The sequence below is a fragment of the Ochrobactrum sp. BTU2 genome (assembly GCF_024539785.1).
GTDB lineage: Bacteria > Pseudomonadota > Alphaproteobacteria > Rhizobiales > Rhizobiaceae > Brucella > Brucella anthropi.
In genome coordinates, this window is the sequence record NZ_JAHWRG010000002.1 from 57,672 (window position 1) to 172,038 (window position 114,367).

The following is a 114,367-nucleotide window of genomic DNA, read 5'->3' on the forward strand; positions in this document are numbered from 1 at the left end:
GCCTGGACACCGGTGGCTCATGTCTCGGCATCGCTTTTCGCGTGCCTGGTGACATGACTGGCGAAGTGATGACCTATCTGCGCGAACGTGAAATGTCGAACCAAGTTTATCACGAAAAGCATCTGCGCCTGCGCCTCGCTGACGGTCGCAATGTCGATGCGGTCACCTATGTCGCGGACCGGCACCACATTCAATATGCCGGATCGCTTTCACCTGAGAGTGCCGCAGCGATCGTCGCATCTGCTCGCGGCGATTCCGGTGCCAATGTGGATTATGTCGCCAATACGCTCCAGCATCTGCGCAACATGCGGGTACGCGATCATTGGTTGGAACATGTCAACGATCTCATTCACCACACTATCCAACATCAAACGGGCGGTTCCAGCGGTTAGAAACACACACCGCGCGCCTCAAAAATACCGGCGTTCAATCGCTCGGCCCTTGTTCTCGCCCGATGCAACCGCTACATCTCGGCCAATTGCCAAGGAGGCCTCCATGATCGCATTGTTCCGCACCATTGATTTGGCGCTCGATATCTACACCTATATCATTATAGCGAGTGCCATCTTCTCGTGGCTCTATGCGTTCAATGTCGTCAATTCCGGCAACCGTTTCGTGGCTTCGATCGGTGAGTTTCTCTACAAGGTGACGGAACCCGTTCTGCGGCCGATCCGCAATATCTTACCCAATCTCGGCGGCATCGATATTTCACCGATCGTCCTGCTGCTGATCATCTTCTTCATCCGCCAGTTCATGTGGACGACGCTGCTGCCGCTTTTCCTGTAAGCGCATCACTCGCAAGCCTAAAAACAAAAGCGCCCGGACATTGCCGGGCGCTTTTGTTTTAGAGCATAAGCCGACCGGAGTGAAACGAGGATCGATAAGATTATGCTTAAAATAGAAAAAGTAAGAGCGCCGATCTGATCCAATCAGATCGGCGCTCTAAACGGATCGGGAAGCTGTCGCTTACTTGCCCTTGGCGCGTTCGATAGCTTCGACGATGAATTTGCGTGCGTAATCTTCGTCACCCCAGTCACCGATCTTGACCCACTTGCCGGGTTCCAGATCCTTGTAGTGTTCGAAGAAATGCGCAATCTGCTTCAGAGTGATCTCCGGCATATCGGTATAGTCGTGAATCTTCTCGTAGCGGCGCGTCAGGTGCGGCGACGGCACTGCAATAATCTTCTCGTCCTTGCCGGAATTGTCTTCCATGACCAGAACGCCGATCGGGCGAACATTGATCACGCAGCCGGGAACCAGCGGACGGGTGTTGCAGACGAGAACGTCAATCGGGTCACCGTCTTCCGAAAGCGTATGTGGCACGAAGCCGTAATTGCCCGGATAGGTCATTGGCGTATAGAGGAAGCGGTCGACGATGAGGGCGCCGGCCTTCTTGTCCATCTCGTACTTGATCGGCTGGCCGCCGACAGGCACTTCAATGATGACGTTGACGTCTTCAGGAGGATTGGAGCCGATGGAGATGGCATCAATATTCATGATGTGTCCTTTCGTGTCGGGCTCTGATAACGGGTTTCAAGGTTGCGCGCAAGAAAAACGAAAGTTCTAGAAAACGCGGCGAATTGTCGTTCTCGCAACGCAATTGAGCGTGATCAGGCCGTTAACATGCTGTGAGGGTTAGGCGCCGAGCTCGTTCAGTCTTTGAACGGCGGTCGGTGGCATGGGTGGCGGATTGGGATCGCGGCTGGCGGCGACCAGAAATTCGTCGCAGGCCGTCTCGGTCGTTTCAATCAATCTTTTGAGAAATTCATCCTTCGGAAGACCTGCCGGAATTGGCGGCAGAATACGGGCGCGAATGGTTCCCGGATAACGCAGAAATTTGCGGCGCGGCCAGTAGAGGCCTGCATTGTGCGCAATCGGCAAAACCGGCAGATTGAGCGCTTCGTAAAGATGGACGATGCCATATTTATAGTGCGGTGGAGCACCAGGCGCCCGACGCGTTCCTTCTGGATAGATCAGAATCTGGCGGCCTTCCGCGATCGCCTTTTCTGCGCCCTTGGTGATGGAATGCAGTGCCTTGACGCGAGAACCGCGATCGACCGGGATCATCTGCATTTTCGCGATATACCAGCCGAAAAGCGGAATGCGCATCAATTCCCGCTTCAGGATCAGCACGGGATCGTCAAGATAGGGCAGGAAAGCATAGGTATCCCAGGCAGACTGGTGCTTTGGCGCACAGATATAAGCGCCCTCAGGAATGTTCTCCAATCCTTCAACCACATAGTCGGTGCCGACAATATGCTTCTGGAGCCAGAGATTGACCCGTGCCCACAGCTTCGGCACGATCCAGGCCTTCTTGCGGGGCAGAAGAAAATAGAAAGGCGTATAGACGATCATCTGAACCAGTGTGCAGATATAAAACGCCGCATTGAACAAGATTGAGCGCAGATAGAGAAGCATCAGTCGGTGGAGACCCTGGCTAAAGCATTTTCGTTCCCGACTTCCGGTAAACGATCACGCACGAATTCTGGACTTTCTGCAGAAAGTGACGGCATCGATATATCAGGAAGAACGGCCATTTCCATCAGGAAATCGTAATCCGGCAGCAAGATCAATTCTCGGTCGTTACACTCTGATTGGTCTGCGTTCCGAACAGTTCGGTCGTACCCACACGGACAGCGGCGCCAAGATATTTCACATATTCGATGAAGAGCACGCGCAATGTGTCGCCTTCGGAAACCCAGCTATGTTCGCGGCGGTCCCCGTTCACGACCGGATAGGGAATGAATTCCACATCCTTCATGCGATAGGACATTTCCAGCGTGCTGCGCGGAATATGGTAGTTGTTGGTGACCAGGATCACGCGACGATAGTTGTTGGTACGAATCCAGCGTTCGCTTTCGGTCGCGTTGCCAATGGTGTTGAGCGCCGACCGGTCGAGATCGACACAGCAATCGAAGAGACTCTGGTCGGCATGGGTCGCACGCTGCAGTGCCTTTTCATTGGTCGCCGGATGAACACCACTGATCAGAAGCCGCTTTCCTCGCTTGTCCTTCAGAAGATCGACCGCAGCCTGAATTCTGGACTGGCCACCGGTGAGAACGATGATGGCATCAGCGGGCTCGTCGATAGCCGGCGGCTGCATGCTAGTGACCTTTTCACCGAACGCGACGAAGCCGACGAGAAACGCCAGAAGAATAACAAACAGAACGATGGAAACGGGCTGGAGACGTCTGAACATGCGCATCATGACAGACCATAGGAAATTGCCGGAGGCAAGTGCAAGAGATTGCAGGTGAGCGCCATTCCGGCTGCGGCGCCAGACCACATCTCCTGAAGAAAACCCGTTTGCTGTCTGCCTCTGTGCCACTGCATCGTCACTCGACCGGTGCCCGCCCGATAGCGCTTGCGGGATTCGCATACCATCTCTTCTTCCATCATAGCCAGCATTGCGGCGAGAAGTCGGAGAAGCGGACGAAAATCTTGTCCGGAAAGCGCCTATATCGGAAAAGGTCTTCATTCGGAGCGCACTCCCGGACCGTCCATGGTTGCAAGCTGGCGGATCACCGTCAGGCGGCTGGTCAGCATGGTCAGGAAACTGACCAGAATAATGATGACGGCAGCGCCGATATAGCCATCGCGCCCGATGGCGAAATTGCCGAACATGGCGGCAGCCTGATCGCCTTCAGGTGTAGCCATATGGCTCGACGCCCACCAGGAAAACATCAGGAAGACTAGCATTGCCGCCGCGCCACCGCACAGTGCGCCTTTCAGTGCTGTGCGGAAGAAGTGCCATTCAAACTCGCGCGCCACGAATTTCGATTCCGCGCCGATGAAATGCAGAACCTCGATAATATGGCCATTGCCGGACATCGCACCGCGCGTGGCAAAGATAACGGTTAGAACGGTCGCAGCGATCACAAGCGAGAGAACGCCTGTGCCGACGAACACCGTCGTATGCGCCATGGAGACGAGACGGTCGACCCAGGTGCGGTGATCATCGAAGGTCGCAGCCGGAATGGCGCGGGTGATTTCAGTCCGCATGGTTTCGAAATCAGGTGGCGCATTTTCATCGATCGTAACGACGACAAGACGCGGCACAGGCAATTCATCGATGTTAAGGCCACTACCGAGCCATGGTTCGAGCAACCGGGCGGTCGCATCCTTGTCGATGATGCTGGTGCCTTTCACACCGGCAAAACCACGCGCGATTTCGCTGGCCTGAGCCAGCGCCTTTTCCATATCCTGCCCGTCGACAGGCCGGATCTGGATCGTGGCTTCGCGAGCTATCTGGCTCTGCCAGGCAGCGGCCGAGGCGCGAACGAGCGTCACGCCGCCCATCGTCAGGCAGGCAAGAAAGGTCATGATCGCGATCACGATGACAAGTGCGGTTCCCGTTACGCTGCCATCAGGCACGATGGGACTCGGTCCCTGACGCTTCCGGCGTTTGCCTATACGAACGAGCAGCATGTCCTTGAGGTCTTCGAAACGGACCCGGATGTCATCCAACGTACGTCGCCAGGCGTTCTTTGCATCAATCATAGATGTCCAGCCGCCCATGTTCGAGGATCATGCGTCGCGCATCCACCTGCTCCATCAGGGAAAGGTCGTGGGTCGCGATAATCACAGCCGTGCCCGAACGGTTCAGCTCGGTGAAAAGGCGCAGCAGACGCTTCGCAAGCGGCGGATCGACATTGCCGGTCGGTTCGTCGGCCAGAAGAAGTTCCGGCTGATCAATGAGCGCGCGCGCAATCGCTGCGCGCTGCTTCTCACCGCCTGAAAGAACCGGCGGCAGCACATTCATGCGGTCGCCGAGCCCGACCCAATGCAGAAGTTCCTCCACCTCATGACGATAGGTTGCCTCTTCCTTTCCGCGCACGCGCAGTGGAAGCGCCACATTCTCATAGGTGGTCATATGGTCGAGCAGGCGGAAATCCTGGAACACGATGCCAATACGACGGCGCAGAAGCGGAATTTCCGCATGATTGAGCCGCGCAACATCCTTGCCGAAAATATTGATAAGACCGCGCGTCGGCTTCAGGGCCATGAAAAGAAGGCGCATGAGCGACGTTTTTCCTGCCCCGGAAGGGCCGGTCAAAAACTGGAATGAACGCGGCGGAATATGGAAACTGACATCGCGCAGGATCTCAGGACCCATTCCATATCGCAGGCCGACATTCTCGAAACGTATCACCGGGCTGTTTCTCTTCAATTGTCCGCACGTTGAACGACGCACGGATGACATCGATATCAGATCGACCTTTATCCTCTATGGTTAATGTTGCGTTAATTCCGCTCGAACGAGCCTTAAAAAAATGCGTGACCGAGGCTGCGGCCATGAAGCATTAACCATTATGAGCCAGTGTGTGGCACCGGTCGAAGGGGCGAAAAACGCAAAGGAAGATGACGGCATGATGGCGAAACAACCATCGACAGCGCAGATGTCGCGCGCGCCTTCGCGTGAAAACCATCGCGCGACATGGTTTGCTTCCGATGCTGGACTGATTGAAGACGCCGAATTCGAAACCATCTTTCCGGGGTCATCACCCCGGAAATTCCTCTCGTACGGCATTCCGCAGAAGCCGCTCGCCCCACGCAAGCTGATGTCCGAAACAAGTCTTCCCAGCGGATGGCCGGGATTCGGATATTGGGTTTTCGTCGCTCTTTGCGCGACAACCGCTTTCTGGATAGCGGGCGGATATACACTGCTTGCTGGCAAACCTCTTTCCGGCGGGCAGCCAACCTTGCCGCTCATTTCGGCACTTCAGCTTACTGATCTCAAAACCAGCGTCGGAATGCATGACAAGGGCAAGATTCTGAGTGTCGGCGGCCGCATCCGGAACACCACATCCGAAGAACGCGCCACGCCGCCGCTGATCGTCATGATCACCTATAGCGACGGCAGCAAACGCGAACGCCGTCTGGCTCCTGGTGAAGCAATGCTGAAACCGGGTGCATATATCGACTTCGAAACGATGCTTCCGGCGCTGCGCGGCACCATCGAGAAAGTCGATGTGCGATTGGCCACCCCGGCCTAGCAAGGCCGATCCAAAAAACTAGCCTGGCGCCTCCGGCTACTGCCAGCAACCGAGATTGCGCCCTTTGAGATTATGCGCATCGATATCGACCACAAGGCGCGGGTCTTCGCGTAAAAGAACCAGCGTCGTGCGCTGTTTGAGATCGATCTTCTGCCAGCCCGTGCATTCGGTTGGCATTGGCGTGCTGTCGATCTTCACCTTTTCCGTCCACGCAGTTGCCGTGCAGCCGGATAGCGCCGCAACAATCGGAACGACCCTAACGGCATTTAGAACAAGCCTTTGTGTTTTCGTCCCACGATGAGTGTTCAAGGCTGACAACTCCAATCTGCCCCGCGAAATCCCTGCCAATCGATCTTGCATTGGCCAGCGTCGCCCGTTCGACATCTGCGCTTATAACGTGCCGCCGCCCTTCTCCGCAATATAGCTGAGCGGGATCGACAGCTTTTAAAAAAGCCCAGCCGACCAACTCTTACTATCCATCGAAACCCAATTTAGAAGAGATATAAAAGCAAACACGAATATACGAAGAATAGCTTTTTCGTTTACTGAAATGACGGGAAAAATCCACAGAGAACAAAAGCCTCCAATCAAGTTAAACATGATTGTCCGAAGAAAAAGACGATTATATGCTTCTTGCTAAATGATTCGCATATGGCATTTTTCACTACACCAACCCTGGGGATTTCCATGCTGAACAAATTGTCGGCTGAATTTTTCGGAACATTCTGGCTTGTTTTCGGGGGCTGCGGCAGCGCAATCCTCGCCGCAGCCTTCCCTGAACTGGGCATCGGCTTTCTCGGCGTTGCTCTCGCCTTCGGTTTGACTGTCCTGACCATGGCTTATGCTGTGGGCGGCATTTCCGGCGGCCATTTCAACCCGGCTGTCTCCTTGGGCCTCATGGTGGCTGGTCGTCTTCCAGCCAAGGACCTGATCCCTTACTGGGTTGCGCAGGTTCTGGGAGCCATTGCGGCTGCAGCAGTTCTCTTCCTTATCGCCTCGGGCAAGGAAGGCTTCTCCGCCGGCGGCCTCGCTTCCAACGGCTATGGTGAACTTTCACCGGGCGGCTACAGCATGATGGCGGGCCTGCTCATCGAGGTTATCCTGACGGCCTTCTTCCTTATCATCATTCTGGGCTCCACCTCGTCGCTGGCTCCAGCTGGTTTTGCTCCGATTGCCATCGGTCTCGGTCTCACCCTGATCCATCTGATTTCGATCCCGGTCACCAATACGTCGGTAAATCCGGCCCGCTCGACCGGCGTTGCTCTCTTCGCCGATACAGCAGCACTCAGCCAGCTCTGGCTGTTCTGGGTTGCGCCGCTCGTCGGCGCAGCGATCGGCGCGATCATCTGGAAAGGCCTGCTCGGCAAGGATTGATCCAGAACGACAACAATGAAAGGCCGGTTCATTCCGGCCTTTCTTGCTTTCAGGACTCTTTTGCAATCGTCTCGAACAGAGCCGCACAAAAAATGGTTCCGATCATGGGAAGGATGCTGTAAGTAACATCTATCTTCTTGTTGTAACGCATTATCCGACGCAAAGCTGCTTCGCACTTTTGCTGGAAATGCTCCAGATGTTATGAGCAATGTCCCCCTCTACCGATGCTTCTTCTGCGGATCGTTACGCAGCTTTCCGGCACTCTGCCTTCAAAAAATACTGGGGCGCCCGTTTCCTGAGCGCATTTGCGGTGCAAATCGTGAGTGTGTCAGTGGGCTGGCAGATTTATGACCTCACCCGCGACGCCTTCAATCTGGGCATGGTCGGACTGGTGCAATTTCTACCGGCCCTGTTGCTGGTTCTCGTAACCGGTGCTGCTGCCGACCGCTTCGGCAGACGCTTCATCATGGGCTTGTCACTTATCCTGGAAAGCGTGGTGACAGCACTGCTGCTCGGTCTGACGCTCGCCGGTCTGTTCGAGCCCCTGACGGTCTTTGCCTCACTCACACTTTTCGGCGTTGCGCGCGCATTTCTCGGACCCTCCTCAGCATCGCTGGTCGTCAATCTCGTGCCGACCGAGGATTTCGCCAACGCCGTTTCGTGGAATTCATCTGCATGGCAGGTGGCAACAATCGTGGGACCTGTCGCAGGTGGTCTGCTCTATGGCGTTTCGCCGGTTGCAGCCTATTCCGTCGCCACACTGTTCTTGCTGATTGGCTCCGTGCTGATCTTTTCCATTCCAAAGCCCAAACAGCACACGCTTGCCGAGCAGCGCTCGCTGACAAGCATGCTCGCTGGCTTCCGCTACATCTGGAAGGAAAAGATCGTCCTTGGCGCCATCTCGCTCGACCTCTTTGCCGTTCTCCTTGGCGGAACGGTGGCGCTGCTGCCGATTTATGCGCGCGACATCCTCGATCTCGGTCCTTGGGGCCTCGGCCTGCTGCGATCCGCTCCCGGTATCGGCGCTGTTCTGACCGCCGTCTGGCTTGCCGGACACCCGATCCGCGACCATGCAGGTCGCGTGATGTTCATCTTCGTCGGCCTGTTCGGTCTATTCAATATTATCTTCGGTGTCTCGACCCTGACATGGCTGTCGGTCATTGCTCTGGCACTTGCAGGTGCCGCTGACATGATCAGCGTCTATATCCGTGAAACGCTTATGCAGCTCTGGACGCCCGATCACGTGCGCGGTCGTGTCAATGCCGTCAACATGGTCTTTGTCGGTGCATCGAATGAACTGGGCGAGTTTCGCGCCGGCCTGATGGCTGCGGCCATCGGCGCTGTTCCCGCTGTCGTCATCGGTGGATTGGGATCGATCGCCGTTGCTGTTGCCTGGGCGGCAATGTTCCCGCAATTGCGCAAGGCCCGTCACCTGCAGGGACGGACTTGATCTCTCAAATCAGAGGTGATCAGGAGGCGGACGTGCTACGATTCGCCTTGTCCATGCGATCCTGAATGGCATTCCGGTCGTCCTGCCGGATGCCAACGAGTTCCGCCACGCGCCACATTACGTCGGCCTCGACTTCGCTCACCTTGCCGTCGGCGTAGACCATTTCCCACATCAGTCCGATCAGGTCGAGGCGAGCCTGATAATCAAGCTGCCGCTTCAGAACCGAAGTGAAATCCGAAAGGTCAATAGCTTCCTGATCGGCCTTTTCCGCCGCCTGTATGAGTTGTTTCAGACTGTCGCCTTTAAGGCCATATTTCTGCGACAGCATCGAAGAAAGCTTCTTACGCTCGCTTTCCCGCGTTTCGCCGTCGGCATCCATGATGTGATAAAGCAAAGCGGCGGCGGCCAGTCGTGGATCATCATTGGAAAATTTTTCGCTCCGGTCACGAAAACCGTTGGCGGGAAGCTCTTTTAAAAAATCCAGAAGACGATCGAACATTCACCCTCGCTGCCATGTTTGCGACTTGCCAGCCGTTACGGCGATTCCGGCATCTTTGTTAGCAACATCGAAGGTAACGAGCTGAATGCGCCACGCAAGACGGTAAACAGTCTTGCGCGACCGTTTACCGTCCAAGAGATGGGCTGCGTTGTTTTTCGGCAACGATTTCCCGGAAGCCTGATCAGAAAAGCCTCAATCCGCTCTGGGCTTTTTGCGAAGGCTTGTTTTCGTCGACACCCGGATCGTCCACCACCAGATGCGCACGACGCGGCTCGTCCTCCATATCGTCATCAGTCGCGACCACATTTGGAACAGGCGGCTTCACCTCCTCGACCTTTTTTACCGAAGGGGCTGGCGATACCTTGACCGGCTCGGCGGCAGGCACGATGACTTCAGCCTCCTCAACATCGCGAACAGGCGACTTTCTCTCCACGACGGCTGATGCATCCACTACGCCAGCCTTGTCTTTCGGCTCTGCAAGAACCAGCGGATTGCCCGGCTTTGCTTCCACCGGGCCTTTGATTTCAGGTTTTTCCGCTTCAATGGCTGGAGCAAGTTCCACGACGGGAACCTTCCACTCGAAGCTGTTGAGGCGTCCCGTAACCGGCGATACAGGCGACCATTGTTCTGAAACATAACCGTCGGCAGTCCACGCGGGATCACGCGGCGCCTTGACGGCCCGCGCCAGCCATTCACGAACCTTGCCCTGATCACCCGTTTCAGCTTCTTCAATATCGGCAAGCAACAGATAGGCGCTTTCGCGTGGCGAAGCGCGCAGAACCTGTTCGGCATTGTCGCGGGCAAGGCGATAATCACCCGCCTCATAGGCAGCGCGTGCCAGAGCAAGACTGCCCTCGGCATTGTTGGAACGCAACGAGACGAGATGCCTTGCGCGCTTCAAACGGTCCTGAGCCGTATCACCTGACCGGGCGTAGACATACGTCGAAGCAATGTCTGGATGCGGAAACCGTTTCCATGCCGCTTCCAGAATTTTCGAACCTTTTCGCATATCGCCATCGGAAAAAAGCGCACGCGCGGCAACCACGGCAGCAGGCACCAGATCGGGTGTCAGCTTGTTTGCCTCCAGTGCCAGCGCCTTTGCCTGCGCATGATCAACATCAGCGACTGCCATCGCCTTGGCGGTCAAAAGCGCAGCGCGTTCTTTCTTCACCACATCCTTGCTATGGGCGAGTGCCTGTTTGCGTGCATCGACAAGCTTCAGCGCCGCATCCCAGTCGCCCTCGGCACAAAGCTGGCCCATCATGGCTGACGAGGCCCATTCAAGCTGCGGCGCTTGGCTCGCGGCTTCGGCGGCATAATGGCGTGCGGCATCGAGAGCGCCAACGCGCTGGGCTTCGATGTAAAGCCCGCGCAAACCGAGCAACCGTGTCTCGGGATCATCCACCATCGCTTCGAAGCCTTTGCGGGCATCTTCCGTGCGCCCTTCCAGCATAGCGGTCTGCGCTTCGAGAAGCTTTATCAGCGGCTCCTGATCGGAACTCAGCAATTTGCCGGCCTGCTTGGTCATGCGGCGCGCTGCTTCCGCATCGCCGGCCCCGGCTGCAATCAATCCGGTTGAAAGCGACTGATAACCGCGATCACGCTTGCGCGCACGAAAATGCCTGCGCAGCGTGTAAGGTGACTGGATGATGCTCTTGACCAGCCACCACAGGATCAGCATGGCCGCGACGATGGCAACGATCCCCGCAACAGCGGTTATCAGCGGCACATTGTAATGATTGCCCGCAAAAGTGACATCAAGTTCACCCGGACGGTCCGCAAGCCAGGCAAAGCCGAAACCAAGCGCGGCAACGACGACGAAATAGAACAGGACACGCAGCATCGGCCCGCCTCCTACTGACCGGAAGAGGCCGGAGCCTCGCCGGTTTCGCCCATAGTCGATTTGGGTTTCAAGCTGTCGGCAACGAGGCGCTGCACCAGTGCATCAGCGTCACGCCGCGCCCGAATCTGATCAGCGAATTCCTGCGAGGTAGCCTTGGCATCAGCAGGCAACTGTTCCCATTCGCTGAGAGCACGCTCCAGATCACCCGCCTGCAAGGCGGCCTCCATTCGGGCCGTGATCGGTCCGACACCAGTGCCGGTGACATTGCCCGCAACCGGGCGCACGCTTACCAGTCCTCTGGCGCTGGCGACAAGCTGATCCCAAATTCCGGCATCGGCAGGCAGCTTGTTTTCCGTCGCGACGATCCGGTTCGCAACAGCACCGAACCACGCATTCAGGTCGGCAACGGTCGGAACGCCCTTGTCAGCGTGGGCGCGCAGCTGTTCGATGGATGCCTCGTTCGGTGTAACCGAAGCGTAAGTGTCCAGTTCCGCTTTGAAAGAACCACCACGATCAATCGCCGTCTTCAGCGCATTGGCCGCTATAAGCGCCGTCGCATCGGGCTGGCGTGAAGCCTGGGTGACCTTCTCCTGCAAGGAGGTCAGCTTCGATTCGAGCGATGAAATCGTGCCGCTGTTTCCCGAAACTCCGGCTGTCGCCTCGTCCGCCCGGTTCTGTGTCGCTGAAAGCTTGCTTTCCAGCGCGTCCAGCCGCTCGGTCAGAGCAGTGGTATCGACTGCCGCGTCCTGCTCAGCCTCTTTCGGCAAGGCGGCAAATTGCTGCTGAAGATCGGCGAAGGAACCTGCCACCGCCTCTGCCTTGATCTCGGCTGCCTGAACATTCTTTTCCAGAGCCGCAAGCTGCGCGCGGCTTGTATCGTCAAGCGGCGCCGGTGTCGGATTGGTCCGCAAGTCGGCGATCTGCTGTTCCATATGCGCAAGCTGTTCCGCTGTCACTCTCGCGCCCGGAGAGGGGATAACATTGCCCCATTGCAGAGCCAGCAAACCGCCAAGCCCGATTACACCACCAGCAATACCGGCCAGAAGATGCGACGCGCCCGCACCGCTCTTTTGCGCAGTCTGCTGGGTTTCTGGTTTCACGCCCGAGGTAAAAGGAGGTTTGGTATAAGTCGAACTTTCCGGCGTTTCCGTCTTCACGGTCTTTTCGGCAGCCGTCGCTTCGGGTTTGGGTGATGCAGGCTTCGGGGTTTCCGGTTTTGGGTTTTCAGATTTTGAGAAATTTCCCACCGGCTCCGCATCTGGCGTCGCCTTCGCCGGTTCGTCAACCCGCTTCACATCCGATGGATCAAGATTGATTGTCACAGGATTACGGGCCGATTTGGAATGTCGCGGAGTGCCGGGTTTCGCCATGGATCCTCTCGTAAATGCCGATTGGTTGCCTCAAACTCTAACAGATAAAATCGCCAGATGAAGGAAGGTTGCGCCGAAATGAGTCAAAGTTTGGCAAACAGCCGGAAAAGTCCGCCTTCATCCGGGTGGTCTGCGACAAGCGCATTTGCCCGCCAGAGCGACGGCAACCGGTCGGCCACACGGGCAGAAATGCATAAAAACCGCGTTTTCTCGTCAAAAGGCGGCGCGATTTCATGCATCGCTTCGACGAAGCTCGTCGCGGCAACGCCGGAATAGAGCATGACCGCGACAAAAGGCGCGCCGTCAAGCACATTCCGAAGTGCTGACGCAGAATAAGGAATTGTCTCCGTGTCATAGACATCGGCAACATGCATATCGAGTTTGGCGGCCTGTATCTCGTCCTCGAACACCGGTTGGCGCACCCGTCCGGCGAGATAAAGAACACGGGATTGTTCGGGAAGATCGCGCCGCATCGTCGCTGCAAGACGAACCGCATCACCGCCCCCGTCGATCACATGACCGAACCCGGCCTTCTGCGCTGCCTGCGCTGTTCCCTGTCCCACAGCAAAGAGCGGCAGGCCAAGAAACGGCTTCAGCCGCTCCGTGTCGATATGGTGAAAGGCATTGGCGCTCGTCACTGTCAAAGCCGCAAACGGGCCATCGGGCAGAGCAAAGGAAAGCGCAACGGTTCGGCTCAGTGGAAGGAGAACCGGCTCATAGCCCCTCGACGCCAGTTTGGCGGCGGTTTCGGAGCCAGCCGGCTGTGGCCGCGTCACCAGAACGCGACCAAGAGATGCGATTTGTGCTGGCCCCGCCAAATCTACTCCCAGCCCTCGAAGAATTGGGGACCAGCCTTCGCGCGCAGATGCTCCGCGGCTTCCGTGCCGATGGCGGCAGCATTCGATGCCGGACCTTCCGTCTTTATCTCGTGCGCTTCAGACCCGTCCGGCTTCAAAATCATGCCGTGGAAGGAAACCGTATCGCCGTTCACGGTTGCAAGACCGGCAATCGGCGTGCGGCAGGAACCGTCCAGGGCAGCCAGAAATGCCCGTTCGCAGGCAAGTGCAATACCAGTCTCGCGATGCGCAAGGGGCGCCAGCAGCGTGTCGATACGCGTATCGCCGATACGGGTCTCGATGCCGATGGCACCTTGTCCCGGCGCAGGCGGGAAGCTTTCCGGATCGGCCAGGTCGGTAATGACATCGCCTAGCCCCAAACGTCGCAATCCCGCACAGGCGAGAAACGTCCCGTCGACTTCTCCGGCTTCCAGTTTGCGAAGGCGAGTATCGACATTGCCGCGGAAAATCACCACTTGAATGTCGGGACGAAGACGGCGGATCAGGGCCTGACGGCGCAATGATGACGATCCAACAGTTGCACCCTGCGGCAAATCAAGGAGGCGGGAAGCCGTACGACCGATAAAGGCATCGCGCGGATCTTCGCGCTCAAGGAAAACAGAAAGATGCAGACCATCGGGCAGAACCGTCGGCATATCCTTGGTCGAATGGACTGCGAGATCGATTCGACCATCCGTCAGCGCCTGCTCGATCTCTTCGGTAAAAAGCCCCTTGCCGCCGATCTCGGAAAGCGCGCGATCCTGAATGCGGTCACCTGCCGTCGACATGGGAATGATTTCAATAGCTTCTTCCGGCAGACCATGTGCCTCCATAAGGCGACGACGCGTCTCGTAAGCCTGGGCGAGAGCAAGCTTGCTGCCCCGCGTGCCTATCTTCAACGTGCCATTCTTTAAGGATGCTGTTTGCATATTGCGCTGTCCATGGTACCGGATTTTTCAATGAATTATGAGACAGGCAGGGTCTAACCGCAAATGCGCATTCTTGGAATAGAAACAAGTTGCGACGAAACAGCCGCCGCAATCGTCGAACGTGACGGTCAAGGTGAAGGACGGATTCTGTCCAATGTGGTTTTGAGCCAGATCGCCGAGCACGAACCCTATGGCGGTGTGGTGCCGGAAATTGCCGCACGCGCCCATGTCGAAGCGCTAGACCGGCTGGTTGCGCGCGCGCTCGAAGATGCCGACATGAAGCTTGCCGACGTCGATGCGGTGGCCGCCACGGCAGGACCGGGGCTGATCGGCGGACTGATCGTCGGGCTGATGACCGCCAAGGCACTGGCCATGGCGGCACAGAAGCCGTTTTATGCCGTCAACCACCTGGAAGGCCATGCATTGACGGCACGTCTGACCGACGGCCTGCCGTTTCCTTATCTGCTGCTGCTCGTTTCCGGCGGTCATACGCAGATGGTGCTGATACGCGGTATTGGCGACTACGAACGCCTCGGCACCACTATTGACGACGCGCTGGGCGAAGCCTTCGACAAAACGGCAAAGCTTTTGGGTCTGCCTTATCCGGGCGGTCCAGCAGTCGAACGTATGGCGCTTCAGGGCAATCCGAAGCGATTCGCCCTGCCGCGACCGCTGAAGGGCGAAGCACGGCTCGATTTTTCCTTTTCCGGTCTCAAGACAGCGGTGCGCCAGACGGCAACAGAACTGGTTCCATTGTCGGATCAGGACGTGGCCGATATTTGCGCCTCTTTCCAGGCTGCAGTCGCCGACACGCTGTCCGACCGGGTGGGCCGGTCACTTGAACGTTTCAGAAACGAATTTCCCGATTGCGAAACACCGGCGCTTGTCGTTGCGGGCGGGGTCGCGGCCAACAAGACCTTGCGCGCCGCGCTCGAAACTCTTTGCGCCCGGCACGGTTTCAGCTTCATCGCTCCGCCGCTCGATCTATGCACCGACAATGCTGCAATGATTGCCTGGGCCGGTGCCGAACGGGCCGCAACGGAAGCTCCTGATTCGCTCGATCTTGCACCACGCTCGCGCTGGCCGCTTGACGAGAAGTCGGCTCCGCTGATCGGAACCGGACGACGTGGAGCCAAGGCATGAGCGAAAAGACTAGCAAGATTGCTATTCTGGGTGGCGGCGCCTGGGGCACGGCCCTTGCGGCTATGGCATGCAGCAGCGGCCATGATACATGGCTATATGCCCGCGACGAGGCGATGGTCGAAGCCATCAACCGGACACACCGCAATCCGCGCTATCTGGGCGAGATCGAACTTCCCGGCGCTATAAATGCAAGCACGGACGTGGCTGCTGTCGCCGAACATGCGGATGCCGTTCTAGCCGTCATTCCCGCGCAGGCCATGCGCGCCGGGCTTTCGCAGTTGAGCAGTCTTATTCCGCAAACCGCACCCGTCGTGCTCTGCGCGAAAGGGATCGAACGCAGCACTGGACGGCTGATGTCGGAAATCGTAGCCGAAGTTCTGCCGAACCATCGGATCGCAGCGCTATCCGGTCCGAGTTTTGCAACAGACGTCGCCAAAGGGCTTCCGACCGCCGTGACGGTTGCCTGCGAGGAAGCAGCAATTGCCGATCGGCTCGCAGCACTTTTGTCCGGTCCAGCCTTCCGATGCTATTCGACAACCGATCTCAAAGGGGTCGAAATCGGCGGTGCTTTGAAAAATGTCCTCGCTATTGCTGCCGGTGCTGCCGTCGGGCGCGGGTTCGGCGCAAGCGCGCAGGCCGCTCTCGTCACGCGCGGGTTTGCGGAACTCCGCCGTATCGGTCAGGCCATGGGTGCCAGACCCGAAACCATCATGGGGCTTTCCGGCCTTGGCGATCTGATGCTGACGTGCTCTTCGTCGCAGTCACGCAATTACTCCTACGGGCTGGCACTCGGACGCGGCGAGGATCTGACCAATCGCCCGCTTGCCGAAGGCGTGGCGACCGCACCGATTGCCGCCGAGCTATGCCGCAAACATGCTATCTCCGCACCCATCATCGATGCGACGGGTGCACTGCTTGACGGTACCATCACCATTGACAAAGCCGTGACGGCTCTGCTCAACCGACCACTCAAAACCGAGGACTAGAGCGTGATCCCGAAAGTGGGAACCGGTTTTCGGACAAGATCATACTCGAACGGAAAGGATCATTGACAATGCTTTTTGCTCTTCTGTGCAACGACAAGCCGGACCATCTGCAAGTGCGCCTCGATACGCGCCCTGCACATCTCGACTATCTCAAGGGTCTTGGTGACGGGCTGAAGTTCGCAGGCCCCTTCCTCGGTGAAGACGGCAAGCCAAACGGCAGTCTGGTCGTTGTCGAAGCTGCCGACAAGGCGGCAGCAGAAAAGATCGCTGCCAATGATCCTTACGCACTGGCAGGCCTGTTTCAGAACGTAACCGTGCGTCCGTGGAATTGGGCGATCAACAATCCCGCCAACGCTTGAGGCTCATGACTGATGGCTTACTGGCTGTTCAAATCCGAACCGTTCAAATGGTCATGGGAAATGCAGAAAGCCCGTGGCGAAAAAGGCGAGCAATGGGACGGCGTGCGCAATTATCTGGCGCGCAACAACATGCGCGCCATGAAACTGGGCGACAAGGGCTTCTTCTATCATTCCAACGAAGGGCTGGAAGTCGTCGGCATCGTCGAGGTCTGTGCGCTGGCGCATCATGACAGCACGACGGACGATCCGCGCTGGGAATGCGTGGATATCAGAGCTGTGCGCGACATGCCGAAGCCGGTAACGCTGAAAGATGTGAAAGCCAATCCGAAGCTAGAGAAGATGGCGCTCGTCACCTCGATGCGTCTTTCGGTGCAGCCAGTGACGGAAGATGAATGGATCGAAGTCTGCCGCATGGGCGGACTGGACGCAAAGAGCGCTTTGGCATGAGCATGTCTGCATCCCCAAACCGGTTCCCGCTTTAGGGAGACATGCTCTGATGCTCGATCCGGCACATAAAAGCGCGCGTGATTTCATTCTGGCCAATACCAGCCTGCAAGCGCCGCCGCACGTGCCGGAAATTCGTCTGCATCTGGCCGATGAAGCGCACGACCTTTGGCACAAGACCGAGGAAGAGCTTGCTACAATCGGCCTGCCACCGCCCTTCTGGGCTTTCGCCTGGGCTGGTGGTCAGGGTGTGGCACGCTATATCCTTGATCATCAAGAAACGGTGAAAGACAAGACGGTACTCGATTTTGCATCCGGTTCCGGCCTTGTCGCCATTGCCGCCATGCAGGCAGGCGCGTCGAGCGTGCTGGCGTCGGACATCGACCCCTTCGCGCTTCCGGCCATCGAGATCAATGCATCGGCCAATGGCGTGTCGGTGCTCCCCTCATTGGATGACCTCATCGGGCAGGACGGTGGTTGGGATGTGATCCTGGCAGGCGATGTCTTTTATGAAAAGCCGCTCGCCGAGCGGCTTATTCCCTGGTTTTCAAAACTTGCCGAACGTGGCGCCCGTATCGTCGTCGGCGATCCGGGACGCGCCTATCTACCGAAAGACCGGCTGCAGCAACTTGCCGTCTATACCGTGCCCGTCACCCGCGCCCTTGAAGACGCTGAAGTGAAGCGAACGACCGTCTGGGCGTTTATTTAAGCAAATTTCTTCGCACCCGCCACACACACGACGACCACCGCTGCCGTCGCGACCATACCCATACTGACGGGTTCCCCCGCAATACCGGCAGCCAGCATAAGGCCAAAGAAAGGCTGGAGAAGCTGTAACTGGCCGACAGTGGCGGCACCGCCCTGCGCAAGGCCGCGATACCAGAAGAAGAAGCCGATCAGCATCGAAAACAACGAGACATAGCCGAGGCTTATCCAGGCTGGCGTACCGATGCCCGCCCATGTCTCCGGACGCGTCAAGACACTCAGCGGCAGCATGACCGGCAGCGAGAACACCAGCGCCCAGCAGATAACCTGCCAGCCGCCGAGCCTGCGCGAAAGCTGCGCGCCTTCGGCATAGCCCAGACCGCAGACGATAACGGCAGCGAGCATCAGCACGTCACCCAGAAGCGTGGACTGGCTTCCCTGCCCATAGGCATAGGAAGCGACAATGAGGCTTCCAACCACTGAAAACAGCCAGAACATCGGGCGCGGATGCTCTCCACCGCGCAGGACAGCGAAGATTGCCGTGGCGAGCGGGAGCAGCCCGATGAAGACAATCGCGTGGGCAGACGTCATGTGCTGAAGGGCAAGCCCCGTCAGAAGCGGGAAACCGACGACCACGCCAAGCGCCACCACAATCAACGAGATGGCATCGGTGCGGCGGGGAAAAGGTTCCCGAAACGCCAGCAGAAGCGCCATGCCAAGCAGTCCCGCGATAGACGCTCGCGCCATTGTCAGAAACGTCGGATCGATATCGATCACCGCCAGCCGTGTTGCCGGCAGCGAGCCGGAAAAAATCAACACGCCCAAAAACCCGTTGACCCATCCGGCGGTCTTATTCCCAACATTCTCACGCATAGTGTCTTTTCGACTTTCTCTAAAATCGTATAAGGATTCGTGAGACAATGCCGCGGAACTGCCCGAATAATCAGAGACAGTTTTGGGACAATTCTGGCAAACTGTACTGGTACAAGGGATAGTACAGATGATTTCGACGGGCCTTCTGCGCAGCCTCGAAGCTGTAGAAGCTGCTTACGCAAGCGGAGAAATCGAGCGTGGCGATGAAAACGCTACCGCCGACAGGACGCCGCTCGTTGAAAAGGTGATGGGCATTATTCGCGGACGCATTACGGCGATGAGCCTTGCGCCGGGTGCGCGACTGCCTTCCATCCGTCGCCTCGCCGAAGCGATGAATGTCTCGAAATCCACTGTCGTTGAAGCCTATGACAGGCTGGTGGCGGAAGGCATAATTCAGTCGCGCCGCGGTGCCGGTTTCTATGTTTCGGAGCGCGCTCGCCAGCCATTTTCGCTGGCCATCAACACACCGCACAAGGAGCGCCAGATCGATCCTTTCTGGGTCATGCGACAGTCACTTGAGGCAGACGACACCGCACTTAAACCGGGGTGCGGATGGCTACCCGACACGTGGCTTCCACAGGAAGCGATCCGCCGGGCGATGCGCGCGGTTGCTCGCGACGAGGGGAGCAATATTGCCACCTATGGCGAACCGCTCGGTTTCCGGCCCCTGCGCCAGCACCTTGCTCACCGACTCGGTGAACAAGGCATCGACGTTTCGAGCGGAGAAATATTGCTGGCCGATTCCGGCACGCAGGCCATCGACCTGATCTGCCGTTATCTGTTGCAACCGGGCGATACGGTTCTGGTCGATGATCCCTGCTACTTCAACTTTCAGGCCGTGCTTCTGACACACCGTGTAAAACTGATCGGTGTGCCCTATACCCATACCGGCCCGGACCTCGAAGCCTTTGCGAAAGCAGCCAGCGAACACGCGCCGAAACTCTATATATCCAATGCCGGATTGCATAACCCGACCGGCGGTTCGATGACGCCAGCCACGGCCCACCGGCTGCTGAAGCTCGCCGAAGCGCATGGCGTCACGCTGGTCGAAGATAATATCTTCGGCGACTTCCACCCCTCGCCTACCCCGCTTCTTGCCGAACTGGACGGGTTCGACCGCGTCCTGCATGTTGGCAGTTTCTCCAAGACGCTGTCCGCCGCAGCCCGCGTCGGCTATATCGCCGGACGTCGCGACTGGATCGACGGGCTGACCGACCTGAAGCTCGCCACCAGCTTCGGGGGCAATGTGTTGTCGCAACAGATTGTGCATGCGCTCTTGACCGATGGTGCCTACCGCCGCCACGTGGACAGCCTGCGCGCCAAACTGGCCGATGCGATGACACTCATCGCCAGCCGCCTGAAGGCAGAGGGCCTCACGCTGTGGACCGAGCCGCAAGGCGGCATGTTTCTATGGGCCGAATTGCCCGCTGGGCTGGACTCCGGCCAGATTGCGCGGCATGCTCTGGACAAAGGCGTCGTGCTTGCGCCCGGCAACGTCTTCAGCCCGTCACATACGGCCAGCCGTTTCCTGCGCTTCAACGTTGCGCAATCGCTGGAGCCGTACATTTTCGCTGTGCTGCGCGATGCGATGAGAGACGCGCGCACCAAAACCGACAGCTGAAAAACTCCCTCAACATTAGCACTCCCGTATCGAAAACAATTTCAAGCAAAAGAGACACAGTCATCTAGACGGCTGCGGTTATACTCCTGCGACATGTCTTTGGAGGAGACATCGCGCATTTCGTCGTCAGTTGGGTGTCGAAAGACATGCCGTCATGACGATCCAGCGCAGGGAGAACGGAGAGAGCAGGCTCGCGATATGTTCGCGCCTGCTGGGAGGGAGTAGCATTGAATACGCACCAGTCCGGGGCGGATACGCTTTCGCGTCCCGAAGATGAAAAACTATCTGTCGCTGCCAATCTGGCATATGGTTTTCAGCATGTGCTGACCATGTATGGGGGCATCGTGGCAGTTCCGCTGATCATCGGTCAGGCGGCTGGTCTCAGCCCAACCGAAATCGGCCTCTTGATCACCGCATCGCTTTTTGCCGGTGGCGTTGCCACCGTCCTGCAAACCGTCGGCATACCTTTTTTCGGCTGCCAGCTGCCTCTGGTCCAGGGCGTCTCTTTTTCGGGCGTCGCCACCATGGTGGCCATCGTCACATCGAGCCAGACCGGTGAAGCCGGCTTGCAGGTCGTGCTGGGAGCCGTCATTGCGGCAGCCGTCATCGGCCTTATCATCACGCCGATATTCTCACGCATCACGCGTTTCTTTCCGCCGCTCGTCACCGGTATCGTCATCACCACCATCGGCCTGACGCTGATGCCTGTTGCGGCGCGCTGGGCAATGGGCGGAGACAGCAACAGCCCCGAATTCGGCAGCATGGCCAATATCGGTCTTGCCGGCCTCACACTGGTCATCGTGCTCATTCTCAGCAAGATGGGCAATGCCACGATTTCGCGACTTTCGATCCTGCTCGCGATGGTCATTGGAACCTTTATCGCCTGGGCGCTCGGCATGACCGATTTTTCGCGGGTGAGCGAAGGTTCAATGGTGGCGCTGCCGGAAATCTTCCACTTCGGCATGCCGATATTCAGCCTCGCCGCAACGCTCTCTATGTTCATTGTGATCATGGTCACGCTCGTCGAGACTTCCGCCGATATTCTGGCGGTCGGTGAAATCCTCGGTACGAAAGTGGATTCGCGACGTCTCGCCAACGGCCTGCGCGCGGATATGCTTTCAAGCATCCTGTCGCCGGTTGTCGGTTCCTTTACGCAAAGCGCCTTCGCACAGAATGTCGGCCTTGTCGCTGTGACAGGCGTGAAGAGCCGTTATGTCGTGGCAACTGGCGGGCTGATCCTCATCACGCTCGGCCTCCTGCCGGTGATGGGTCGGGTGATTGCCTGCGTTCCTCCGGCAGTTCTGGGTGGAGCGGGTATCGTCCTGTTCGGCACGGTGGCTGCAAGCGGCATCCGCACACTCGCCAAAGTGGACTACGAGAACAATATCAATCTCATTATCGTGGCAACCTCGATCGGCTTCGGTATGATCCCGATCGCCGCACCCCAGTTCTATCATAACTTTCCGACCTGGTTTGAAACCATCTTCCACTCCGGCATCAGCTCGGCAGCGTTGATGGCCATTGCGCTCAACCTGATGTTCAATGAAATCAAATTGGGCAACAGCAACCAGATGTCAGTCTTCGCGGAAGGTACGGAACGCATCATCCGCCATCACAACATCTCGGAGCTGCATGACGGAGATTATTTCCTGAACGGCAAGCTCTACGATGCCAAGGGCAATGAAGTCAGGGTCGTTGCTGCTGCCGCCGCACACTGAGACGATTATCTCAGGACACGGATCACGGTTCGGTCCGTCAGATGAGGCAATAGGCGCGCCATGTCGGCGCGCCTCAATGCTATGCAGCCTTCTGTGGGCGTATAGCCGGGTCTGGCAAGGTGAAAGAAGATTGCACTGCCGCATCCGCGACGGCGCGGCGCAATATTCCAGTCCATGACAATGCAGACATCATAAAGATCATCACGCCGCCACATATCCTCGTGGCTTGCCGCATAAGGCAGCCTTACCGGGCGGTTGTAATTGGCGTCAGACGATGCATCGCACCAGCCATCCAGACGGCGGATGCGCCCGAGCGGCAACCGCGATGACGGCAGCATACCCTTGTCGCCGCGCCGGTATCCATAGAGCAGCCGCATGGTTGCCAGAGGCGTTGCTCCGTCACCTTCGCGCTTGAAAGCGCTGATTCCCCCCTTGCCAAGAGCGCATTCCAGCACCAGATTGCCGGCAACAAGCAAACCGCGAGTCTTGTGGCCCGGTTTGGCCCGCACATCGATAATGCCAATTCCCCGGCTAATTTCGTATCTGGCCAAGCCCCCGCCTCCGTGTCATGCATGTTTCAAACCGTTGTCGGCGAGAGCAAAAATCTCTTTCGCGTTTCGCCGCTTCAACTTGTCTCCATTAAATGTCATAAAACACCAAGAGCCATTTAAATCAAAGAGTAACGAGGACAGGCATGACAGGCCGTACGATACTGATTGTGGACGATGACGAAGATCTCCGTTCTATCCTCGTCGAACAGCTGGAGCTGTGCGAAGAATTCCAGATTTTGCAGGAAGACAATGCCACCAAGGGCATCCAGACTGCACGAAACGGCATTGTAGACCTCCTGATCATGGATGTCGGCCTGCCGGATATGGATGGACGTGAAGCCGTAAAATTGCTGCGCAAGGGTGGTTTCAAGGCACCGATCATCATGCTCACCGGCCACGATACGGAATCGGATACGATTCTCGGCCTCGAATCGGGCGCCAATGATTATGTCACCAAGCCGTTCAAATTCGCAGTGCTTCTGGCGCGCGTGCGCGCGCAGCTGCGTCAGCACGAGCAGAGCGAGGACGCGACCTTCATCGTCGGCCCTTATACGTTCAAGCCCGGCCAGAAACTCCTCATCGACGAGAAGGGCAGCAAGATTCGCCTCACCGAAAAGGAAGCGGCGATCATCAAGTATCTCTATCGCGCCGGCGACAAGGTTATCGGCCGCGATGTGCTTCTTGAAGAAGTATGGGGTTATAATTCGGGTGTGACCACGCATACGCTGGAAACCCACGTCTATCGTCTGCGCCAGAAAATCGAAAAAGATCCGTCCAATGCGGCGCTTCTGGTCACAGAAAGCGGGGGATACAAGCTTGTCCCATGATGGACAGCGCCCGATGCAGGTGTATTGACGACCCATGGCGCTTGATGACGATATTCGCATTCTCGGCACGGTAGGCCTGTTCGAGTCTTTTACGCCCGAACAGTTGCGGTTGCTTGCCTTCGGTGCGGAACGTCTCGTTCTCAGGGCCGGACGTGAGCTTTTCCGTGAAGGACAAAGTGCCGACTGCGCCTATATCGTCGTATCGGGCAATATCACCCTGTTTCACGAACAAGACGAAGGGCGGATTGCGATCCGCCCCGTCGGCCCTGGCGCCATGATTGGCGAAATGGCGTTGATCGCGCAGACCTCGCGTCTTACCGGTGCCGTCGCCGAAGCGGAAACCGAGGTTATCCGCATCAGCCGCGCAATCTTCCGCCGCATTCTGGAAGAATATCCCGAAGTGGCGGCGGCACTCCATGCGCATGTCAGTCGCAATCTGCTGGAACTGATCGGCGAAATCGAAAAAGTCGCACCGCGCCTGAATGGCGATTGACCCTCTTCAGAGTTCAATCACCCTTTCCATTCCGATGGCATTGAAAAAAGCCTGATCGTGGCTCACGATGATCAATGCTCCCTCATAGGCATTGAGAGCGATTTCCAGTGCCTCGATGGAATCGAGGTCGAGATGATTGGTCGGTTCATCAAGGATCAGAAGTTCGGGAAGCTCTGTTCCACCCAGAACGCAGGCAAGTGCTGCCCGTAACAATTCGCCTCCACTGAGACTGCTGGCAAGCCGTGAAGCCCCCTCGCCGCGAAACGAAAAACGCGCCAGTGCTGCACGGGCATCATTGTCGTTCGACCCCGGATTGAGACGCCGATAGTTTTCATAAAGGGTCTGGCCGCGATCCATCAGGTTCATCTGCTGGTCAAACATCACCATGCGCTCCGGGCGCATGACGGTTCCGGCCAAAGGTTGAAGCTCCCCCGTAATCAGCCGCAACAGGCTGGTCTTGCCTGCGCCATTCGGCCCTGTGACAACCACACGCTCAGCTCCCACGATCTTCAATGACAAGTCGCGGATCACCGGGTAGTCGGCTTGCGGCCCGCCCGAGACATTTCGCATCTCGAGCATGACGCGACCGGAAGGCGGAACCGCACCAGCCACATTGAAATGCATCGGCCTTACTCGCTCGACTTTTGCTTCCGCCTCCTGCAACTGCTTGTTGGCCCGGCTAGACTGGCGTTCCGCCAGTGCATCGCCCCGGCCCTTCGACTGCTGCGCACGGTCCTCTCGGGCATCGAGCAGCATTTTGCTCATCCCTGCATCGGCGCGCGATTTGCGACCGCGTGCATCGCTGCGCGCCTGTCTTTCGGCTGCAGCCTGTGCCTTCCGCTCCACCTGCTTGACTTCACGCTGTGCCGTTACGAGATCGCGCACCGCCGTCGCGCGCTCTTCGGTCTTTTTTGCGTGATAGAAGTCCCAGTTGCCGCCGTAGAGCCGAAGCCCGTCCGGAGATAATTCCGCTATCGCATCCATGGACTGCAACAGTTCGCGGTCATGGCTGACCACCACGGCTGCGCCGCGCCAGGCGGTCAGCAAATCGACAACTGCCAAACGACCGGCACGATCGAGATCATTGGTCGGTTCGTCCAACAGAATGAGATCAGGTTTGCGGAAGATGAGTGCTGCAAGCGCCGCGCGTGTCTGCTGGCCACCGCTCAAGGCCGAAAGGGGTGTGTCGGGAGCCATATCAGGCAAACCAAGCCGCTGCAGCACGTCGGCAAAACGCTGTGGCAGAAGCCAATCGGCCTCATTGAGATCGCTGTCACTGGCCAAGCCCTGTTCGACACGTGCCAAAATGTCGAAGTCTGTGCGCGCATCGAAAAGATCAGCCAGCGTCTCGGAACCATCGCCGCCGACGTTCTGCCGCAACACACCGATGGTTCCGTTTACGGTCACATTTCCGCTTGTCGGAAGCATCGCGCCACTCATCACGTGCAGCAGCGTCGATTTACCCACGCCATTGCGTCCGACCAGACCGATGCGACCTGCGGTTATGCTGAAATTGATGGATTCGAAGAGAGTACGTCCATCAGCCGTAACGCAGGAAACATCCTGAAGTGTAAGAAGAGCAGACATCGCGAACCATGGAAACGTTGAAAACACTGGTCATTTGAAACAGTGCAATCCGATCCATCGTTCTTCTCTCCTTGTTAAACTGCCTTCTATATAAGCCTTACGACGCGATCAATCCAGATCGAATGTCGCAATGACTGGCACATGGTCCGATGGGCGGTCCCAACCGCGCGCATCGCGAAGGATTTGCAGACCCTGCATATGCCCTTCAAGATCGGCAGAACCCCAGACGTGATCCAGCCTGCGGCCACGATCCGATTCGGCCCAATCCTTGGCGCGATAACTCCACCAAGTGAAGATTTTCTGATCCGCCGGAATAAGCTGTCGCATCAGGTCGCTCCAGCCACCCTTCACACGCAAATCTTCCAGCGTTTCGGTTTCGATCGGCGTATGGCTGACGATCTTGAGCAACTGCTTGTGCGACCAGACATCGTTTTCGAGCGGAGCAATGTTGAGATCACCAACGAGAACGGAAGAATGTCCGTCCTGCCGGTCGGCGACGATAGCGCGCATTTCTTCGAGAAAAGCCAGCTTATGCGCGAATTTCGGATTGATTACCGGGTCCGGCTCATCACCGCCCGCAGGAACGTAAAAGTTATGAATACGGAGCTTCTTACCGCCCGCCTCGACGACAGCGCTCAAATGGCGGCAATCGCCCATGTCGCAGAAACCGATCTTTTCCACGCCCGTCAGAGGACGCCGCGATATAGTTGCAACGCCGTGGTAGCCCTTCTGACCACTGATCGCGATGTGTTCATAGCCGAGAGCCCGGAACCCTTTCGACGGAAACAGATTATCGGGGCACTTCGTTTCCTGAAGGCACAGAACATCCGGCTGATAATCGCGCAGAAACTGCTCTACCAGCGGCATACGCAGACGAACGGAATTGATGTTCCAGGTAGCAACGGAAAAGGCCATGGAGATAGGATTCGCAGCAACGAAAAAGATGCCGCGAACCTAATCATTTATCCGGCAAATGCAAACGGCTTGCCTATCATAAACTGACGATTACTGACCTTTGCGCTTCATTGCGATGCGCTGATAGTCGATCTTGAACATATCGTCGGTGAAACGCACGCCGCTGCGCACATTGAAGATCATGACAGTGGTATCGAGCTTCTGGGCATCGGTGATGGTCCACTGCTTCAGCTCGTACGATTTAGGGTCGAACATCATGGTGATTTTCGAATCGCCAAAGATCGACTTGTCGCCCAGCACCAGCGTGGTCATATCCGGCTCCTGCTTCACATTCTGAAGACGGCCCCCACCCAGATCAATCCGATCTGCCAGCAGCAGCTTCAAGGGCGTCTTCGAAAGCGGATAGAGATCCCATGTATCGAGCTTGCGATTGTTGATGACGACCGATTCGCCATCCGAAATCACCCGGATTGGAGAATTATTGTAGTTGAAGCGAATCTTGCCCGGACGCTCGATATAGAAAGTGCCGCCCGTCTGTTCGCCCTTCGGGCCGAACTGCACGAACTCGCCGGTCATTGTACGTACCGATGAAAAATGATCGGCGATCTGCTGTGCCGCCGCACCGCCGCCTGCCCCCTGCGCCATCGCGGCGACCGGAGCCAGAACCAGCGACGTCATGCCAAGCCCAAGCGCTCCCATTCCCAGCACGGCGGCAAGGCGACCAGCTTTCGCGAAGGCGGAGAAACGGGAGAACATCATCGACAAACTTTCTCTTTTCATCATTCTGTTTAACTACGCCGCCAGTTGGGCGCGAGTATGGCCATCAGAAATCATCGTCGCCAGTGGGAACCAAAATTTCACGCTTGCCCGCATGGTTGGCCGGACCGACAATGCCCTCCTCTTCCATGCGTTCGATGATTGAGGCAGCCCGATTATAACCAATACCGAGACGGCGCTGGATGTAGGAAGTCGAAGCCTTCTTGTCACGCAACACCACGGCCACGGCCTGATCGTAAGGATCGTCGGAATCCTCCAAATTGCCGGTTCCAGCCGGGCCGCTGCCACCTTCGTCGTCTTCGTCATCCTCGGTGATGGCGTCGAGATATTCCGGCACGCCCTGAAGCTTCAGATGCTGCACGATGCGTTCCACCTCGTCGTCACCGACGAAAGGCCCGTGCACGCGCTGGATGCGGCCACCGCCAGCCATGAAGAGCATATCACCCTGACCGAGAAGCTGCTCGGCGCCCTGCTCGCCCAGAATGGTTCGGCTATCGATCTTCGACGTCACCTGGAATGAAATGCGGGTCGGGAAGTTGGCCTTGATCGTTCCGGTGATGACGTCCACTGATGGGCGCTGGGTGGCCATGATGACATGAATACCCGCCGCACGGGCCATCTGCGCCAGACGCTGCACCGCACCTTCGATATCCTTGCCGGCAACCATCATCAGGTCGGCCATTTCGTCGATAATCACGACGATATATGGCATCGGCTCCAGATCGAGCTCCTCCGTCTCGTAAATCGCCTCGCCGGTATTGCGGTCAAAGCCGGTCTGGACCGTACGTGCAATCGGCTCGCCCTTTTTCTGCGCAAGGCCGACGCGCTGATTAAAGCCGTCAATATTGCGCACACCGACCTTCGACATCTTGCGATAACGGTCTTCCATTTCGCGCACGGTCCATTTGAGCGCGACCACGGCTTTCTTGGGATCGGTTACGACAGGCGTCAGCAGATGCGGAATGCCGTCATAGACGGAGAGTTCCAGCATCTTCGGGTCGATCATGATCAGGCGGCATTCCTGCGGCGTCATGCGATAAAGCAAGGACAGGATCATGGTGTTGATCGCCACCGACTTACCCGAACCGGTCGTACCGGCGACGAGAACGTGCGGCATCTTCGCGATATCGGCGATCACCGGCTCGCCATTGATGGTCTTGCCGAGCGCAAGCGCCAGTTTCGCCTTCGACTGTTCGAAGTCGCGACTTGCCAGCATCTCGCGCAGATAAACCATCTCACGCTTCGGGTTCGGCAGTTCGATGCCGATGGCGTTACGCCCCGGAATGACGGCCACGCGTGCTGCAATCGCGCTCATCGAGCGGGCGATATCGTCGGCAAGACCGATGACGCGCGAGGACTTGATTCCCGGTGCGGGCTCCAGTTCGTAAAGTGTCACCACCGGACCAGGCTTCACATTGATGATTTCACCACGCACGCCGAAATCTTCCAGCACACCTTCCAACAGACGGGCGTTCTGTTCCAGCGCATCCTTGGAAAGCGCCGGATCGCGCTGGACGAGCTTCGGTTCGGCAAGGAAATGCAGCGATGGCATTTCAAACACGCCATTGTCCTTGAGGAAGGATGGCTGCGCCTCACGCTGGGCGCGTGCACCGGGTTTCGGCGACGGAGCGGCCTGTTCCACGCGAGCCTTTCGGCTACGCGGCGGCGGCGCATCGTGCCATTCCTGACCGGCGAGCGGCGCGCCGTCATCCATATCGTCCATATCGAAAGGCGGTTCGTCATCAGCAGCCGCTGGCGCTCCGAAACCGGGTTCGCGGCGCGGCGCATTGCGTGTTTCGGCGTTGCGGCGCACAACGCGCATATTGTCGAAATCTTCCGCGCGCGGGCGACAACGGCCAAGCCCCGTCAGGCGCTTGAAGTTCGCGGTCGTGGTCAGTGCCAGATGGGTGAGTGCACCCATAAGCTGGAAACCACCACCGGCTGATGTTTCATCGTCCTCGTCATCTACTGCGAAATCATCCTCCTCAGCGCCACGGCGGCCCGAGGGCTGTGCAGGATTGACGATCCCCACACCGCGCCCAATGATACCGCTGGCGAAAAGGCAGAGCCAGAAGGCCGGTACGGCGAGGATAAGCGCAATGCCTGAAGCGATCGCGCCTTGCGGGAAACTGCCAAGAAAAAGACCCGGGAACTTCAGGATCATGTCGCCGAAGACGCCACCGAGACCAATCGGCATCGGCCAGCTTTCCGGCACGGCGAAGCAGCTGGCGATGGCTGCAAACAGGAGTGCAGCGCCGAGCCACGCGAAACTGCGCTTGGCTACGCGGCCAATGCCGCCGCGTGTCATCATCAGCAGCGACCAGACGGCGAGCGGAAGCAGAGCGGGAACACTCGCCAGACCGAAAAACTGCATGGCAATGTCAGAGAACACTGCGCCCGGATAACCCAGCGCATTCGTTACCGGATTGTCGGTCGCATGGCTGAAGCTCGGATCGGCAACATTCCAAGTCGCCAATGCGCCGACCGCCATGCCGGTGAGCGCCAGAAGCCCCAATCCGAACAGGATATAGAACTGCCTGCGGAAGAGATTGGCCAGTTTCAGCCTGTCTTCCGTAATCCGCTCGTCACGCAGCGGGTATGAGGGCGAATATCCTTGCCGCATATAGCCTGTCCCGAACCGAAAATATTTGCTGGCCCCTGAGCGGAAATGCTCCGGGCACATTGAATCGGTCCGATCCTAGTCGCAGGGTGGTTAATTCCTCATTAACCATGCATCAGGCCGCAGATAAATCCTGTCGACAAAATGAAAAAGGCGCGGTTTTCCGCGCCTTTTTCCTCTTGAGACAATCCCGCTCTATTGAACGGATTCGCCGTGCAAAGCGATGTCGAGGCCCTCGATCTCGGCCTGTTTGCTGGGGCGCAGACCCATGACGGCCTTGACCACGTAAAGAATGATCGCGGTGGCGATCGCCGTATAGACAATCGTGATGGCAGCACCGAAGAACTGCTTGCCGATGGTTGCACCTTCACTGGCCGGGTTGATCGCCGCATCGGCGAAGAGACCGGTCAGCACCGCACCGACGAAGCCGCCGACACCATGGACTCCGAACGCATCGAGCGAATCGTCATAACCGAGCGCATGCTTGATCTTTACAGCCGCCACATAGCAGACCGCACCAGCCACGATGCCGATGATGAGCGCACCCATGGGGTTGACGAAACCGGCGGCAGGCGTAACGGCAACAAGGCCGGCAACGGCGCCTGAAATGATACCGAGCACGCTCGGCTTGCCTGCAATCGCCCATTCCACAAACATCCAGGCCAGAGCTGCACCGGCAGTCGCAACCTGCGTATTGAGCATGGCGACGCCAGCAAGTGCATTGGCACCGACAGCGGAACCGGCATTGAAGCCGAACCAGCCAACCCACAGAAGGGCAGCACCAATGACCGAAAGGACAAGATTATGCGGCGCCATGTTGGTGTGGCCGTAACCATCGCGCTTGCCGATGATGAGAGCCGCAACCAGACCGGCCACACCGGCATTGATATGGACGACCGTGCCGCCAGCAAAATCAAGCACGCCATCCGACGCCATGAAGCCGCCGCCCCAGACCCAATGCGCGACCGGGATATAGACGATAAACAGCCAGAGGGTCAGGAAGACAAGCATGGAGGAAAACTTCATGCGTTCGGCAAACGAACCGGCGATAAGTGCGGGCGTGATCACCGCAAAAGTCATCTGGAAGGTGATAAACACATATTCGGGGATCGTTCCCGTCAGCGATTCCATCGTGACGCCGGAGAAAAAGGCCTTGGAAAGACCGCCAATATAAGAGTTGAGCGATCCACCATCGGTAAAGGCCAGCGAATAGCCTGCAACCATCCACAGAATGGACATGAGACAAGTAATGGCGAAGCTCTGCATCACCGTGGAGAGCACGTTCTTCTTGCGCACCATGCCGCCATAGAACAGTGCGAGACCCGGTATAGTCATCATCAACACAAGCGCGGTTGAAGTCAGCATCCACGCCGTATCGCCCGTATCGAGGGTTGGTGTCGGTGCGGCGTCCTGTGCCAATGCCGTCCCGGCCATGGCGACGAGCGCAGGCAGGGTAGCCAGAAGGGCCGTTTGCTTGTTTCTTCCTGTTATGAGCATCGAATTTCTCCGTCGAAGGGCGGCTTCAAACGCGGCTGCGCTGGAAAGACCGGTTCAAACAGAGAGAAACAAAAATCGTGCCAGTTGGCCCTGGCTGGCAAATTAACTGCAAATTTTCTGATATTCGGTGCGCCGGATGCGGAAATTCCGGGCCATGGAAGAGGTGGTGCCGCTACGATTTCGAACCGAATGACGCCGTAAGTGATTCATTCGATTCGGTTTTTGCACCACGGGCATTCCGCTAATCAGTAGCGAAATGCCTTATTTTTAATCGACTGATTAATGTGCGATTAAAACTTAATCACTTCTTTTTGTCATGGACACGGATCAACCCTTCCTGCGCAACCGATGCGATCAGCACGCCATCACGTGTATAAAGCGCCCCCCGGTTGAAACCGCGCGCGCCGGAGGCGCTGGGAGTGTCCTGCGTGTAGAGCAACCAGTCATCAAGCCTGCATGGCCGGTGAAACCACATGGCATGGTCGAGGCTTGCAACCTGCAGATCACGGTCGAAAATGGTGCGGCCATGCGGATGCAGGGACGTATCGAGCAGCGTCATATCGGAGAGATAGGCGAGAATGGCGGCCTGCAATGCCCGGTCATCCGGCACGATACCGCGCGCTCTGACCCAAACATGCTGGACAGGCTCAAGCTTCTCGCGCGAGAAATAATGGGTCAGCGAGACAGGCTTGATTTCGATAGGTCGCTCCCGCTCCCAGTATTTGCGCACATTGGGCGGCGCCATATGGAGATACTGCTCCTTGATGTCGCGATCGCCGACAAGCTGCTCAGGCATCGGTAGTCCTTCCGGCATGGGAAGCTGGTGATCGAGCCCACCCTCATCCACCTGAAACGAAGCCGAAAGGGAAAAAATGGCCTTGCCATGCTGCTTTGCCAGAACGCGCCGTGTGCTGAAGCTCGATCCGTCGCGGATACGGTCCACCTCATAGACAATCGGGATCGCTGGATCGCCTGGCCGCACGAAATAGGCATGCAGGGAGTGGACATGTCGCTCGGGCTCAACCGTGCGCTGCGCTGCGATCAGCGCCTGCCCAATCACCTGCCCGCCGAAAACCCGCTGCCAGCCGACCTGTGGACTGTTGCCGCGGAACAGATCCACCTCAAGAGTTTCCAGATCGAGGATGGAAAGAAGCTCACGCATTGCGTCAGTTTGAGCGTCAGCGGACTTTTCTTGATCGGTCATGGACAGCCTGTCTCCTGCAACCATATATATGCTTTGGGTTCTTGTTTGAGCCGGAGCATTGGAACCTGTCAAGAACCGTGCGCGAGAAGCTGTATCGGCAGAGGCCCGGATACCTCGCTTCGGCAGCTCGCGTTCCGACATGCACCGCGGCAAAATATCGGGTTCCTTGGACAACGATATATGCCAAAACACCGCTAGAGCGGTTCCAGTCAAACCAGAATCGTGGAACCGCACTATCTCTTTGTTTCTAAGCATTTGCCTGGCGCAAAACCGCTTCGCACTTTTGCTGGAAATGCTATCGTGAGATAGATTCTCGAAAGGAAGTGACAATGGCCGCCCGGAAGAAGCAGGAAGCAGCACGCAATAACGATGTGGTGATTGCAGGCGGCGGCTATGTCGGGCTCGTCACGGCAGTTGCGATCAAATCAGCGGCACCGCATCTTTCCGTTACTGTCATCGACGGTGCACCGGCTGGTGCCTGGAAGAACGACCCGCGCGCTTCCTCGATTGCCGCGGCTGCATCACGTATGCTTGACCAGCTCGGCTGCTGGCAGGAAATCCTTCCCGAAGCCCAGCCCATCACGGAAATGGTCATCACCGATTCGCGCACTTCCGATCCCGTGCGCCCGGTTTTTCTCACTTTCGAAGGTGAAGTCGAACCCGGCGAACCCTTTGCCCATATGGTGGAAAACCGTGTCCTCAACACCGCCCTCCATAATAAGGCCGAAGCGCTCGGAATTGTCTTCCTCGAAGCCACCAGTGTAGAGAATTTCAACACGCTCCCTGAAGGAGTAACCGTCACCCTCTCCAATGGGGATACGCTTGAAACGCGCCTGCTGATCGCCGCAGATGGTGCGCGCTCCCGCCTGCGTGATCTTGCTGGCATCAAGACGGTCAACTGGGATTACGGCCAGTCCGGCATCGTGTGCAATGTCGCCCATGAACTGCCGCATGGCGGCCGGGCTGATGAGCATTTTCTTCCAGCCGGTCCATTTGCGATCCTTCCGTTGAAGGGTAATCGCAGTTCACTGGTCTGGACCGAGCGCACATCGGATGCCGAACGCCTCATTCGCGAAGACGACTTCGTATTCGAGGCTGAACTGGAACAGCGCTTCGGGCATCGTCTGGGTGCCCTGCATGTCGAAGGCCCGCGCCGCGCCTTCCCGCTCGGCCTGACGCTGGCACGTGAATTCGTGAAGCCACGTTTCGTGCTGGTGGGCGATGCGGCGCACCGTATCCATCCCATTGCCGGTCAGGGCCTCAATCTTGGCTTCCGGGATGCCGCCGCAATTGCCGAAGTCGTGGTCGAAACGGATCGCCTCGGCCTCGACATCGGTTCATTTGCCGCTCTGGAGCGTTATCAGTCCTGGCGTCGCTTCGATACCGTGCAGATGGGTGTGACGACGGACATCCTGACCAAGCTTTTCTCCAACGACAACCCGGCCATCCGCTCTATCCGCGATATTGGTCTGGGGCTCGTAGACCGGGTACCGGCGCTGAAATCCTTCTTCATCAAGCAGGCCGCCGGTCTTTCAGGCGACACGCCGCGCTTGTTGAAGGGACAGGCTATCTGAATTCTCGCCAAGTTCTGGTTGATTGCTGGAAGCCGTGGTCAAGCGCCCTATATCGGTAGCGGAAATCCCAACCGAGAGGAGAGCTTCCCATGGACAGAAAAGCAACCGCCGTCTGGCAAGGCACGCTGAAGGAAGGCAAAGGCACCCTCAACACGCAAAGCGGTGCACTGAAAGACCTGCCTTACGATTTCAAAGCTCGTTTTCAGGACGAAAGCGGTCGCTCCGGCACCAATCCGGAAGAACTTCTGGGTGCTGCTCACGCAGGCTGCTTTGCCATGCAGCTTTCCGCACTCCTGACGGAACATGGAACACCACCGGAAAAGCTGGAAGCAACTGCGGCAGTCACTGTCGGCCCCGCAGCTGGCGGTGGCTTTGAGATCAGCCGCAGCGCGCTCACGCTCAATGCCTCTATTCCCGGCATTTCGGTCGAGGATTTCGAAGCGCTCGCCAACAAAGCCAAGCAGTCCTGCCCTCTCTCGAAAGCACTGGGCGCCATTGAGGTTACGCTGGACGCAAAGCTGGTCTGAAAAATCTCAAGACGCGGAAATGATGAGCGGGCGCAAGCCCGCTTTTTTATTCGGGCAGGTGGCAAACAGCCTCGATATTGTGCCCATCCGGATCCGTCACGAAAGCAGCGTAATAATCAGGATGGTAATCGGCACGCAAGCCGGGTTTGCCGTTGTCGGCCCCCCCGGCAGCAATTGCCGCTTCATAAAAGCGGTCAACCTCGGAGCGGGTTCCAGCCGAAAAAGCCACATGAAGCACGCCATCGAGCTTCGCGCCCTTCTGCTTGCCGATCCAGAATTCCGGCTTGCCATTGCGGCCATACCCCACCCAGTCGCCGAACTCCATGGCCCGACTTATGCCAAGGGGAGCGAGTGCCGCATCATAGAAAGCTCGCGACTTGGGCATGCTGGAAATGTTGAAACCAATATGATCGAGCATGATTGCCCTGTCTCCGATGGATCTATTCTCCAATGAGATATCGGCGCGGCTACAAAGATCAAGCCTTCTGCGATGGCAACCAGAGCTCAGATCAATAAAAAGGGGAAGGTTTGCACCTTCCCCTCATTCAAACCGATAATGATGCCGCGATTACACGCGGCGCTCGACCATCATCTTCTTGATTTCGGCAATCGCCTTGGCAGGGTTCAAGCCCTTCGGGCAGGTCTGCGCACAATTCATGATCGTATGGCAGCGATAGAGCCGGAACGGGTCCTCGAGATTATCGAGGCGTTCGCCCTTGGCTTCGTCGCGGCTATCGATCAGCCAGCGATAGGCCTGAAGCAGCACGGCAGGGCCGAGATAACGGTCGCCGTTCCACCAGTAGCTCGGGCACGAGGTCGAGCAGCAGGCGCACAGAATGCACTCGTAGAGACCGTCGAGCTTCTGACGGTCCTCATGGCTCTGCAGCCATTCCTTCTGCGGCTCCGGCGAAACCGTCTTGAGCCATGGCTCGATGGAACGATGCTGGGCGTAGAAATTGGTGAGGTCCGGCACAAGATCCTTCACCACCGGCATATGCGGCAGCGGGTAAACCTTGATGGCACCCTTGATGTCGTCCATGCCCTTGGTGCAGGCAAGCGTGTTTGCGCCGTCGATATTCATGGCGCAGGAACCGCAAATGCCTTCACGGCACGAACGGCGCAGCGTCAGGGTCGGGTCAATCTTGTTCTTGATATAGAGCAGACCGTCCAGAACCATCGGACCGCAATCGTCGCGATCGACATAATAGGTGTCGATGCTCGGATTGGCGTCGTCGTCCGGCGACCAGCGATAGATACGGAATTCGGTAACCCGCTTCGCACCGTCGGGGCGCGGCCAGGTCTTGCCCTCTTGCGGGCGCGAATTCTTGGGAAGTGCGAGTTCAACCATTGCTCTTTCCCTTGATTAGTAAACGCGCTTCTTCGGCGCAATCTTGGCGAGGCTGATGCCGCCTTCCTCTTCCGTCGTCAACGGATCGAGGTGGACAGGACGGTAGTCAAGCTTGACCTTGCCATCCGGCGACAGCCAGGACAGGGTGTGCTTGCGCCACACGGCATCGTTGCGATCCGGGAAATCCTCATGCGCATGGGCACCGCGGCTTTCCTGGCGCGCTTCGGCGGAAACAACCGTCGTCAGCGCATTCGCCATCAGGTTTTCCAGCTCAAGCGTTTCGACGAGATCGGAGTTCCAGATCATCGAACGGTCGGTAACCTTGATGTCCGGCAGTTCATGCCAGAGCTTTTCCATGCGCTCGACGCCTTGCTTGAGCGATTCCGACGTACGGAATACGGCGGCATCTTCCTGCATGGTACGCTGCATCTTCTCGCGCAGTTCTGCGGTCGGCTGGGAGCCGTTGGCAAAACGCAGACGATCGAAGCGCTCCATGATCTTGTCGCAGGCGGTAACGTCGAGGTCCGGAATCTTCGACTTGCGATCAATGACCTGCCCGGCGCGGATTGCAGCCGCACGGCCAAACACGACCAGATCGATCAGCGAGTTGGAGCCGAGACGGTTTGCGCCGTGCACCGAAGCGCAGCCCGCTTCGCCGACAGCCATCAGGCCCGGCTGTACGCGGTCTGGATCAGCCTCGGTCGGGTTCAACACTTCGCCCCAGTAATTGGTCGGAATGCCACCCATATTGTAGTGAACCGTCGGGAGAACCGGGATCGGTTCCTTGGTCACATCGACGCCTGCGAAAATCTTGGCCGATTCCGAAATACCCGGCAGGCGTTCATGCAGAACAGCCGGATCGAGATGGTCAAGATGCAGGAAGATGTGATCCTTGGCCTTGCCGACGCCACGGCCAGCACGGATTTCCATGGTCATGCAGCGCGAGACAACGTCACGCGAGGCAAGGTCCTTGGCCGAAGGGGCATAGCGCTCCATGAAGCGCTCGCCTTCGGAATTGACCAGATAACCGCCTTCGCCGCGCGCACCTTCGGTGATGAGGCAGCCTGCGCCATAGATGCCAGTTGGATGGAACTGTACGAATTCCATGTCCTGCAGTGGCAGGCCGGCACGTGCAACCATGCCGCCACCATCGCCGGTGCAGGTATGGGCAGAGGTTGCCGAGAAATAGGCACGGCCATAACCGCCTGTCGCCAAAACCACCATCTTGGCCGAGAAGCGATGGATCGTGCCGTCATCAAGGTTCCACGCCACGACGCCGGTGCAGACACCGTCAGTCATGATGAGATCGAGCGCGAAATATTCGATGAAGAACTGCGCGTTGTTCTTGAGCGACTGGCCATAGAGCGTATGCAGGATAGCGTGGCCGGTACGGTCGGCAGCAGCACAGGTGCGCTGGACCGGAGGACCGTCGCCAAAATTCTGCATGTGGCCGCCGAACGGGCGCTGATAAATCTTGCCTTCTTCCGTACGCGAGAAAGGCACACCGTAGTGTTCCAGTTCGTAGACGGCGGCAGGCGCTTCACGCGCCAGATATTCCATCGCATCGGTGTCGCCGAGCCAGTCCGATCCCTTGACGGTATCGTACATGTGCCACTGCCAGCTGTCCGGGCCCATATTCTTGAGCGAAGCGGCGATGCCACCCTGCGCTGCGACCGTATGCGAACGGGTCGGGAAAACCTTGGTGATGCAAGCCGTCTTCAGGCCTTGCTCGGCCATGCCGAGCGTTGCGCGTAGGCCCGCGCCGCCAGCTCCGACCACCACCACGTCGAACTTGTGATCGACATAGGTATATTTGCTTGCCACGGCAGCATCGGCCGCGTTGTTTACTGCACTAGCCATCGGGCTATCAACCTCCGAAGCTCAGCTTGAGAATCGCAAAAATGCAGGCGAAGCCGACCACCGCCGTAAAGAAGGTGTTCAACATCACCAGCACGACCTTCATGCCTTCGCCATGCACATAATCTTCGATAATGACCTGCATACCCAGGCGCATGTGATAAACGCCAGTCAGAACGAACAGCGCCATCACGATTGCCGTGAAGGGATGCGACAGGGCAGCCCGGACTTCCGCATAGCTTGCGCCATTGAGCGAAATGACCAGACCGATGAAAAACATGACCAGCGGCACAAGAGCGGCGGCGCTCAAGCGCTGATACCAGAAATGACCGGTGCCTTCCTTGGCTGATCCCAGACCCCGAACCTTGCCGAGCGGGGTGCGCATATCATTGTTCATACCGTTCATGAAACCAGCTCCCCTTAGCGCACCGAATAGGCAACGACCCAGACGAGGATCGTGGCGATGACGGAGAAAACGACGGTCGCCCAGGCGATCTTCGAAGCTGTGTGCTTTTCAAGACCAGCGCCCGTATCCCAGATCAGGTGACGAACGCCACCGGCCAGATGGTGCAGAAGCGCCCAGGTATAGCCGAACAGGATCAGGCGACCGATCCAGGACGAGAACAATGCGTTGACGAAATTGAAGCACTCTTCGCTGACCGCAGCCGAAATCAGCCAGGCTGCCAGCAACAGGGTGCCGAAGTAAAGTGCGCCGCCCGTGATGCGATGGACGATGGACATCGTCATCGTAATGACCGGCTTGTAGATGGACAGGTGCGGCGACAAAGGACGCTGGCGCGTTACAGTCGGTTGTGTCATGGCTCTGTAGGCTTCCCTGACGTTTCTCTCCGGCCACACCCCGCTGACGAAGATCAGCGAAGCAGCCAGGTTGCGGGTTCTCCCGAACCCCAGTTCGACGTCGTCCAAAGCACATGGAACCGGACTTTACGATCCCGCGCCGGTACGACCCAATAAAATATGGCTGGACCGTGGCGTACGGCCCTATGTGGCGCTTTCTACTGCGCTTTTACCATCACGTCAAAGAAGCTTTTTCACGAAAAGACTAACAATTGGTCGCACCTGGGCGACACATTCGCGTGATTGCGGCATTCAAACGATTGAAGACCGCAATCGGCAAAAACATGTGTAATTTCATCAACTTTTGGGAAATCGATCAACTGCCGAATCGAATCACATAGCTCGACCAGTCCGCAGCCGTAGCAATCTGTTCATAGAGCTTGCGCCCGTCTTCCGGCACGCGCGGCGCATTAAGCACCAGCTTGGACCAGCTGCGCTCTTCCGCCTTGTCGGCAAGCACGTCGATCAGCGCCTTGGCTATGCCCTTTCCGCGATGATCGTGATGCACATAGATATGGTCCACCTGCCCTGCACGCAGACCCGTCACGGGTTCGGGCAGATCGTAGAAGATCACGAAGCCGACCAGATTTCCGTCGACCCTGGCCCCCAGAGTTTCAGCGGCGCGATCCTGAAGCAGGTGTTCGGCATAAAAATCGTCGGGGCGGCGTGGAGCGCCGCGCTTCAGCGCCTGCGCATAGCTTGCCAGCAGCGGCGCGAATTCATGGGCATCACGCAGATGGAGGAGCGCAATATCGACGGCATGATCTTTGGTCATTGGACGTTCCTTGGCGTTTCCAGCTCTTCCGCCTGCGACCTGCGAAGCAGTAGCGCACGAGAAGACCGGTTCGATTTTAGCCAGCACGGATGACAAAGGTAAAGAAAGAGTTAAGATAGTCCTCATTCTCTTTGGGATCATGCACGATGAGGCTCGATCAACGATGGCAAACTGCAAACGGCTGATACTTGGTCTGGTTGTCGTCTGCGCCCTTGCGCTGACCGGTCCCGCGCTTGCCGAAGAAGCGATGCGCTCCGTCGATGCGTCGGGAAACCTTGTCGTCCAGATGCCGGATAATGGCGCCAAGATCATCCGGGTCGGCGCGGCGCAGAAGCCAGTTTTGCCTTCGCCGCAACGCATGAAGGTGATTACCGCGCCGCGGGATCGCACGGTTGCCTATATCGTCGCCAAGCCCAACGGCAATTGCGAGAGCGCTGTCGTGCTGCGCGGGCGCTCTTTCATGTATGGGATCGACCGCGGGGAAACACCGGTCCTCGACCATGCGGGCTGCGGCTATCAATAGGATTCGTTCAACGCCCGGCCTTTGAGCGGAACTCCACAACGTTTTCGTCCACCAATATCGGCAGAGCGCTGCGGACGCAGTTGCGCCCGCCCTTCTTCGCTTCATAAAGCGCCCCGTCGGCCCGCTTGTAGAGATCGGAAAACACATCGTCGAATTCCATTTCCGCGATACCGAAGCTCACGGTGAATTCAATCCCGCCGTTCCTGCCCGGAATATGGATATCGCGACAGACAAGCCGGGTCTTGTCCGCAAATCTCCATGCGGACTGGATCGTATTGCCCGGCAGAATGATCGCGAATTCCTCGCCGCCAATACGCGCGGCAATCCCACCCTTGGCATTGGCTGCCTTGCGCAATTCGGCAGAGAAAGCGGCGATGACGCGATCTCCCAGCGCATGACCATGTGTATCGTTGATTGCCTTGAAGTGATCGATGTCGCACAGAACAAGCGACAGAGCCTGCCGCATACGTTTCGACTTTTCAATTGCGGCTTCGGCACGAAACTCGAAGCCGCGCCGGTTGAGCAACGTCGATAGCTGGTCCGTTTCCGAGCGGATCAACATATTGGCGATCAGCTCCCGCATCAGGCTCAAGAGCAGAAGCAGCCCGCCTGCGACGGAAAGAGCAGCACCGATTGACTGCGAGAACATTGCATAGGTCGTATCGATATAATCAGCCGGTTCAGCACCCGCGCCTCCCGACAGCACGGCGATGACCGGCTTGAACAGGAAGTGGACGGCACTGATACCAAACAGTATCGCCATCAAGGTATCGATACCGTTGCGTTCCACCCGCAGGATCAGCCACACTGCCAGAAGGAGTACGAGGAAATAGGGCGCCTGATAAAGCAGCATGCCGATCATCTGGCTGCGGGCAATGTCATATATGCTGTAGACCGCGGCGAGAGATGCAATGGTCAGCAGACCGAGCGCAATCCACGGCACCGGTCGGGCATACATCCGCGCCAGACCGACGACCAGACAGGACAATGTCAGGTAATAGGTCGAAAAGGCGAGCATATAGCCGAGGCGGGGATTGGGAATGGAAGGCATGGCAAGCTCTGTCAGGAAATAGAGCATTGCGAAAATAAAGCCGAAGGCGAAGACAGGCGCGGCCGCATTATCCCGCGCATAAACGGCAATGCCGAGAAATGCGAAAGCAAACAGACCGGAAACGGTCATGTTGATCAGGAGGATAAAGTCGGCTCCATTCATCGATGCTCTTCCCCGTGCTGGCTGTCAAAGGCTCCCAGACGCCAGCCACCCCATTCCTCCTTACAATCAAAGCGTGAAAAAGCTGCTAATATACAGCCAAAGAAAAACCGCCGGGATGAGCCGGCGGTTTGATCTTTCCAGAAGCGCTTCAAAAACGCTTCGTCAGGAGTGAAACCTCAGTTCCACTCGCGAATGTCGACGAAATGTCCGGCAATTGCCGCAGCGGCAGCCATGGCTGGCGACACGAGATGGGTGCGGCCCTTGAAACCCTGACGGCCTTCAAAATTGCGGTTCGAGGTCGAAGCGCAACGTTCACCCGGCTTAAGGCGGTCGTCGTTCATGGCAAGGCACATGGAACAACCCGGTTCGCGCCAATCGAAACCGGCTTCGATGAAGATCTTGTCGAGGCCTTCAGCTTCCGCCTGTTCCTTCACGAGACCCGAGCCCGGCACGATCATGGCGTTGACGCCAGCCGCAACCTTCTTGCCAGCGGCCATGCGTGCCGCATCGCGCAGATCTTCGATACGACCATTGGTGCAGGAACCGATGAAGACGCGATCGATCTTGATGTCGGTCATCTTGGTGCCCGGCTTCAGGCCCATATAGTCCAGAGCACGCCACTTGGATGCACGCTTGGTCTCGTCCTTGATCTCATCCGGGTTCGGAACGATGTCCGTGACGAAGACCACGTCTTCCGGTGAGGAACCCCAGGAAACGACCGGCGAAATCTTAGCGGCATCCAGTTCGACGATCTTGTCGAAATGTGCACCCTCATCCGAATGCAGCGTCTTCCAGTACGAAATCGCCTGTTCCAGCGCTTCGCCCTTCGGCGCGCGTGGCTTGTCCTGCACATAGGCAAAGGTCGTTTCGTCCGGTGCGATCAGACCAGCGCGCGCACCGCCTTCAATCGACATGTTGCAGACCGTCATGCGGCCTTCCATCGACAACGAGCGAATAGCGCTACCGGCATATTCGATCACATAACCGGTGCCGCCCGCAGTGCCGATTTCGCCGATGATGGCAAGCGTGATGTCCTTGGCGGTGACGCCGGGAGCCAGTTCGCCCTCAACACGCACGAGCATGTTCTTGGCTTTCTTCTGGATCAGCGTCTGGGTAGCCAGAACGTGTTCTACCTCGGAGGTGCCGATACCATGCGCCAGCGAACCGAAAGCGCCATGCGTGGAGGTGTGGCTGTCGCCGCAGACAATGGTCATGCCCGGCAGGGTGAAGCCCTGCTCCGGCCCGACGATGTGCACGACACCCTGACGGCGATCACGCTCGGAATAATATTCAACGTTGAAATCCGCAGCATTCTTGGCCAGAGCTTCGACCTGAATGCGGCTTTCCTCGTTCTTGATACCGTTGATGCGGTCCGGTGAGGTCGGAACATTGTGATCGACCACGGCCAGCGTCTTTTCAGGATGACGCACCTTGCGGCCAGCCATGCGCAGGCCTTCAAAAGCCTGCGGACTCGTCACTTCGTGCACAAGATGGCGATCAATATAAAGGAGGCAGGTTCCGTCTTCCTGCTGATCCACTACATGGTCGTCCCAGATCTTGTCGTAAAGTGTACGCGGCGCGCTCATTGCGAGAGGTCCTTTGAATAGTTCTTAACTTTGGCTGTCATATGCACCCGCCATCACGGTTCGTCAAGAAACTGAAACCGCAACAGGGTGTCGCAGTAACAATCTTGCGAGATATGGGCGGAATTATGCAATATGTTACGCAGCCCGTCGCATTTGGCAAATAAAAAAGGCGACCCGAGGCCGCCTTTTTCAAACAGATTGCTGTGAAGCTTATTCAGCAGCAGCCTTGGCGGCTTCGGCCTTGGCGGCGGCAGCCTTGTCGGCTTCGCGCTCGGCCTTGGTACGGTTGTCTTTCTTTTCAGCAATACGGGCAGCCTTACCGGTAAGGCCACGCAGGTAGTAAAGCTTCGCGCGACGAACCTTGCCGCGGCGAACGAGTTCAACGCCTTCGACGATCGGCGAGTAAACCGGGAATACGCGCTCTACGCCTTCGCCGTACGAAATCTTGCGAACGGTGAAGTTTTCGTTGAGGCCAGCGCCGGAACGGGCAATGCAGACGCCTTCATAGGCCTGCACGCGGGTACGCGTACCTTCGGTAACGCGAACCTGAACGCGAACCGTGTCGCCCGGCTGGAAATCTGGAAGCTTGCGCTTTTCTTCGATCTTTGCTGCCTGTTCGGCTTCAAGCTGACGAATGATATCGGTCATCGTCTCTCTCCTTCTTGAATTCTTCTCAAACAGTCAGAGCGCTCTGCACTTGCCGCCAAGCAATCCTTGGCCCTGCGGCTATGCCCTCAATTTCAGGCAGGAGCGGTACACCATTTATTGGTTTAGGACGTTTCGGGCTTTGCCCGAACGAGATATTACAATGTCGGTACTAGCCCGAACTCGCGCGGCAATACACCATTGCCGCCAATGAATCAATATCAGGACAAGAAAATCGCCTCAGATACGGCCCAGATGCGTGTCCTTGAAACCGGTTCCATATTTGAGACCGAAGCCAAGCGCGCGGTCGACGCCGATATGCACGGCCCAGATCAGTGCCATAGCGATGCAGATCTGCCAGTTCATCGCCCAGCCCAGAACTGCGAGAAGCACAACGCCGATCCAGCTATGGGCGATATTATAGACCACGGCGCCGGTGCGCGGCCCCTTCATATAGCCGAAGAAAGACAGATCGGGCGCCAGAATGAGCAGGGCGAAAAGCCACCAGCTTGCACCGCTGACCCAATAGGCTCCCAGCGCCAGCAGCGCGAGGGAAAGACTTTCGAGCCGCTGGATCAGATTCATTTGCGTTTGCCCTCGCTATAGGCTTCCCAAAGATCGGGACGCCGTTCCTTCGTGATCCGTTCGGCCTGCTCATGCCGCCATTTATCGATTGCGCCATGATTGCCGGAGGTCAGGATTTCGGGGATGGGCCTATCTTCCCAAACCTGCGGACGGGTATAATGCGGATGTTCGAGCAGCCCGGTCTCAAAACTTTCGGTCTCTCCGGATTCGCGATTGCCCATCACACCCGGCAAAAGCCGCACGATTGCATCAAGCAAAACGATTGCCGCGGTTTCTCCACCCGACAGGATGTAATCGCCGATCGATACTTCCTCGAGATTGCGCGCCTCGATGACGCGCTCGTCCACACCCTCGAAGCGGCCACAAAGAATGATCGCGCCCGGTCCGTCGGCCAGTTCGCGCACGCGCTTCTGCGTCAGCGGCTTTCCGCGCGGGCTCATCAGCAGCGTCGGACGGCGACCGTCGGCAACCGAATCCAGCGCGCGGGCGATCACATCCGGCTTCATCACCATGCCAGCGCCACCACCGGATGGCGTGTCATCGACCATACGGTGCTTGCCTTCCGCAAAATCGCGAATCTGCACCGCATCGAGCTGCCATTTGGTCTCGCTGAGTGCCTTACCTGCAAGCGAAGTGCCAAGGGGACCGGGAAACATTTCCGGATAAAGCGTCAGCACCGATGCATGAAAGAAGCCGGGCTCATCATCGACCCTTGAAACGTCGGTCATGACTTCTTCGGCTTTTTCTTTTCGTTCTGCGGGCGTTCATCCTCATCGTCGGCGATCAGTCCAGCGGCATAGGGCTCGACCAGCAAAGTGCCCTTATCCAGATCGATTTCCGGTACGGCTGCCTCCGTGAAAGGAATAAGCATCGGGCGCTTGCCCTTTTCGCTGAGCTCGATGAGGTCGCCGCCACCGAAATCGAACAGGGCGCTCACCACGCCATAGGTCTTGCCTTCGGCATCCACCGCCAGCAAGCCGATCAGGTCGGTCTGGAAGAACTCGTCTTCGTCCAGTTCGTCGTCCGGCAGCTGCGAACGATCAATGAAAAGTTCGGTCCCGTTCAGCGCTTCGGCGGCATTACGGTCATTGATGCCCTTGAAGCGCACGACCACGACCGTCTTTGCTGGACGAGCTTCCAGAACCTCGTAACTCTTGCCCTGTTCGTCATAGAGCAGGCCGTATTCGGCAATTGCCAGCGGATCGCCGGTGAAGGTCTTTACTCTCACTTCGCCACGCGTGCCATGGGCGGCACCAATGACGGCAAGCTGGATCGGGTTTTCTGGACGCGGCATTGCCAACCTTGTTTCTGCTGCTCGAATAGAACTATTTTTCGTTCAATAACCCTTTCGTCAGCGCAATTCACCTCAATTCGTAAGAATAGTGCTTTTCGTCCCGCGAACAACCAGCCGGTAACCTATCGCTGGCAAACTGTCCGTCCACCCAGAATGAACGACCGGCTTGATTATGACAACGAACAGCGAATTTCTGATCCCTGCCCGCGCCGACCTCGCAGCGGCGCGTGAAGAATGGTTGAAGACGCTGAAGGATGCGCGCCGCCTGTCGGAAAACACACTCGAAGCCTATGAGCGCGACACACGTCAGTTCCTCAATTTTCTGACTGGGCATCTGGGCGAACCGCCATCGCTGAAAGATGTTGGCAATCTACGGATCGCCGACCTGCGCTCGTTTCTGGCCAGCCGTCGCAATGAAGGCGTCGGTGCCCGCACGCTGGGCCGCGGGCTTGCTGGCGTGCGCTCGCTTTTACGCCATCTGGAAAAACGCGGCCTGGCCAATGCGGCAGGCGCAAGCGCCATGCGCGCGCCACGCCAGCCGAAATCATTGCCGAAACCATTGACCGCCGAAGACGCCCGGCGCGTGGTTGCAGCCGATGGGCAAATGGCGGAGGAACCATGGATTGCCGCGCGCAACGCAGCCGTCCTGACCTTGCTCTACGGTTGCGGCCTGCGCATTTCGGAAGCGCTCGGCCTGATGGGTGATGCGCTGTCCGACAGCACTGCCCGTTCGATCACCATTACGGGCAAGGGCAACAAAGCGCGTCTCGTCCCGCTTCTGCCCATCGTGCATCGCGCCGTTGCACAATATCGAACGCTTTGTCCGTTCGACCTTTCCGCCGACAAACCGCTTTTTCGAGGCGCCAAGGGTGGTGTGCTGCATGCTGCGATCATCCAGCGCGAAATGCAGAAACTGCGTGCTGGTCTCGGCCTGCCCGACAGCGCGACGCCGCATGCGCTGCGCCATTCCTTCGCCACCCACCTTCTGGGGCGAGGCGGTGATCTCAGGACCATCCAGGAGCTGCTTGGCCACGCAAGCCTCTCGACCACACAGGTCTATACCGGCGTGGATACCGAGCGACTGCTGGAAGTCTATGACAAGGCGCATCCGCGCGCTTGAGAAGTCGCTGGCATCGGCAGAAACCGCCCCTATATTACTCTCATGAAAAAGCTGCTTCTCGTTCTTCTCTATGCCTGTCTGGCAGGCACTGTCTCGGCTCGCGCCGACGATGCACCTGCTGCTTGCGCCGTGCACGGCATCAATCTCATTGACGGGTTGGAGGCAAAAGACCCGGCAAGTTGGCAGGAAATACAGCGCGAAGCCGATGCTGTACCCAATCGCAAAGGGCTTCTTTGGAAAATCGATAAAGACGGCGTCGAACCGTCCTATCTTTTCGGCACGATCCATCTTTCCGATCCGCGTGTTTTGACATTGCCGAAAGCCGCCGACGAGGCCTATCGGTCAGCAAGCACTGTCGTCATCGAAACGACGGATATTCTGGACCCGAAGGCTTTCCTGCGCCTCAAGCTCGAACAGCCCGACCTGCTGCTCTTCACTGATGGCAGCACCTTGAAGTCGCATATTCCGCCCGAGCGGCGGGAGGAGATCGAACAGAAGCTTGCAGAACGCGGTATCGTTCTCGACGCGGTTGCAAAAATGAAGCCGTGGGTGCTGACCAGCCTGCTCGCACTTCCAAAATGCGAGAGGGAGCGCAAAAACGATGGCGAGAGATCGCTTGATGAACGGCTGGCTCTCGACGCACAGGCCGAGGGCCGCAATGTTTTGGGCCTGGAAAGTGCAGCAGAACAACTGGTCGCGATGAACCGGATGCCGCTCGACTTCCATCTCCGCAATCTGGTGGCTACCGTCGACTATGGCGACAAGGTCGAGGATGCCATGGAGACCACGACCGCGCTCTACCTCAAGGGCGAGATTGGCATGATCATGCCGTCGCTCCGAAAGATCGTTCCCGACAGTCTTTCCGAAGCAGACTATGAACTATTTCTAAAATATCTCATTTCCGACCGTAATCAGGTCATGGCGGATCGTGCCGTTCCGATCATCGACAAGGGAAATGCCTTTATTGCCGTCGGCGCCCTGCATCTGCCGGGCAAGGACGGAATAATTGAACTGTTACGCGCAAAAGGCTATCGGGTGAGCCCACTATAAAACCTCTAAGCTAGAATATTGCTAGTCGGCTTTCAGATCGGTGATGCTGTTTTCAATGGCCGTTATATTGAGCTCGAGTTCGGCAATCTGTCTCAGTATCGATTTTCCCGGAAGCGCCTCTTCCCGTGCCGCTTCGTCGAGAAGCTTGAACTGTTCATCGCGCAGAAGCGAAGAGAGCTTTTCGAAGCGCTCAATGGTTTTCAGGTTCTCTTTCGACGGCATTATGTCATTCCTCAAATTTCGGCGTGGTTTACGATCGCTCTCAACGACCCGACCTCATCAATGACTTACAGTGATAAAGCCAAGATGGCCAGTTGATCGACCATAGCCCCTATTACCGGATCGCTTCCGTGATTGAATATACATATCAATGTGCAGTTTCGCTTGGGTTAATAGAATCCTCGCCGAATTGCATTGTATAGCTAGTAATTCATAGCTCTTCTTATATTAGATTTCTTGGAACTAAGCGCTCTTTCTCGCATTGATATACACCGGGTTTGTTATCGCAACGCATGTCAACACACATTTGAGGCGGTCGGAGCACAGATTGGCTCATGTATGACCGCAAATGCCCGGCCAACCGTCATTTCCCAAACGTCGCTTCGATGACGAAAGGGACGATTGGAGGAGCCCGTTATGGTTGATCCCCTTGATCCACGAAATAGCGACCCGCGCACAACTTCCAATCCGCGCCTGTCAGACCCTTCCGGAATGCCGCCACCTCCGCCCCCGCGCGGCGGAAGTGGCTATCTGCTTGGTGCGGTGCTTCTGGCAGCGATCATTATCCTCGCTTACTTCTTCTACCGGAATGGCAGTGGAACGGATACTGCGGCTCCACCTCCCCCGCCGCCGACGACACAGAGTGAGCCTGCCACACCGGCTCCAGCCCCACCGGCACAAAATTAAGCATTAACGAAAAAGGCCCGCATCAGCGGGCCTTTTTATAATCATATGGTTGCAGCCAATTACATATGGATCGGCTTGGCAAAGGTCGCCAATGCGGATTCGCGCACAGCTTCCGACATGGTCGGGTGGGCATGGCAGGTGCGCGCCAGATCTTCCGACGAGCCGCCGAACTCCATCAGAACAGCCAGTTCGTGGATCATTTCACCGGCATTATAGCCGAGGATATGAGCGCCCAGAACGCGGTCCGTTGCCTTGTCGGCGAGGATTTTCACGAAGCCGTCGGTGTGCTGCATGGCGCGTGCGCGACCATTGGCCGTGAACGGGAACTTGCCGACCTTGTATTCGATACCGGCGGCCTTCAGTTCTTCTTCGGTCTTGCCGACCGAAGCGACTTCCGGCTGCGTGTAGACGACGCTCGGAATGACATCGAAATTCACGTGACCAGCCTGACCGGCGATGATTTCGGCAACGGCAATGCCTTCGTCTTCAGCCTTGTGCGCCAGCATCGGACCCTGCACCACGTCGCCGATGGCATAGATGCCTTCGACATTGGTGCGCCAATGGTCATCGATCGCAACGCGGCCACGATCATCGACATTCACGCCCGCTTCCTGAAGGCCGAGACCGTCCGTATAAGGACGACGACCGGTCGCGATCAGAACTGCATCAGCTTCAAGCGTTTCAGCCGCGCCACCCTTGACCGGTTCGAACGTCACTTTTGCGCCCTTACCGGCTTTCTCGACGCCCGTAACCTTGGCGCCAAGCTTGAAGGCAATACCCTGCTTTTCGAGCAAGCGCTGGAACTGCTTCGACACTTCGCCATCCATGGACCCGAGCACCTTGTCGAGATATTCGACGACCGTGACCTTCGCACCAAGACGCGCCCAGACGGAACCAAGTTCCAGACCAATCACGCCACCGCCGACAACGATCAGGCTGCCCGGAACCTTGTCGAAGGAAAGCGCGCCAGTCGAGGAAACGATGACCTTTTCGTCAATATCGACCTTGACGCCAGGAATGCCCGCGACATCGGAACCGGTAGCAATGATGATGTTCTTTGCTTCGATTTCCTCGACCTTGCCGTCTTCAGCGGTCACGGAAACCTTGCCCTTGCCAACGATCTTGCCAGTGCCGATGAAGGCCGTGATCTTGTTCTTCTTGAACAGGAATTCAACGCCCGTGACATTGGCCTTTACGGTCGTGTCCTTGTGCGCCAGCATCTTTCCCAGATTGAGCTTCGGCGTCACTTCCACGCCGAGCGTGTCGAAGGAATGACCGGCTTCGGCAAAAACTTCCGACGCATGCAGAAGTGCCTTGGAGGGAATGCAGCCGATATTCAGGCAGGTGCCACCGAAGGTCTTGCGCTTCTCCACAACAGCAACGGAAAGACCAAGCTGTGCAGCCTTGATCGCGGCGACATAACCGCCAGGGCCCGTACCGATGACAACCACATCGTATGACATTGAACTATCCTTCTTCAGTCTGTCCTGAACGTTTTTCGAACGCCCCGTTCATCCGGGCCCGTTCTCTCATTCGAAATTATTCACATGCAACCGGTGCCTACAGGGTGCCGGTTATTCCTCGTCTGGTGAACATCCCTGAAAGCGGAATGCTTCCCACTGAAGCGGCTTTTCAGGTTTCGCCGCTCCAAAATCATAACCATCAAGCGCCGTCACCAGATCAGGCAGCAGAATTGCCTGCGCCGCCGGTTCTTCCGCCTTGGGCAGGACATCGGCTTCCGCGCCTTCCTTCAGCGCATAGATGACACTCTGCCAGATACTGCAATCGTCGAGATCTTCCGGATTGGAACCATCGCCCTTGCAGTTGAAGGTCAGCAAGGCATAGGGACGCGCCACGCCTTCTTCCGGCCAGATCACCATGCCGCTCAGCTTGAACTCGGGCTTGTCATTGGCCGTAATGGTGAACTCGTTCGTCGGCGCCGGTGACATTTTCAGGTCGTTCGGCTGCTCCGGGCGGAAGGTCAGCGTATAAGCATCGTCGCGATCGCGATAAATCGCCCGATTCTGGGTGCAGGCCGCCTGAACCGCAGTTGAGAACACGGTGAGCGCAAGCACCGAAACGGCGGCGGTCCTGAAAAGCTTGTTTGCAGCGTGCATCTGTCGGTTCTCCCTGAATGTTCCGGTTGAGTGTTTCCGGCAGCGAATCGAGGTTCAGTAAAACTGAACCTGTTGCTTCTTACATAGCCTTTTCGGTGGCAAGTTTAAGTCCCAGCGCAATGAAGACAACACCGCTGGCCCGATCAATCCATTTCGAGGCGCGCGAGAAGGCCGCCCGCATCTTCGGCGTCGTCATGAAAAGGCTGACGCCGACAAACCAGGAGATGAGCGCAGTCGCCATTACGACACCGTAACCGAGCTTCACCTCAGTTGGCGTATGGGCATGAACGACCGTCGAGAAAATCGACAGAAAGAAGAACACGGCCTTCGGGTTCAGCGCATTGGCGGCAAAGCCGAGGCCGAATGCCTTGGCAAAGCTCTGCTGCTTGCGCGGTTCCTTCGGCGTTGCGTCCACGTCGATCTTTGTGGTTCCAGCCCGCAGCGCCTTGATGCCGATATAGACCAGATAGGCCACACCGCACCATTTGACGATATTGAACAGATAGATCGACTTGGAAATGATGAGCCCGAGGCCCAAAACCGTGTAAGTCACATGCATCATTAGGGCGGCGCCGATGCCGAAGCTCGTGATGATCGCCTCGCGGCGGCCATGCAGCAGCGATTGCCGGATGACCATGGCGAGATCGGCGCCGGGGGAAACAATGGCAAAGACGAAAATCGCCATCAGGGATGCAAGTTCGAACAGATAGGGATGCATCGTGTTTCCTTCATTGCGCGTGTTTCACGCGCAGGCTGTCATCACAGAACCAAAGCCAGAAGCATGATACCGAGCCCCACCAGACTAATGAGCCAGACGAAGGAACGGAAATAGGGAATGCCCGCAAGATAAAGCGGGATATAGACGATGCGGCCGAAAAACCAGAGCCACGCGCCGACAATCCCCCATCCGGACGGATCGCCTTTCAGCACGAGCGCCAGCGCCAGACCGATGAAAGCCGGATAGGTCTCACGGAAATTGGCAGAGGCCCGCTCCGCGCGCCCGGCAAATTTACCGGAGGGTTTCAAACCCTCGTCGCGCGGACCGGCATTCCATCGAGAGCCGAGTTCCTTCGTCGCCGCAAAGCCCTGCAGGAGGATATGAACCACCAGCAGGACAACGCTCAAGCCGACCAACGGCAGAAACGGAGATGCGGAGAAGACGCCCGGCTCCATCGTTCGTCCTTAGAGATCGAGAACCAGACGTTCCGGATCTTCCAGGCTTTCCTTGACGCGCACGAGGAAGGTCACGGCTTCCTTGCCGTCCACGATGCGGTGATCGTAGGACAGGGCAAGATACATCATCGGACGGATCACGATCTGACCGCCGACGACAACCGGACGTTCCTGGATCTTGTGCATGCCAAGGATACCCGACTGCGGAGCGTTCAGGATCGGCGAGGACATCAGCGAACCGTACACGCCGCCATTGGTGATGGTGAACGTGCCGCCCTGCATGTCAGCGACCGAAAGCGTACCGTCGCGTGCTGCCTTGGCAAGACGTCCCAGTTCCTTTTCAACGCCTGCAATCGAAAGCTGGTCGGCGTCACGGATGACCGGAACCACAAGGCCCTTGTCCGTGCCGACGGCCATGCCGACATGGGCGAAGTTCTTGTAAATGATGTCCGTGCCGTCGATCTCGGCGTTAACAGCCGGGATTTCCTTCAGCGCATGGGTCACGGCCTTGGTGAAGAAGCCCATGAAGCCGAGCTTCACGCCATGCTTCTTCTCGAAGACGTCCTTGTACTTGGTGCGCAGTTCCATGACCGCAGACATGTCGACTTCGTTATAGGTCGTCAGCATGGCGGCGGTGTTCTGGGCATCCTTCAGACGCTTGGCGATGGTCTGGCGCAGACGGGTCATCTTCACGCGTTCTTCGCGCGATGCGTCGTCAGCCGACGATGCCGGACGGGCAGCGGCCGGTGCGGCCGGAGCCGGAGCAGCGGAAACACCCTTGGCGATAGCGTCGAGCACGTCGCCCTTCAGCACCTGACCGCGCTTGCCGGAACCGTCCACCTGATCGGCGGAGAGGTTATTTTCAGCAAGCAGCTTGGAGGCAGCCGGGGCAGGCTGCATAGCCGGGCCCGACGAAGCCGAAGCGACAGGTGCCGCTGCCGGTGCGGCAGCAGGCTTGGCTTCTTCCTTCTTCGCAGCAGGAGCCGCAGCGACGGCAGCGCCATCGGTGGAAATCTGGCCGAGAAGCGCATTGACCTCGACAGTGTCGCCTTCCTTGGCCGTGATTTCAGCCAATACGCCAGCAGCAGCAGCCGGAACTTCCACTGTCACCTTGTCGGTTTCCAGTTCCACCAGCGGTTCATCGATGGCGATGGCGTCGCCGACCTTCTTGAACCATTTTCCGATGGTTGCCTCAGTAACGGACTCCCCAAGCGTGGGAACGCGAATTTCGGTGGCCATGGTTTCTTCTTCCGTTGATCTTCAAACTTTAGATTTTGTGTTCAATTCAGGTTGGAGCAGTTCCGAAAAACTGCTCCAGAACTCTAACCCGGATCAGTTACCGAGCGCATCCTCAAGGAAAGCGGCGAGCTGCGCAAGATGCTTCGACATCAGACCCGTTGCAGGCGATGCTGCCGCCGGACGGCCTGCATAGCGCACGCGCTGATGCTTGGCGTCGATATGAGCCAGCACCCATTCCAGATACGGGTCGATGAACGACCATGCGCCCATGTTCTTCGGCTCTTCCTGACACCAGACCATTTCCGCATGGCGGAAGCGTGACAGCTCATTGATGAGTGCCTTGGCCGGAAACGGATAAAGCTGTTCGACACGCAGCAGGTAGACGTCATCGATGCCACGCTTTTCACGCTCTTCGTAAAGGTCGTAATAGACCTTGCCCGAGCAGAGAACGACGCGACGGATCTTTGCATCCTTCTGGAGCTTGATGCCTTCGTCCTTGTTGTACTGCGCATCGTCCCACAGCAGACGGTGGAACGAGGATTCGCCCGACAGTTCGTTGAGGGTCGAAACTGCACGCTTGTGACGCAGCAGCGACTTCGGCGTCATCATGATGAGCGGCTTGCGGAAGTCGCGCTTCATCTGGCGGCGCAGAATATGGAAGTAGTTAGCCGGCGTCGTAACGTTGGCCACCTGCATGTTGTCTTCCGCACACATCTGCAACCAGCGTTCCAGACGAGCCGAGGAGTGTTCCGGACCCTGACCTTCATAGCCGTGCGGCAGAAGGCAGACGAGACCGGACATGCGCAGCCACTTGCGTTCGCCCGACGAGATGAACTGGTCGAACACGACCTGTGCACCATTGGCGAAATCGCCGAACTGGGCTTCCCACAGAACCAGAGCGCGCGGGTCGGACAGCGAATAGCCGTATTCGTAGCCCAGCACTGCTTCTTCCGAGAGCATCGAGTTGATGGCCTCGTAGATCGCCTGACCCTTCTGGATATTGTTGAGCGGGATGTAACGGTTCTGGGTTTCCTGATCGTAGAGAACCGTGTGACGCTGCGAGAAGGTGCCGCGTTCGACGTCCTGACCGGACAGGCGGATCGGGCTGCCTTCAGCAACCAGCGAGCCGAATGCCAGCGATTCAGCCGTCGCCCAATCGATCCCTTCGCCCGTTTCCATCATCTTGGCACGGTTGTCGAGGAAGCGCTGGATCGTGCGATGGACGTGGAAGTCCTTCGGTACTTCAACCAGCTTCTTGCCGATTTCCTTGAGCGTCTTCATCGGTACGGCGGTCTTGCCGCGACGCTGTTCGTCGGCATTGTCGGCGGTGCGCAGGCCAGCCCAAGCGCCGTCCAGCCAGTCGGCCTTGTTTGGCTTGTAGCTCTGTCCGGCGTCGAATTCGGTTTCCAGATTTTCGCGCCACTGCGCTTTCATCTGGTCGATTTCTTCCTGCTTGATCAGGCCTTCAGCAATCAGCTTGTCGCTGTAGAGCTGAACCGTGGTCTTGTGTGCACGGATCGCCTTGTACATCAACGGCTGGGTGAAGGACGGCTCGTCGCCTTCGTTGTGACCGAAGCGGCGATAGCAGAACATGTCGATGACCACCGGCTTGTGGAAGGTCATGCGGAATTCGGTCGCAACCTTGGCAGCGAACACCACGGCTTCCGGATCGTCGCCATTGACGTGGAAGATCGGCGCTTCGATCATCTTCGCAACATCCGACGGATAAGGCGACGAACGCGAGAAGGCCGGATTGGTGGTGAAACCGATCTGGTTGTTGATGATGAAATGCAGCGTACCGGCGACGCGGTGCCCCTTCAGGCCCGAAAGGCCAAGGCACTCGGCCACAACACCCTGACCGGCAAAGGCAGCATCGCCATGCAGGAGCAGCGGCAAAACCTTGGCGCGCGTTGCAAGCGGAACCATGTCGTCACGGGTGCGACCAGCCAGCAGGTCCTGCTTGGCACGGGCCTTGCCCATCACGACGGGGTTGACGATTTCGAGGTGCGACGGGTTGGCGGTCAGCGACAGGTGGACCTTGTTGCCGTCGAATTCACGGTCCGACGAAGCGCCCAGATGGTACTTCACGTCGCCCGAGCCTTCCACGTCGTCCGGCGCATAGGAGCCGCCCTTGAATTCGTGGAAGATAGCGCGATGCGGCTTGCCCATGACCTGGCTAAGCACGTTCAGACGGCCACGATGGGCCATGCCGAAGATGATTTCCTTGACACCCATGGCGCCGCCGCGCTTGACGATCTGCTCAAGGGCCGGGATCAGCGATTCACCACCATCGAGGCCGAAACGCTTGGTGCCCTTGTATTTGACGTCGATGAACTGCTCGAAGCCTTCCGCTTCGATCAGCTTCGACAGGATGGCCTTCTTGCCTTCCGGCGTGAAAGCAACCTTTTTATCCGGACCTTCGATGCGTTCCTGAATCCAGGCTTTTTCAGCCGGATCGGAGATATGCATGAATTCGACGCCGATCGTGCCACAGTAGGTACGCTTCAGAATGTCGAGCATTTCCGGCACGGTCGCATATTCGAGGCCGAGCACGTTGTCGATAAAGATCTTGCGGTTGTAGTCGGCAGGCGTGAAACCGTAGTTTTCCGGCTCCAGCTCATTATAGTCGTTCGGCTTTTCGGAGAGACCGAGCGGATCGAGATTGGCGTGCAGATGGCCACGCATGCGGTAGGCGCGGATCATCATGATGGCGCGAACGCTGTCGCGTGCAGCCTGCGTGATCTCTTCGCTGGTAAGAGCCGCGCCGGTAGCACCCTTCGCTTCGCCCTTTGCAGCCTTACCTTTCAGCTTGTCGGTGACGTGCTTTTCAACTTCAGCCCAGTTGCCATCGAGCGCGGAAATCAGTTCGCCATTGGCTGCAATCGGCCAGTTCTTCCTGGTCCAGGACGCGCCTTCAGCGTTTTTCTTCACATCGTCGGCATTGTCGCCCAGCTTCGCGAAGAAATCGCGCCACTGCGGATCGACCGAATTCGGATCGTCCTCATACTTGGCGTACAGCTCCTCAATATAGTCGGCATTGCCGCCATAGAGGAATGAGGTAAGGGCGAAAACGTCGTTGGCTTGTTCTTGCCTTGCCATAGCCTATCCGGAGCAGCGCTCCGTCTCCTTGTCAGTGGCTCATCTTGCGCGGGCCGGAAGTTCGAAACTTCATCCCTCACGCCGCCGGGGAGGAACCGCTACAGACCCCGGCATGACTAAACTCTACGCGTCGGAACGGATATCCGTCCCTCTAATCCGGATCACATGACCCGTTGTATGCTAAACCCGGCAGCGGCTTTCGCCGCCGCCGGGATATTCAGACCGATACGCGATCTCAGCCCTTGAGGACTTCGACCAGCGTCTTGCCGAGCTGCGCCGGCGACGGCGACACGCGAATGCCGGCCGATTCCATGGCAGCAATCTTGTCTTCCGCGCCGCCCTTGCCGCCGGAGATCACGGCGCCAGCATGGCCCATGGTGCGTCCGGCAGGAGCCGTACGGCCAGCGATGAAGCCGACCATCGGCTTCTTGCGACCGCGCTTGGCTTCGTCCTTGAGGAACTGAGCCGCATCTTCTTCAGCCGAACCGCCGATTTCACCGATCATGACGATCGACTTGGTTTCGTCGTCGGCCAGGAACATTTCCAGCACGTCGATGAACTCGGTGCCCTTGACCGGATCGCCGCCGATACCGACAGCGGTGGTCTGGCCGAGGCCTTCGTTCGAGGTCTGGAACACTGCTTCATAGGTAAGCGTGCCGGAGCGGGAAACAACACCCACCGAACCCTTCTTGAAGATATTGCCCGGCATGATGCCGATCTTGCATTCTTCAGGGGTCAGGATGCCCGGGCAGTTCGGTCCGAGCAGTCGCGACTTCGAGCGTTCCAGACGCTCCTTGACGCGAACCATGTCCATGACCGGAATGCCTTCGGTGATGCAGACGATGAACGGGATTTCAGCTTCGATGGCTTCGATGATGGCATCGGCAGCACCTGCTGGCGGAACGTAGATCACCGATGCGTCTGCACCTGTGCGTTCCTTGGCTTCGGCAACGGTTGCGAAGATCGGAAGCTTTTCGCCCTTCTGGCCTTCCCAGGTTTCGCCACCCTTCTTCGGATGGATACCGCCGACCATCTGCGTGCCGTAGTAGGCAAGCGCCTGTTCGGTGTGGAAGGTGCCGGTCTTGCCGGTCAGGCCCTGTACGAGAACCTTGGTGTCCTTGTTGACGAGAATGGACATGCCTTAATTCCCCTTCACTGCAGCGACGATCTTCTGCGCCGCATCGTCGAGATCGTCGGCCGAAATGACGTTCAGGCCGCTCTCGTTGATGATCTTCTTGCCGAGTTCGACATTGGTGCCTTCGAGACGGACAACCAGAGGAACCTTGAGGCCGACTTCCTTGACCGCGGCGATCACGCCTTCGGCAATGACGTCGCACTTCATGATGCCACCGAAGATGTTGACCAGAATGCCCTGGACAGCCGGATCAGCGGTGATGATCTTGAACGCAGCCGTCACCTTCTCCTTGGAAGCGCCGCCACCAACGTCGAGGAAGTTGGCAGGTTCTGCACCGTAGAGCTTGATGATGTCCATCGTCGCCATGGCAAGGCCTGCGCCGTTGACCATGCAGCCGATATTGCCGTCGAGAGCGACGTAAGCGAGATCGTACTTGGAAGCTTCGATCTCTTTTTCGTCTTCTTCCGACAGATCGCGCAGTTCCTGAATGTCAGGATGACGGAACAGCGCATTGCCGTCGAACGATACCTTGGCGTCGAGAACGCGCACGCGGCCATCGGTCATGACGATCAGCGGGTTGATCTCGAGAAGGCTCATGTCCTTTTCGGTGAACGCCTTGTAGAGGATCGGGAACAGCTTGACGCCGTCTTCACGAGCCTGACCTTCAAGCTTCAGCGCGTCGGCGAGCTTGCTGGCGTCTTCGTCCGTTACGCCCTTGGCCGGATCGATGGCGACAGTCACGATCTTTTCAGGGGTTTCTTCGGCAACGGCTTCGATGTCCATGCCGCCTTCGGTCGAAACGACAAAAGCCGGACGACCAACGGTGCGGTCGATCAGGATCGAGAGATAAAGCTCGCGATCGATGTCGGCGCCGTCTTCGATGTAAAGACGGTTGACCTGCTTGCCGGCAGGGCCGGTCTGCTTGGTGACAAGCGTGTTGCCGAGCATTTCCTTCGCATTGGCAACCACTTCCTCAACCGACTTGGCGAGGCGCACGCCGCCCTTTGCATCGGCTGGCAGTTCCTTGAACTTGCCCTTGCCGCGTCCACCAGCATGGATCTGGCTCTTGACGACATAAAGCGGTCCGGGAAGCGTCTTTGCCCATTCTTCCGCCTGTTCGACGGAATAGACAGCCACACCATTGGCGATCGGTGCGCCGTAGGTGTGAAGCAGGCGCTTGGCCTGGTATTCGTGAATATTCATCTGGTTGTCCTCTACGGATTCCCGACCGATTCAGCGAGCCGGTACGGCCCGAATCTTCGACCGATAATTGACAGCCGGAAAAGGCCGGAGCCGCACAAATGCGACAACCCGGCCTTGTCTGGAATTTTACTTCAGCGACGGAGCGATGCCGATGCAGGCTTCGCAAAGACCGGCGACCGAAGCCACCGACTTGTCGAATTCAGCCTTTTCGTTCTTGTCGAGATCAATTTCAATGATGCGCTCGACGCCATTGGCACCGATCACGGTCGGCACGCCGACATACATGTCCTTGACGCCGTACTGGCCCGTAAGCTGGGCAGCAACCGGCAGGACGCGCTTCTTGTCCTTGAGGTAGGATTCAGCCATCTGGATGGCCGATGCAGCCGGAGCGTAGAAAGCCGAGCCGGTCTTGAGCAGGCCGACGATTTCCGCGCCGCCGTCACGGGTGCGCTGGATGATCTTGTCGAGCTTGTCCTGGCTGGTCCAGCCCATCTTGACGAGATCAGGGAGCGGGATACCGGCAACGGTCGAGTAACGGGCCAGCGGAACCATGCTGTCGCCGTGGCCGCCCAGCACGAATGCCGTGACGTCTTCAACCGAAACGTTGAACTCTTCCGAGAGGAAATAACGGAAGCGGGCGCTGTCGAGAACGCCAGCCATGCCGACAACCTTGTGCGCCGGAAGACCGGAGAACTTCTGCAGCGCCCAGACCATGGCGTCCAGCGGGTTGGTGATGCAGATGACGAAAGCTTCAGGGGCGTATTTCTTGATACCTGCGCCAACCTGTTCCATCACCTTGAGGTTGATGCCCAGAAGGTCGTCGCGGCTCATGCCCGGCTTGCGCGGCACGCCTGCGGTCACGATGACAACGTCTGCGCCTTCAATTGCTGCGTAGTCGTTGGCGCCGGTGTATTTCGCATCAAAACCGTCAACCGGAGAAGATTCGGCGATATCCAGTCCCTTACCCTGCGGGATGCCTTCCGCAATGTCGAAAAGGACGACGTCGCCGAGTTCCTTCAGACCAGCCAGATGGGCGAGCGTGCCGCCGATCATGCCGGAGCCGATGAGGGCAATCTTGTTGCGTGCCATGATTGTTTCTTTCCTCACTTTTGATCCAGAGACGCATCAAGCCATCCGGAATCCTCGCCGGAAACGCTCAAGCGTTGGAACTGCGAGATAGGACTCTTTGGCGATAAACTCAACTCATTATTTTGCGACTAATGTTTTCAATCGGTTAGAATTAATGGTTCTTACGTAAACGTAAGATAATTTGTCAATATCAAGGCAAAACCACCCTCTCCTACCGCCGCGAACCATCCCCGGCGAAGCGGTGAAGGAGCGACTGGCAAGCTGCCAATTCCAACAACGTTGTGCACCTGTTCAAAACCGGCCCCGATTTAAAACTGATGCCGTATCAGAAGTCCGGCACGAACGCGCCACCGCCTTCCGCATGAATTGCGTGAGCAACATAGCCCACCGGGCTTATAAGTCCAGTCTGTGGCAGTCTGATGATGGGGCAGTCTGATGATGATAGCGGGAAGGGTCGACTTCAACCGGCCTTGCCGGGTGGCTCCGCCAGATAGTCCGCGCTCTGCATCTCGAAAAGACGGGAAGCGGTACGATCGAACTCGAAGGCCTCCGTGCCCTTGCTGGCGAGATAAAGCTTTTCCGGTTGGGCTTCAGCCGAAATGAACACCCGCGCGTGGTGATCGTAGAGTACGTCGACCAGCAGAATGAAGCGCTTGGCCTCGTTGCGGCGTGAATAGTCCAACACCGGAACATCATCGATGAACAAGGTCGGATAGTGCTTCACGATGGCGATATAGTCCGAGGCACCAAGCGGCTTCGAACAGAGCGCATCGAAAGTGAAGCGCGCCGCACCATGCACGGCACGGGCGACCTCGATGTCGCGCCCCTTGATGCGGATGACATCCGGCTTTTCATGCGCACCGTCCTTTTGCGCCACCCAGGCCGCCTCCATGCGCTTGGTCGTCTCAGAACCCAGCGGTGACAGATAGACCGGCTGGCGGTCGAGCTTTTCGAGGCGGTAATCGGTGCGCGAATCGAGATTGATCACATCGACATGCTGCTTGAGAATATCGATGAAGGGCAGGAAAAGCTGCCGGTTCAGTCCGTCGCGATAAAGATTGTCCGGCGCAACGTTGGACGTCGCCACCAACACCACTCCACGCGCGAACAAGGCACTGAACAGGCGCGACAGGATCATCGCATCGGCAATATCCGTCACGGTGAACTCGTCGAAACACAGCACCCACGCCTGTTGGCTCAAGGCATCGGCGACCGGCGGGATCGGATCGTCCTGCTTGGTCTCGCCACGCTTCAACGCCTGACGATGCGCATAGATGCGCTCGTGCACATCGGCCATAAAATCATTGAAATGCGCGCGACGTTTACGCTCGACGGGCAAAAGCGAAAAGAACATGTCCATCAGCATGGTCTTGCCACGCCCGACCTCGCCGTGCACGTAAAGCCCCTTGATGACGCTCGTTGCCTCCTTGCGCTTGCCGAACAGCCAGCCGAGCGCGCTCGACTTGCGTGACAGGCGTTTGGTGCAGATTTCCTCGATCAGCCGGTCATAACGGACGGTGAGTTCGAGTTGAGCAGGATCGGCTTCCACATCACCCGCCACGACCATCGCATCGTAATGTTCGCGGACGGAGGGGAAGGCTTTCAGATTACCGTCGAAAGACATGATTGCTTCCGTTCAACCTTTCAATTGCAAAAACGGCGGACCATCTCGCGATGATCCGCCTGTCTTTAAGCGAAAGAATGTCTTAGCGCGAAAGCGACACGGCCTGCCCGCCTGAAGTCTGTCCGTCGAAGCGGCTCTGTCCCGAAGAATAGAGCGACGCGACGGTGCCGCCATTCGCATCATAGAGAACGAGCTGCTTGCCGTTGACGGCCCAGGAAGCGAGATTGCCGAGTTCGCCCGGGCAACGCAGCGGACCAGCGCGATAGCCCTGACCATACTTGGTCTGCGGCGTCGCGATCTTGCAGCTCTGGCCGCCAAGCGATGCGTTCCAGACACCGGCGACGGAGCCTGGCGTCAGATCGGGCGCGGATGCCGGCGGCAGGCTTGCAACCTGTGTGCCGGGTTGTGCATTCGGGTCCGTGGTCGGAGCTGTCGGGAACTGCGAAGCATTAGGAGAATTAAGGTTGCCCTTCTGCACCGAGCCTGCTGGAGCCGCATTCACGGGCGGCGGTGGCGGTGGTGGCGAAACCGTATCGAGATTGCCGAACCGGGAGCTCTGGCACCCGGCCAGAACAATGCCAGCCGCCGCGAGGCTGAGCAGACTTGCTTTCGAAATTCCCATCTGGTTCTCCATTTCCGCATTTCTCATCAGGGGTGGGGATGCCCCGGACTTCCTACCGAAGCCCTGCAATGTGACAATATTGGACCGATAAAATGGCTATATGGTTAAAAAAGCAACACCGGCACCTGTCATTTTTGCCCCCCAAACCCTTCAAGAATGCTTGAAACCGCTTAATAATCTTGAAACTGGGACAGGAAGGCCACAGTTTCTCCGATATTGGCGCCTGTCCTGCACGAACATCCGAGCCGCAACTTTTCGCAATCTGTCGCGGGTACTGGCAATTTGCGGGCTTTTCCGCCATATAGACGCTAATTGTCCCATAGGCTTTATCGACCAAAGCCACAGGAAAACGGAACCACGATAGTTATGGCCACCAAGGCAGCCTTCGCCAAGATGAACGGGCTCGGCAATCAGATCATCGTTGCCGACATGCGCGGTCGCGCGGACCGGATAACGCCTGAAGCTGCGATCCGTCTTGCAGGCGACAGCGAAACCGCCTTCGATCAGATCATGGCGATCCACGATCCGCGCACGGCGGGAACCGACAACTATATTGCGATCATCAATTGCGACGGCACGGAAGCGCAGGCTTGCGGCAATGGCACACGCTGCGTCGTTCAGGCGCTGGCCGCCGAGACCGGTCGGCATGCCTTCACTTTTGAGACCCGCGCCGGAATTCTGACCGCGACCGAACACGAAGACGGCCTGATTTCAGTCGATATGGGCAAGCCGCGCTTCGATTGGCAGGATATTCCGCTTGCCGAGGAATTTCGCGATACGCGCATGATCGAACTGCAGGTCGGCCCCATCGACGCGCCGGTTCTGCATTCGCCGTCGGTTGCATCCATGGGCAACCCGCACGCAATCTTCTGGGTCGACCGTGATGTCTGGTCCTATGAGCTGGAAAAATTCGGACCGCTTCTGGAACATCATCCGATCTTTCCGGAGCGCGCCAATATCTCCATAGCCCATGTCACCTCGCCCGAGACAATCGATCTGCGCACATGGGAGCGCGGTGCAGGTCTGACCCGCGCCTGTGGTTCCGCCGCCTGCGCCGCCGCCGTATCGGCAGTGCGCACGCGCCGCACCGGGCGCACAGTCACCGTCAATGTTCCCGGTGGCCCGCTCAGGATCGAATGGCGCGACGACGATCATGTCATGATGACCGGCCCCGCCGAATGGGAATTTTCAGGCACTTTCGATCCTGCGACCGGCGAATGGAGCCGCGACGCCCAGAATGACAAGCCAACTGACAGGGGTGCAACCTGATGTCGGTGGAAGTCGTAACATTCGGATGCCGTCTCAACACCTATGAATCAGAGGTGATGAAACGCGAAGCCGATGCCGCCGGACTTGGCGAATTGAAGGATGGCGCGATCATCTTCAACACCTGCGCCGTGACGGCAGAAGCCGTGCGACAGGCGCGTCAGGCGATCCGCAAGGCACGCCGTGAAAACCCGGAAGCGCGCATCATCGTCACCGGCTGCGCCGCACAGACCGAAGCGGACAATTTTGCCGCCATGGACGAAGTCGACCTCATTCTTGGCAATGAGGAAAAACTGAAATCCAATTCCTACCGGATGCTGCCGGATTTCGGCGTCAACCAGTTCGAAAAAGTACGCGTCAACGACATTATGGAAGTGCGCGAAACCGCAAGCCATATGGTCGATGCCATCGAAGGTCGCGCGCGCGCTTTCGTGCAGGTGCAGAATGGCTGCGATCATCGCTGCACCTTCTGCATCATTCCCTATGGTCGCGGTAATTCCCGCTCCGTTCCGATGGGCGCGGTGGTGGATCAGGTCAAGCGCCTTGTCGGCAACGGTTATGCCGAAGTGGTGCTGACTGGCGTGGACATGACCTCCTACGGTCCCGATCTTCCGGGAAGCCTGCGTCTCGGCAAGCTGGTGAAGACTGTTCTCAACCAGGTGCCGGATTTGCAGCGCCTGCGTCTTTCCTCCATCGATTCCATCGAGGCCGATGACGATCTGATGGATGCGATTGCCAATGAAAAGCGCCTGATGCCGCATCTGCATCTGTCGCTACAGGCGGGCGACGACATGATCCTGAAGCGCATGAAGCGTCGCCACTTACGCGACGATTCGATCCGCTTCTGCGAAACGGTGCGTTCTCTGCGTCCAGACATCGTCTTCGGCGCGGACATCATCGCCGGTTTCCCCACCGAAACCGAAGACATGTTCCGGAATTCGCTGAAGATCGTCGAGGAATGCGGACTGTCCCACCTGCACGTCTTCCCCTACAGCGCACGCGAAGGCACCCCCGCCGCCCGTATGCCGCAGGTGCGGCGCGAAATCGTCAAGGAACGTGCGGCACGCCTGCGCGCGGAAGGCGACCGCGCTTATGAAAAACACCTCGGCGCGCTGGATGGCACCTTGCAGCGCCTTCTCGTCGAGAAGGAAGGTATTGCGCGCACCGAAGGCTTTACGCTGGCATCGGTGGACGGTGGCGCACCGGGCGAAATCATCGAACGTATCGTGACAGGCCATGACGGTGAAAAGCTCCTCACCCGTCTGGCAGAGCCGCAAGCGGCTTAAAGCTTAAGGGCACCAGATTTCATGGCAATGGGTTTCATCAAGAAAATGTTCTCCTTCGGCAAGAAGGAGGTCGAAGAAAAACCAGTCAAACAACCGGCTCCCGATGCCGTGGAAACGGCTTTAGAAACGCAACTTCCTGAAACCGTCGAAGCGCCCAAAGAAATCGAAACAGCCGTCGTTGAAGTGGTCATTTCCGAACCGGAAGCGCCAGTGATCGCCAGCGAGCCTGAGCCGATTGAAGCGCCTGCATCTGAAACGGTTGAGGAAGAAAAGGCTGAACCGGAGCATCCGGTTGCAGAGATTGAAATCCCGATTGAACAGCCTCCGGTGATGGAACCAATCGCGGTCGAAGCACCTGCGCCAGAGCCTGCTATTGAACCCGTTGTCGAGCCTGTTGTTGAGCCCGGGCCGGAACCCGCTGTCGAACTCGAACAGCCCGAAGTCGCAAAAGCTCCTGATGCACCTGTGGTAGAGGAAGCGGTCGAACCAGCGCCTCAGCCAGAGCCGGTGAAGCCCAAGAAGGTGAAGGTCGCCAAGGCGGTCGAGGAACATAAGGAAGAAGCGCCGGTTGAGGTAGCGCCTGAGCCAAAGCTGTCCTGGTTCGAGCGTCTGCGTCGCGGCCTGCTCCGTTCATCGAATTCATTGAGTGAATCCATCGGCGGCATTTTCACCAAGCGCAAGCTTGATGACGACACGCTGCAGGATCTCGAAGACGTGCTGATCCAGGCTGATCTCGGGCTTGAAACCGCCATGCGCGTGACCGATGCGCTTGCGTCAGGTCGCTACGGCAAGGACGTGACGGGCGAGGAAGTACGCACGATCATGGGCGCGGAAATCGAAAAGGTTCTAGGCCCTGTGGCAAAGCCGCTGGAGCTTGACCTGTCGCACAAACCGCATGTCATCCTCGTGGTCGGCGTCAACGGCACCGGCAAGACCACCACCATCGGCAAGCTTGCCGCAAAGCTTACCGCAGGTGGCCTCAAGGTCATGCTGGCGGCAGGCGACACATTCCGCGCAGCAGCCATCGAGCAGTTGCACATCTGGGGCGAACGCACCGGTTCGCCGGTCGTGTCCTCCAAGCTCGGCGCCGATGCGGCAGGGCTTGCCTATGATGCATGGGAAAAGGCCAAGGAAGCCGGCAGCGACGTCCTTATCATCGATACGGCAGGACGGTTGCAGAACAAGGCCGAACTGATGGACGAGCTTGCAAAGATCGTGCGCGTGCTCGGCAAGCATGATCCGGAAGCACCGCATACCGTCTTGCAGACACTCGATGCCACCACCGGCCAGAATGCCCTTAATCAGGTCGAAATCTTCAAGAATATTGCCGGTGTCAACGGTCTGGTCATGACCAAGCTTGACGGCACGGCACGGGGCGGCATTCTTGTCGCCATCTCGGCCAAGCATAAACTGCCGATCTATTTCATCGGCGTCGGCGAAGGTGTCGACGATCTGGAACCCTTTGCGGCCAAGGATTTTGCCCGCGCCATCGCAGGAGTTGCCTGATGGAGCATCCCGTTTTCGAACGCGATCCGTCACAGAAAAGCGAAGCCGAACGCCGGGAAGTCCCGCCGCTGCTCAAGCTTGCGCTGGAGCTGGGGCCGCTTCTTGTCTTCTTCTTTGCCAATGCGCGTGGCGAAATGCTGATCGAGCGTTTTCCGGTGCTGGCGTCCATCGGCGCACCGATCTTTCTGGCAACGGCGCTATTCATGGGCGCAACCGTAATCGCGCTCGCCATTTCATGGACAATGACGCGCACCCTGCCCATCATGCCGCTTGTCTCCGGCATTGTCGTATTGGTGTTCGGAGCGCTGACGCTCTGGCTGCACAACGACACCTTCATCAAGATGAAGCCGACTATCGTCAACACGCTGTTTGGTGCGATCCTGCTCGGCGGGCTCTTCTTCGGCAAGTCCCTGCTCGGCTATGTGTTTGATTCAGCCTTCCGTCTCGATGCCGAAGGCTGGCGAAAACTGACGCTGCGCTGGGGGCTGTTCTTCATCTTCCTCGCCGTTGTCAACGAGGTTGTCTGGCGGAATTTCACGACCGATGCCTGGGTATCGTTCAAGGTGTGGGGCATTATGCCCATCACCATTGTCTTCACGCTTTTACAAATGCCGCTTATCCAGAAGCATTCACTGACGGAAGATAACAAAACCGCGTCGTAACGGGAGGACGGACACCATGAACGGGATCGCACAACGGCTTGAAATCGAACAGTTCATCTGCCGCAGCGACAATTATGGCGTCCTGATCCACGATCCCCAAAGCGCACTCACCGCATCCATTGATGCGCCCGATGCAGCGGCGATCGAGGCCGCTCTGAAACGGCGCGGCTGGACGCTCGATTTCATCTTCACAACGCATCACCATCTCGATCACGTCGAGGGCAATGATGCGCTGAAGGCGAAATACGGCGTCAGCATCATCGGCCCCAAGGCCGAAGAAACAAAGATTCCCGGCATCGACCGCACGGTGAAGGACGGGGACGAATTCACCTTCGGTCTCTTCCGGGTGAAGGTCATCGCGACGCCCGGCCATACGGCGGGCGAAGTGTCCTATTACCTTCCCGATGCGAAAGCCGTCTTCACGGGCGATACGCTGTTCGCGCTCGGCTGCGGACGGCTTTTCGAGGGAACGCCGCTCACCATGTTCCAGTCATTGCAGAAGCTGGTTGCGCTTCCCGGCGACACGGCGGTTTATTGCGGTCATGAATATACGGAAAGCAATGCCCGATTTGCGCTCACCATCGACCCGGCCAATTCCGCCCTTAAGGAACGCGCCGCCGAGATCGTACGGCTTCGCGCCGCCGATCGCATGACATTGCCGTCAAGCATTGCGCTTGAAATGGCGACCAATCCCTTCCTGCGCTGGCATGATGCAGGCATTCGCAGCCGCCTCGGCCTGCAGGATGCACCCGACGAAGCCGTGTTTGCCGAAATCCGCAAGCGCAAGGATATGTTCTGACATATGCTATTGCTATTTGAGAGCGCGAATCGTTCCACAGTTCGAGGATAGAAGAATGACGGTGTTTTCCCGTTTCAAGATTGCAGGCTGCGCCGTTTTCCTCGGCCTTTTCCCCATTGGCCTTTCTCTTGTCGCCCTGCCCGTTTCCACCGGCGTCGCGTTTGCCGACGATCTGCTTGATGTCGCGCCGAAACAGACGCCTGCCGAAATCAACAATTTCAAGCTGAGCGAAGATTTCCTGTCGCGCATGGAAAAAGTGCAAGAACAGCTGGGCGGTATGGAACTTTCAGCGACGGAAGAGGAAGGACAGGATGCCACGCCTTCCTTCGACAAGATGGTGAAAAGCGTCGAATCCCGTCCGCAGGTCGTGGAAGTGCTCAAGGCCCAGAACATCACGCCGTCCGATTATATTCTCGGCTATTTCGCCCTGATGAGCAGCCTTGCAGCAGCTGATGCCGAAAGCGAGCCGCAGTTGGTGGATGAGTTGAAGGACATCAATCCCGAACATCTTGCTTTCGGCAAGCAATATAGTGAACGCATCCGCGTTCTGATCGGCGAGTAACACGGCTCGAAGGAAGAGACGCGAACCGGCGGTTTCGCCGGTTCTTTTGTTTTATCGCACCGGTTGCCTCAGAAGCCGTAACGCATTGATCGTCACGAGAACGGTGGCACCTGTATCGGCCAGAATTGCGGGCCAGAGGCCTGTAATACCCAGCACGGTGGTCACCAGAAAGACAGCCTTCAATCCGAGCGCTATGGCAATATTCTGATGGATATTGCGCATGGTTCGCTTGGAAAGGTCGACCATCGCTGCCACATCGCCAACCCGGCCATGCAGAACCGCAGCGTCTGCCGTTTCCAGCGCCACATCCGTGCCGCCACCCATGGCGATGCCGACATCGGCTGCAGCAAGGGCTGGCGCATCGTTGATGCCGTCACCAACCTTGGCGACGATCAGACCTTCTTTACGCAACTCGCCGACAATACGCTGCTTGTCTTCCGGCAGAAGCTCGGCCCGCACTTCGATCCCGAGATCGCGTCCGATTGCTTCCGCCGTGCGGCGATTGTCACCGGTCAGCATGACCGTGCGAATATTGGCCGCTTTCAATTCCTGCAAACCGGCAATGGCATCAGCGCGCGGTTCATCACGCATGGCGATTGCACCGGCAATCTTGCCATTGGCGACAAGGACAGAAACGGTCTTGCCTTCGTCGTTGCAGGCGGCAATGCGGCTCGCCAGTGCATCCGGAATGGCCGCAATATCATTGGCGGCGCGGCGCGACCCCAGAAACAGGTCCATTTCGCCAACCGCCCCAGACACACCCTTGCCACCATGGGCCTTGCCCTGCGTGATGACAGACAGTTTCAGGCTGCGCTGTTCTGCAGCACCGACAATCGCCAGCGCCAGCGGATGGCTTGAGCCCGCATCCAGAGACGCGGCAAGACGCAGCACTTCATCCTCGGACAGGTCGCCTGCAAGAACATCTGTCACCTTCGGCTTGCCCTCGGTCAGCGTGCCGGTCTTGTCGAAACAGGCCGCCGTGATCTTGCCGATGGTTTCCAGCACAGCGCCGCCCTTCATGAGAAGGCCGCGTCGGGCACCCGACGACAGAGCCGCTGCAATTGCAGCAGGCGTGGAAATGACCAGCGCACAGGGGCAACCGATCAGAAGGATCGCAAGACCCTTGTAAACCCATTCATTCCAGTCACCACCCGCAACAAGCGGCGGCAGAATGGCGACGAGCGCCGCCACAACCACAACGCCCGGCGTGTAATAGGTCGAGAAACGATTGATGAAACGTTCGGTCGGCGCCTTGGCTTCCTGCGCTTCCTCGACCAGCCGCACAACCCGGGCGATGGTGTTGTCCTGCGCGGCAGCCGTGACCCGGACCCGCAACACACCATCACCATTGATCGTGCCAGCAAAAACCGTGTCGCCTTCGGCCTTCCCGACCGGGGTGCTTTCACCGGTGACCGGCGCTTCATCGACAGCGCTCTCGCCCGTCAGGATTTCACCATCCGCAGGCATACGGTCGCCGGGGCGCACCGAAATCACATCGCCGACCGCCAGACTGTCGGCGGCAACTTCCGTGGTCGCACCATTTCTCTCAAGGAAGGCAGTCTTCGGCACCAGCGCAGTCAGGGATTGAATGCTGGCACGCGCCTTACCTGCAGCAACGCCTTCCAAAAGCTCACCGACCAGAAACAGAAAAACGACGGCTGCTGCTTCCTCGGTTGCGCCGATAAACATTGCGCCGATGGCGGCAATCGTCATCAGCATCTCGATGGAGAATGGCGTGCCGTTGATGGCCGCCATATAGGCACGCTTGGCAATCGGCACGAGACCGATCAGCATCGCAGCCGTGAAGGCCCAAAGCGCGATGGACGGATAAAGATGTCCGACAATATAGGCCGCGACCAGCCCGCCGCCACAGGCCAGCATCATCTGACCCTTTTTCGAACGCCACCACGGCTGTGGCTTTGTCGGCCCGGTCGCCTTTGGTGCAGAACCGGCACCGGGGACAACGGTTTTGGCAAGGGCAGTCTTGTAGCCCAGCGCCGTCACTTTGCCGGCGATTTCGTCGCTCTTCGCCGTTCCATCATGATTGACGGTCATTGCGCCATTGGTCACGGAAACGGACACATCCGTCACGCCGGACAGGCGCCGTACGGCAGTATCGATCTTGGCCGCACAGGATGCGCAATCCATGCCATCGACCTGAAAGCGGAAACTGTTGGACGTTACGGCAATAACCTTGTCGTGGGCTTCATGATTGTGTTCATGGGCGTGATCGTGATGATCATGATGGCCGCCGCACGCGCTGTGGTCGTGGTCGTGGTCGTGGTCGTGGTCGTGGTCGTGGTCGTGGTCGTGGTCGTGGTCGTGGTCGTGGTCGTGGTGAGAATGATCGTGCGAATGCTCATGCTTCGCCAGAGCTTTTTCCTTGACGGTTTTTTCGGGAGCCATCGGCTCCACACCATAGCCGAGGCTGCGCACCTTGCTTGCGATCTTGTCGAGATCGCCTGTTCCATCATGGCTGACGGTCATCGTGCCTGCCGTGACAGAGACGGACACATCCTCGATACCGCGCACGCGCCGCACGGCAGTATCGATCTTGGCTGCGCAGGATGCGCAATCCATACCGTCGATGCGAAAGCGAATCTGGTTCAATGTTTCACTCATGATCTGCTCTTTTCAGCACTGCTCTTGAATTGTGTTGAGCAAGGTCTACATCCTCTAGTGACTAGAGGAGCAAGCGGAAAATGATCATGAATGTATCGATCGGAGAAGCATCGAAAGCGAGCGGCGTCAAAGTGCCGACGATTCGTTATTACGAGCAGATCGGCCTGCTACCCTCACCGCCGCGCACTGATGGCAATCGCCGCCTCTATGACCGGCAGGATGTCCAGCGGCTGCTTTTCATTCGCCACGCACGCGATCTGGGTTTCGAGGTGGATGCGATCCGCACGCTTCTTGATCTTCAGGATAATCCCGACCAATCATGTTCGGCGGCCGACGCCATTGCACGCGCACGCTTGAGCGATGTCGAACACCGCATCGCAAAACTGCTGTCGCTTAAAACCGAATTGCAGCGCATGCTGGAATGCACTGCACATGGCCGCATCGACCAGTGCCGCGTGATCGAAATCCTCGGCAACCATGAGGAATGCGTGCACCCGAAGCATTAACTGGGACCGGCTGCCGGTCAGTTCACCTTGGAAAAACGGGTGGCTTCGATCTTGAGCGTGCCGATCTGCGTGCCGATTCGCGCCACGACGGGCGCATAGATGCCCGAATTGCCAAGCGATGCGAAGGAAATCGTGATCCGGCTGCGATTGCTCAGATAATCGATAGCCTTCTTGCCCTTCTGATATCCGGAAATCGGAACGAACTTTGCCGAGCAGACGACCGATTCGCCGGTAAAGCCGTCGGTCGTGAACGATTCGGTGCCATTGAAGGAAAGCTTGATCTCCGCGCGGGTCTGACCGTCGAAAACGCTCAGCGACCGGTCACAGACCGCCCGACCGTTCTTTGCAGGTATCATGAGCGCGCTCAGCGGATCGCTCACATTGAGAAGGTCCTGCGGTGATGTTTCCACCCACGGGTCGCGCTTTTTCACCGGAGGCTGGTTTTCCGCCGCGACGACATTGCCATTGGCGAAGCGGATCGTCGTGCTCTTGTTCTTGCGGCCATGCTTATAGGCGAGATCGAAGCTCTTCGGCACGACCTTGCCCCCAACGGCGCTCCCGGTAACGTGCACGGTGCCGTCCGTATCGTCGAACACACGCGCCAGACCGGAAGTCAGAAAACGGCCATTGAGATTGTAATTGGCGCCATTGACCGTGGTTTCTATGGCAGACCGCGCAATCGAAAGTCCGAAAATGGAAATATCGTATTCGGTCCGATAAAGATCGTTGGCCCTGGCCGGCCCGCTAGCAATCGTTAATCCCGCAAGGATCAGGCCCGCAAAGGTCAACACACCATAATGCGCCAGCCGCTGCCAGACGGGCTTCAACTCATGCGACGGTTCGATCATGCGCGCATTCCTTTCGCTAAAGCACGTCGTGGAAGAGAGAGACCGTTTTCCATAAAGACATGCGTAAAGACAAAAACTCAAAGCAAATTCGCTTTATCCTATCTTGCGACTTGTTTTTCGCCTGGTCGTCTCCTGATGGTTTTCAACCACATTGAAACGCCCAAAAGTTGCGTGGGATTCTTCGATACAGTATCTGTGTAAGCCAAGCAAAACTGGCGAAGTTATGATCGCAAGCTTTCGCGAAGACCGTGCGAAAGCCGGAAAACCGCGTCTTTGCGCGATGGATACGGAATCTCACTTGACTGCAACGGCTGCTGTCACTATAGAAACGCGACTTTCCCAATAGGCCGCCTGTCCGAGATCGCGCGCCAGCAGCATCAAACTGCGTTGATTGCTTGAATTCGGACATTCGGGTCGGGGCCTGAAGAACGTAATTGAAGGTGAGACCAAAATGTCCCGCGCTTGTGAATTGACCGGCAAGTCGGTCCAGTACGGCAACAATGTCAGCCACGCGAACAACAAGACGCGTCGCCGCTTTCTGCCGAACCTCTGCAATGTTACGCTGATGTCCGAAACGCTCGGCCAGAGCTATCGCCTGCGCGTTTCCGCCAACGCTCTGCGTTCGGTTGAACATCGCGGCGGTCTCGATGCGTTCCTCGTCAAGTCTGACGACAAGGAACTTTCGCAGCGCGCTCGCCTGCTGAAGCGTCAGATCGCAAAGAAGCAGGCTGAAGCAGCAGTCGCTGCCTAAGCTTCCGGCCAAAAATTTCGACAAAAAAGGCCGGCTTTTGTCGGCCTTTTTTGCTGGTTCCATCACCCAGGATAAAAAAATGTCAATCGAGACACCTTCTTATTCCCGGCTTATGCCTGCGATACTGGCCATGTGCGTGGCGGTTGCCGCGTCGAACATACTTGTCCAGTATCCATTCCAGCATTTCGGCCTCGGTGAAGTGCTGACCTACGGCGCCTTCACCTACCCCATCGCCTTTCTGGTCAATGACCTGACGAATCGCCGCTTCGGCCCCGCTGCTGCGCGCAAGGTCGTCTATGCCGGTTTCGTGCTTGGCGTCATCATGTCGGTCTGGCTCGCCACGCCGCGTATCGCGATTGCCTCCGGCTCCGCCTTCCTTCTCGCACAGCTGATGGACATCACAGTCTTCGACCGCCTGCGTCGCAAGACCTGGTGGAAGGCTCCCTTTGCTGCCGCCATGTTCGGTTCGGTGCTCGATACAATCCTGTTCTTCTCGATTGCCTTCGCAGCCGGTTTCGCCTGGATCGACAGGCTGACCGGAATGCCCGATTCGTCGCTTGCCGAACCTGCATCCTTCCTCGGCCTTGGCGTGCCGCTCTGGGCCTCGCTTGCTTTCGGCGACTTCTTCGTGAAGGTCATTATGGGAACGCTGATGCTGATCCCCTATGGCGCAATCCTCGCCGTCTTTGCCCCGACGCTTTACGCGCCAAACCGGACAAACGCTGGCTGATATTCTCGAGGATTCACGATCCGTTGAACGCAACGAAAACCGGTTTTCCTCAATAAATATCCCCTGTATGAACCGCTTTCCGACAGACCGCAGCTTTTTCCTGCGGTCTTTCTTTATCGGAACGGATTTCTATATTACGTATAGAAAGCAAAAGACGCCTGAAATTATTCAGGCGTCGGCTTTCCTGTTTCGGTTGACTATATTTATATTTAGGTAAGGATTGATTAGATGTCCTTGAATAAGGAAAAACTTCCACTCGTCATTATTACCGGCGCAAGCTCGGGCATTGGCCTTGCCACTGCAAAAATGTTTGCCCATCGCGGTCATCCATTGCTGCTTCTGGCGCGCCGACTGGACGCGATGGAAAAGCTCAACCTGCCAGACACGCTCTGCAAATCCGTCGACGTCACTGACCGGAAGGCGCTTGTGGCAGCCGTCCAGGAAGCCGAAGCCATGTTCGGTCCTGCCGATGCTATCATCAATAATGCCGGTGTGATGTTGCTGGGTGAAGTGAGCAAGCAGAAACCCGGATGAATGGGACCGGATGCTGGAGGTCAATGTCAAAGGCCTTCTCAACGGCATTCATGCTGTCTCCGCTGGCATGGCTGCGCGCAAGCACGGCACAATCATCAACATCAGCTCGGTGGCTGGCCGCAAGACCTTCGCCAATCATGTCGCCTATGTTGGCACGAAGTTCGCCGTGCACGGCATGTCGGAAAACCTGCGCGAAGAACTTTCGCCACATAATGTCCGTGTCGTGACGATCGCGCCAGGCGCCGTGGAAACGGAACTTCTGAGCCATACCAGCGACGCCGGTATCAAGGCCGGTTACGAAGCATGGAAGAAAGAAATGGGCGCGCCTGTGCTTTCAGCCGACGATGTGGCCCGCGCCATTCTCTATGCCTATGAACAGCCCCAGGGCGTGTGCATACGCGAAATCGTTCTGGCTGCAACCAAACAGCAGGCATGAAAAAGGGCGCTTCAAGCGCCCTTTTCTATCCCTGATTTTTATCGTCCGCCAGCGCGGCGCTGTCCCCTGCCCGAGGCTGCAGCACCCTGCTCTTCGAACAGCGAGGCGAGCTGCTCCGTCATCGCGCCTGCCAGTTCTTCCGCATCAACGATGGTGACAGCACGCTGATAATAGCGCGTGACATCATGGCCGATACCGATTGCAATCAACTCCACCGGAGAGCGTGTTTCGATCTCTTCAATCACGGCGCGCAGATGGCGTTCGAGATAGTTGCCCGGATTGACGGAAAGTGTCGAATCGTCGACGGGAGCGCCGTCCGAGATCATCATCAGGATCTTGCGTTGCTCGGGACGCGCCAGCAGCCGCTGATGCGCCCAGATCAGCGCCTCACCGTCGATATTTTCCTTCAGCAGGCCTTCGCGCATCATCAGGCCGAGATTGCGCCGTGCCCGCCGCCAGGGCGCATCGGCGCTCTTGTAGACGATATGGCGCAGATCATTGAGGCGACCCGGATTGGCAGGCTTGCCGCGTCCAAGCCACGCTTCGCGTGACTGGCCACCCTTCCACGCCTTGGTGGTGAAACCGAGAATCTCCACCTTCACGCCGCAACGCTCCAGCGTGCGGGCAAGAATGTCCGCGCAGGTCGCGGCGACCGTGATCGGACGGCCGCGCATGGAGCCGGAATTGTCCAGAACCAGCGTCACGACCGTATCGCGAAAATCCGTATCGCGCTCCTGCTTGTAGGAAAGCGGCTGCGTCGGATCAATGACGATGCGCACCAGACGAGCCGAATCGAGATAGCCCTCTTCCAGATCGAAATCCCAGGAGCGATTCTGCTGCGCCATCAGACGGCGCTGCAAGCGGTTGGCCAGACGCCCCACCACGCCCTGCAGATTGGCAAGCTGCTTGTCGAGGAAGCTGCGAAGGCGGTCTAGTTCCGCCTCGTCGCAAAGATCAACCGCTTCAACCTCTTCATCGAACTCTCGCGTGAAGACCTTGTAGTCGACATGTTCGGCAAAATTGGCGAAAGGCTGGTTCGGACGGCGTGTATCGCCCGGCGTTTCCGCGTCGATATCGTCGCTGTCGTCCATGTCGTCGGCAGAAGCATCGGCGGCATCCATTTCGCCCTGCTCGCCTTCATCGCTCGAACTGTCGGATTCTTCGCTTTCAGCGGAATCGGAACCTTCCTGGCTCTCGTCGCCACCTTCCTCGTTCTCGTCGGAATCCGGCGTCTGCTCGTCGTTCTGCTCTTCTTCGTCGCTCGGTTCTTCCTGCGACAGCTCCTCCGCCATATCCATGGAGGCGAGCATGTCACGCACCGTGCGCGCAAAGGCCTGCTGGTCTTCGAGATTGTCGCCAAGCCGCGCAATGTCGGCTGCGGCCTTCTGCTCGATCCACTCGCGCCACAGCTCGAGCACCTGTCCGGCTTCGGCAGGGGCGGACCGTCCGGTCAGCTTTTCACGCAGCAGAAGCGATACGGCTTCCTCAAGCGGCGCGTCTTCCTTGGCGGTAACTGCAGAGAAATTGGCTTTCGAATATTTGTCCGCAAGCATGGTGGTGAGATTATCCGCCATGCCTGCCATGGCGCGGGCGCCGATGGCTTCCACACGCGCCTGCTCGACAGCGTCGTAGATCGCGCGCGCCTGCTTTCCTTCCGGGGCAAGGGCCGCGTGAATGCGCGGATTGTGACGTGCCTGACGCAGCGCCATGGAATCGCCGAGGCCACGGGTGACGGCGATATCGTGCGCAGTCGGGCGCTTCGGCAGATCGGGAAGACGGGCGCGATTGGCGCTTAATGCCGGGCGGTCGTTGGTGAACGCCACTTCCAGCTCATGCTCACCGGAAATGGCACGGACACAAGCCGTTAGAGCGCGCTTGAACGGTTCGGAATCCACCGGCCCCGGTTTACGCTCGCGCGAATTATCGCCTATTCCTGACTTCTGGCCCGACATATGCCTATCCTGACTTCGCTTTCAAGCAAGGGCGAAGCTCATCGCCCCCGCATCAGACAGTGCGCTGCCGCCGGACACGCTCAGGCGGCAGGCTTCTTCCGCATCAAGCGAGAACGATATTCGCTGCCGATTCGGGCAGCTCAACGCCGAAAGCGCGCTGATAGAACTCGGCCACAATCGGGCGTTCCAGTTCGTCGCACTTGTTGAGGAAGGTCAGGCGGAAGGCAAAGCCGACATCGTTGAAGATCGCGGCGTTTTCGGACCATGTGATGACCGTACGCGGGCTCATGACGGTCGAGAGATCGCCATTGATGAAGGCCTGACGGGTCATGTCGGCCACGCGCACCATCTTGTTCACAATCTCGCGGCCTTCGGCATTCTGGTAATGCTTGGCCTTGGCGAGAACGATGTTCACTTCATTGTCGTGCGGCAGATAGTTCAGCGTCGTCACAATGGACCAGCGGTCCATCTGCGCCTGGTTGATCTGCTGGGTGCCGTGATAGAGGCCGGTCGTGTCACCGAGGCCAACGGTGTTGGCAGTGGCGAACAGACGGAAAGCCGGATGCGGATGGATAACGCGGCTCTGGTCGAGCAGGGTCAGACGGCCCGAAGTTTCCAGAATGCGCTGGATCACGAACATCACGTCCGGACGACCCGCATCATATTCGTCGAAAACGAGAGCCACATTGTGCTGATAGGCCCAGGGCAGGATGCCGTCCTTGAATTCGGTGACCTGCATGCCGTCTTTCACGACGATGGCATCCTTGCCGACGAGATCGATACGGCTGACATGGCTGTCGAGGTTGACGCGCACGCAAGGCCAGTTGAGGCGGGCTGCGACCTGTTCGATATGGGTCGACTTGCCGGTGCCGTGATAACCGGAAACCATCACGCGGCGGTTATAGGCAAAGCCTGCAAGGATCGCGAGCGTCGTCTGACGGTCGAAAAGATAATCCGGATCAAGCTCCGGCACATAGGAATCGCCTGCCGCATAGGCTGGCACCGTCATGTCGGAATCGATCCCGAACACTTCGCGCACCGAAACCGTTGTATCCGGCAAATTGGCTATATCCCGCTCAACCTTGTTCATCATGCCTCCAGAGCGGCAGGCAGCGACCGGCCGCGAATTAATACCGGCAAGCTACCGACCGGCAACTTTCACCCGTGGGCATGTTTTTCCGGCGAGCCGGACGGTATGCCCCTTCCGTAATTCGTTGCGGGCATCCGTGCTTGCGTCCACGCAATCGCGCGGCAGAAGAATGTCCGTCGGAGCTGTCGGCGACAGCCCCATAGTCGGCCTTTCAGACCCAAACAGGCTTTAGCAAAAACCTGCCTGCTTGAGCAATTGATAAGCCTGAATAACATCGCGAAATCTTTCTTCCGATCCGCGATCACCACCATTCGCATCGGGATGGTGCTGTTTTACCAGCTCTTTATAGCGCGCCTTGATCTTATCGCCAGTCGAATTTGGTTCAAGACCGAGTGTCGCCAGCGCCTTTATCTCGAGCGTACGCGGCTTGCGCTGCGCTTTCTGGCCCGGCGCATGTCCCTTGGCTTCCTTGAAAAGGTTGAAGGGATCGCGGATGCGGTTGTGATAGGAAGCCGAACCGGAACGTACCTTCGCCACGTCCGGCGACGTGCGCGGCTTGGCGGTGGAGTTCGCCGTCGTCGACCATGTCGGTCGATGACCCGTAATCGCATCCTTCTGGAATTTCGCGATGTCGCCATCGGAAAGGCCAGAGAAGTAATTGAAATTCTTGTTATATTCCCGCACGTGATCAACACAGAAGCGGAAATATTCACCTTCGCGCATGCGTCCGACAGGCGCGCGATGCGTGCCTGGCTTGTCGCACCCGTCCCACTGGCAGCAAGGCCCCGAAGCCTTCGCTTCCGCGGTCTTCTTGGGCTTGATGCGGATACTGTCGAAAAATTTTGAGTTCGTTGTCATCGAATCGAATTATGCGGATTATGAGTTGCTGAACAAGAATTGACATTTCGTCCGGTCTGGCTTTTGGCCATTTCAACTGGGCGAAATTTTGAAGCAGGTTGCTTTCCTGTGCGGATTTGCCCCACCTTTTGCTGCCGAAGCAACGTTATATGAGGCACAGCGTCTATATGGGGAGAAGTGGTCCAAATGTCCATTCACAATAGCAAACAAAGCGCGATGGAAGCGAAACTGACCACGGCTTTCGCTCCCGAACGGCTTGAAGTCATTAATGAAAGCCATCTCCACGCCGGACATCATCACGAGGAGCGCGGACATCATGAAGTCTATGACGGCACCGGCGAAACACACTTTCGCATCCGTATCGTTGCCCAAGCTTTTGCCGGAATGAGTCGCATTCAGCGCCACCGCGCCATTAACGAACTTTTGAAGGAAGAACTGGATAGCGGCGTCCATGCACTTGCACTGGAGCCTTCCGCTCCTGGCGAAGCAACGCGGCGCTGAGCAGCTTCACGACTATCCATCACTCGGCATCCGGGCTCGACATGCCGTCCCAGACGGGAACGTCTCTTCCCCTGATCAGATCCGGCGTAAACCCTGGTCTATATTACAAAGGCGCCCGAAAGGGCGCCTTTGTAATATAGACCAGATAGTTCGAACTTTGCGGAGAAAAGAAATTCCAGGATAGTATCTAGTGCAAGTACCAATAGACCAAGGCTGTATTTCTCTAATTGTAAAGCAGGTCGTAGGCGATTTTCTCCGTAGTTTTCGTATCCAAACATAAGTCATATATATAATGGATGCTACCGGATTATTAGTAGCCTTATTGTTGCGAAAAACAATTGTATAGAAGCGTATATTTTCAATAATTTCAAATGAATTTTTTTCTATTACCAGTAGTTGTATCCGCCATATATTAGACTAGAATAATATTATACTATAATATCGTTTTATTATTACTTATATTTAATACTGAAACGCGCACAAGAAACCGGAAAAAACAACGCCAGCCCGGCCAGATTTTCCGGCCGAAAACTGGCTTTAGTCTGGGATTAAAATATTCAGAAACAAAGTGTTAGGTGGAAACTGCTCCCGCGATAGCTTTCAGCGCGGCAGCGCCGCAACTATGGGCGCAGGCTTTCCATCGGCATCAAGCGGCACGATGCGCAGCCGTGTCAGGCGATTCTTTTCCTTCTTCAGGACGGAAAAGCGCTTCCCGTAAAAGGTGAAAGCCTGTTTCACTTCGGGAATGGTCTGGGTCTCATGAATGACCAGACCGGCAATCGTTGTCGCTTCCTCATCCGGCAAAGACCAGTCAAGCGCGCGGTTGATATCGCGAATCGGCAGCGATCCGTCGACAATCACCGAACCATCCGGCTGCAGGCGAACACCCTGGATTTCGATATCGTGTTCGTCGGCAATATCGCCGACGATTTCTTCCAGAATATCCTCAAGCGTCACCAGCCCCTGCACGTCACCATACTCGTCGACGACGATGGCAATATGCGCCTTCCGGCGGAGAAACGCGTCGAGCTGGTCCTGCAACGTGGTCGTGTCGGGCACGAACCACGGCTTGCGCGCAACCTTCATGATGTCGATGCGCTTGAAATCATTGTCGACGTCGTAAAGCGCGCGCAGCAGGTCCTTGGTGTGGATAATGCCGACAATATTATCGATATCGTCGCGCCAGAGCGGCATACGTGTATGCGGGCTGGCCAGAATATCGCGCACGATCTCATCCGCCGGAGCATCGGCATTGACGGTGCCCATCGAGGTCCGGTGCACCATGACGTCGCTGACTTCCAGCTCCTTGAGGTCGAGCAGGCCGCCCAGCTGGTCACGATCTTCCTTGATGAGCGACTTGTCGCGATGCAGCACCTCGACCGCACCGCGCAATTCCTCCTGCGGGCTCAACATGGACCGACCGGCGGCAAGATTGATGCCACAGAGCTTCAGGATCGCGCGCACAATGCGGTTCACCGCACTGGAAATCGGGCCGAGGATCAGGACGACCAGCGACACGCCGCGTGCAACGGCAAGCGAAAACCGGTCTGGACCGGAAATCGCCCAGGATTTCGGCAGCACTTCCGCGAAAATGACCAGAATGACCGTCATTGCCAGCGTGGCATAAGCAACGCCCGCATCGCCGAACAGGTTCAAAAAGATGCTGGTGGCAATGGAGGACGCCAGAATATTGGCGAGGTTGTTGCCGATCAGAAGCGCACCGATCAGCCGGTCGCGACGACTGATGAGGCGCTGGACCAGCCCTGCGCGCTCGTCGCCATTATGTTCGAGCGTGTGCATCCGGGCTCGAGACGCCGCCGTCAGCGCCGTTTCGGACCCGGAAAAGAATGCAGAGAGAATGACGCAGAGCAGGATGATGCCGCACATAACCCAGAGCTCGAAAGCCATCCGCCTTATCCTCTTATAGCAGGGCGCTAAGATGCTGACGCATCACGCCCTGAAGTTGCTCAATCGCCGCACGGGCTTAACCAAGTCTCGATGAGCCAAACTCACCGAGACTTGGTATTATTTCGTTTCCAGACGTTCTTTCAAAAATTCCAGCACGGCGGCCGGTGGCACGTCCTTGGCAATAAAGGACTGGCCGATGCCGCGCGTCAGGATGAAGGTGAGCGCACCACGCGCCACTTTCTTGTCCTGCGCAATATAATCCATCAACTTTTCCGCCGGTGGCAACCCGCCCGGCACATCCGACAGCCGGTATGGCAGGCCGACCGCCTTCAGATGCGCTTCGACACGCTCCGCATCCTCGATGCCGCACAGGTTCATCTTGACCGAAAAGCGATGGGCCAGCGCCATGCCGATAGCCACACCTTCACCATGCACAAGACGGGTCGAATCGTAGCCCGTTGCCGTTTCCAGCGCGTGACCGAAAGTATGGCCGAGATTGAGAAGCGCCCGGTCACCGGTTTCGCGCTCGTCGCGCGCAACAACGGCTGCCTTGCAACGGCAGGATTCAGCGATGGCTTGCGTCCGTGCCGCGCCGCCGGAGAAGACCTCCTGCCAGTTCTGTTCCAGCCATTCGAAAAAATCCGGGCGGTCGATCAGGCCGTATTTCGCAACTTCGGCATAACCGGCCCGGAATTCACGCGGGCTCAGCGTATCGAGAACCTCCGTATCGGCCAGAACCAGCTGCGGCTGATAAAAGACACCGACGAGATTTTTGCCATGTGCCGTGTTGATCCCGGTCTTGCCACCGACCGAGGAATCCACCTGCGACAGGAGCGAAGTCGGCATCTGCACGAAATTCATGCCGCGCCTCACGATACCGGCGACGAAGCCCGAAAGATCGCCAACCACACCGCCGCCAAATGCCACGACCGCATCGCCGCGCTCCAGACGCGCCGCCAGTACAGCATTGGTGACGGTTTCCAGCGTACCGAAGGATTTGGACTTTTCGCCCGGCGCAACAATCACCGGCGTCACATCGATACCGGCCTTAGCGAAGCTTGCTGTCAGGCGCTCCAGATGCGCCTTGGCAACATTTTCGTCCGTCACCACCGCCACGCGCACGCCTTTCAGACGCTTCGCCAACTCCTCGCCTGCACGATCCACCAGCCCCTTGCCGATCAGAATATCGTAGGAGCGGTCGCCAAGCGACACGGGAACGATCGTAACATCCTGGGCGATGGAAGGCGCGTTCATGCGTAGTCTCCAATACATGCGGCGAAGACATCGGTGGCTTGTTCTACCGGACCGATTATGCCTCTAATCTTTCGAGATGATCCGCCAGAACATCGAGCAGTTCGGCAGCGATCACTTCCTTCTTGTCATCCCGCGTCATCAGCTGAAGGTCGGCCAACGCATAGACGGGATAACGTTCATTCATCAGCCGCAGCATGACGCCGCGCGGATCGCTGTTTTTCAGCAGCGGGCGGTTCTGGCGGCGCGATACGCGCTCCATCAGAATATCGATTTCCGCATTGAGCCAGACGGAAACACCTGCACGACCGATTGCCGCGCGTGTTTCGGCATTCATATAGGCCCCGCCGCCGGTGGCCAGAACCATCGGTCCGTCTTCGAGCAGGCGCATGATGACGCGACGTTCGAGATCGCGGAACTCGACCTCGCCATATGCTTCAAACAATTCAGGAATGGTCATGCGGGAAACCGCTTCGATCTCCGTATCGGCATCGCGAAACGGCAGGCCGAGCAAGGCTGCAGCCTTGCGTCCGACGGTGGATTTGCCTGCACCCATCAGCCCCACGAGCACCACGACTTTCGAACCGAGAAGATCGCGGATCAGCTCCGCTTTCTCATGTAGATTGTTTTGTTTTGTCGTGCTGCTCATTGACCTCGTCCATTTGCTCCGGTTCCACATGAAAAACAGGGCGGCGTCAATTGCTTTGATTGGTTTTCAGGGCGTGCATGGCCGCAAGCATGGCTTTTTTGCATGATTGGGCTCTTGTCTCCTCTTTCATTCCTCCTCCTTGCTTTCGTCCCCCCTCCTTGCTTTCGTCCCAATGCCACAGCATAAAAGATGAATGCCTACGCTAACGCGCCTCGTCCTCTTTCTCGCCCTTGTCGCCGCCGTCGTTTATGGCGCGATGTATGCACTTGCCAATTTCGTTGAGCCGGACACACGCGAGATCACCGTCGAAATACCGGCTTCGAAGCTGAAACCGGTCACGATTGCGCCTCCGTCAGCTCCCGCAGCCGAGCCTGCCCCTGCGGAGACCGCCGATACGGCGCCCCAATCGCCGCAGACACCGCAGGAATGACAATGCGCGCATCACTGGCGATCGAGAACTTTCTGGAAATGATGAGCGCCGAACGCGGCGCGGCGGAAAACACGCTTGAATCCTACCGGCGCGATCTTGAGGCGGTGGCAGAGACGCTGTCGGCCCGAGGCGTCAATCTTGCCGAAGCGGGAGCCGACCATATTCGCAGCGCCATCGATGCCATGGCAACGGAAGGTTTTGCCGCAACATCGCAAGCCCGACGTCTGTCGGCGCTACGCCAGTTCTTCCGCTTTCTCTATTCGGAAGGTTATCGGCAGGACGATCCAACCGGCACGGTCGATGCGCCGAAAAAGCAGAAGCCTTTGCCGAAAATCATGAGCGTTGAGAACGTCACAAAACTACTCGACCGCGCAGCACTTGAAACCAGCGAAGAAGCGGAACCGGCAGAGCGCTTCAAGGCGCTGCGTCTTCACGCTCTCATTGAAACACTTTATGCCACCGGCATGCGCGTTTCCGAACTTGTCGGCCTGCCGGTCGGCGTTGCGCGCACCGACCACCGCTTCCTGCTGGTTCGCGGCAAAGGCTCCAAAGAACGTATGGTTCCGCTTTCGCCCAAGGCACGTGAGGCGCTGCAGCGCTTTCTCGCCTTGCGGGATTCCCTGCCTGGCAGCGACGACAATCCGTGGCTGTTTCCGGCTTTTTCGGAAAGCGGCCACCTGGCGCGTCAGGTTTTTGCCCGCGAATTGAAGGGGCTTGCCGCACGGGCAGGATTATCGGCGGCAGCCGTTTCACCGCACGTGCTCCGCCATGCTTTTGCCAGCCATCTGCTGCAGAACGGTGCGGATCTGCGTACCGTGCAGCAATTGCTCGGCCACGCCGACATTTCAACGACGCAAATCTATACGCATGTGCTGGAGGAAAGACTGCATAAGCTTGTCAGCGAGCATCATCCGCTTGCCGATTAGCCTCTGTCCGGTTATGAGAAAGTCGAAAATTTGCAAGATGAGCCAGTAGTGAATATGTAAAGCGCCGTAAAACAGCCTTTTTCAGGCTCGCAATAGCGCTAATCCCTTTGGAAAACGCACGAACAGTCAGGCCCGATGTACAACTATCTCGATTTTGAAAAACCCGTCGCCGACCTCGAAGGCCAGATTCTGGAGCTGAAGAAGCTCGCACAGGAACAAGGCAGCGTCGAGATGAGCGACGAGATTCGTCGCCTCGAGAAGCGTTCGGCCGATGCGCTGAAGGACATCTATCGCAAGCTGACCCCGTGGCAGAAGACGCAGATCGCCCGCCATCCGGACCGTCCGCATTGCCTGGAATATATTGACCGGCTGTTCACCGAATTCACTCCGCTCGCCGGTGACCGCAAGTTTGCCAATGACGAAGCTCTCCAGACTGGTTTTGGCCGCTTCAACGGTCAGGCCGTTGCGATCATCGGGCAGGAAAAAGGTTCCGACACCAAGACGCGCCTGAAGCACAATTTCGGCTCGGCCCGTCCGGAAGGCTATCGCAAGGCCGTCCGCATCATGGAAATGGCGGACCGTTTCCAGCTGCCGCTCATCACTTTCGTCGACACGGCAGGCGCCTATCCGGGTGTCAGCGCCGAAGAACGCGGCCAGGCTGAAGCCATTGCGCGCTCGACTGCAGAATGCCTCCGGCTGCGCGTCCCGGTCATCTCGATCATCATCGGTGAAGGCGGTTCGGGTGGCGCAATCGCCATCGCCGTTGCAAACCGCGTCTATATGCTTGAGCATTCAATCTATTCGGTCATTTCGCCAGAGGGCGCGGCCTCGATCCTCTGGCACGATTCCACCCGCGCCAAGGATGCCGCCTCAAGCATGCGTATCACCGCACAGGACCTGTTTGACCTGAAGGTCATTGACGGTGTCATTCCTGAACCTATGGGTGGCGCGCATCGCGGCAAGGAAGCCGTCATCGATGCGGCTGGCGATATCATCACAGCATCGCTGCGCTCGATGAAGGATATCGACGGCGAAACGCTGAAGCAGGAACGCCGCCAGAAATTCCTCGAAATCGGCCGCAACATCTGATTTTCACCGCGAATTGGAGCGCATCCCGAAAAGTGTAATACGGTTTTCGGGGGTAAGATGCGCGGTTCAGAACAAAAAGAAGACCCGTCCGGGAGGCCTCGCGCCTCCCGGATTTGCATCATGCTGCAAATTCGGCCATATTGCCGACGCGCTGGATTTCAAAGCATGTCGCGGAAAAGTGGAAACCGGTTTTCCGGAACCGACATGCTCCAGAAAATAAACAGCTAAAGCGCATCGCAAAGATATGATAGAACGCGACGCGCTTTAGCTATCTGAGCAAGGATTTATAAACGATACCGTAAGGTTTCGGTTTTAAAATTCGACGTTCAGGAAATTGGCTTTTGCTCATAAAGTCTCTGGCGTAGCTCTAACAGACTCGATGCGACATGAAGATCAGAACCGCAATTCTAGGCTCCGTAATGGCAACCGCGCTCCTCGCCGGCTGTCAGGGTTCGTCCGTATCCGATCTAAGCCTCCGGGCCGAGAAGCCGCTTCCCGAGAAAGTCGTTGCCAAGATGAAGGCGAAGGGCATGACCCGCACCTCGCCAATCATGGTACGCATTTTCAAGGAAGAAGGCACACTCGAGGTCTGGAAGCAGAAGAACAACGGCAAGTACGACCAGATCGCGTCCTACGACATCTGCAAATGGTCGGGCAAGCTCGGGCCGAAATATATCGAGGGTGACCGTCAGGCGCCGGAAGGTTTCTACAACGTCCGCCCCGCCCAGATGAATCCGAATTCGAGCTATTATCTCTCGTTCAACATCGGTTTCCCCAACGCCTATGACCGCGCCAATGGCCGCACGGGCCAGCACCTGATGGTGCATGGCGCATGCTCGTCGTCGGGCTGTTACTCGATGACCGACGAACAGGTTGCCGAGATTTACGCCTTCGGTCGCGACGCCTTCAAGGGCGGCCAGCGCGATTTCCAGATTCAGGCGTTTCCGTTCCGTATGACAGCTGCCAACATGGCGCGATACAAGAGCGACCCGAATTATTCCTTCTGGAAGATGCTGAAGCAGGGCTACGACTCTTTCGAGGTCACCAAGGTGCCGCCGAAGGTCGATGTCTGCGAAAAGCGCTATGTGTTCAACGTCGCGACACCGGACGGCCAGCCTCTGTCCGCAACGGACGCCTGCCCGCCATCGGCTGGCGGCGAGGCCATGTCCTATGCGTCTTACGAAAAGACCTACCAGTCGGCATTCAGCGCCAGCCAGAAGGCACCGGCACCGTCTATTCAGGGCATCGCCGAAGCCAAGCTCGTCTCCGCCTGGAGCGCTGCGCGTGCACGCGGTGAAAAGGTAACGCGGGAACCGCCGTCACTCACCGCTTCTTCTGCTGAAAAGGCGGGCGCACCGGACATTCGCCCGGCAACGCCAGCCGCACAGCCGACAGCCATTGCTGCAACGCCGCAACCGGCTGCTGTTTCGGCTCAGCCGACGACACAGACCGCAGCTGTGCCCGCACCACAGCCAAATCCGGCTGCAGCGCAGGCTGCTCAGTCCGTTTCACCTCAGGTCTCTCCAATGACGACCGCCAGCACGGTGGCGCAGAATGTCGAACAGCCGGCAGCTGTCGCAGCCCCCGAACCGAAGAAGCCATGGTGGAAGATCATCGGGAACTGATGGCCTTGCAGGATGACATTCCTGTTTACGACCTGAGGGGGCTTAAATGCCCCCTTCCGGTTTTGAAAACCCGCAATCGTCTGGAAAAAATGCCGAGCGAAGCGCTTCTCTGGGTGGAAGCGACCGATCCGCTGTCCGGTATCGACATCCCGCATTTCTGCACGCAGGAAGGCCACGCCCTGGTCGCACAGGAGCACCAAGGGACGTTGCATCGCTTCCTTATTCGAAAGAAATAAGTATCAGTTCCGGGGCGAAAAACCCGGAATAGCCAGCGGATTTTCCATCAGCGCGGCACGGTCTGGCCTATCGAGCGCAGGACGCCCCAAAAACGCATCAAAAAGCTCGCGAACATAGGTTTCCGGCAGATCCTTCACGATCATCACCAGAAGCGTTTCGCGTTTATCCTGCGGCCATTGCGGCAGGCGCGCTGGCGGATGGAATATCTTCTGCACCCCATGAATCACGACAGGGCGATCCGGGTCTTCGGCAATCTGCACGATGCCCTTCACACGCAGAAGCTTCTCGCCATGCGTCGAGCGCAAAAGATCAAGGAACATGTCGAAGGTCGATAGCGGGATCGGCGCATCGTGACGAAGCGAAAAGGACCGGATCGCATCGTCATGGTGATGATGGTCGTGATCGCAATCCGGCCCGCATACATGGTCATGCCCATGATGAGAATGCCCGTGATGGGAGTGGTCATGATAACCGGCCTCATAGGCTTCCGCCTTGAGCCAGCGCTGCACGTCCGCCGATTTCGTTTCCGGATTATAGAGACCGCATTCAAAAAGCGCCGCATAACCCGTGCGCTGTTCACCAGCTTCCAGAATGTCTGCGCCGGGATTGAGCGCATGAAGACGCGCCTTCAATGCCGCCAGTCCTGACTGCGCTTCCGGCAGATCGGTTTTGGTCAGCACGATGCGGTCGGCCATTGCCGCCTGCTTGACGGCTTCCTCGTGATTGTCGAGCGTCGCCATGCCGTTGACGGCATCCACGGTCGCCAGAACACCGTCCAGCCTGAAAGCCTGCATGAGCACCGGATGCCCCATGATCGAATGCAGCACCGGCGCCGGATCGGCGAGCCCGGTGGTTTCGATGATGACGCGCTTCAACGCCTTGATGCGCCCGGTCTGGAGACGGTCGATCAGGTCGGCCAGCGTATCCACCAGCTCGCCGCGCACCGTGCAGCACAGGCAGCCGTCGGAAAGCTCGATCACGCCCTCGCTCGCCTGCTCAACCAGCAGATGATCAATGCTGATCTCGCCGAACTCGTTGATGATGACCGCCGTATCGCTCAGCGCCGGATCTTTCAGAAGCCGGTTGAGAAGCGTCGTCTTGCCTGAACCAAGAAAACCGGTCAGCACGGAAACGGGAATGGGATTCGGCATATCAGTTGATCGCGGTGGTATTGGCACCGGCGGAACGCTGCGGACGCGGCATTGGCACCGGAATCTGCGAAATGTCGAGCTGGCTCGGGCGGGTCGTCGGACCCGGTTCGGAAACCAGACCGACGCGAACCGGAACCGGATCGCGATCCATCGCATGGATATAAGGCGAATTGATTTTCAGCTTACCCTCGACATCGCGACCGTCCCAGCGATCGGCCATGGCCTGCTGGCTGCAGATAGCCTTGCGCATATCGACGGCCTGATTGAGATTTCCGCCGGCTGCGGGGCGCAAGGTCGCCAATGTAGCGCCACCGCTCGCATTTGCCCTGAAAGCGTCTGTCATCAGCTGTGCTGCCTGAACCGCGCGCGCTTCCTGCCGGTCCGCACCGAGAACAATTGCCAGCACCGTCCGGCCGTTGCGCGTTGCCGAACTTGCTAGGTTGAAGCCGGATGCGCAGACGAAACCGGTCTTCATCCCGTCCGCCCCGTCATAGCGGCCAAGCAGGATGTTGTAATTGGCCTGAACTTTCTTGCCCGCGCCCGGATCGATCGCCTCGGTCGCAAAATAATGCGCATATTGCGGAAATTCGCGGCGCAACTGCACGGCCAGAACCGCCAGGTCGCGTGCCGTCGTATAATTATTGGGATTATGCAAGCCGTTCGGATTGGCGAAATGCGAGCCGACCATACCGATACGCTGCGCTTCCGCATTCATGCGCTGCACGAAACCGGATTCCGTTCCGCCCACGGCCTCGGCAACGGCCACCGCAACATCATTGGCCGACTTAACCAGCATGATCTTCAACGCCGTATCGAGCGTCATGACCGATCCCGGCTTGTAGCCCATCTTGCTCGGCGGTTCCTTGGCGGCGTTGACCGTCATGCGCACCGGCGAATCCAGCGTCATCTGGCCCGACTGAAGCGCACGGAATGCCACATAGGCCGTCATCATCTTGGTCAGGGAAGCGGGATACCAGCGCTGAAAAGCTTCCTGCTGCTGGTAGACCTTGCCTGTTGCCACATCCACTGCGATCGAGGGATTAGCGGCGGCGGACGCCAGTGCGGTCGCGGACAAGCCAACAGCTGCAAACCAGATTTTCAATGATTTCGACATCATTCCGTAGTTCCAATCGAAATAGCCTGCAACTTCTGCGGGTTCGAATTGCTCTATAATGGGAGATTAACGCTTTCTTTATCTATGCCATGTGGCGATGAAAAGGCAAACAGGGATTGCCCGCTTTCACCGAAACGTCATATCCTGTTTCCTTCAAATCACGCCCAATCCGGGGAGCCATCAGAAAATGCCAGTGTTGAATCGTGCCGTTGAAACGCAAGCGGAAATTGCCGCATGGCGCCGAAAACTGCACCAGAATCCTGAACTTCTCTATGACGTGCACGAAACTGCACAATTTGTCGAAGACAAGCTGAAATCCTTCGGTTGCGATCTTGTGGAAACAGGCGTCGGACGCACAGGCGTGGTTGGCATCATCAAGGGTCGCCATGGCGATGGCCCGGCAATTGGCCTGCGCGCCGACATGGATGCCCTGCCCATCACCGAAACGAGCGGTGTCGAATGGGTCTCGCAAAATCCCGGCAAGGCGCATTCCTGCGGCCATGACGGACACACCTCAATGCTGCTGGGCGCAGCGCAATATCTCGCAGAGACCCGCAATTTCCGCGGCTCGGTCGCGCTTCTGTTCCAGCCTGCCGAAGAAGGCGGCGCCGGTGGCCTCGCCATGGTCGAGGACGGCGTGATGGACCGTTTCAACATTTCGGAAGTCTACGGCATCCACAATATGCCGGGCCTGCCGGTCGGACAGTTCGCGATGCGAAAAGGCCCGATCATGGCAGCGACGGATGAATTCGATCTCTTCATCACAGGTCGCGGCGGCCACGCAGCGCAGCCGCATCGCACCATTGATCCGATTCTGGCAGGTTCCCAGCTGATGATCGCCCTTCAGGGCATTGTTTCGCGCAATGTCGATCCGCTTGATTCACTTGTGATCTCGGTGACGAAGTTCATTGCGGGCGAGGCTTATAATGTGATCCCGGAAAAGGCGACGCTGTCGGGCACGGTCCGCACGCTCAAGAAGGAAACCCGCGCCTTTGCCGAACGCCGTATCCGTGAAGCTGCCGCCGGTATCGCAGCCGCCACCGGTGTGGAAATCACCGTGCGCTACAAGAACAATTATCCGGTCACCTACAACCACGATGCGCAGACGGAGTTTGCCGCCCGCGTCGCCAGCGCTGTGGCGGGCGAAGGCAAAGTGGATGAGAGTGTCGAGCCGATGATGGCGGCGGAAGATTTTTCCTACATGCTGGAAGCGCGTCCCGGCGCCTATATCTTCCTCGGCAATGGCGATACGCCCGGCCTTCACCATCCGGCCTATGACTTCAATGACGATGCCATTCCCTATGGCGTCAGCTATTTTGTAGCGGTAGCGGAAACGGCGCTTGCCGCCTGATAGCTGAATAAATCCGCCTGCCCCGCTTTTTGCGGGGTTGGCGACCAGCATGAAAAACAGTATGTGTCTGAAAGCATTCGCAATGCTGGAATCACCGGCGAATGCTCATCGGTTGGTCCCGTAGCTCAGTAGGATAGAGCGACAGATTCCTAATCTGTAGGTCACAGGTTCGATTCCTGTCGGGATCACCATTCAATTTCCTTAGTTCGTTGAAAAGCTTTAGTGCCAGAGATCAGATACAAGTCCCTGATTTTGGTGTCTTCCGGCTTACCCCAATCCGTCGCGTTTCCTACGGTCTCTGGTCTCGCTACAGCGTATTCTACATCGTCGTCAGGCCAGCCTGCTTAATCCACAACTCTCGATAAAGCTCACAGGATTGAATAAGATCTTCGTGTGGTCCCATTGCCACGACAGCACCATTGTCTAGAACGATGATTTTATCAAAGTCTCTGACGGTAGAAAGGCGATGCGCAACTGCGATAACAGTTGTATCTGCGTCAAGCGACGCAATTGCATTCTTAATCAAGCTTTCACTATTGGTATCGAGAGCGGAGGTGGCTTCGTCAAGAATAAGAACGGGCCGATTTTGTAGGAAGGCGCGTGCGAGTAAAATGCGTTGTTGTTGACCACCCGAAAGTCTCGCTCCCCTCTCTCCAACGACTACGTCAAAGCCCTTCCCGTCCGGGGCTAGCTCTTCAATAAACGAAGATGCATCTGCTAACTCGGCTGCACGCTTTATCGCTGCATTGTTGGAGATTTCCGCGCCAAACGCGATGTTTTCTTTTATCGACCGATGAAACAGCGCGTCGCTTTGCGCAACGACTGAAAAGACGCCTCGTAGCTCGGAAATCTTCACAGAGCGAATATCCTGCCCATCAAGCGCAATCTGTCCTGCATCAACATCGTATAGTCTCAGCACTAGATCGATAAGCGTAGATTTACCTGCTCCAGAGGGCCCAACGATACCAACCTTCTGCCCAGCCTCTATCTCAAACGAGATATTCCTCAAAGTTTGTTTTATTCCATAAGAGAAACTGACGTTATGCAATGAAATGTGTGGTGGATTGGACACCCGTAGGCGCTCACTGCCGTCTTTAACGATTGGTTTTGCCGTAACAGTCGAACGCGCATCTCTGATAGTGCCAAATGTCTGAGTTAGTCCTTCCCACACCCCTACAAACCAACCAGCATCCGCAGCCATGCCCCCGGCTAAGGTAATTCCTGCAACAAACTCACCAGGCGATATCAATCCCTGTGCTAATCCGTATAAGCCCAATGCGAGAATACTGGAAACCAGACCTGTGTTCAGCACACGAATGAACAGCCCGGCAATCGTTGTTAAACGGTTAATATCGAGGTTTGTTTTGTGTTGCTTATCAATTCTTGAAAGAACAAAACTGTTCTCTGTATCATAAGCAAATAAGGTCTTTATCGCACGAATATTTGAAAAATATTCTGTAATAGCGCCGTTTACGATGCTGGACGTCTCGGAAATTTTTTCAGCTTGAGCATTGAACTTTGGCACAAGATAGATCGCTAACAATCCATTTAGTAAAATCCAAATCAACACTGGAACGACAAATAGAGGAGCAAGATAGGAAATAAGAACGGCAGAACCTGCGAAACGCACAAAGCCGAGTGGGAAACGACCAGCTAGAATTTCTATACCCGATTGCACTGCATTCGAGAGTTGCCCTATACGCCCGGAAATCTGGCCGGCGTGGTGCGAATGGAAATATTCCATACCATGTTGAGAAGCAGCCTTGTGCGACTGCCAAAGGGCAGATGATTTTGTCTGTGATCGAAGCGCCTGCATTCGAAGCATGTAATTGACGAGCCAGAGTGCAGGATCAGCTACCGCATAAGCGACAATCAACGAGCCAAAAAAGGTGATCGTTGCAGAAGTTAAATTGAGCTCGGGCGAATGCGCGACCATATCAACGATATACGCCACAGCCCACATTCTAAGCAGGTCAATCGCCGTAAGGGCAGCACCAGACAGCGCAGATGCCACAATCAGCCACCGAAACGGTTTTATGAGAACAAAGAAAAGTGCGAGCGCAGTACGCGACTGATGCGCCCGCAGACCGTGATGGTGAAAATCAACTAACTGTTCAAAATACTTAAAAACTCTTTGAAGCAAAATCAGTCCTCAACTATCTGACCAACAACTTTACCAGCAATGGAAGCGCTTCGCAGATATGTTCGGGTAACGGGATATTCTTCCATAGGGTTTTCAAAAATATCGCGAGCATGAAACCCGTTCGCATTATTGAGAAGGATAAGCCTCCGGCTTTCCTGCGGAATTGAATAACGGATCGGATTGGTCGAAATAGCTGTCTTGATTTCAGCGGTGACGTCTTCTGCTTGATCGACGCTAGTACCAGCCCGACCTTCAAAAGTACCATTCATAAAAGTTGTAATTGAACCGTCTAGAGCGCGGGTAAAAATTGCCGCCCTTGCGCGCCTATCTACAACCTTAACATCAGATTGGCCGTTATCATAAACAGCGGGAGTGAGACTGAAACAGTATTCCTGCGACAATCCTACCTTTTCGATGATATGAGAAAAACTCGAAATTGTGCTCGTCGGAACCCAATAAAAGTTGCCTCTATCGTGGTAGTTGATAAACACATTAAAAATGGAAATGTGGTCTGGAACTGACAGTTTGCCATCGACAATCGACCCATCAGAATGAAAATCCAGAACATCAGTAGGAGAGAGGCCGCGTATACCTACGCGATCTAGCTTCTTACTATTATCTTTTGACGCAGTAAAAATTGAAAACGGCGTTTTGTTCTCACGATCGGGTAAGCTCGGCATAATTGCTTGTGTAAGTGAGACTGCAATCAAGGAACCTACGATTGCATCAACGGTGGCATCTTCAGACACTTGCGGTACGTCAATAGCAACGATCCCGACCAATGGATGATCAAGCTGATGCCGGATTTCGGGAATTAGATCGGCAAACAAGAGGGAAGCTTGTTCGGTCAACCTGCCCATTACCAATTTGTCTCGCGTATGGGCTAGCGAGAGGGGAGCGTCATCGATCCGTAAATTTTTGCAGGCAAAATCGCGGGCATACTCGACACTTATCGAAAAAATTGGGGCCTGAGATTGAACGGCATTCATCAACATATCCTCTCCCATTAAAAACGAAAGGGGCGATAATAATCGCCCCTGTAAATAAATTTTTATACAGGCTTGTTGCCCGAACCATTTTTATCATTATACCCTAGAGTGGAGTGGCTATCCGTGCACTCTGGTCGCGTTAGCGTGATAGAAAGCCCCTTCGTCAGAGCTTCTATTGATACTTTATCTTTAAGGTCAATGTGCATTGTATTACTCCCATATTGTTTACCTTCCAATGAAGGCCAGTAAACCGTAACCAACACAAAGGATATGAAAAGCGCAATTCATTGGCAGTATTAATTGAGTATTAAGTATTTTTTCGAGATAAAATGCTAGCATTTCTGCCCATCAATAAAGCAGATGGTAGATATGATTGAGGAACGTCCAGTTGGTGCGAAAATTACAGAATACTGGCAATCCGTTACCCTTCATAAGGCCAGTTGGCCTGTGAAAACAGGCCACCATCGACCCAGATCGTCTGACCCGAAACAAATCGTGCTGCATCGGATGCCAGAAACAGCACTGGACCGGAAATGTCCTCCGCTGTTCCCACCCTGCGCAGCGGCGTGATGCGTGCCCAGGTGCCGGCATAGTCGGGCTGTTCTTCTGCTGTGCGTTCATTGAGGATCGCGCCGGGGGCCACGCAATTCACCCGGATGCCGTGCGGCCCGAGCTCCACCGCCGAAGCCTTGGTGAACTGCTCTATGCCGCCCTTCGATGCCGTGTAGGAAACCAGTTTCGGAAAGGCGAGCTTGTTGCAGCCTGATCCGATATTGACGATGGCGCCGCCCTTGTCGGCCTCCACCATGCGCTTCGCGGCAGCCTGCGTATTGAGGAAGCAGCCTTTCAGATTGGTGCGGATGACATCGTCCCAACCATCCTCGGAAAGTTCCAGCAAGGGTGCCCAGGTCTGGATGCCTGCATTGTTGACCAGCACATCGGGCGCATCACCGAACCAGTCGCAGACCTCATCGAAGAAGGCTTCGACCTCGACACGTCTTCCAACATCGCAGCCAAGTCCCAGCGCCTGACCGCCCGCCTCTTCGATGGCTTCGACGAGCGATTGTGCAGCTTCGTCATCGTGCTTGTAGCTGAAGGCCACCGTGTAGCCCGCATCGGCAAAAGCACAAACGAGATGCCTTCCGATGCCGGTGCTCCCGCCCGTGACGACTGCAAACTCACCCATGCCAAATCCCTCCCGGAAGTATTCTCGGTCACGAATTTAATAGGTTTTCAGCGATGGTAAACCGGCAAAAAACAAAATAGCTTCCGTATAAATGCGAGGAGAGAAAATGAACCCTGACATCAAGGAAGCCAATGGCGCGTGCCACTGCGGGACCGTGCGTTTTCGCGTCAAACTATCCAATGGCCTGCACACAGCACGGCGCTGCACCTGCTCCTATTGCCGGATGCGCGGGGCCGTCGCCGTTTCCGCAGAACTCAATGGGGTTGAAATACTGGAAGGCGAAGATGCGCTCACGCTTTACACGTTCAATACCGGTGCGGCTAAGCACTATTTCTGCTCGAAATGCGGGATTTACACCTTCCACCAGCGCCGATCCAATCCGCAGCAATTCGGTGTGAATACCGCCTGTCTCGAAGGCGTCTCGCCTTTCGACTTCAAGGTCATTCCGGTCAATGACGGCGTGAACCACCCATCCGACAATCCGAACCGAAAGGGCTCGGATGTCGTGGGCTATTTGCGTTTTGAACCGGTCGTTGACGGGGACTAAATCCGCGCGCGCCGCTTGTGCTCGTTCTTCTCCCATGAAAACAGAACTGGCGGCAGCGGATCAAGGCCACGAATAATATCCGCACCCTTTTCGCCGATCATGATGGTCGGCGCATTGGTGTTGCAGGATGGAACGCGTGGCATGATCGAGCTGTCGCAAACCCGCAAGCCTTCGAGCCCCCGCACTTTCAGATCAAGATCGACAACGGCCATCGCATCCGTCCCCATCCTGCAGGTGCCGACCGGATGATGATCGGTCTTGGCATTGGCACAGGCATAATCGAACAGATCATCGTCACTGACGACCTTCGGTCCCGGCAGACGCTCGGCCATGACATAGGGCTTCAACGCATCCTGTTGCATGATTTCGCGCGCGATCTTCAGACCTTCGAGCGACATCTTGCGATCATGCGGGTCACTCCAGTAATTGGGGTCGATCAGCGGTGCCGCAGCCGGGTCACTGGAAGCGAGCCGCACGGTTCCGCGCGAACGTGGATGCAGATAGGCGGAATTGAGTGTCACGCCTGCATTTTTAAGCCTCTCCACACCTGCCTCGATGCCCGAACCAAGCCCCAGATGAAACTGAATATCGGGCGAACGCGCATCCGGGTCCGCATACCAGAAACCGCCGGTTTCAAAGAGGCTCGACGCCACCGGACCGGAGCGCAGCAGAATATATTGCAGCCCCGCGCCCAGTGTTCGGTGCAGCTTTGCCACGCCATCATAAGTGTGATCGCCTGTGCATTCGGCAATGACAAAGAGATCAAGATGATCCTGCAAGTTTTCGCCCACACCCGGCAGATCATGTTTCACATTGACGCCGAGTTTTTTGAGATGATCGGCAGGGCCGATGCCCGATTGTAGCAGGAGTTTCGGCGAGCCTATCGCGCCGGACGAGACAATCACCTCGCGGTTGGCGCGCAAGACCTCGCCGCTCATCAGCGTGACGCCGGTTACACGGGTCTTTTCCAGCTCGATAGTGCGTACCGGCGCATTCATGCGCACGGTGAGGTTCTTGCGATCTTTGATCGTGGATAAATAGGCAAGCGACGCGGAGGAACGGCGGCGATTGCGTTGCGTGAGCTGATAAAAGCCGACGCCCGCCTGCTCGCGACCGTTGAAATCCGGATTATACGGAATGCCCAGTTCCTGCCCGGCACGGATATAGGCATCGCAGATTGGAAGCGGCGCGGATGGCATCGAAACGCCAAGCGGCCCGCCATAGGAATGAAAATCATCGTTGAATCGCTGGTTGTCTTCGGCGCGTTTGAAATAGGGCAGCACATGGCGATAATCCCAGCCGGTGCAACCGTCTTCGCCAGCCCAGAGATCATAATCGGCCGCATTGCCGCGCGTATAAATCTGCGCATTGATGCTGGAGCCACCACCGATGACTTTCGCCTGCGTATAGCGCAACACACGGTTTTTGAGGTGCTTCTGGGGAACAGTTTCCCAGCCCCAACTCGCCACACCTTTGGTCATCTTTGCAAAACCGGCAGGCATGTGAAACAGCGGATTCCAGTCGCTTCCACCGGCCTCCAGGAGCAGCACTTTTACCGATGCATCTTCGCTCAGACGATTGGCAAGAACACAACCGGCAGGCCCGCCACCCACGATGATATAATCGTAATCCATCACGCCGTTCCTAAAGCTTTGCAATCGACAGGCCGCCATCGGCATTGATCGCCGAGCCTGTCGCAAAAATAAAATCGCCGCCGGCAAGCCCGGCCACAATCGCGCCGACGTCACCCGCCTCGCCCCAGCGTTTCATCGGCACCAGACCGGCTTCGATCAGCCCGTCATAACGCTCGGAGACTTTCGCCGTCATATCGGTGCGGATGATGCCGGGACGCACCTCGAACACACCGATCCGCGCTTCGGCCAGCCGCAGCGCAAGACCCTGCACGAAGGCAGTCAATCCGGCTTTGCTGATGCAGTAATCAAGCCGCTCCGGCGAAGTCATCACGGAGGAAACCGAACTGATCGTCACGATGCTGCGCGGGAAACGCACTTCGGTTGCAGCCAGCATGGCTTTCACCACGGCCTGTGTGAAAAACACCGTGCCGCGCAGATTCACATCCATGATCGTGTCGAAGTTTTCGAGCTTCAGCCCGAGGAAATCGCCGCGCTCAACCGAGCCCATGCCCGCATTGTTGACCAGACAATCGATGCCGCCAAATTCCTTCAGCACCGCGGAGACGGTTGCCTCATGCATTCCAACGGCAGCCAGATCGCTTTCAAAGAAAGCCACTCTTCCACCAAGATCGCGCAATTCATCGATGACGGCCTCATCACGCTCACGGTCGGTAATCGCCAGATCGAACCCCTTGGCAGCGAGCGTGCGGGCAATGCCAAGCCCGATCCCGCGCCGCCCGCCGGTTACCACTGCAACAGGTCTTTGACGGTTCATGCCAGCACCTCCCGGTTAAGACTGTCGGCCACGCGCAAAGCCTGCGCGGCGATGGTCAGCGCCGGATTGACCGCCGCCGATGTCGGCAGGAACGACGCATCGACCACATAGAGATTTGGATGGTCATAAGCGCGGCAATAAGGATCAAGCGGCGCGGTCGCCGGGTCGTTACCGATGCGCACCGTGCCGCATTGATGCGATGGCGTGCGCCGGTCGAAAGCCCGCGACAGCACCACCGGGAAACCTGCCTGCCTGAGCGCGGATTTGAGCTTATCGACCAGCATCAGATGCGCCTTCCAGTTGGAACGCACCCAATGCAGAATGATGCGGTCGCCATCAACTGTCACGCGGCTTTCAGGCGATGGCAGGTCTTCGCTCATCGCGTAAAAATCGATCGTATGACGCGCAACGCGAGTCAGCAGCCATTCCGGCACGCGGGGCATATTGGCTTTCAGGATTTCACCCGACACACGGCCAAGCAGTTGCACATTGCCGAGCGGCGGTCCGCCTGCTCCATCCGACAGATAGTAATCATTGAAACCGAAGGTCTTCTGGTGGATGGAATCGTTGCGATAGCGCGGGTCGAAAGCGATCACCGCGCTGGAATTGTGGTTCATGAAATTGCGGCCCACCTGATCGGAACGATTGGCAAGGCCTGAGCGCAGCAGAAGCGCAGCCGACTGCACCGCACCGGCTGAGAGAATAACGAGCTTTGGGCGCAGAATCAGCGTCTCGCCACTCTTCACATAATGAACCGCTGTGATGGTTTTGCCATCCGGTCCGGTTTCCAGCTTCGTTACCCGCGCCGAGGCTTCCAGCCGGACATTCGGATGTTTGAGCGCAAGTGCTAACGGACAGGATTCCGCATCCATCTTGCCGTCATCGCTATTGGGAAATGCATCCCATGGTGTCTTTGCCTTGGCCAACCAGCGATCAATATCAACCCCAAGCGGCAGGGAAGCCGGGTGAAGCCCCGCTTTCTTCAACCGCGCACGCACATCGGCCATTGGTCGTTCGTCACGGATCGCCGGATAGGGATAGGACTTTGAATGTTCCGGTTCGGTCGGATCATCGCCCAGTTCGCCCCGCACCTGAAACAGCTGTTCGGCACGGCTATACCACGGCTCAAGCTCGTCATAGGCAAATGGCCATGCCGGAGATACGCCTTCCAGATGCGCCATCTCGGCAAAATCCTCGCGGCGATAGCGGATCAGCACCGCGCCAAAGAACTTGGAATTGCCACCGACATTGTAATAATTGCCGGGATTAAACGGCGTACCGTTGGTCTCATACCAGAACTCTTTCGGGCGAAAAAATCCACGCTGGAAAATGGCACGCGGGTCGCGGTTTTCCGGCCTGTCCGGCAAGCGCTCTCCTGCCTCAAGAATAAGAATGTCCGCACCTGATGCGGCAAGACCAGCGGCTATGCTCGCGCCGCCGATACCCGATCCGATGATGACGATATCCGGCTGTCCTCCCAAAGCCGTCACTCCTTACTTGCCTTGTGGCATCCACCAGCCGGTGCGCGCACCGATATGCATGTTGAGCGTCTTGGTTTCGGTATAGTCCTCCACCGCATGACGGCCCAGCTCGCGGCCCAGACCCGACTGACGATAACCGCCGAAAGGCAGTTCCGGCGTGCCATCCATGAAGGTGTTCATCCAGACAGTACCTGCCCGCACCTTGCGTCCGATGGTCATGCAGGTATCGAAATCGCGGCTCCACACGCCAGCCGACAAGCCATAATCAACCGCATTGGCAATCGAAATTGCCTCATCCACCGTATTAAAAGACAGCACCGACAGAACCGGCCCGAACACTTCTTCACGCGCCACGGCCATATCGGCCTTCACGCCCGCAATGATGGTCGGCCCCATATATTGGCCAAGGCCGAGATCCAGCACATCGCCACCGTGGGCAATTGCAGCACCCGCCTTTTTGGCCTGATCGACATAGGTGCCAACCTTTGTCAAATGCTGCGGCGTGATGATCGCGCCAACCTGCGTACTGACATCGAGCGGATCACCAACGATGACTTTCTTCGACAGATCAGCCACGCGCCCGACAATCTCATCGACAATCGAGCGATGCACAATGAGCCGCGAACCGGCATTGCAGCACTCGCCTGCATTGAACCATGCGCCAAAAACGGCAGCATCGATAAAGGCATCCATATCGGCATCAGGAAACAGGATTTGCGGGTTCTTGCCGCCAAGCTCCAGCGATACTTTTTTCAGCGTTTGTGCCGCGTTGGCCATGGTCAGCTTGCCCACGCCGGTTGAACCGGTGAACGAAACCATATCAACATCCGGATGCGTGCTCATATGCTGACCGACATCAGCGCCCGTTCCGGTGATGATGTTGACAACACCGTCCGGGACGCCTGCTTCGGCCAGAATTTCGCCGAGTAACAATGTCGATCCGGATGTGAGTTCCGAAGGTTTTACGACTGCCGTGCAGCCCGCTGCCAAAGCAAATGGCAGCTTCTGACCCACGATCAGGAACGGGAAATTCCACGGCGTGATGATGGAAACGACACCAATTGCCTCGCGCAGCACGACACCAAGGGTGCCATCACCCAGCGTATTATAGCTTTCACCATGCAGATCACGTGCGAGCGCTGCCGCATAGCGCCAGATATCGACCGACCCTGCTATCTCGCCACGCACCTGAGAAATTGGTTTGCCGGCTTCAATCGCATCGAGATAGGCCAGCTCTTCCGCCCGCGCTTCAATCAGATCGGCGGCTTTCAGCAAAATCAGCGAACGCTGCGATGCGGTTTTAGACGACCAGCGCCCATCGTCAAAAGCCTTGCGCGCAGCCGCAACAGCGCGTTCCACATCGGCCTTGTTGCCGGCCGGATAGCGGCTCACCGTCACTCCATGGCCGGGCGCCACACGTTCAATCGTTTGGCCACTTTCACTGCCCACCCATTTTCCATCGATCAGCATGGAGAATTCGCGGACTTCCAGCCCGGTCAACGGCTGCGGTTTTACGACTACGCTCATCACCATTTTCCTTCAAAATTTGCTTCGCGCTTTTCGGTAAACGAGCGCACGCCTTCTTTCAGATCATCGGTCTTGGCGACAAGGATGGACCCCAGCGTCTCGACTGCCGTGCCACTATCCTCGCCATTGGCGACCGACAGCATCAGTTTGGAAATTTCCAGCGCAGCCGGTCCGCGCTTGGCCACCCGCGCCGCATAGTCCTGCGCCGCCTGCAAGGCTGCACCCGTCTCCACCACAGCATCCACCAGCCCATGCGACAGCGCTTCGTCCGCTGTGAACATTTCACCGCCCAGCACCATGCGGCGCACGATCTGCGCACCAAAACGGCGCACAAGACGCTGTGTGCCCGACCAGCCGGGGATCATGCCGAGCGAGGTTTCCGGCAGGCCGATTTTTGCCTGTCGTTCGACAATGCGAATATCGGCGGCGCCTGCTAGTTCCAGCCCGCCGCCCAAAGCATGACCGTTCATCGCGGCGATCAAGGGTACACGCAAAGTCGCCAGACGTTCGAATACACGATGCCCATAGCGCACCCAGGCATGGCCGAATTCCTGCGGTTCCATGCCGCCCCATGCCTTGATGTCACCACCGGCGGAAAAGGCTTTGCCCTCACCGGTCAGGATCGCTACCCGCACGCTGCTGTCCGCTTCCACCTGGTCACAGGCGGCAGACAATTCCTGCAAAAGCTCGATATCAAACGCATTGAGCTTTTCGGGCCGCTTGATCGTCATGACGGCGATGTGGTTCTCGATCGAGATTTCTATCCGTTGGGCCATTTAAGCCTCCAGCTTTCGAGCAGGCTTTTGCGGCAGCGTGAGGCCAATCGGCTCGTCGCGGAACAAGGCTTCATCCATGATTTTAAGCTGATCCGAAACGATCAGCGGAAACTCAGCCTGATCAAGAATATGCGTCTGCAAATCCACACCCGGCGCAATCTCGGTCAGCACAATGCCTTCTGGCGTGAGCTTCAGAACCGCACGTTCGGTGACATAGGTAATGTCCTGTCCCTGTTCGACACCGCGCGGACCGGAGAAGGTGACATGCTCAACCTCATTCACCAGCTTTTTGAGCTTGCCTTCCTTCTCGATCACCAGCTTACCGTCAGCGACCGACAATTTCGCCCCTGCATTGAACATGCCGGAGAAGACAATCTTTTTGGCTCGTGCAGTAATATCGACAAACCCACCTGCTCCCGCCGTCACATGCGGACGGAATGACAGCTTCGACACATTGACTGAGCCGTCGCGTCCGATCTCAAGGAAGGACAAGAGCGAGGCGTCGAAGCCAGCGCCCTGAAAATAGGTGAACTGATAGGGTGACGGCATATAGGCATCAGCATTCGATACACAGCCAAAGGCAAAATCGAGAAGCGGCACGCCGCCAACAGCACCCTGCTCGATCACCCATGTCACCGCGCCATGCAGGCCCTCTTCCAGCAGAATGCGCGGCACATTGGCGGAAATGCCGAAGCCAAGATTGACCGCACTTCCCGCTTGCAACTCCTGTGCGACACGCCGCGCAATCGCTTTCTGAATATTGAATTCGGCCAAGCGGAATGTATCAAGCGGACGGAAAATCTCGCCGGAAATTGCCGGATCATAAAGCGTCTGTGTGGTCTGCTTCTGATCGGGATCAACCACGATATAATCCACCAGCACGCCCGGCACGCGCACATCATGCGGTTTCAGCGTGCCTTCCTTGGCAATGCGTTTGACCTGCGCAATGACGATACCGCCATTGTTGCGCGCAGCCAGCGCCTGATCCAGCCCACCAAGATAAGCACCCTCATGCTCATAGGTGAGATTGCCGCGTTCATCGGCCGTGGTGGCGCGGATGATCGTCACATGCGGCACGATATTGGGGAAATAGAGCCAGTCTTCACCTTCAAAACTGACCTGTTTGACGACGGGCTCTTCGCGCGCCTTATCGTTCATTGCCGATCCCTGACGCTTGGGATCAACGAAGGTATCAAGCCCCACCTTGGTCAGCACGCCCGGACGCTTGGCAGCCGCCTCGCGATGCATGTCGAACAGAATGCCGGACGGGATATTATAGGCCGGAATCTCGTTATTGGTGATCATCTGCCAGATCAGCGGCGGCTCGGCACTCGACGGCCCTGACGGATAGGAACCGCCGATGATCTTTTTCAGAAGCCCTTTTTTGGCGATGTAATCGACACCCTTGATGCCACTCATATCGCCCGCAGCAATCGGGTGCAGTGTGGTGATATTTTGGGGATGACCGGTTTCATCAAACCGTTCACCAATCGCTTTCAGCATCATATCCGGGCAGCCAAGACCGCTCGATGAAGAGACCGAAACGACAGCGTTGTCGGGAATAAGGGCAGCTGCTTCCGCAAAGGAAGTATGTTTGCTCATAATTCTCAAAGTCCTGAATGAACGGCGGTAGCCTTGCCGGTCTTTGCGGCCTCAAGCACAGCAAGCCCGGTCGCCAGCGACCAGATGCCGTCCTCCAATGTTGCCGATGGCTGGCCCTTGCCAGCGATGGCATTATGGAAAGCCTGCAAGGCAGTTTCGTAGAGATTTTTCTGATCGAGCGGCAATTCGTGTTCGCCATCCTTGTCACGCAGAATGACGGTCCCGACCGGCTTTTGCGTCATGACATTGCGTGCAATAAGCGAGCCTTCGCTGCCATGTACCTCGAAGCCGGTTTCCGCATATTTGGTGGTGAAAGCATCGTGGAACTGAGCGATGACGCCGGAGGAGAAGCGCAAAACGCCCATCACGCCATCTTCCAGTCCTTCGCCGCTGAGGCCCCCTTGCTGGCTGAAAGCCAAGGCCTCGACTGGGTTTTCACCCAGCACAAAGCGCAATGTATCGGCATCATGCACGGTAATATCGAGGATCACACCGCCGCCCGCGTCAGGGCGTTCAATGCGCCAGCCGTGCAAATGCGGCGGCAGATAAACCGCATGAAAAACCCGCGCGCCCAGCACCTTGCCGATCTTGCCCTTGGCAATTGCATCGTGCATGGCGCGATGGCTTGCAGCATTGCGCAAATGATGGTTGGTGCCAGCCACAACGCCCGCTTCACGCACGGCTTTCAGCATCTGATGCGCGTCGCCAATCGTCAGAGCCAGCGGCTTTTCACAGAGAATATGTTTGTGAGCTTTTGCGGCGGCAATCGCCTGATCGCGATGCAATTCATTGGTGGTGGAGATATAGACTGCGTCGATTTCCGGATCGGACAACAGCGCTTCAAGGCTTGTCACGGAACGGGCAATGCCGTTTTCGCGGGCATAGGTTTCGCCACGCTCAGCATTGGTGCTGTAAACGGAAACGACTTCGCCACAGGTGGCGCGAATGGCTCCGATCACCCATTCTTTTGCAATGGTGCTTGCGCCTATAAGGCCCCACTTTGCCATGCGAATTTCTCCTCATTTTTGAACGGCGCACCACAACTTGCACGCACCGCAAGACGCACCGACAAGCGCTGCGCCTCCGCCTCCACCCGTTCCGAATTGATCTGTTTCAGCAAGAGCTGCGCCGCACGTTCTCCCAAACCTTGCGGATCGACAGATACCGTCGTCAGCGCCGGAACAGCGGTCTTGGCTTCGATCACATCGTCAAAACCAACCACGCCAAAATCCCGGCCCGGCTCCAGATTTGCAGCGCGCAAACCATCGCAGACACCAAAAGCCACGGCATCGTTGAAGCACACCGCAGCGGTCGGTTTCATGCCATGCCGCAGCATCTGTTCCAGCGCTTCCACACCGCCCGCACGTGAAGGTGCTGCGGTAAAGACCAGCGCATCATCAAACAGGATATCCGCCTGCTCAAGTCCCGCACGATAGCCCGCAACTCTTTCAGCAAAAACAGCGGTATCCGCATAACCGCCCATGAAAGCGATAACGCTGTGCCCCAGAGACACCAAATGCTCGACCGCCTTTGCCACGCCGCCGCGATTGTCCGAAACGATGGAAGAAACGCCCGATCCCGGTACATCGCGCACCATCTGTACAACCGGCAGGCCGCTTTTTGCCAGTGGTTTCAGATCATTAGCCTCTGTTCCACGCGCTGGCGAAACGATCAGCCCGGCAATGCCATGTTCACGCATCGAGGCAATCACTTCGCGCTGACGATCAATGCTTTCCGCCGTGTTGGCGAGAAACTGCACATAACCCGCCGACTGCATGACACGATCAACACCAACTGCCAGCTCGGCAAAGAAGCTGTTGGTCAGGTCATTGACCACAAGGCCGATGATTTTCGATTTCGCCTGACGGAGATTGGCAGCCGAACGGTTATAAACATAACCGAGTTTCTCGATTACCTCCTGCACCTTGGCCCGGGTTTCGGCATGAACAAGCGGACTACCACGCAGCACCAGCGAGACAGTCGATTTCGACACGCCTGCCTCGCGCGCAATATCGATAACGGTGACGCTGTTCTTGCTCATACCCTGCTCCGATTTCGATTGCTGATTTAATTGGAACGTTCCAATACTGTCAAGAGCGGAGGCGGAAGCAGCTATTTTCCTTCGCTTCGCCACAATTGAAAGCCGGTTTCTGGACGCATTTTCTGCGAAAGCGTGTACTTTTTGCCTAAAATCACGCAAATCACATTTCTGCCTTAATTTTTGGCCGGATTGTCATTTGGAACGTTCTAAACTAACAATCAGATATTCAGGCGGAGGAACGATAAGGGTATGAGCAACCATCAAGTGACATTGCCGGATAGCAAGGGAAGCCTGCATTCCTACACGCTGACCGGGACACCAACCTCACGTCCAGCAAACCCGCCGCAGTTCAATCGCATTGCCTATGCAGCAGCGCATGTGGTTTCCGATCCGCTGAAAGATGCCCGTCCATGGAACGACCCGGCGATCGACTGGGACACGACAATGGCTTTCCGGCATCATCTGTGGAGCCTCGGTTTCAAGATCGCGGAAGCGATGGATACGTCACAGCGCGGCATGGGACTGAACTGGGCAGGTGCGCAGGAACTGATCCGCCGTTCGCTGGCAGACAGCAAGACCGTAGCGGGTGCTGATCTCGCGAGCGGTGCAGGCACTGACCACCTTGATCCCGCCGATGCAAAAAACCTCGATGATGTGATCAAGGCCAATGAGACACAGGCTGGGTTCATCGAAAAGCATGGCGGGCGTTTCATCCTGATGGCAAGCCGTGCCCTGGCGCGCATCGCCAGATCACCCGACGATTATGCCAAGGTCTATGGCCGAATTCTCGGTCAAGCCCGCGACAAGGTCGTGCTGCACTGGCTGGGCGATATGTTCGACCCGCAGCTTAAAGGCTATTGGGGTTCGGAAAATTTCGACGATGCGCTTGATACGGTAATCGACATCATTGGAGCCCATCGCGACAAGGTGGAAGGCATCAAAATCTCGCTGCTGGAGGAGCGCTACGAGATCGCACTGCGCGACCGCCTGCCGGAAGGCGTGCTCTGTTTCACGGGCGATGATTTCAACTATGCGCCGCTGATCGAAGGCGACGGAAACAAGCACAGTCATGCGCTACTCGGCATTTTCGATGCCGTTGCACCACAGGCATCCAGCGCGCTTTCAGCACTCGCCGCAGGCGACAATGCCCGCTTCCGCGCCATCATTGAGCCAACAGTGCCGCTATCACGGAAAATCTTTGAAGCACCGACACAATATTACAAGGCTGGCGTCGTGTTCCTGGCCTGGCTGAACGGTCACCAGAACCATTTCACCATGCCAGCCGGAATGCAGTCAGCGCGCGGCATCTTGCATTACGCCGACATATTCCGTCTCGCCGATCAGGCCAATGTGCTCGACCAGCCAGACCTCGCCATCAGCCGCATGAAACAGCTTCTGGCGATTTACGGCGTGGAATGAAAACAGGCGACGGTCTATTTCTGCGCATGTCTCCCGAAACCGGTTTCCACTTTCAGGAGACATGCCTGCACCGCCTGTCTTTAAGAGTACTCAGCGCCAGCCAAGTGCTGGCGCAACATGCTTGAGGATCGACTCAATTACATGCGCGTTGTAGTCGACACCAAGCTGGTTCGGCACCGTGAGAAGCAGCGTATCGGCTTCAGCAATCGCCTCATCCTTTTCGAGTTGCTTGATGAGCTTATCCGGTTCAGCCGCATAAGACCGACCAAAGACCGCCCGCAGATCTTCCTCGATATAGCCGATGGAATCCTGCTCGTTGCTTCCGCCACCAAAATAGGCCCGGTCGCGATCATCAACCAGCGCGAAGATGCTGCGGCTCACCGAAACACGCGGCGTGCGCGTATGTCCGGCTTCCTTCCAGGCTTCACGATAGGCGCGGATCTGCTTGGCCTGCTGAATATGCAACGGCTCGCCTGACTCGTCCTTCTTCAGGGTCGAGCTTTGCAAATTCATGCCAAGCTTTGCCGCCCAGATCGCTGTCGCATCCGAGGCGGCACCCCACCAGATGCGATCCCGAAGACCTTCCGAATGCGGCTCAATGCGCAGCAGACCGGGAGGATTCGGAAACATCGGGCGCGGATTTGGCTGGGCGAAGCCCTGCCCCTTCAGCGCTTCGAAGAACACCTCGCCATGCTGGCGCCCCATATCGGCATCGGTCTTGCCCTCTTCCGGCGCATAACCGAAATAACGCCAGCCATCGATCACCTGTTCCGGCGAGCCGCGGCTAATGCCGAGCTGCAGACGGCCTTTGGAGATCAGGTCCGCAGCACTTGCATCTTCAACCATATAGAACGGGTTTTCATACCGCATGTCGATGACGGCCGTGCCGATCTCGATCTTGCTCGTCTTGGCGCCAACTGCTGCAAGCAGCGGAAAAGGCGAGGCAAGCTGGCGCGCAAAATGATGCACACGGAAATAGGCGCCGTCCGCGCCCAGTTCCTCGGCGGCAACAGCAAGGTCAATCGATTGCAGAAGCGCATCGCTTGCGGAACGGGTTCCCGATTGCGGCGATGGCGACCAATGACCGAAGGAAAGAAAGCCGATTTTCTTCATGATGATGTTCCCTGATTGCGGGCAAAAGATAATTGTTATCGCCAAATATGGCGGCGCGCCGCCAGATTGAAAGGGTGCTGAACACAGTGTTCAGCATTTGAACCCCGTCAGAATTCGAGCCGCTTTTTGTTGCGGGCATATCGTGTTCAATCCGGACAGGTTGCCGGACAGGCTGCCTGACAGATTACCCCACACGTTGACAGTCTATCCGGACCCGATTAAGCCTCAAATCTGGCGGATAAACCTTCAATCTGAGGTTATTGGAGAAAAGGTGTTTGCCGATAAGCAACGCACCAAAACAGGGGAGATTTTCATGCGTTCTATGCTTCTGGCCTTGCTGGCCGCAACGGCCATTGCCACCTCGGCACAGGCAAAAGACGTAACCGTCGCCGTAACCGCCATCGTTGAACATCCGGCCCTCGACGCCGCGCGCGACGGCGTGAAGGATGCGCTGGCCGAAGCGGGCTACAAGGAAGGCGAAAATCTCAAATTCGTCTATCAATCCGCACAGGGCAACCCGGCAACTGCAGCGCAGATCGCCCGCCAGTTCGTCGGCGAAGGCCCGGATGTGATCGTTCCGATCTCCACGCCATCGGCACAGGCTGTCGTTTCGGCAACCCGCGATATTCCGGTCGTGTTCACCGCTGTTTCCGATCCGCTCGGCGCGCAGCTCGTCAAGGACATGACAAAGCCGGGCGGCAACGTGACCGGTCTTTCCGACATGTCGCCGGTGGCAGAGCATATCAAGCTCATCAAGGAAGTGATGCCGAACATCAAGAAGCTCGGTTATCTCTACAATTCCGGTGAAACCAATTCCGTGTCGCTTCTGGCCGCACTGAAGGAAGCAGCTTCCGCCGAAGGCATCGAAATCGTTGAATCGGCTGCCACCAAGTCGGCTGAAGTTCAGGGTGCAGCGCGCGCCCTCGTCGGCCGTGCGGACGCCATGTATGTTCCGACCGACAACACCATCGTTTCGGCTCTGGAAAGCGCCGTCGGCGTTGCTGAAGAAAGCAAGCTGCCGCTCTTCACTGCAGACACGGATTCGGTCAAGCGCGGTGCACTCGCTGCCCTCGGCTTCAACTATTACGATGTCGGCAAGCAGACCGGTGCCGTCGTGGTGAAGATTCTCAAGGGTGAAAAGCCAGGCGATATCGCTGTCGATATCGCCAAGGGAACCGATCTCGTCATCAATCTCGGCGCTGCCAAGAAGATGGGCGTCGAATTCCCGCAGGCTGTTATCGACCGCGCGACCAGCAAGATCGACTGATAAAACTCGAAACCAAGATAAAGAAAGGCGAAGCCTCAAAAGGCTTCGCCTTTTTGCTAGTGGATTGAATTTGACGTTTGATACCCGTCCGATACAAATCTCGTCTCAAACGTCAAATTCGAAAAATCCACTAGATTCATAAAGTTATTAGTGGTCTTTTTGCTTCCGACATTTGCCCAGCGCTCATATCCAAGGGATGCAAATGTCGGAATCAGACCACTAGAGCGCATCCCGAAAAGTGGGAACCGGTTTTCGGATAAGATGCACGTTAAAAATAGATGGAACATCTCCAACGGCAGAAATCAGGCGGGAATGCCCTATGTTGCAATTGCCCCACAAAGTGGCGCATTTCGGGGCTCGCCCGGCGATATTGCTTGCACACTGGAACTTGTGGGTTGTATCCCGCCTGAGATATAAAGCCGCAAAAATGCGGTTTCGCATAAACAACCGGGGAATGGTCTGGTACAGCTCGACAGCTGGCGGACGAACTCAAAACAAAACCGGTCGTGACTGAAGCTGGCCGAGCGGAACAGTCGGAATCCCGATTTCCGTAAAGCGACGATTGACGATGCGTTGATGTGCAAGTCTTTCGTTTTGGTCACGGCGAGAAACAAGGAATGACATTGTGAGTCAGATCGCCTTCTGGGGTGCGGTCGAATTGGGCCTCGTCTTCGCATTTGTAGCCATCGGCGTCTATCTGGCGTTCCGCGTCCTCGATTTCCCCGATCTGACGGTTGACGGTTCGTTTCCGCTGGGCGCTGCCGTAACCGGTGTACTAATCCTGGCGGGCATGAATGCCTGGCTGGCGGCAGCCATCGCCATGGTTGCGGGTGCTGCTGCCGGGCTTGTAACCGCGACGCTGAACGTGCGTTTCAAGATTCTCAATCTTCTCGCATCTATCCTGACCATGATCGCGCTGTTCTCCGTCAATCTGCGCGTCATGGGGCGTCCCAACATCGCGCTCATCAATCAGGACACCATGCTGACACCGTTCTTCGGTCACGGCATTCCCGAATATTATGTACGTCCGCTGTTCCTTTTCGTGCTGGTCGCCATTGCGGTATTTGTCGTCTGGCGCTTTCTGGAAAGCGATATGGGTCTTGCCATGCGCGCAACCGGCGCCAATCCGAGAATGGCGCGTGCACAGGGCGTTCGTACCGACAGGCAGATCTATCTTGGCATGGCGCTGTCGAACGCACTGGTGGCGCTCGGTGGCTCGCTCTTCGCGCAGACAAACGGCTTTGCCGATGTGACCTCGGGCGTCGGCACCATCGTGGTCGGCCTTGCAGCGGTCATCATCGGTGAAACGCTGTTGCGCAGCCGTTTCATTCTGGTGATCCTGATTGGCTGTGTGCTCGGCTCGATCATCTATCGTATCGCCATCCAGTTTGCGCTTTCGAATGGTGACATTCTTGGCCTGCAGGCATCCGATCTCAACATTGCCACCGCCCTTCTCGTTACCTTCGCCCTGATATTGCCGCGCCTGCGTCGCGGAGGAGCATCGGCATGATCGAACTTTCCAATCTCGATGTCGTGTTCGGTCGCGGCACTCCGCTCGAAAAGCAGGTCTTGAACAAGATCAACCTGACCATGGACCAGGGTTCCTTCGTCACGGTCATCGGGTCGAACGGCGCAGGCAAATCCACGATGCTGGGCGTTCTTGCAGGCGATGTGATCCCCACTGCTGGCAAAGTGGTCATCAGTGGCAAGGATGTGACCCGCAAGCCCACTGCCGAGCGGGCCGGTCTTGTCGCCCGCGTGTTCCAGGATCCGCTGGCAGGCAGCTGCGGTACACTGTCAATCGAGGAAAACCTCGCTCTGGCTGCTTCGCGCGGCAAGACGCGCGGCCTCACCCACGCGCTCAATTCCAAGCGTCGCGCATGGTTTCGCGAGCGTGTGGCGAGCCTCAATCTGGGGCTGGAAAACCGTATGCAGGACCGCATGGAGCTTCTCTCCGGCGGCCAGCGTCAGGCCCTGTCACTGATCATGGCGACGCTTTCCGGTTCGGAAGTACTGCTGCTCGATGAGCATACAGCAGCGCTTGATCCCGGCATGGCCGAGTTCGTGATGGAACTGACCCGGACGCTGATTGCCGAGAATAAGCTGACCGCGCTGATGGTCACCCATTCCATGCGGCAGGCGCTCGATTATGGCGACCGCACGATCATGCTGCATGGCGGCAAGATCCTGCTCGACGTGACCGGCGACAAGCGCAAGACGCTGGGTGTGGAAGACCTCATCGAAATGTTCCGCAAGGTGCGCGGCCAGACGCTCGATGACGATGCGCTGCTGATCGAATAGGAACCTCGTGTTGACGGCGCGCAGCGCAGTATTGCAACCGATACTCCGCTGCGCATCGCCGACTTCCCTTTTACATTGGGGGCCGGTGCAAAGATGCCTCGCTGCCAGCCATTATATGAATGGACTCGACGCCGGAAAGCATAAGGCTGGCGGCGGCTTCGGACTTGAAGCCGGACATGGAGCAGATGGGCTATTTGATACGACAGAGCTTATTGTCTATCTCACCTTGGTGATGGTCATGACGCCGGTCGTAAAACCGTTTCTCTGTACACCATTTTGAAAACTGTGATTAAATTGACTGCTATTGCCGACGTAAACGGGTTTTCCGTTAACGGAAAACGTCTTTCTGCTATCCAAGAGAGTTAACATGAATGCGTTAGCGTCAGGCATATCAATAGCAATAGTCCCTCTGGAGCTTGCACCAAAATCCAGAATTGCTTCTGGATACGGAGCTGCTTCATTCTGGGTCTGAAGAGGATCTCCTCCACTTGTATGAGCCAGAATATTTAACTGCGGCGAACCATCGGCAAGAGAAATCCGCCATTCCCTCTCGGGTGAGTTGCTTGCATAAATCCTATTCGTAGAGAGATTGAATTCCGATGTGTCATACAGTTTCGTTAGGCCAGTGTAAGGCGTTACGTGTTCTTCGAAGAAATTTAGTCTGACATTGTCATAGACAGAAAACTCTCCCCCCCAGAAAATATTGAGCCCTGAGAAAGTCAGCTGTGAAGCATCATACATTTCAACCCGCACACTACCATACTCACCGCGCGATCTCGTCTCCATTTGAATACCAGGGTGTTCCAAAACCATCGAACCTTCACGCTGTAGAGTTAAGCTAAAAGGACGATCACTTCCCAGGTTTAATGCGCCACTCGTGCGCTGGGTTAACGCAAAATGGCCGGACAAAATGCCAAACTCTGTGACTGTGTCGATGAAAGCATCAGGATCACTTTCGGAGGCAGGCCAGTAAACGTCAGAGTCGGCACTCAGAGTTAATGATTTTCCTTCAGCATCCATGACAAATCCAGCGCCGACATTTTTACTGAAATCATTATCTATTTCTTGATCATCTCCACACGATTGGTCATAAACTTGGGTTTCAAATGGGCTCCACTTGGTATATATTTTCATTATTTCTCCTTCTTTGAAGGAGAATTCATAATTCTTGCTGTTTTACATTAGCCATCAGATAAAACTGTTCAGCTTGGAATAGGTTACCCAGACCGGAATATAGTATTCTTACTCTGTCCTAGGCTTCGATAACCATGCAGCACCAAGTCATCCGGCTTATGAGGCGGATGAAAACTATTGCTCAAGTTGATCATGGTTTCGAGCTGCTAAGCGTAGCAGCTCGCAATTGGGATGTGGCAAACCCGCAATCGAGGCCGATCTCGGCCTATATTAATTGCAACAGAACTTCGAAACAGACTTTAACGCCGAGCGTTTCGAAGTGACTCGACGCTGATTGCCAGCAGACATTGGCGGATGATGGGGATAGCGAGCGCCGCATTTTGGCGGCTTTCGAGAATGGCACGCTGCAAGCGCTCCATAACGCGCGCAAGGCTTTCGCCGGTCCAGCGGCTTACTGAATTCTCGACCAGTTTCTTACGGTTGAAGAAGATTGGCGGACGAGCCGCAGCCACAACGACGGACGCGCTTTTACGCTCGGTATCGGCAATGTGGCGCAAGGTCTGTACCTGCTGAAACTGGCGCATCGCCGTGTTGAGCAGGAGAAACGGCGCGGTGCCGGATTTCACGACACGGTCGAAGGAGACTTCGAAACGCGGAAGATCGCCAGCCAAAACCGCATCGATCACCTCGTCGGTGGAAAGACCGGCAACATCGCCGACTGCTTCACGCACATCGTCTATATCGATCCGCTCCTTGCCGCGCGCATAGAGGCAGAGCTTTTCGAGTTCACCCCGCGTGGCAAGACGATCGCCGCCCAGGCTTGCCCGCAGCAGCTGCCGCCCGTCGAGCGTGATCTGCATCTTCCATTCCGCCAGAACATCGTCAATGACACCATCGATACCGCGGCTGTCGTCGGAATAGCAGGGCAAGGCCATACCTGCCGAAGCGTTCTCGACAGCGCTACGCAGACCTGCGCCCTTCTTGAGATCACCGGCTTCAACCAGCACGAACGTCTCAAGCGGCGGTTCAGTCGCAAGAAGCTTGATCGCTTCCGCCAGCTTCTTCTGGCCTGCGGCATTCTTGATCCAGATCAGGCGCTGGCCACCGAACATAGAGATGGTGCGAGCTTCATCGGCGAGTTTGGCCGGGTCGGCCTCGATCTCATCCGCTTCCATGCGAATGACGGCGAACGGGTCGTCCAGCGGCAGTTTGCTTGCTTCGGCAAAACGGCGCGCACGCTCGCTCACCAGCCCCTTGTCGGGGCCGTAAAGCAGCACGACCGGAAACGAATTCGTCGGCCTTGCCAGAAAACTATCGACTTCGTTTGCTTTCTTCTGCGCCATTGCCACTCACTAGCGCAATTCGCTTCCAAACGAAACAGTCACCGGTCGAAGTGACGAGCGGCTGCGAAACAAAATAGTTCATAAAGTTACGAGTTATGCTGTGGGAGCGCTGTTTGACTGTGGCCTCTAACTTGAAGCGATGACGGATCATAATTGCCTTTTGACGCGGCGGTGAATATCTATCCATGTATTTGTTGGAACGAATAGCGGTGGGCTTTGCAGCCTGACCAAGCCAGTTCTCCGCATCGCGTTACAATATAGGTGTTGTGTTGGTTTGGCTGCTGTAAATGAAAAAGCTCGCCGCAATGAAATGCAACGAGCCTTTATGTTCAAATATTCGTATAATAGATCAGCTCTGAAGCCGGCGGCAAATCTCGTCGAGTTGCTCAAGAGAACTATATCGAATCTTGACCTCACCGCCGCGATCACGATGATTGATCTCAACCTTCATGCCAGTAACATCAGAAAGCAGCTTTTCGAGTGCTTTGGTGTCGGCATCTTTCTCAACAGGTCCTGCTTTACCGGGCTTGGCTTCCGCACCACCGCGTGCTTCCGCCTGCGCAAGCGCTTCCACCTGGCGTACCGACAGACCATCTTTGACAATCCGCTCAGCCAGTGCGGTCGGGTTTTCCATCGTGATGAGACTTCGAGCATGACCTGCCGAAAGCGC

The 114,367-nt window shown here is 57.1% G+C and carries 110 protein-coding genes, 1 tRNA gene and 1 pseudogene (2 of these 112 only partly in view); 43 read left to right on the top strand and 69 right to left on the bottom strand.

Translation table 11 applies throughout. The annotated features are described in order from the left end of the window. Both KWJ32_RS04965 and KWJ32_RS04970 read left to right on the top strand, forming a co-directional pair. On the top strand, positions 1-392 hold the 3' portion of the coding sequence (locus KWJ32_RS04965; protein ID WP_012091171.1) for a gamma-glutamylcyclotransferase. 187 nt of this gene lie to the left of the window's left edge; the window shows 392 of its 579 coding nt (coding positions 188-579); the start codon falls outside the window, past its left edge; it ends in the stop codon at positions 390-392. 103 nt (positions 393-495) lie between these two features. Beyond that, complete coding sequence (locus KWJ32_RS04970; RefSeq protein WP_010657538.1) at positions 496-786, top strand: YggT family protein; 291 nt, start codon at positions 496-498, stop codon at positions 784-786. 180 nt (positions 787-966) lie between these two features. On the opposite strand, the gene ppa is transcribed toward KWJ32_RS04970, so the two are convergent. From ppa to ftsE, 5 genes are all read right to left on the bottom strand, one after another. Then, positions 967-1,497 carry an inorganic diphosphatase gene (ppa, locus tag KWJ32_RS04975; protein ID WP_010657539.1) on the bottom strand — a complete coding sequence of 177 codons (531 nt, stop codon included), beginning with the start codon at positions 1,495-1,497 and terminating at the stop codon, positions 967-969. 138 nt (positions 1,498-1,635) lie between these two features. After that, complete coding sequence (locus tag KWJ32_RS04980) at positions 1,636-2,418, bottom strand: 1-acyl-sn-glycerol-3-phosphate acyltransferase (protein ID WP_010657540.1); 783 nt, start codon at positions 2,416-2,418, stop codon at positions 1,636-1,638. Between the two features lie 151 nt (positions 2,419-2,569). Further along, positions 2,570-3,478 carry a YdcF family protein gene (locus tag KWJ32_RS04985; RefSeq protein ID WP_012091169.1) on the bottom strand — a complete coding sequence of 303 codons (909 nt, stop codon included), beginning with the start codon at positions 3,476-3,478 and terminating at the stop codon, positions 2,570-2,572. After that, the gene (locus KWJ32_RS04990; RefSeq protein ID WP_012091168.1) at positions 3,475-4,518 is read right to left on the bottom strand and encodes an ABC transporter permease; all 1,044 of its coding nucleotides are present in this window, start codon (positions 4,516-4,518) and stop codon (positions 3,475-3,477) included. The genes KWJ32_RS04985 and KWJ32_RS04990 overlap by 4 nt, the downstream gene beginning before the upstream one ends. Next, positions 4,493-5,116, bottom strand: a complete 624-nt coding sequence (gene ftsE, locus KWJ32_RS04995; protein ID WP_029375806.1) for a cell division ATP-binding protein FtsE — start codon at positions 5,114-5,116, stop codon at positions 4,493-4,495. The genes KWJ32_RS04990 and ftsE overlap by 26 nt, the downstream gene beginning before the upstream one ends. A gap of 253 nt (positions 5,117-5,369) precedes the next feature. On the opposite strand from ftsE, the gene KWJ32_RS05000 reads away from it, so the two are divergent. Beyond that, positions 5,370-5,996, top strand: a complete 627-nt coding sequence (locus KWJ32_RS05000; protein WP_012091166.1) for a hypothetical protein — start codon at positions 5,370-5,372, stop codon at positions 5,994-5,996. 36 nt (positions 5,997-6,032) lie between these two features. Here the strand turns inward: KWJ32_RS05000 and KWJ32_RS05005 are convergent, their stop codons facing one another. Further along, on the bottom strand, positions 6,033-6,305 hold the full coding sequence (locus tag KWJ32_RS05005) for a hypothetical protein (RefSeq protein ID WP_029929715.1): 273 nt from the start codon (positions 6,303-6,305) through the stop codon (positions 6,033-6,035). A 378-nt stretch (positions 6,306-6,683) separates the two neighbouring features. Between KWJ32_RS05005 and aqpZ the strand changes: the two genes are divergently transcribed. Together aqpZ and KWJ32_RS05015 are read left to right on the top strand one after the other, a co-directional pair. Further along, the gene (aqpZ, locus tag KWJ32_RS05010) at positions 6,684-7,370 is read left to right on the top strand and encodes an aquaporin Z (RefSeq protein WP_010657546.1); all 687 of its coding nucleotides are present in this window, start codon (positions 6,684-6,686) and stop codon (positions 7,368-7,370) included. Between the two features lie 208 nt (positions 7,371-7,578). Beyond that, positions 7,579-8,820, top strand: a complete 1,242-nt coding sequence (locus KWJ32_RS05015) for an MFS transporter (RefSeq protein WP_012091164.1) — start codon at positions 7,579-7,581, stop codon at positions 8,818-8,820. Between the two features lie 19 nt (positions 8,821-8,839). Here KWJ32_RS05015 and KWJ32_RS05020 read toward each other — a convergent pair whose 3' ends face one another. From KWJ32_RS05020 to hemC, 5 genes are all read right to left on the bottom strand, one after another. Next, complete coding sequence (locus tag KWJ32_RS05020; RefSeq protein ID WP_012091163.1) at positions 8,840-9,319, bottom strand: TerB family tellurite resistance protein; 480 nt, start codon at positions 9,317-9,319, stop codon at positions 8,840-8,842. A gap of 181 nt (positions 9,320-9,500) precedes the next feature. Further along, positions 9,501-11,162, bottom strand: a complete 1,662-nt coding sequence (locus tag KWJ32_RS05025) for a heme biosynthesis protein HemY (RefSeq protein WP_012091162.1) — start codon at positions 11,160-11,162, stop codon at positions 9,501-9,503. 11 nt (positions 11,163-11,173) lie between these two features. After that, on the bottom strand, positions 11,174-12,532 hold the full coding sequence (locus KWJ32_RS05030; RefSeq protein WP_012091161.1) for a mitofilin family membrane protein: 1,359 nt from the start codon (positions 12,530-12,532) through the stop codon (positions 11,174-11,176). Positions 12,533-12,615: 83 nt separating this feature from the next. Further along, entirely contained in the window at positions 12,616-13,350 is a 735-nt protein-coding gene (locus tag KWJ32_RS05035) for a uroporphyrinogen-III synthase (protein WP_012091160.1), read from the bottom strand. Positions 13,351-13,352: 2 nt separating this feature from the next. After that, a complete protein-coding gene (gene hemC, locus KWJ32_RS05040) occupies positions 13,353-14,297 on the bottom strand; it encodes a hydroxymethylbilane synthase (RefSeq protein ID WP_012091159.1) in 945 nt (314 codons plus the stop codon). Between the two features lie 63 nt (positions 14,298-14,360). Between hemC and tsaD the strand changes: the two genes are divergently transcribed. The 5 genes from tsaD to KWJ32_RS05065 all read left to right on the top strand — a co-directional run bounded on the left by tsaD (position 14,361) and on the right by KWJ32_RS05065 (position 17,938). After that, entirely contained in the window at positions 14,361-15,440 is a 1,080-nt protein-coding gene (gene tsaD / locus KWJ32_RS05045; protein ID WP_012091158.1) for a tRNA (adenosine(37)-N6)-threonylcarbamoyltransferase complex transferase subunit TsaD, read from the top strand. Next, positions 15,437-16,426 (top strand): NAD(P)H-dependent glycerol-3-phosphate dehydrogenase, encoded by a 990-nt coding sequence (locus tag KWJ32_RS05050; RefSeq protein WP_012091157.1) that lies wholly within the window; start codon positions 15,437-15,439, stop codon positions 16,424-16,426. Before tsaD ends, KWJ32_RS05050 begins: the two co-directional genes overlap by 4 nt. Before the next feature lie 68 nt (positions 16,427-16,494). Beyond that, positions 16,495-16,785 (top strand): YciI-like protein, encoded by a 291-nt coding sequence (locus KWJ32_RS05055; protein WP_010657555.1) that lies wholly within the window; start codon positions 16,495-16,497, stop codon positions 16,783-16,785. Positions 16,786-16,797: 12 nt separating this feature from the next. Next, positions 16,798-17,232 (top strand): EVE domain-containing protein, encoded by a 435-nt coding sequence (locus KWJ32_RS05060; protein WP_010657556.1) that lies wholly within the window; start codon positions 16,798-16,800, stop codon positions 17,230-17,232. Between the two features lie 49 nt (positions 17,233-17,281). Further along, positions 17,282-17,938: a methyltransferase gene (locus KWJ32_RS05065; protein ID WP_012091156.1), complete on the top strand. Its 657-nt coding sequence runs from the start codon at positions 17,282-17,284 to the stop codon at positions 17,936-17,938. On the opposite strand, the gene KWJ32_RS05070 is transcribed toward KWJ32_RS05065, so the two are convergent. After that, on the bottom strand, positions 17,935-18,807 hold the full coding sequence (locus KWJ32_RS05070) for a DMT family transporter (protein WP_012091155.1): 873 nt from the start codon (positions 18,805-18,807) through the stop codon (positions 17,935-17,937). The genes KWJ32_RS05065 and KWJ32_RS05070 overlap by 4 nt on opposite strands. A 127-nt stretch (positions 18,808-18,934) precedes the next feature. Between KWJ32_RS05070 and KWJ32_RS05075 the strand changes: the two genes are divergently transcribed. Continuing rightward, positions 18,935-20,428, top strand: coding sequence for a PLP-dependent aminotransferase family protein (locus KWJ32_RS05075; protein WP_012091154.1), 1,494 nt, complete (start codon positions 18,935-18,937; stop codon positions 20,426-20,428). A gap of 227 nt (positions 20,429-20,655) precedes the next feature. Then, positions 20,656-22,146: a nucleobase:cation symporter-2 family protein gene (locus tag KWJ32_RS05080; protein WP_012091153.1), complete on the top strand. Its 1,491-nt coding sequence runs from the start codon at positions 20,656-20,658 to the stop codon at positions 22,144-22,146. 5 nt (positions 22,147-22,151) lie between these two features. Here KWJ32_RS05080 and KWJ32_RS05085 read toward each other — a convergent pair whose 3' ends face one another. Next, entirely contained in the window at positions 22,152-22,697 is a 546-nt protein-coding gene (locus tag KWJ32_RS05085) for a L,D-transpeptidase (RefSeq protein WP_012091152.1), read from the bottom strand. 143 nt (positions 22,698-22,840) lie between these two features. Between KWJ32_RS05085 and KWJ32_RS05090 the strand changes: the two genes are divergently transcribed. Both KWJ32_RS05090 and KWJ32_RS05095 read left to right on the top strand, forming a co-directional pair. Continuing rightward, positions 22,841-23,524 carry a response regulator transcription factor gene (locus KWJ32_RS05090; RefSeq protein WP_006467959.1) on the top strand — a complete coding sequence of 228 codons (684 nt, stop codon included), beginning with the start codon at positions 22,841-22,843 and terminating at the stop codon, positions 23,522-23,524. 34 nt (positions 23,525-23,558) lie between these two features. Continuing rightward, positions 23,559-24,017, top strand: coding sequence for a cyclic nucleotide-binding domain-containing protein (locus tag KWJ32_RS05095; protein WP_010657562.1), 459 nt, complete (start codon positions 23,559-23,561; stop codon positions 24,015-24,017). A 6-nt stretch (positions 24,018-24,023) separates the two neighbouring features. Here the strand turns inward: KWJ32_RS05095 and KWJ32_RS05100 are convergent, their stop codons facing one another. From KWJ32_RS05100 to tesB, 6 genes are all read right to left on the bottom strand, one after another. Then, the gene (locus KWJ32_RS05100) at positions 24,024-25,604 is read right to left on the bottom strand and encodes an ABC-F family ATP-binding cassette domain-containing protein (RefSeq protein WP_151609625.1); all 1,581 of its coding nucleotides are present in this window, start codon (positions 25,602-25,604) and stop codon (positions 24,024-24,026) included. A 108-nt stretch (positions 25,605-25,712) separates the two neighbouring features. Continuing rightward, positions 25,713-26,519 carry an exodeoxyribonuclease III gene (locus tag KWJ32_RS05105; RefSeq protein WP_094514467.1) on the bottom strand — a complete coding sequence of 269 codons (807 nt, stop codon included), beginning with the start codon at positions 26,517-26,519 and terminating at the stop codon, positions 25,713-25,715. A 90-nt stretch (positions 26,520-26,609) separates the two neighbouring features. Continuing rightward, complete coding sequence (locus KWJ32_RS05110; protein ID WP_029375810.1) at positions 26,610-27,278, bottom strand: outer membrane lipoprotein carrier protein LolA; 669 nt, start codon at positions 27,276-27,278, stop codon at positions 26,610-26,612. Between the two features lie 64 nt (positions 27,279-27,342). Then, positions 27,343-29,919: a DNA translocase FtsK gene (locus KWJ32_RS05115; protein ID WP_012091147.1), complete on the bottom strand. Its 2,577-nt coding sequence runs from the start codon at positions 29,917-29,919 to the stop codon at positions 27,343-27,345. A 192-nt stretch (positions 29,920-30,111) separates the two neighbouring features. Continuing rightward, entirely contained in the window at positions 30,112-31,413 is a 1,302-nt protein-coding gene (locus tag KWJ32_RS05120; RefSeq protein ID WP_010657567.1) for an ammonium transporter, read from the bottom strand. A 301-nt stretch (positions 31,414-31,714) separates the two neighbouring features. Next, complete coding sequence (gene tesB, locus KWJ32_RS05125; RefSeq protein ID WP_012091146.1) at positions 31,715-32,617, bottom strand: acyl-CoA thioesterase II; 903 nt, start codon at positions 32,615-32,617, stop codon at positions 31,715-31,717. A gap of 329 nt (positions 32,618-32,946) precedes the next feature. On the opposite strand from tesB, the gene KWJ32_RS05130 reads away from it, so the two are divergent. Next, on the top strand, positions 32,947-34,191 hold the full coding sequence (locus KWJ32_RS05130; protein ID WP_012091145.1) for a ubiquinone biosynthesis hydroxylase: 1,245 nt from the start codon (positions 32,947-32,949) through the stop codon (positions 34,189-34,191). Positions 34,192-34,280: 89 nt separating this feature from the next. Then, the gene (locus KWJ32_RS05135) at positions 34,281-34,718 is read left to right on the top strand and encodes an OsmC family protein (protein WP_010657570.1); all 438 of its coding nucleotides are present in this window, start codon (positions 34,281-34,283) and stop codon (positions 34,716-34,718) included. 46 nt (positions 34,719-34,764) lie between these two features. Here the strand turns inward: KWJ32_RS05135 and KWJ32_RS05140 are convergent, their stop codons facing one another. From KWJ32_RS05140 to KWJ32_RS05165, 6 genes are all read right to left on the bottom strand, one after another. Then, positions 34,765-35,136, bottom strand: coding sequence for a VOC family protein (locus KWJ32_RS05140; RefSeq protein ID WP_012091144.1), 372 nt, complete (start codon positions 35,134-35,136; stop codon positions 34,765-34,767). Between the two features lie 150 nt (positions 35,137-35,286). Continuing rightward, on the bottom strand, positions 35,287-36,066 hold the full coding sequence (locus KWJ32_RS05145; protein WP_010657572.1) for a succinate dehydrogenase iron-sulfur subunit: 780 nt from the start codon (positions 36,064-36,066) through the stop codon (positions 35,287-35,289). A 15-nt stretch (positions 36,067-36,081) separates the two neighbouring features. After that, the gene (gene sdhA, locus KWJ32_RS05150) at positions 36,082-37,926 is read right to left on the bottom strand and encodes a succinate dehydrogenase flavoprotein subunit (protein WP_012091143.1); all 1,845 of its coding nucleotides are present in this window, start codon (positions 37,924-37,926) and stop codon (positions 36,082-36,084) included. A 7-nt stretch (positions 37,927-37,933) separates the two neighbouring features. Further along, positions 37,934-38,329 (bottom strand): succinate dehydrogenase, hydrophobic membrane anchor protein, encoded by a 396-nt coding sequence (gene sdhD, locus KWJ32_RS05155; RefSeq protein ID WP_010657574.1) that lies wholly within the window; start codon positions 38,327-38,329, stop codon positions 37,934-37,936. Positions 38,330-38,343: 14 nt separating this feature from the next. Continuing rightward, positions 38,344-38,742, bottom strand: coding sequence for a succinate dehydrogenase, cytochrome b556 subunit (gene sdhC, locus KWJ32_RS05160; protein ID WP_010657575.1), 399 nt, complete (start codon positions 38,740-38,742; stop codon positions 38,344-38,346). 355 nt (positions 38,743-39,097) lie between these two features. Continuing rightward, complete coding sequence (locus KWJ32_RS05165) at positions 39,098-39,556, bottom strand: GNAT family N-acetyltransferase (RefSeq protein ID WP_010657576.1); 459 nt, start codon at positions 39,554-39,556, stop codon at positions 39,098-39,100. A 163-nt stretch (positions 39,557-39,719) separates the two neighbouring features. Here KWJ32_RS05165 and KWJ32_RS05170 point away from each other — a divergent pair, with 163 nt between their 5' ends. Continuing rightward, the gene (locus KWJ32_RS05170; protein ID WP_012091142.1) at positions 39,720-40,079 is read left to right on the top strand and encodes a hypothetical protein; all 360 of its coding nucleotides are present in this window, start codon (positions 39,720-39,722) and stop codon (positions 40,077-40,079) included. 7 nt (positions 40,080-40,086) lie between these two features. Here KWJ32_RS05170 and KWJ32_RS05175 read toward each other — a convergent pair whose 3' ends face one another. From KWJ32_RS05175 to rimM, 6 genes are all read right to left on the bottom strand, one after another. Continuing rightward, positions 40,087-41,292: a GGDEF domain-containing protein gene (locus tag KWJ32_RS05175; RefSeq protein ID WP_012091141.1), complete on the bottom strand. Its 1,206-nt coding sequence runs from the start codon at positions 41,290-41,292 to the stop codon at positions 40,087-40,089. A 176-nt stretch (positions 41,293-41,468) separates the two neighbouring features. After that, a complete protein-coding gene (gene leuC / locus KWJ32_RS05180; RefSeq protein ID WP_010657579.1) occupies positions 41,469-42,878 on the bottom strand; it encodes a 3-isopropylmalate dehydratase large subunit in 1,410 nt (469 codons plus the stop codon). 210 nt (positions 42,879-43,088) lie between these two features. Continuing rightward, complete coding sequence (gene rplS, locus KWJ32_RS05185; protein WP_006467977.1) at positions 43,089-43,526, bottom strand: 50S ribosomal protein L19; 438 nt, start codon at positions 43,524-43,526, stop codon at positions 43,089-43,091. 237 nt (positions 43,527-43,763) lie between these two features. Further along, entirely contained in the window at positions 43,764-44,108 is a 345-nt protein-coding gene (locus KWJ32_RS05190; RefSeq protein ID WP_012091140.1) for a DUF4260 domain-containing protein, read from the bottom strand. Next, positions 44,105-44,836 carry a tRNA (guanosine(37)-N1)-methyltransferase TrmD gene (gene trmD / locus KWJ32_RS05195; RefSeq protein WP_012091139.1) on the bottom strand — a complete coding sequence of 244 codons (732 nt, stop codon included), beginning with the start codon at positions 44,834-44,836 and terminating at the stop codon, positions 44,105-44,107. Before trmD ends, KWJ32_RS05190 begins: the two co-directional genes overlap by 4 nt. Next, positions 44,833-45,402, bottom strand: coding sequence for a ribosome maturation factor RimM (gene rimM, locus KWJ32_RS05200; protein WP_010657582.1), 570 nt, complete (start codon positions 45,400-45,402; stop codon positions 44,833-44,835). Before rimM ends, trmD begins: the two co-directional genes overlap by 4 nt. Before the next feature lie 172 nt (positions 45,403-45,574). Here rimM and KWJ32_RS05205 point away from each other — a divergent pair, with 172 nt between their 5' ends. Together KWJ32_RS05205 and KWJ32_RS05210 are read left to right on the top strand one after the other, a co-directional pair. Next, entirely contained in the window at positions 45,575-46,522 is a 948-nt protein-coding gene (locus tag KWJ32_RS05205) for a tyrosine recombinase XerC (protein WP_012091138.1), read from the top strand. Between the two features lie 42 nt (positions 46,523-46,564). After that, complete coding sequence (locus tag KWJ32_RS05210; protein WP_151609627.1) at positions 46,565-47,572, top strand: TraB/GumN family protein; 1,008 nt, start codon at positions 46,565-46,567, stop codon at positions 47,570-47,572. A 21-nt stretch (positions 47,573-47,593) separates the two neighbouring features. Here KWJ32_RS05210 and KWJ32_RS05215 read toward each other — a convergent pair whose 3' ends face one another. Further along, complete coding sequence (locus KWJ32_RS05215; protein ID WP_010657585.1) at positions 47,594-47,794, bottom strand: hypothetical protein; 201 nt, start codon at positions 47,792-47,794, stop codon at positions 47,594-47,596. Between the two features lie 414 nt (positions 47,795-48,208). Between KWJ32_RS05215 and KWJ32_RS05220 the strand changes: the two genes are divergently transcribed. Next, the gene (locus tag KWJ32_RS05220) at positions 48,209-48,478 is read left to right on the top strand and encodes a hypothetical protein (RefSeq protein WP_151609629.1); all 270 of its coding nucleotides are present in this window, start codon (positions 48,209-48,211) and stop codon (positions 48,476-48,478) included. Positions 48,479-48,537: 59 nt separating this feature from the next. On the opposite strand, the gene lpdA is transcribed toward KWJ32_RS05220, so the two are convergent. The 11 genes from lpdA to KWJ32_RS05275 form a co-directional block, all read right to left on the bottom strand. After that, positions 48,538-49,941, bottom strand: a complete 1,404-nt coding sequence (gene lpdA, locus KWJ32_RS05225; protein WP_094514663.1) for a dihydrolipoyl dehydrogenase — start codon at positions 49,939-49,941, stop codon at positions 48,538-48,540. A 111-nt stretch (positions 49,942-50,052) separates the two neighbouring features. Next, a complete protein-coding gene (locus tag KWJ32_RS05230; protein WP_012091133.1) occupies positions 50,053-50,595 on the bottom strand; it encodes a hypothetical protein in 543 nt (180 codons plus the stop codon). A 79-nt stretch (positions 50,596-50,674) separates the two neighbouring features. Continuing rightward, complete coding sequence (locus KWJ32_RS05235) at positions 50,675-51,313, bottom strand: LysE family translocator (protein ID WP_012091132.1); 639 nt, start codon at positions 51,311-51,313, stop codon at positions 50,675-50,677. Positions 51,314-51,354: 41 nt separating this feature from the next. Then, positions 51,355-51,768 (bottom strand): MAPEG family protein, encoded by a 414-nt coding sequence (locus KWJ32_RS05240; RefSeq protein ID WP_012091131.1) that lies wholly within the window; start codon positions 51,766-51,768, stop codon positions 51,355-51,357. A 9-nt stretch (positions 51,769-51,777) separates the two neighbouring features. Further along, complete coding sequence (gene odhB, locus KWJ32_RS05245; protein WP_012091130.1) at positions 51,778-53,007, bottom strand: 2-oxoglutarate dehydrogenase complex dihydrolipoyllysine-residue succinyltransferase; 1,230 nt, start codon at positions 53,005-53,007, stop codon at positions 51,778-51,780. Positions 53,008-53,100: 93 nt separating this feature from the next. After that, positions 53,101-56,106: a 2-oxoglutarate dehydrogenase E1 component gene (locus KWJ32_RS05250; RefSeq protein WP_010657592.1), complete on the bottom strand. Its 3,006-nt coding sequence runs from the start codon at positions 56,104-56,106 to the stop codon at positions 53,101-53,103. A 235-nt stretch (positions 56,107-56,341) separates the two neighbouring features. Next, the gene (gene sucD, locus KWJ32_RS05255; RefSeq protein ID WP_010657593.1) at positions 56,342-57,244 is read right to left on the bottom strand and encodes a succinate--CoA ligase subunit alpha; all 903 of its coding nucleotides are present in this window, start codon (positions 57,242-57,244) and stop codon (positions 56,342-56,344) included. A gap of 3 nt (positions 57,245-57,247) precedes the next feature. After that, the gene (gene sucC / locus KWJ32_RS05260) at positions 57,248-58,444 is read right to left on the bottom strand and encodes an ADP-forming succinate--CoA ligase subunit beta (protein ID WP_010657594.1); all 1,197 of its coding nucleotides are present in this window, start codon (positions 58,442-58,444) and stop codon (positions 57,248-57,250) included. Positions 58,445-58,570: 126 nt separating this feature from the next. Further along, positions 58,571-59,533 (bottom strand): malate dehydrogenase, encoded by a 963-nt coding sequence (mdh, locus tag KWJ32_RS05265; RefSeq protein WP_010657595.1) that lies wholly within the window; start codon positions 59,531-59,533, stop codon positions 58,571-58,573. 460 nt (positions 59,534-59,993) lie between these two features. Next, positions 59,994-61,157 carry a cell division protein ZapE gene (gene zapE, locus KWJ32_RS05270; protein ID WP_012091129.1) on the bottom strand — a complete coding sequence of 388 codons (1,164 nt, stop codon included), beginning with the start codon at positions 61,155-61,157 and terminating at the stop codon, positions 59,994-59,996. Between the two features lie 82 nt (positions 61,158-61,239). Further along, positions 61,240-61,779, bottom strand: coding sequence for a protease inhibitor Inh/omp19 family protein (locus KWJ32_RS05275; RefSeq protein WP_010657597.1), 540 nt, complete (start codon positions 61,777-61,779; stop codon positions 61,240-61,242). Positions 61,780-62,145: 366 nt separating this feature from the next. On the opposite strand from KWJ32_RS05275, the gene dapF reads away from it, so the two are divergent. Genes dapF through KWJ32_RS05305 form a run of 6 tightly spaced genes read left to right on the top strand, consistent with a single transcriptional unit; the run spans position 62,146 to position 67,860 of the window. Continuing rightward, positions 62,146-63,048: a diaminopimelate epimerase gene (gene dapF / locus KWJ32_RS05280; protein WP_151609631.1), complete on the top strand. Its 903-nt coding sequence runs from the start codon at positions 62,146-62,148 to the stop codon at positions 63,046-63,048. After that, the gene (gene mtaB, locus KWJ32_RS05285) at positions 63,048-64,331 is read left to right on the top strand and encodes a tRNA (N(6)-L-threonylcarbamoyladenosine(37)-C(2))-methylthiotransferase MtaB (protein WP_094514484.1); all 1,284 of its coding nucleotides are present in this window, start codon (positions 63,048-63,050) and stop codon (positions 64,329-64,331) included. The genes dapF and mtaB overlap by 1 nt, the downstream gene beginning before the upstream one ends. 21 nt (positions 64,332-64,352) lie before the next feature. Then, the gene (ftsY, locus tag KWJ32_RS05290; protein ID WP_094514486.1) at positions 64,353-65,837 is read left to right on the top strand and encodes a signal recognition particle-docking protein FtsY; all 1,485 of its coding nucleotides are present in this window, start codon (positions 64,353-64,355) and stop codon (positions 65,835-65,837) included. Continuing rightward, positions 65,837-66,499: a septation protein A gene (locus tag KWJ32_RS05295; RefSeq protein ID WP_010657601.1), complete on the top strand. Its 663-nt coding sequence runs from the start codon at positions 65,837-65,839 to the stop codon at positions 66,497-66,499. The genes ftsY and KWJ32_RS05295 overlap by 1 nt, the downstream gene beginning before the upstream one ends. 16 nt (positions 66,500-66,515) lie before the next feature. Further along, entirely contained in the window at positions 66,516-67,298 is a 783-nt protein-coding gene (gene gloB / locus KWJ32_RS05300) for a hydroxyacylglutathione hydrolase (RefSeq protein ID WP_094514487.1), read from the top strand. A 55-nt stretch (positions 67,299-67,353) separates the two neighbouring features. Then, positions 67,354-67,860 carry a hypothetical protein gene (locus tag KWJ32_RS05305; protein WP_012091123.1) on the top strand — a complete coding sequence of 169 codons (507 nt, stop codon included), beginning with the start codon at positions 67,354-67,356 and terminating at the stop codon, positions 67,858-67,860. A 51-nt stretch (positions 67,861-67,911) separates the two neighbouring features. Here the strand turns inward: KWJ32_RS05305 and KWJ32_RS05310 are convergent, their stop codons facing one another. Further along, the gene (locus KWJ32_RS05310; RefSeq protein ID WP_256885971.1) at positions 67,912-70,470 is read right to left on the bottom strand and encodes a heavy metal translocating P-type ATPase; all 2,559 of its coding nucleotides are present in this window, start codon (positions 70,468-70,470) and stop codon (positions 67,912-67,914) included. Positions 70,471-70,565: 95 nt separating this feature from the next. On the opposite strand from KWJ32_RS05310, the gene KWJ32_RS05315 reads away from it, so the two are divergent. Further along, positions 70,566-70,988, top strand: coding sequence for a helix-turn-helix domain-containing protein (locus KWJ32_RS05315; protein WP_029375811.1), 423 nt, complete (start codon positions 70,566-70,568; stop codon positions 70,986-70,988). A gap of 17 nt (positions 70,989-71,005) precedes the next feature. On the opposite strand, the gene KWJ32_RS05320 is transcribed toward KWJ32_RS05315, so the two are convergent. Then, positions 71,006-71,836, bottom strand: a complete 831-nt coding sequence (locus tag KWJ32_RS05320; RefSeq protein WP_012091120.1) for a DUF3108 domain-containing protein — start codon at positions 71,834-71,836, stop codon at positions 71,006-71,008. Between the two features lie 451 nt (positions 71,837-72,287). Here KWJ32_RS05320 and rpmB point away from each other — a divergent pair, with 451 nt between their 5' ends. From rpmB to KWJ32_RS05335, 3 genes and pseudogenes are all read left to right on the top strand, one after another. Beyond that, a complete protein-coding gene (rpmB, locus tag KWJ32_RS05325; RefSeq protein ID WP_010657607.1) occupies positions 72,288-72,587 on the top strand; it encodes a 50S ribosomal protein L28 in 300 nt (99 codons plus the stop codon). A gap of 79 nt (positions 72,588-72,666) precedes the next feature. Beyond that, a complete protein-coding gene (locus KWJ32_RS05330; protein WP_012091119.1) occupies positions 72,667-73,317 on the top strand; it encodes a queuosine precursor transporter in 651 nt (216 codons plus the stop codon). Positions 73,318-73,545: 228 nt separating this feature from the next. Next, positions 73,546-74,287 (top strand): annotated as a pseudogene (locus KWJ32_RS05335) (SDR family oxidoreductase). 38 nt (positions 74,288-74,325) lie between these two features. On the opposite strand, the gene cobT reads toward KWJ32_RS05335, so the two are convergent. The 4 genes from cobT to KWJ32_RS28275 form a co-directional block, all read right to left on the bottom strand. After that, a complete protein-coding gene (gene cobT / locus KWJ32_RS05340) occupies positions 74,326-76,239 on the bottom strand; it encodes a cobaltochelatase subunit CobT (protein WP_012091117.1) in 1,914 nt (637 codons plus the stop codon). 103 nt (positions 76,240-76,342) lie between these two features. After that, positions 76,343-77,329: a cobaltochelatase subunit CobS gene (cobS, locus tag KWJ32_RS05345; protein ID WP_010657611.1), complete on the bottom strand. Its 987-nt coding sequence runs from the start codon at positions 77,327-77,329 to the stop codon at positions 76,343-76,345. A gap of 228 nt (positions 77,330-77,557) precedes the next feature. Then, the gene (locus KWJ32_RS05350) at positions 77,558-78,187 is read right to left on the bottom strand and encodes a J domain-containing protein (RefSeq protein WP_151609635.1); all 630 of its coding nucleotides are present in this window, start codon (positions 78,185-78,187) and stop codon (positions 77,558-77,560) included. After that, positions 78,184-78,381, bottom strand: coding sequence for a hypothetical protein (locus KWJ32_RS28275; protein ID WP_080514313.1), 198 nt, complete (start codon positions 78,379-78,381; stop codon positions 78,184-78,186). Before KWJ32_RS28275 ends, KWJ32_RS05350 begins: the two co-directional genes overlap by 4 nt. Between KWJ32_RS28275 and KWJ32_RS05355 the strand changes: the two genes are divergently transcribed. After that, entirely contained in the window at positions 78,374-78,688 is a 315-nt protein-coding gene (locus KWJ32_RS05355; RefSeq protein WP_010657613.1) for a BolA family protein, read from the top strand. The genes KWJ32_RS28275 and KWJ32_RS05355 overlap by 8 nt on opposite strands. 600 nt (positions 78,689-79,288) lie before the next feature. Here the strand turns inward: KWJ32_RS05355 and KWJ32_RS05360 are convergent. From KWJ32_RS05360 to KWJ32_RS05370, 3 genes are all read right to left on the bottom strand, one after another. After that, on the bottom strand, positions 79,289-80,596 hold the full coding sequence (locus KWJ32_RS05360; protein WP_010657614.1) for an HlyC/CorC family transporter: 1,308 nt from the start codon (positions 80,594-80,596) through the stop codon (positions 79,289-79,291). 117 nt (positions 80,597-80,713) lie between these two features. Continuing rightward, entirely contained in the window at positions 80,714-81,850 is a 1,137-nt protein-coding gene (gene aroB / locus KWJ32_RS05365; RefSeq protein ID WP_125333596.1) for a 3-dehydroquinate synthase, read from the bottom strand. Positions 81,851-81,905: 55 nt separating this feature from the next. Further along, positions 81,906-82,496 carry a shikimate kinase gene (locus tag KWJ32_RS05370; RefSeq protein WP_010657616.1) on the bottom strand — a complete coding sequence of 197 codons (591 nt, stop codon included), beginning with the start codon at positions 82,494-82,496 and terminating at the stop codon, positions 81,906-81,908. A 193-nt stretch (positions 82,497-82,689) separates the two neighbouring features. On the opposite strand from KWJ32_RS05370, the gene KWJ32_RS05375 reads away from it, so the two are divergent. From KWJ32_RS05375 to KWJ32_RS05395, 5 genes are all read left to right on the top strand, one after another. Next, positions 82,690-82,926, top strand: coding sequence for a hypothetical protein (locus KWJ32_RS05375; RefSeq protein WP_012091114.1), 237 nt, complete (start codon positions 82,690-82,692; stop codon positions 82,924-82,926). A gap of 2 nt (positions 82,927-82,928) precedes the next feature. Further along, the gene (xerD, locus tag KWJ32_RS05380) at positions 82,929-83,852 is read left to right on the top strand and encodes a site-specific tyrosine recombinase XerD (protein ID WP_094514494.1); all 924 of its coding nucleotides are present in this window, start codon (positions 82,929-82,931) and stop codon (positions 83,850-83,852) included. A 135-nt stretch (positions 83,853-83,987) separates the two neighbouring features. Beyond that, a complete protein-coding gene (locus KWJ32_RS05385; RefSeq protein WP_010657619.1) occupies positions 83,988-84,941 on the top strand; it encodes an acetyl-CoA carboxylase carboxyltransferase subunit alpha in 954 nt (317 codons plus the stop codon). A gap of 386 nt (positions 84,942-85,327) precedes the next feature. Further along, entirely contained in the window at positions 85,328-86,566 is a 1,239-nt protein-coding gene (locus tag KWJ32_RS05390; protein WP_125333597.1) for a murein L,D-transpeptidase family protein, read from the top strand. Next, positions 86,545-86,802, top strand: coding sequence for a sulfurtransferase TusA family protein (locus KWJ32_RS05395; protein ID WP_036596460.1), 258 nt, complete (start codon positions 86,545-86,547; stop codon positions 86,800-86,802). Before KWJ32_RS05390 ends, KWJ32_RS05395 begins: the two co-directional genes overlap by 22 nt. A gap of 3 nt (positions 86,803-86,805) precedes the next feature. Here the strand turns inward: KWJ32_RS05395 and KWJ32_RS05400 are convergent, their stop codons facing one another. Further along, the gene (locus tag KWJ32_RS05400; RefSeq protein ID WP_012091111.1) at positions 86,806-87,954 is read right to left on the bottom strand and encodes a GTP-binding protein; all 1,149 of its coding nucleotides are present in this window, start codon (positions 87,952-87,954) and stop codon (positions 86,806-86,808) included. A 1-nt stretch (position 87,955) separates the two neighbouring features. Beyond that, positions 87,956-89,071, bottom strand: a complete 1,116-nt coding sequence (locus KWJ32_RS05405; protein WP_012091110.1) for a D-alanyl-D-alanine carboxypeptidase family protein — start codon at positions 89,069-89,071, stop codon at positions 87,956-87,958. A 184-nt stretch (positions 89,072-89,255) separates the two neighbouring features. Between KWJ32_RS05405 and KWJ32_RS05410 the strand changes: the two genes are divergently transcribed. Together KWJ32_RS05410 and KWJ32_RS05415 are read left to right on the top strand one after the other, a co-directional pair. Then, complete coding sequence (locus tag KWJ32_RS05410; RefSeq protein WP_151609636.1) at positions 89,256-90,419, top strand: M20 aminoacylase family protein; 1,164 nt, start codon at positions 89,256-89,258, stop codon at positions 90,417-90,419. Between the two features lie 114 nt (positions 90,420-90,533). Beyond that, positions 90,534-90,610: transfer RNA gene (locus KWJ32_RS05415), tRNA-Arg, on the top strand. Between the two features lie 128 nt (positions 90,611-90,738). Here KWJ32_RS05415 and KWJ32_RS05420 read toward each other — a convergent pair. The 3 genes from KWJ32_RS05420 to KWJ32_RS05430 form a co-directional block, all read right to left on the bottom strand. Continuing rightward, a complete protein-coding gene (locus KWJ32_RS05420; protein WP_012091093.1) occupies positions 90,739-92,562 on the bottom strand; it encodes an ABC transporter ATP-binding protein in 1,824 nt (607 codons plus the stop codon). 2 nt (positions 92,563-92,564) lie between these two features. Continuing rightward, complete coding sequence (locus KWJ32_RS05425; RefSeq protein WP_040129068.1) at positions 92,565-93,557, bottom strand: hypothetical protein; 993 nt, start codon at positions 93,555-93,557, stop codon at positions 92,565-92,567. 415 nt (positions 93,558-93,972) lie between these two features. After that, positions 93,973-94,737, bottom strand: coding sequence for an SDR family oxidoreductase (locus KWJ32_RS05430; protein WP_012091091.1), 765 nt, complete (start codon positions 94,735-94,737; stop codon positions 93,973-93,975). A 106-nt stretch (positions 94,738-94,843) separates the two neighbouring features. Here KWJ32_RS05430 and KWJ32_RS05435 point away from each other — a divergent pair, with 106 nt between their 5' ends. Next, the gene (locus KWJ32_RS05435; protein WP_012091090.1) at positions 94,844-95,284 is read left to right on the top strand and encodes a GFA family protein; all 441 of its coding nucleotides are present in this window, start codon (positions 94,844-94,846) and stop codon (positions 95,282-95,284) included. Here the strand turns inward: KWJ32_RS05435 and KWJ32_RS05440 are convergent. From KWJ32_RS05440 to KWJ32_RS05475, 8 genes are read right to left on the bottom strand one after another with little or no spacing between them, the layout of a single operon-like run. Beyond that, positions 95,281-96,918 (bottom strand): GMC family oxidoreductase N-terminal domain-containing protein, encoded by a 1,638-nt coding sequence (locus KWJ32_RS05440; RefSeq protein ID WP_151609638.1) that lies wholly within the window; start codon positions 96,916-96,918, stop codon positions 95,281-95,283. The genes KWJ32_RS05435 and KWJ32_RS05440 overlap by 4 nt on opposite strands. A gap of 10 nt (positions 96,919-96,928) precedes the next feature. Next, positions 96,929-97,693: a 3-ketoacyl-ACP reductase gene (locus tag KWJ32_RS05445; RefSeq protein WP_151609640.1), complete on the bottom strand. Its 765-nt coding sequence runs from the start codon at positions 97,691-97,693 to the stop codon at positions 96,929-96,931. After that, positions 97,690-99,174, bottom strand: a complete 1,485-nt coding sequence (locus KWJ32_RS05450; RefSeq protein ID WP_012091087.1) for a GMC family oxidoreductase — start codon at positions 99,172-99,174, stop codon at positions 97,690-97,692. The genes KWJ32_RS05445 and KWJ32_RS05450 overlap by 4 nt, the downstream gene beginning before the upstream one ends. Before the next feature lie 12 nt (positions 99,175-99,186). After that, positions 99,187-100,707, bottom strand: coding sequence for an aldehyde dehydrogenase family protein (locus KWJ32_RS05455; protein ID WP_040129067.1), 1,521 nt, complete (start codon positions 100,705-100,707; stop codon positions 99,187-99,189). Beyond that, a complete protein-coding gene (locus KWJ32_RS05460; RefSeq protein ID WP_012091085.1) occupies positions 100,701-101,477 on the bottom strand; it encodes an enoyl-CoA hydratase/isomerase family protein in 777 nt (258 codons plus the stop codon). The genes KWJ32_RS05455 and KWJ32_RS05460 overlap by 7 nt, the downstream gene beginning before the upstream one ends. Next, positions 101,478-103,079 (bottom strand): acyl CoA:acetate/3-ketoacid CoA transferase, encoded by a 1,602-nt coding sequence (locus KWJ32_RS05465; protein WP_151609642.1) that lies wholly within the window; start codon positions 103,077-103,079, stop codon positions 101,478-101,480. A 5-nt stretch (positions 103,080-103,084) separates the two neighbouring features. Continuing rightward, on the bottom strand, positions 103,085-104,086 hold the full coding sequence (locus KWJ32_RS05470) for a Gfo/Idh/MocA family oxidoreductase (protein ID WP_151609643.1): 1,002 nt from the start codon (positions 104,084-104,086) through the stop codon (positions 103,085-103,087). Beyond that, complete coding sequence (locus KWJ32_RS05475; RefSeq protein ID WP_012091082.1) at positions 104,065-105,120, bottom strand: LacI family DNA-binding transcriptional regulator; 1,056 nt, start codon at positions 105,118-105,120, stop codon at positions 104,065-104,067. Before KWJ32_RS05475 ends, KWJ32_RS05470 begins: the two co-directional genes overlap by 22 nt. Positions 105,121-105,369: 249 nt before the next feature. Between KWJ32_RS05475 and KWJ32_RS05480 the strand changes: the two genes are divergently transcribed. Next, complete coding sequence (locus KWJ32_RS05480) at positions 105,370-106,539, top strand: dihydrodipicolinate synthase family protein (RefSeq protein ID WP_151609646.1); 1,170 nt, start codon at positions 105,370-105,372, stop codon at positions 106,537-106,539. Positions 106,540-106,629: 90 nt separating this feature from the next. On the opposite strand, the gene KWJ32_RS05485 is transcribed toward KWJ32_RS05480, so the two are convergent. Continuing rightward, positions 106,630-107,652, bottom strand: a complete 1,023-nt coding sequence (locus KWJ32_RS05485) for an LLM class flavin-dependent oxidoreductase (RefSeq protein WP_012091080.1) — start codon at positions 107,650-107,652, stop codon at positions 106,630-106,632. Between the two features lie 313 nt (positions 107,653-107,965). On the opposite strand from KWJ32_RS05485, the gene KWJ32_RS05490 reads away from it, so the two are divergent. From KWJ32_RS05490 to KWJ32_RS05500, 3 genes are all read left to right on the top strand, one after another. Continuing rightward, a complete protein-coding gene (locus KWJ32_RS05490) occupies positions 107,966-108,919 on the top strand; it encodes an ABC transporter substrate-binding protein (RefSeq protein WP_010657637.1) in 954 nt (317 codons plus the stop codon). Between the two features lie 625 nt (positions 108,920-109,544). Further along, positions 109,545-110,429 carry an ABC transporter permease gene (locus KWJ32_RS05495; protein ID WP_012091079.1) on the top strand — a complete coding sequence of 295 codons (885 nt, stop codon included), beginning with the start codon at positions 109,545-109,547 and terminating at the stop codon, positions 110,427-110,429. Next, entirely contained in the window at positions 110,426-111,220 is a 795-nt protein-coding gene (locus KWJ32_RS05500) for an ABC transporter ATP-binding protein (RefSeq protein WP_012091078.1), read from the top strand. Before KWJ32_RS05495 ends, KWJ32_RS05500 begins: the two co-directional genes overlap by 4 nt. Positions 111,221-111,436: 216 nt before the next feature. Here the strand turns inward: KWJ32_RS05500 and KWJ32_RS05505 are convergent, their stop codons facing one another. The 3 genes from KWJ32_RS05505 to KWJ32_RS05515 all read right to left on the bottom strand — a co-directional run. Next, positions 111,437-112,354, bottom strand: a complete 918-nt coding sequence (locus KWJ32_RS05505) for a hypothetical protein (RefSeq protein WP_151609648.1) — start codon at positions 112,352-112,354, stop codon at positions 111,437-111,439. A gap of 299 nt (positions 112,355-112,653) precedes the next feature. Continuing rightward, positions 112,654-113,697: a DNA polymerase III subunit delta gene (holA, locus tag KWJ32_RS05510; RefSeq protein WP_012091076.1), complete on the bottom strand. Its 1,044-nt coding sequence runs from the start codon at positions 113,695-113,697 to the stop codon at positions 112,654-112,656. A gap of 349 nt (positions 113,698-114,046) precedes the next feature. Beyond that, on the bottom strand, positions 114,047-114,367 hold the 3' end of the coding sequence (locus tag KWJ32_RS05515; RefSeq protein ID WP_010657644.1) for a ParB/RepB/Spo0J family partition protein. It continues 561 nt past the right edge of the window; the window shows 321 of its 882 coding nt (coding positions 562-882); its start codon lies off the right edge, out of view; its stop codon occupies positions 114,047-114,049.

Bases quoted from the DNA above. Each gene is read 5' to 3' on its own strand.
- KWJ32_RS04970 (WP_010657538.1), top strand. From the start codon at position 496: ATGATCGCATTGTTCCGCACCATTGATTTGGCGCTCGATATCTACACC.
- ppa (WP_010657539.1), bottom strand. From the start codon at position 1,497: ATGAATATTGATGCCATCTCCATCGGCTCCAATCCTCCTGAAGACGTC.
- KWJ32_RS04980 (WP_010657540.1), bottom strand. From the start codon at position 2,418: ATGCTTCTCTATCTGCGCTCAATCTTGTTCAATGCGGCGTTTTATATC.
- KWJ32_RS04985 (WP_012091169.1), bottom strand. From the start codon at position 3,478: ATGAAGACCTTTTCCGATATAGGCGCTTTCCGGACAAGATTTTCGTCC.
- KWJ32_RS04990 (WP_012091168.1), bottom strand. From the start codon at position 4,518: ATGGGCGGCTGGACATCTATGATTGATGCAAAGAACGCCTGGCGACGT.
- ftsE (WP_029375806.1), bottom strand. From the start codon at position 5,116: ATGGGTCCTGAGATCCTGCGCGATGTCAGTTTCCATATTCCGCCGCGT.
- KWJ32_RS05000 (WP_012091166.1), top strand. From the start codon at position 5,370: ATGATGGCGAAACAACCATCGACAGCGCAGATGTCGCGCGCGCCTTCG.
- aqpZ (WP_010657546.1), top strand. From the start codon at position 6,684: ATGCTGAACAAATTGTCGGCTGAATTTTTCGGAACATTCTGGCTTGTT.
- KWJ32_RS05015 (WP_012091164.1), top strand. From the start codon at position 7,579: ATGTCCCCCTCTACCGATGCTTCTTCTGCGGATCGTTACGCAGCTTTC.
- KWJ32_RS05020 (WP_012091163.1), bottom strand. From the start codon at position 9,319: ATGTTCGATCGTCTTCTGGATTTTTTAAAAGAGCTTCCCGCCAACGGT.
- KWJ32_RS05025 (WP_012091162.1), bottom strand. From the start codon at position 11,162: ATGCTGCGTGTCCTGTTCTATTTCGTCGTCGTTGCCGCGCTTGGTTTC.
- KWJ32_RS05030 (WP_012091161.1), bottom strand. From the start codon at position 12,532: ATGGCGAAACCCGGCACTCCGCGACATTCCAAATCGGCCCGTAATCCT.
- hemC (WP_012091159.1), bottom strand. From the start codon at position 14,297: ATGCAAACAGCATCCTTAAAGAATGGCACGTTGAAGATAGGCACGCGG.
- tsaD (WP_012091158.1), top strand. From the start codon at position 14,361: ATGCGCATTCTTGGAATAGAAACAAGTTGCGACGAAACAGCCGCCGCA.
- KWJ32_RS05050 (WP_012091157.1), top strand. From the start codon at position 15,437: ATGAGCGAAAAGACTAGCAAGATTGCTATTCTGGGTGGCGGCGCCTGG.
- KWJ32_RS05055 (WP_010657555.1), top strand. From the start codon at position 16,495: ATGCTTTTTGCTCTTCTGTGCAACGACAAGCCGGACCATCTGCAAGTG.
- KWJ32_RS05060 (WP_010657556.1), top strand. From the start codon at position 16,798: ATGGCTTACTGGCTGTTCAAATCCGAACCGTTCAAATGGTCATGGGAA.
- KWJ32_RS05065 (WP_012091156.1), top strand. From the start codon at position 17,282: ATGCTCGATCCGGCACATAAAAGCGCGCGTGATTTCATTCTGGCCAAT.
- KWJ32_RS05070 (WP_012091155.1), bottom strand. From the start codon at position 18,807: ATGCGTGAGAATGTTGGGAATAAGACCGCCGGATGGGTCAACGGGTTT.
- KWJ32_RS05075 (WP_012091154.1), top strand. From the start codon at position 18,935: ATGATTTCGACGGGCCTTCTGCGCAGCCTCGAAGCTGTAGAAGCTGCT.
- KWJ32_RS05090 (WP_006467959.1), top strand. From the start codon at position 22,841: ATGACAGGCCGTACGATACTGATTGTGGACGATGACGAAGATCTCCGT.
- KWJ32_RS05095 (WP_010657562.1), top strand. From the start codon at position 23,559: ATGGCGCTTGATGACGATATTCGCATTCTCGGCACGGTAGGCCTGTTC.
- KWJ32_RS05100 (WP_151609625.1), bottom strand. From the start codon at position 25,604: ATGTCTGCTCTTCTTACACTTCAGGATGTTTCCTGCGTTACGGCTGAT.
- KWJ32_RS05105 (WP_094514467.1), bottom strand. From the start codon at position 26,519: ATGGCCTTTTCCGTTGCTACCTGGAACATCAATTCCGTTCGTCTGCGT.
- KWJ32_RS05110 (WP_029375810.1), bottom strand. From the start codon at position 27,278: ATGATGTTCTCCCGTTTCTCCGCCTTCGCGAAAGCTGGTCGCCTTGCC.
- KWJ32_RS05115 (WP_012091147.1), bottom strand. From the start codon at position 29,919: ATGCGGCAAGGATATTCGCCCTCATACCCGCTGCGTGACGAGCGGATT.
- KWJ32_RS05120 (WP_010657567.1), bottom strand. From the start codon at position 31,413: ATGCTCATAACAGGAAGAAACAAGCAAACGGCCCTTCTGGCTACCCTG.
- tesB (WP_012091146.1), bottom strand. From the start codon at position 32,617: ATGACCGATCAAGAAAAGTCCGCTGACGCTCAAACTGACGCAATGCGT.
- KWJ32_RS05130 (WP_012091145.1), top strand. From the start codon at position 32,947: ATGGCCGCCCGGAAGAAGCAGGAAGCAGCACGCAATAACGATGTGGTG.
- KWJ32_RS05135 (WP_010657570.1), top strand. From the start codon at position 34,281: ATGGACAGAAAAGCAACCGCCGTCTGGCAAGGCACGCTGAAGGAAGGC.
- KWJ32_RS05140 (WP_012091144.1), bottom strand. From the start codon at position 35,136: ATGCTCGATCATATTGGTTTCAACATTTCCAGCATGCCCAAGTCGCGA.
- KWJ32_RS05145 (WP_010657572.1), bottom strand. From the start codon at position 36,066: ATGGTTGAACTCGCACTTCCCAAGAATTCGCGCCCGCAAGAGGGCAAG.
- sdhA (WP_012091143.1), bottom strand. From the start codon at position 37,926: ATGGCTAGTGCAGTAAACAACGCGGCCGATGCTGCCGTGGCAAGCAAA.
- sdhD (WP_010657574.1), bottom strand. From the start codon at position 38,329: ATGAACGGTATGAACAATGATATGCGCACCCCGCTCGGCAAGGTTCGG.
- sdhC (WP_010657575.1), bottom strand. From the start codon at position 38,742: ATGACACAACCGACTGTAACGCGCCAGCGTCCTTTGTCGCCGCACCTG.
- KWJ32_RS05165 (WP_010657576.1), bottom strand. From the start codon at position 39,556: ATGACCAAAGATCATGCCGTCGATATTGCGCTCCTCCATCTGCGTGAT.
- KWJ32_RS05170 (WP_012091142.1), top strand. From the start codon at position 39,720: ATGGCAAACTGCAAACGGCTGATACTTGGTCTGGTTGTCGTCTGCGCC.
- KWJ32_RS05175 (WP_012091141.1), bottom strand. From the start codon at position 41,292: ATGAATGGAGCCGACTTTATCCTCCTGATCAACATGACCGTTTCCGGT.
- leuC (WP_010657579.1), bottom strand. From the start codon at position 42,878: ATGAGCGCGCCGCGTACACTTTACGACAAGATCTGGGACGACCATGTA.
- rplS (WP_006467977.1), bottom strand. From the start codon at position 43,526: ATGACCGATATCATTCGTCAGCTTGAAGCCGAACAGGCAGCAAAGATC.
- KWJ32_RS05190 (WP_012091140.1), bottom strand. From the start codon at position 44,108: ATGAATCTGATCCAGCGGCTCGAAAGTCTTTCCCTCGCGCTGCTGGCG.
- trmD (WP_012091139.1), bottom strand. From the start codon at position 44,836: ATGACCGACGTTTCAAGGGTCGATGATGAGCCCGGCTTCTTTCATGCA.
- rimM (WP_010657582.1), bottom strand. From the start codon at position 45,402: ATGCCGCGTCCAGAAAACCCGATCCAGCTTGCCGTCATTGGTGCCGCC.
- KWJ32_RS05205 (WP_012091138.1), top strand. From the start codon at position 45,575: ATGACAACGAACAGCGAATTTCTGATCCCTGCCCGCGCCGACCTCGCA.
- KWJ32_RS05210 (WP_151609627.1), top strand. From the start codon at position 46,565: ATGAAAAAGCTGCTTCTCGTTCTTCTCTATGCCTGTCTGGCAGGCACT.
- KWJ32_RS05215 (WP_010657585.1), bottom strand. From the start codon at position 47,794: ATGCCGTCGAAAGAGAACCTGAAAACCATTGAGCGCTTCGAAAAGCTC.
- KWJ32_RS05220 (WP_151609629.1), top strand. From the start codon at position 48,209: ATGGTTGATCCCCTTGATCCACGAAATAGCGACCCGCGCACAACTTCC.
- lpdA (WP_094514663.1), bottom strand. From the start codon at position 49,941: ATGTCATACGATGTGGTTGTCATCGGTACGGGCCCTGGCGGTTATGTC.
- KWJ32_RS05230 (WP_012091133.1), bottom strand. From the start codon at position 50,595: ATGCACGCTGCAAACAAGCTTTTCAGGACCGCCGCCGTTTCGGTGCTT.
- KWJ32_RS05235 (WP_012091132.1), bottom strand. From the start codon at position 51,313: ATGCATCCCTATCTGTTCGAACTTGCATCCCTGATGGCGATTTTCGTC.
- KWJ32_RS05240 (WP_012091131.1), bottom strand. From the start codon at position 51,768: ATGGAGCCGGGCGTCTTCTCCGCATCTCCGTTTCTGCCGTTGGTCGGC.
- odhB (WP_012091130.1), bottom strand. From the start codon at position 53,007: ATGGCCACCGAAATTCGCGTTCCCACGCTTGGGGAGTCCGTTACTGAG.
- KWJ32_RS05250 (WP_010657592.1), bottom strand. From the start codon at position 56,106: ATGGCAAGGCAAGAACAAGCCAACGACGTTTTCGCCCTTACCTCATTC.
- sucD (WP_010657593.1), bottom strand. From the start codon at position 57,244: ATGTCCATTCTCGTCAACAAGGACACCAAGGTTCTCGTACAGGGCCTG.
- sucC (WP_010657594.1), bottom strand. From the start codon at position 58,444: ATGAATATTCACGAATACCAGGCCAAGCGCCTGCTTCACACCTACGGC.
- mdh (WP_010657595.1), bottom strand. From the start codon at position 59,533: ATGGCACGCAACAAGATTGCCCTCATCGGCTCCGGCATGATCGGCGGC.
- zapE (WP_012091129.1), bottom strand. From the start codon at position 61,157: ATGTCTTTCGACGGTAATCTGAAAGCCTTCCCCTCCGTCCGCGAACAT.
- KWJ32_RS05275 (WP_010657597.1), bottom strand. From the start codon at position 61,779: ATGGGAATTTCGAAAGCAAGTCTGCTCAGCCTCGCGGCGGCTGGCATT.
- dapF (WP_151609631.1), top strand. From the start codon at position 62,146: ATGGCCACCAAGGCAGCCTTCGCCAAGATGAACGGGCTCGGCAATCAG.
- mtaB (WP_094514484.1), top strand. From the start codon at position 63,048: ATGTCGGTGGAAGTCGTAACATTCGGATGCCGTCTCAACACCTATGAA.
- ftsY (WP_094514486.1), top strand. From the start codon at position 64,353: ATGGCAATGGGTTTCATCAAGAAAATGTTCTCCTTCGGCAAGAAGGAG.
- KWJ32_RS05295 (WP_010657601.1), top strand. From the start codon at position 65,837: ATGGAGCATCCCGTTTTCGAACGCGATCCGTCACAGAAAAGCGAAGCC.
- gloB (WP_094514487.1), top strand. From the start codon at position 66,516: ATGAACGGGATCGCACAACGGCTTGAAATCGAACAGTTCATCTGCCGC.
- KWJ32_RS05305 (WP_012091123.1), top strand. From the start codon at position 67,354: ATGACGGTGTTTTCCCGTTTCAAGATTGCAGGCTGCGCCGTTTTCCTC.
- KWJ32_RS05320 (WP_012091120.1), bottom strand. From the start codon at position 71,836: ATGATCGAACCGTCGCATGAGTTGAAGCCCGTCTGGCAGCGGCTGGCG.
- rpmB (WP_010657607.1), top strand. From the start codon at position 72,288: ATGTCCCGCGCTTGTGAATTGACCGGCAAGTCGGTCCAGTACGGCAAC.
- KWJ32_RS05330 (WP_012091119.1), top strand. From the start codon at position 72,667: ATGTCAATCGAGACACCTTCTTATTCCCGGCTTATGCCTGCGATACTG.
- cobT (WP_012091117.1), bottom strand. From the start codon at position 76,239: ATGTCGGGCCAGAAGTCAGGAATAGGCGATAATTCGCGCGAGCGTAAA.
- cobS (WP_010657611.1), bottom strand. From the start codon at position 77,329: ATGAACAAGGTTGAGCGGGATATAGCCAATTTGCCGGATACAACGGTT.
- KWJ32_RS05350 (WP_151609635.1), bottom strand. From the start codon at position 78,187: ATGACAACGAACTCAAAATTTTTCGACAGTATCCGCATCAAGCCCAAG.
- KWJ32_RS05355 (WP_010657613.1), top strand. From the start codon at position 78,374: ATGTCCATTCACAATAGCAAACAAAGCGCGATGGAAGCGAAACTGACC.
- KWJ32_RS28275 (WP_080514313.1), bottom strand. From the start codon at position 78,381: ATGGACATTTGGACCACTTCTCCCCATATAGACGCTGTGCCTCATATA.
- KWJ32_RS05360 (WP_010657614.1), bottom strand. From the start codon at position 80,596: ATGGCTTTCGAGCTCTGGGTTATGTGCGGCATCATCCTGCTCTGCGTC.
- aroB (WP_125333596.1), bottom strand. From the start codon at position 81,850: ATGAACGCGCCTTCCATCGCCCAGGATGTTACGATCGTTCCCGTGTCG.
- KWJ32_RS05370 (WP_010657616.1), bottom strand. From the start codon at position 82,496: ATGAGCAGCACGACAAAACAAAACAATCTACATGAGAAAGCGGAGCTG.
- KWJ32_RS05375 (WP_012091114.1), top strand. From the start codon at position 82,690: ATGCCTACGCTAACGCGCCTCGTCCTCTTTCTCGCCCTTGTCGCCGCC.
- xerD (WP_094514494.1), top strand. From the start codon at position 82,929: ATGCGCGCATCACTGGCGATCGAGAACTTTCTGGAAATGATGAGCGCC.
- KWJ32_RS05385 (WP_010657619.1), top strand. From the start codon at position 83,988: ATGTACAACTATCTCGATTTTGAAAAACCCGTCGCCGACCTCGAAGGC.
- KWJ32_RS05390 (WP_125333597.1), top strand. From the start codon at position 85,328: ATGAAGATCAGAACCGCAATTCTAGGCTCCGTAATGGCAACCGCGCTC.
- KWJ32_RS05400 (WP_012091111.1), bottom strand. From the start codon at position 87,954: ATGCCGAATCCCATTCCCGTTTCCGTGCTGACCGGTTTTCTTGGTTCA.
- KWJ32_RS05405 (WP_012091110.1), bottom strand. From the start codon at position 89,071: ATGATGTCGAAATCATTGAAAATCTGGTTTGCAGCTGTTGGCTTGTCC.
- KWJ32_RS05410 (WP_151609636.1), top strand. From the start codon at position 89,256: ATGCCAGTGTTGAATCGTGCCGTTGAAACGCAAGCGGAAATTGCCGCA.
- KWJ32_RS05425 (WP_040129068.1), bottom strand. From the start codon at position 93,557: ATGTTGATGAATGCCGTTCAATCTCAGGCCCCAATTTTTTCGATAAGT.
- KWJ32_RS05430 (WP_012091091.1), bottom strand. From the start codon at position 94,737: ATGGGTGAGTTTGCAGTCGTCACGGGCGGGAGCACCGGCATCGGAAGG.
- KWJ32_RS05435 (WP_012091090.1), top strand. From the start codon at position 94,844: ATGAACCCTGACATCAAGGAAGCCAATGGCGCGTGCCACTGCGGGACC.
- KWJ32_RS05440 (WP_151609638.1), bottom strand. From the start codon at position 96,918: ATGGATTACGATTATATCATCGTGGGTGGCGGGCCTGCCGGTTGTGTT.
- KWJ32_RS05445 (WP_151609640.1), bottom strand. From the start codon at position 97,693: ATGAACCGTCAAAGACCTGTTGCAGTGGTAACCGGCGGGCGGCGCGGG.
- KWJ32_RS05455 (WP_040129067.1), bottom strand. From the start codon at position 100,707: ATGGTGATGAGCGTAGTCGTAAAACCGCAGCCGTTGACCGGGCTGGAA.
- KWJ32_RS05460 (WP_012091085.1), bottom strand. From the start codon at position 101,477: ATGGCCCAACGGATAGAAATCTCGATCGAGAACCACATCGCCGTCATG.
- KWJ32_RS05465 (WP_151609642.1), bottom strand. From the start codon at position 103,079: ATGAGCAAACATACTTCCTTTGCGGAAGCAGCTGCCCTTATTCCCGAC.
- KWJ32_RS05470 (WP_151609643.1), bottom strand. From the start codon at position 104,086: ATGGCAAAGTGGGGCCTTATAGGCGCAAGCACCATTGCAAAAGAATGG.
- KWJ32_RS05475 (WP_012091082.1), bottom strand. From the start codon at position 105,120: ATGAGCAAGAACAGCGTCACCGTTATCGATATTGCGCGCGAGGCAGGC.
- KWJ32_RS05480 (WP_151609646.1), top strand. From the start codon at position 105,370: ATGAGCAACCATCAAGTGACATTGCCGGATAGCAAGGGAAGCCTGCAT.
- KWJ32_RS05485 (WP_012091080.1), bottom strand. From the start codon at position 107,652: ATGAAGAAAATCGGCTTTCTTTCCTTCGGTCATTGGTCGCCATCGCCG.
- KWJ32_RS05490 (WP_010657637.1), top strand. From the start codon at position 107,966: ATGCGTTCTATGCTTCTGGCCTTGCTGGCCGCAACGGCCATTGCCACC.
- KWJ32_RS05500 (WP_012091078.1), top strand. From the start codon at position 110,426: ATGATCGAACTTTCCAATCTCGATGTCGTGTTCGGTCGCGGCACTCCG.
- KWJ32_RS05505 (WP_151609648.1), bottom strand. From the start codon at position 112,354: ATGAAAATATATACCAAGTGGAGCCCATTTGAAACCCAAGTTTATGAC.
- holA (WP_012091076.1), bottom strand. From the start codon at position 113,697: ATGGCGCAGAAGAAAGCAAACGAAGTCGATAGTTTTCTGGCAAGGCCG.